This window comes from Ferrovibrio sp. GW821-FHT12B10 (assembly GCF_058807515.1).
Genome location: NZ_JBXAQT010000001.1, coordinates 1670593 through 1777817, shown reverse-complemented (window position 1 = coordinate 1777817; position 107225 = coordinate 1670593). Strand labels below are relative to the sequence as shown.

General features: G+C 64.4%; 118 protein-coding genes and 2 tRNA genes (1 of these 120 running past the window's edge). 67 read left to right on the top strand and 53 right to left on the bottom strand.

Annotation, left to right across the window (positions count from 1 at the left end; all coding sequences use genetic code 11):
- Positions 1–57: 57 nt before the first annotated feature.
- Genes AC1RRT_RS09005 through AC1RRT_RS08995 form a run of 3 tightly spaced genes read right to left on the bottom strand, consistent with a single transcriptional unit; the run spans position 58 to position 2386 of the window.
- Positions 58–933, bottom strand: a complete 876-nt coding sequence (locus AC1RRT_RS09005; RefSeq protein ID WP_493013452.1) for a shikimate dehydrogenase — start codon at positions 931–933, stop codon at positions 58–60.
- Positions 930–1523 carry a Maf family protein gene (locus tag AC1RRT_RS09000; protein WP_493013450.1) on the bottom strand — a complete coding sequence of 198 codons (594 nt, stop codon included), beginning with the start codon at positions 1521–1523 and terminating at the stop codon, positions 930–932. The genes AC1RRT_RS09005 and AC1RRT_RS09000 overlap by 4 nt, the downstream gene beginning before the upstream one ends.
- On the bottom strand, positions 1520–2386 hold the full coding sequence (locus tag AC1RRT_RS08995; protein ID WP_493013449.1) for a pyruvate, water dikinase regulatory protein: 867 nt from the start codon (positions 2384–2386) through the stop codon (positions 1520–1522). Before AC1RRT_RS08995 ends, AC1RRT_RS09000 begins: the two co-directional genes overlap by 4 nt.
- Before the next feature lie 431 nt (positions 2387–2817).
- Here AC1RRT_RS08995 and hemE point away from each other — a divergent pair, with 431 nt between their 5' ends.
- The 6 genes from hemE (at position 2818) to AC1RRT_RS08965 (ending at position 11063) form a co-directional block, all read left to right on the top strand.
- On the top strand, positions 2818–3882 hold the full coding sequence (gene hemE, locus AC1RRT_RS08990) for a uroporphyrinogen decarboxylase (protein ID WP_493013448.1): 1065 nt from the start codon (positions 2818–2820) through the stop codon (positions 3880–3882).
- A 56-nt stretch (positions 3883–3938) separates the two neighbouring features.
- Positions 3939–4979, top strand: a complete 1041-nt coding sequence (hemH, locus tag AC1RRT_RS08985) for a ferrochelatase (protein ID WP_493013447.1) — start codon at positions 3939–3941, stop codon at positions 4977–4979.
- Between the two features lie 13 nt (positions 4980–4992).
- On the top strand, positions 4993–5418 hold the full coding sequence (hemJ, locus tag AC1RRT_RS08980) for a protoporphyrinogen oxidase HemJ (RefSeq protein WP_493013446.1): 426 nt from the start codon (positions 4993–4995) through the stop codon (positions 5416–5418).
- A 315-nt stretch (positions 5419–5733) separates the two neighbouring features.
- Positions 5734–6924 carry an efflux RND transporter periplasmic adaptor subunit gene (locus tag AC1RRT_RS08975; RefSeq protein WP_493013445.1) on the top strand — a complete coding sequence of 397 codons (1191 nt, stop codon included), beginning with the start codon at positions 5734–5736 and terminating at the stop codon, positions 6922–6924.
- A 28-nt stretch (positions 6925–6952) separates the two neighbouring features.
- Positions 6953–10126 carry an efflux RND transporter permease subunit gene (locus AC1RRT_RS08970; protein ID WP_493013444.1) on the top strand — a complete coding sequence of 1058 codons (3174 nt, stop codon included), beginning with the start codon at positions 6953–6955 and terminating at the stop codon, positions 10124–10126.
- 166 nt (positions 10127–10292) lie between these two features.
- Positions 10293–11063, top strand: coding sequence for a type 1 glutamine amidotransferase domain-containing protein (locus tag AC1RRT_RS08965; RefSeq protein ID WP_493013443.1), 771 nt, complete (start codon positions 10293–10295; stop codon positions 11061–11063).
- 21 nt (positions 11064–11084) lie between these two features.
- Here the strand turns inward: AC1RRT_RS08965 and AC1RRT_RS08960 are convergent, their stop codons facing one another.
- Entirely contained in the window at positions 11085–12302 is a 1218-nt protein-coding gene (locus tag AC1RRT_RS08960; RefSeq protein ID WP_493013442.1) for an adenylate/guanylate cyclase domain-containing protein, read from the bottom strand.
- A 74-nt stretch (positions 12303–12376) separates the two neighbouring features.
- On the bottom strand, positions 12377–13435 hold the full coding sequence (locus tag AC1RRT_RS08955) for a DUF2332 domain-containing protein (protein WP_493013441.1): 1059 nt from the start codon (positions 13433–13435) through the stop codon (positions 12377–12379).
- A 111-nt stretch (positions 13436–13546) separates the two neighbouring features.
- On the opposite strand from AC1RRT_RS08955, the gene AC1RRT_RS08950 reads away from it, so the two are divergent.
- Positions 13547–13633: transfer RNA gene (locus AC1RRT_RS08950), tRNA-Leu, on the top strand.
- A 23-nt stretch (positions 13634–13656) separates the two neighbouring features.
- Here the strand turns inward: AC1RRT_RS08950 and AC1RRT_RS08945 are convergent.
- Complete coding sequence (locus AC1RRT_RS08945; protein ID WP_493013440.1) at positions 13657–14310, bottom strand: hypothetical protein; 654 nt, start codon at positions 14308–14310, stop codon at positions 13657–13659.
- 289 nt (positions 14311–14599) lie between these two features.
- Here AC1RRT_RS08945 and AC1RRT_RS08940 point away from each other — a divergent pair, with 289 nt between their 5' ends.
- Both AC1RRT_RS08940 and AC1RRT_RS08935 read left to right on the top strand, forming a co-directional pair.
- Positions 14600–15214 carry a PadR family transcriptional regulator gene (locus AC1RRT_RS08940; RefSeq protein WP_493013439.1) on the top strand — a complete coding sequence of 205 codons (615 nt, stop codon included), beginning with the start codon at positions 14600–14602 and terminating at the stop codon, positions 15212–15214.
- Positions 15215–15273: 59 nt separating this feature from the next.
- Positions 15274–15582 carry a DUF3861 domain-containing protein gene (locus AC1RRT_RS08935; protein WP_493013438.1) on the top strand — a complete coding sequence of 103 codons (309 nt, stop codon included), beginning with the start codon at positions 15274–15276 and terminating at the stop codon, positions 15580–15582.
- A gap of 85 nt (positions 15583–15667) precedes the next feature.
- On the opposite strand, the gene AC1RRT_RS08930 is transcribed toward AC1RRT_RS08935, so the two are convergent.
- The 3 genes from AC1RRT_RS08930 to egtB all read right to left on the bottom strand — a co-directional run bounded on the left by AC1RRT_RS08930 (position 15668) and on the right by egtB (position 18772).
- Positions 15668–16240, bottom strand: coding sequence for a PAS domain-containing protein (locus AC1RRT_RS08930; protein WP_493013437.1), 573 nt, complete (start codon positions 16238–16240; stop codon positions 15668–15670).
- Positions 16241–16319: 79 nt separating this feature from the next.
- On the bottom strand, positions 16320–17372 hold the full coding sequence (egtD, locus tag AC1RRT_RS08925) for an L-histidine N(alpha)-methyltransferase (protein WP_493013436.1): 1053 nt from the start codon (positions 17370–17372) through the stop codon (positions 16320–16322).
- Positions 17369–18772, bottom strand: coding sequence for an ergothioneine biosynthesis protein EgtB (gene egtB / locus AC1RRT_RS08920; protein WP_493013435.1), 1404 nt, complete (start codon positions 18770–18772; stop codon positions 17369–17371). The genes egtD and egtB overlap by 4 nt, the downstream gene beginning before the upstream one ends.
- A 270-nt stretch (positions 18773–19042) precedes the next feature.
- Between egtB and AC1RRT_RS08915 the strand changes: the two genes are divergently transcribed.
- Entirely contained in the window at positions 19043–19486 is a 444-nt protein-coding gene (locus AC1RRT_RS08915) for a cupin domain-containing protein (protein ID WP_493013434.1), read from the top strand.
- A gap of 3 nt (positions 19487–19489) precedes the next feature.
- Here AC1RRT_RS08915 and AC1RRT_RS08910 read toward each other — a convergent pair whose 3' ends face one another.
- Complete coding sequence (locus AC1RRT_RS08910) at positions 19490–20155, bottom strand: TetR/AcrR family transcriptional regulator (RefSeq protein ID WP_493013433.1); 666 nt, start codon at positions 20153–20155, stop codon at positions 19490–19492.
- An 83-nt stretch (positions 20156–20238) separates the two neighbouring features.
- Between AC1RRT_RS08910 and AC1RRT_RS08905 the strand changes: the two genes are divergently transcribed.
- On the top strand, positions 20239–21510 hold the full coding sequence (locus tag AC1RRT_RS08905; RefSeq protein WP_493013432.1) for an MFS transporter: 1272 nt from the start codon (positions 20239–20241) through the stop codon (positions 21508–21510).
- Positions 21511–21621: 111 nt separating this feature from the next.
- Here AC1RRT_RS08905 and AC1RRT_RS08900 read toward each other — a convergent pair whose 3' ends face one another.
- A complete protein-coding gene (locus AC1RRT_RS08900; RefSeq protein ID WP_493013431.1) occupies positions 21622–23682 on the bottom strand; it encodes a thioredoxin domain-containing protein in 2061 nt (686 codons plus the stop codon).
- 60 nt (positions 23683–23742) lie between these two features.
- On the opposite strand from AC1RRT_RS08900, the gene AC1RRT_RS08895 reads away from it, so the two are divergent.
- From AC1RRT_RS08895 to mnmE, 3 genes are read left to right on the top strand one after another with little or no spacing between them, the layout of a single operon-like run.
- Positions 23743–24009, top strand: coding sequence for a DUF6489 family protein (locus tag AC1RRT_RS08895; protein ID WP_493013430.1), 267 nt, complete (start codon positions 23743–23745; stop codon positions 24007–24009).
- Positions 24010–24015: 6 nt separating this feature from the next.
- Positions 24016–24393: a (2Fe-2S) ferredoxin domain-containing protein gene (locus AC1RRT_RS08890; RefSeq protein ID WP_493013429.1), complete on the top strand. Its 378-nt coding sequence runs from the start codon at positions 24016–24018 to the stop codon at positions 24391–24393.
- Positions 24394–24413: 20 nt separating this feature from the next.
- A complete protein-coding gene (mnmE, locus tag AC1RRT_RS08885) occupies positions 24414–25757 on the top strand; it encodes a tRNA uridine-5-carboxymethylaminomethyl(34) synthesis GTPase MnmE (protein WP_493013428.1) in 1344 nt (447 codons plus the stop codon).
- 4 nt (positions 25758–25761) lie between these two features.
- Here the strand turns inward: mnmE and AC1RRT_RS08880 are convergent, their stop codons facing one another.
- Positions 25762–26235, bottom strand: a complete 474-nt coding sequence (locus AC1RRT_RS08880) for a hypothetical protein (protein WP_493013427.1) — start codon at positions 26233–26235, stop codon at positions 25762–25764.
- A gap of 85 nt (positions 26236–26320) precedes the next feature.
- Here AC1RRT_RS08880 and AC1RRT_RS08875 point away from each other — a divergent pair, with 85 nt between their 5' ends.
- Positions 26321–26923 carry a GNAT family N-acetyltransferase gene (locus tag AC1RRT_RS08875; RefSeq protein ID WP_493013425.1) on the top strand — a complete coding sequence of 201 codons (603 nt, stop codon included), beginning with the start codon at positions 26321–26323 and terminating at the stop codon, positions 26921–26923.
- Here AC1RRT_RS08875 and AC1RRT_RS08870 read toward each other — a convergent pair.
- The 3 genes from AC1RRT_RS08870 to AC1RRT_RS08860 all read right to left on the bottom strand — a co-directional run bounded on the left by AC1RRT_RS08870 (position 26920) and on the right by AC1RRT_RS08860 (position 28666).
- Positions 26920–27345, bottom strand: a complete 426-nt coding sequence (locus tag AC1RRT_RS08870) for a PepSY domain-containing protein (RefSeq protein ID WP_493013424.1) — start codon at positions 27343–27345, stop codon at positions 26920–26922. The genes AC1RRT_RS08875 and AC1RRT_RS08870 overlap by 4 nt on opposite strands.
- Positions 27346–27504: 159 nt before the next feature.
- Positions 27505–27846 (bottom strand): hypothetical protein, encoded by a 342-nt coding sequence (locus AC1RRT_RS08865; RefSeq protein ID WP_493013423.1) that lies wholly within the window; start codon positions 27844–27846, stop codon positions 27505–27507.
- A 34-nt stretch (positions 27847–27880) separates the two neighbouring features.
- A complete protein-coding gene (locus AC1RRT_RS08860; protein ID WP_493013422.1) occupies positions 27881–28666 on the bottom strand; it encodes an MOSC domain-containing protein in 786 nt (261 codons plus the stop codon).
- 112 nt (positions 28667–28778) lie between these two features.
- On the opposite strand from AC1RRT_RS08860, the gene AC1RRT_RS08855 reads away from it, so the two are divergent.
- From AC1RRT_RS08855 to AC1RRT_RS08785, 15 genes are all read left to right on the top strand, one after another.
- The gene (locus AC1RRT_RS08855) at positions 28779–29195 is read left to right on the top strand and encodes a DUF4149 domain-containing protein (RefSeq protein WP_493013421.1); all 417 of its coding nucleotides are present in this window, start codon (positions 28779–28781) and stop codon (positions 29193–29195) included.
- 141 nt (positions 29196–29336) lie between these two features.
- Positions 29337–31217: a tRNA uridine-5-carboxymethylaminomethyl(34) synthesis enzyme MnmG gene (gene mnmG / locus AC1RRT_RS08850; RefSeq protein WP_493013420.1), complete on the top strand. Its 1881-nt coding sequence runs from the start codon at positions 29337–29339 to the stop codon at positions 31215–31217.
- Positions 31218–31340: 123 nt separating this feature from the next.
- On the top strand, positions 31341–31784 hold the full coding sequence (locus AC1RRT_RS08845; RefSeq protein ID WP_493013419.1) for a VOC family protein: 444 nt from the start codon (positions 31341–31343) through the stop codon (positions 31782–31784).
- Between the two features lie 81 nt (positions 31785–31865).
- Positions 31866–32498, top strand: coding sequence for a 16S rRNA (guanine(527)-N(7))-methyltransferase RsmG (rsmG, locus tag AC1RRT_RS08840; RefSeq protein WP_493013418.1), 633 nt, complete (start codon positions 31866–31868; stop codon positions 32496–32498).
- Positions 32495–33313 (top strand): ParA family protein, encoded by an 819-nt coding sequence (locus tag AC1RRT_RS08835; protein WP_493013417.1) that lies wholly within the window; start codon positions 32495–32497, stop codon positions 33311–33313. The genes rsmG and AC1RRT_RS08835 overlap by 4 nt, the downstream gene beginning before the upstream one ends.
- Before the next feature lie 99 nt (positions 33314–33412).
- Entirely contained in the window at positions 33413–34348 is a 936-nt protein-coding gene (locus tag AC1RRT_RS08830) for a ParB/RepB/Spo0J family partition protein (protein WP_493013416.1), read from the top strand.
- A gap of 268 nt (positions 34349–34616) precedes the next feature.
- The gene (gene msrB, locus AC1RRT_RS08825) at positions 34617–35009 is read left to right on the top strand and encodes a peptide-methionine (R)-S-oxide reductase MsrB (RefSeq protein WP_493013415.1); all 393 of its coding nucleotides are present in this window, start codon (positions 34617–34619) and stop codon (positions 35007–35009) included.
- 193 nt (positions 35010–35202) lie between these two features.
- Positions 35203–35970: an outer membrane protein gene (locus tag AC1RRT_RS08820; RefSeq protein ID WP_493013414.1), complete on the top strand. Its 768-nt coding sequence runs from the start codon at positions 35203–35205 to the stop codon at positions 35968–35970.
- A gap of 308 nt (positions 35971–36278) precedes the next feature.
- Positions 36279–37769, top strand: a complete 1491-nt coding sequence (locus AC1RRT_RS08815; RefSeq protein ID WP_493013413.1) for a metallophosphoesterase — start codon at positions 36279–36281, stop codon at positions 37767–37769.
- 268 nt (positions 37770–38037) lie between these two features.
- Positions 38038–39210 (top strand): helix-turn-helix domain-containing protein, encoded by a 1173-nt coding sequence (locus tag AC1RRT_RS08810; protein WP_493015161.1) that lies wholly within the window; start codon positions 38038–38040, stop codon positions 39208–39210.
- Positions 39211–39838: 628 nt separating this feature from the next.
- Positions 39839–41143 carry an ammonium transporter gene (locus AC1RRT_RS08805; protein ID WP_493015159.1) on the top strand — a complete coding sequence of 435 codons (1305 nt, stop codon included), beginning with the start codon at positions 39839–39841 and terminating at the stop codon, positions 41141–41143.
- 209 nt (positions 41144–41352) lie between these two features.
- Entirely contained in the window at positions 41353–42840 is a 1488-nt protein-coding gene (locus AC1RRT_RS08800) for a circularly permuted type 2 ATP-grasp protein (RefSeq protein ID WP_493013412.1), read from the top strand.
- 1 nt (position 42841) lies between these two features.
- A complete protein-coding gene (locus tag AC1RRT_RS08795) occupies positions 42842–43792 on the top strand; it encodes an alpha-E domain-containing protein (protein ID WP_493013411.1) in 951 nt (316 codons plus the stop codon).
- Between the two features lie 41 nt (positions 43793–43833).
- Positions 43834–44019, top strand: coding sequence for a hypothetical protein (locus AC1RRT_RS08790; RefSeq protein ID WP_493013410.1), 186 nt, complete (start codon positions 43834–43836; stop codon positions 44017–44019).
- Positions 44020–44109: 90 nt separating this feature from the next.
- On the top strand, positions 44110–44847 hold the full coding sequence (locus AC1RRT_RS08785; RefSeq protein ID WP_493013409.1) for a proteasome-type protease: 738 nt from the start codon (positions 44110–44112) through the stop codon (positions 44845–44847).
- Positions 44848–44856: 9 nt separating this feature from the next.
- Here the strand turns inward: AC1RRT_RS08785 and AC1RRT_RS08780 are convergent, their stop codons facing one another.
- From AC1RRT_RS08780 to AC1RRT_RS08760, 5 genes are all read right to left on the bottom strand, one after another.
- Positions 44857–45225 (bottom strand): con-10 family general stress protein, encoded by a 369-nt coding sequence (locus AC1RRT_RS08780; RefSeq protein WP_493013408.1) that lies wholly within the window; start codon positions 45223–45225, stop codon positions 44857–44859.
- Between the two features lie 157 nt (positions 45226–45382).
- A complete protein-coding gene (locus AC1RRT_RS08775) occupies positions 45383–45976 on the bottom strand; it encodes a PA14 domain-containing protein (RefSeq protein ID WP_493013407.1) in 594 nt (197 codons plus the stop codon).
- A gap of 75 nt (positions 45977–46051) precedes the next feature.
- Positions 46052–46615 (bottom strand): sigma-70 family RNA polymerase sigma factor, encoded by a 564-nt coding sequence (locus AC1RRT_RS08770; RefSeq protein ID WP_493013406.1) that lies wholly within the window; start codon positions 46613–46615, stop codon positions 46052–46054.
- 196 nt (positions 46616–46811) lie between these two features.
- Positions 46812–47636: an exodeoxyribonuclease III gene (xth, locus tag AC1RRT_RS08765; RefSeq protein WP_493013405.1), complete on the bottom strand. Its 825-nt coding sequence runs from the start codon at positions 47634–47636 to the stop codon at positions 46812–46814.
- Between the two features lie 56 nt (positions 47637–47692).
- Positions 47693–48919, bottom strand: a complete 1227-nt coding sequence (locus AC1RRT_RS08760; protein WP_493013404.1) for a multidrug effflux MFS transporter — start codon at positions 48917–48919, stop codon at positions 47693–47695.
- Positions 48920–49089: 170 nt separating this feature from the next.
- On the opposite strand from AC1RRT_RS08760, the gene AC1RRT_RS08755 reads away from it, so the two are divergent.
- Positions 49090–49590 (top strand): GFA family protein, encoded by a 501-nt coding sequence (locus tag AC1RRT_RS08755; RefSeq protein ID WP_493013403.1) that lies wholly within the window; start codon positions 49090–49092, stop codon positions 49588–49590.
- 106 nt (positions 49591–49696) lie between these two features.
- Here AC1RRT_RS08755 and AC1RRT_RS08750 read toward each other — a convergent pair whose 3' ends face one another.
- Positions 49697–50074 (bottom strand): nuclear transport factor 2 family protein, encoded by a 378-nt coding sequence (locus AC1RRT_RS08750; protein ID WP_493013402.1) that lies wholly within the window; start codon positions 50072–50074, stop codon positions 49697–49699.
- Positions 50075–50237: 163 nt separating this feature from the next.
- Here AC1RRT_RS08750 and AC1RRT_RS08745 point away from each other — a divergent pair, with 163 nt between their 5' ends.
- Positions 50238–50513, top strand: a complete 276-nt coding sequence (locus AC1RRT_RS08745; protein ID WP_493013401.1) for a hypothetical protein — start codon at positions 50238–50240, stop codon at positions 50511–50513.
- Between the two features lie 19 nt (positions 50514–50532).
- Here AC1RRT_RS08745 and AC1RRT_RS08740 read toward each other — a convergent pair whose 3' ends face one another.
- The 3 genes from AC1RRT_RS08740 to AC1RRT_RS08730 all read right to left on the bottom strand — a co-directional run bounded on the left by AC1RRT_RS08740 (position 50533) and on the right by AC1RRT_RS08730 (position 53358).
- Positions 50533–51180 (bottom strand): hypothetical protein, encoded by a 648-nt coding sequence (locus AC1RRT_RS08740; RefSeq protein ID WP_493013400.1) that lies wholly within the window; start codon positions 51178–51180, stop codon positions 50533–50535.
- Positions 51181–51187: 7 nt separating this feature from the next.
- Positions 51188–52258, bottom strand: coding sequence for a gentisate 1,2-dioxygenase (gene gtdA / locus AC1RRT_RS08735; protein WP_493013399.1), 1071 nt, complete (start codon positions 52256–52258; stop codon positions 51188–51190).
- 419 nt (positions 52259–52677) lie between these two features.
- Positions 52678–53358: a response regulator transcription factor gene (locus tag AC1RRT_RS08730; protein ID WP_493015157.1), complete on the bottom strand. Its 681-nt coding sequence runs from the start codon at positions 53356–53358 to the stop codon at positions 52678–52680.
- Positions 53359–53837: 479 nt separating this feature from the next.
- Between AC1RRT_RS08730 and AC1RRT_RS08725 the strand changes: the two genes are divergently transcribed.
- Complete coding sequence (locus tag AC1RRT_RS08725) at positions 53838–56522, top strand: methyl-accepting chemotaxis protein (RefSeq protein WP_493013398.1); 2685 nt, start codon at positions 53838–53840, stop codon at positions 56520–56522.
- Positions 56523–56594: 72 nt separating this feature from the next.
- Here AC1RRT_RS08725 and AC1RRT_RS08720 read toward each other — a convergent pair whose 3' ends face one another.
- Entirely contained in the window at positions 56595–57218 is a 624-nt protein-coding gene (locus tag AC1RRT_RS08720; protein WP_493013397.1) for a PAS domain-containing protein, read from the bottom strand.
- A complete protein-coding gene (locus AC1RRT_RS08715; protein WP_493013396.1) occupies positions 57215–57793 on the bottom strand; it encodes a PAS domain-containing protein in 579 nt (192 codons plus the stop codon). Before AC1RRT_RS08715 ends, AC1RRT_RS08720 begins: the two co-directional genes overlap by 4 nt.
- 172 nt (positions 57794–57965) lie before the next feature.
- Here AC1RRT_RS08715 and AC1RRT_RS08710 point away from each other — a divergent pair, with 172 nt between their 5' ends.
- Positions 57966–60257, top strand: coding sequence for a heavy metal translocating P-type ATPase (locus AC1RRT_RS08710; RefSeq protein ID WP_493013395.1), 2292 nt, complete (start codon positions 57966–57968; stop codon positions 60255–60257).
- Entirely contained in the window at positions 60254–60703 is a 450-nt protein-coding gene (cueR, locus tag AC1RRT_RS08705; RefSeq protein ID WP_493013394.1) for a Cu(I)-responsive transcriptional regulator, read from the top strand. Before AC1RRT_RS08710 ends, cueR begins: the two co-directional genes overlap by 4 nt.
- A gap of 12 nt (positions 60704–60715) precedes the next feature.
- Here the strand turns inward: cueR and AC1RRT_RS08700 are convergent, their stop codons facing one another.
- Complete coding sequence (locus AC1RRT_RS08700) at positions 60716–61363, bottom strand: outer membrane protein (protein ID WP_493013393.1); 648 nt, start codon at positions 61361–61363, stop codon at positions 60716–60718.
- 280 nt (positions 61364–61643) lie between these two features.
- Between AC1RRT_RS08700 and AC1RRT_RS08695 the strand changes: the two genes are divergently transcribed.
- Complete coding sequence (locus AC1RRT_RS08695; protein WP_493013392.1) at positions 61644–61958, top strand: hypothetical protein; 315 nt, start codon at positions 61644–61646, stop codon at positions 61956–61958.
- Here the strand turns inward: AC1RRT_RS08695 and AC1RRT_RS08690 are convergent.
- Both AC1RRT_RS08690 and AC1RRT_RS08685 read right to left on the bottom strand, forming a co-directional pair.
- Complete coding sequence (locus AC1RRT_RS08690; protein ID WP_493013391.1) at positions 61948–63048, bottom strand: hypothetical protein; 1101 nt, start codon at positions 63046–63048, stop codon at positions 61948–61950. The genes AC1RRT_RS08695 and AC1RRT_RS08690 overlap by 11 nt on opposite strands.
- Positions 63049–63055: 7 nt before the next feature.
- Entirely contained in the window at positions 63056–63670 is a 615-nt protein-coding gene (locus tag AC1RRT_RS08685; protein WP_493013390.1) for a TIGR00645 family protein, read from the bottom strand.
- A 210-nt stretch (positions 63671–63880) separates the two neighbouring features.
- Between AC1RRT_RS08685 and AC1RRT_RS08680 the strand changes: the two genes are divergently transcribed.
- Both AC1RRT_RS08680 and AC1RRT_RS08675 read left to right on the top strand, forming a co-directional pair.
- Positions 63881–65482, top strand: coding sequence for an MDR family MFS transporter (locus AC1RRT_RS08680; RefSeq protein WP_493013389.1), 1602 nt, complete (start codon positions 63881–63883; stop codon positions 65480–65482).
- 87 nt (positions 65483–65569) lie between these two features.
- On the top strand, positions 65570–66826 hold the full coding sequence (locus AC1RRT_RS08675; RefSeq protein WP_493013388.1) for a glycoside hydrolase family 2 TIM barrel-domain containing protein: 1257 nt from the start codon (positions 65570–65572) through the stop codon (positions 66824–66826).
- 81 nt (positions 66827–66907) lie between these two features.
- Here the strand turns inward: AC1RRT_RS08675 and AC1RRT_RS08670 are convergent, their stop codons facing one another.
- Positions 66908–67051 carry a hypothetical protein gene (locus AC1RRT_RS08670; RefSeq protein ID WP_493013387.1) on the bottom strand — a complete coding sequence of 48 codons (144 nt, stop codon included), beginning with the start codon at positions 67049–67051 and terminating at the stop codon, positions 66908–66910.
- A 53-nt stretch (positions 67052–67104) separates the two neighbouring features.
- On the opposite strand from AC1RRT_RS08670, the gene AC1RRT_RS08665 reads away from it, so the two are divergent.
- Both AC1RRT_RS08665 and AC1RRT_RS08660 read left to right on the top strand, forming a co-directional pair.
- On the top strand, positions 67105–68079 hold the full coding sequence (locus tag AC1RRT_RS08665) for a Gfo/Idh/MocA family protein (RefSeq protein WP_493013386.1): 975 nt from the start codon (positions 67105–67107) through the stop codon (positions 68077–68079).
- Between the two features lie 199 nt (positions 68080–68278).
- A complete protein-coding gene (locus tag AC1RRT_RS08660; RefSeq protein WP_493013385.1) occupies positions 68279–68458 on the top strand; it encodes a DUF1328 domain-containing protein in 180 nt (59 codons plus the stop codon).
- A 194-nt stretch (positions 68459–68652) separates the two neighbouring features.
- Here the strand turns inward: AC1RRT_RS08660 and AC1RRT_RS08655 are convergent, their stop codons facing one another.
- Entirely contained in the window at positions 68653–68811 is a 159-nt protein-coding gene (locus AC1RRT_RS08655; protein ID WP_493013383.1) for a hypothetical protein, read from the bottom strand.
- The gene (locus tag AC1RRT_RS08650; protein ID WP_493013382.1) at positions 68811–69464 is read right to left on the bottom strand and encodes a ferritin-like domain-containing protein; all 654 of its coding nucleotides are present in this window, start codon (positions 69462–69464) and stop codon (positions 68811–68813) included. Before AC1RRT_RS08650 ends, AC1RRT_RS08655 begins: the two co-directional genes overlap by 1 nt.
- 126 nt (positions 69465–69590) lie before the next feature.
- Here AC1RRT_RS08650 and AC1RRT_RS08645 point away from each other — a divergent pair, with 126 nt between their 5' ends.
- Together AC1RRT_RS08645 and AC1RRT_RS08640 are read left to right on the top strand one after the other, a co-directional pair.
- On the top strand, positions 69591–69746 hold the full coding sequence (locus AC1RRT_RS08645; RefSeq protein WP_493013381.1) for a hypothetical protein: 156 nt from the start codon (positions 69591–69593) through the stop codon (positions 69744–69746).
- A 50-nt stretch (positions 69747–69796) separates the two neighbouring features.
- Positions 69797–70822, top strand: coding sequence for an LLM class flavin-dependent oxidoreductase (locus AC1RRT_RS08640; protein WP_493013380.1), 1026 nt, complete (start codon positions 69797–69799; stop codon positions 70820–70822).
- Between the two features lie 103 nt (positions 70823–70925).
- On the opposite strand, the gene AC1RRT_RS08635 is transcribed toward AC1RRT_RS08640, so the two are convergent.
- The 6 genes from AC1RRT_RS08635 to AC1RRT_RS08610 all read right to left on the bottom strand — a co-directional run bounded on the left by AC1RRT_RS08635 (position 70926) and on the right by AC1RRT_RS08610 (position 76410).
- Complete coding sequence (locus tag AC1RRT_RS08635) at positions 70926–71150, bottom strand: hypothetical protein (protein WP_493013379.1); 225 nt, start codon at positions 71148–71150, stop codon at positions 70926–70928.
- 51 nt (positions 71151–71201) lie between these two features.
- The gene (locus AC1RRT_RS08630) at positions 71202–72350 is read right to left on the bottom strand and encodes a DNA topoisomerase IB (RefSeq protein ID WP_493013378.1); all 1149 of its coding nucleotides are present in this window, start codon (positions 72348–72350) and stop codon (positions 71202–71204) included.
- Positions 72351–72353: 3 nt separating this feature from the next.
- Positions 72354–72785, bottom strand: a complete 432-nt coding sequence (locus tag AC1RRT_RS08625; RefSeq protein WP_493013377.1) for a low affinity iron permease family protein — start codon at positions 72783–72785, stop codon at positions 72354–72356.
- Positions 72786–72857: 72 nt separating this feature from the next.
- Positions 72858–74714 (bottom strand): AsmA family protein, encoded by a 1857-nt coding sequence (locus AC1RRT_RS08620; protein ID WP_493015155.1) that lies wholly within the window; start codon positions 74712–74714, stop codon positions 72858–72860.
- Positions 74714–75970 carry an FAD-dependent oxidoreductase gene (locus tag AC1RRT_RS08615; RefSeq protein ID WP_493013376.1) on the bottom strand — a complete coding sequence of 419 codons (1257 nt, stop codon included), beginning with the start codon at positions 75968–75970 and terminating at the stop codon, positions 74714–74716. Before AC1RRT_RS08615 ends, AC1RRT_RS08620 begins: the two co-directional genes overlap by 1 nt.
- Before the next feature lie 77 nt (positions 75971–76047).
- On the bottom strand, positions 76048–76410 hold the full coding sequence (locus tag AC1RRT_RS08610) for a DUF1428 domain-containing protein (RefSeq protein ID WP_493013375.1): 363 nt from the start codon (positions 76408–76410) through the stop codon (positions 76048–76050).
- A 62-nt stretch (positions 76411–76472) separates the two neighbouring features.
- On the opposite strand from AC1RRT_RS08610, the gene AC1RRT_RS08605 reads away from it, so the two are divergent.
- The 11 genes from AC1RRT_RS08605 (at position 76473) to AC1RRT_RS08555 (ending at position 83027) form a co-directional block, all read left to right on the top strand.
- Positions 76473–76982: a MarR family winged helix-turn-helix transcriptional regulator gene (locus tag AC1RRT_RS08605; protein ID WP_493013374.1), complete on the top strand. Its 510-nt coding sequence runs from the start codon at positions 76473–76475 to the stop codon at positions 76980–76982.
- A 13-nt stretch (positions 76983–76995) separates the two neighbouring features.
- Positions 76996–77406: a VOC family protein gene (locus tag AC1RRT_RS08600; protein WP_493013373.1), complete on the top strand. Its 411-nt coding sequence runs from the start codon at positions 76996–76998 to the stop codon at positions 77404–77406.
- Positions 77407–77741: 335 nt separating this feature from the next.
- Entirely contained in the window at positions 77742–78725 is a 984-nt protein-coding gene (locus tag AC1RRT_RS08595) for a helix-turn-helix domain-containing protein (RefSeq protein ID WP_493013372.1), read from the top strand.
- 178 nt (positions 78726–78903) lie between these two features.
- Entirely contained in the window at positions 78904–79413 is a 510-nt protein-coding gene (locus AC1RRT_RS08590; protein ID WP_493013371.1) for a DUF2589 domain-containing protein, read from the top strand.
- A 24-nt stretch (positions 79414–79437) separates the two neighbouring features.
- Complete coding sequence (locus tag AC1RRT_RS08585) at positions 79438–80076, top strand: DUF2589 domain-containing protein (RefSeq protein WP_493013370.1); 639 nt, start codon at positions 79438–79440, stop codon at positions 80074–80076.
- A 49-nt stretch (positions 80077–80125) separates the two neighbouring features.
- On the top strand, positions 80126–80398 hold the full coding sequence (locus tag AC1RRT_RS08580) for a hypothetical protein (RefSeq protein ID WP_493013369.1): 273 nt from the start codon (positions 80126–80128) through the stop codon (positions 80396–80398).
- A complete protein-coding gene (locus AC1RRT_RS08575) occupies positions 80395–80736 on the top strand; it encodes a hypothetical protein (protein WP_493013368.1) in 342 nt (113 codons plus the stop codon). Before AC1RRT_RS08580 ends, AC1RRT_RS08575 begins: the two co-directional genes overlap by 4 nt.
- A gap of 40 nt (positions 80737–80776) precedes the next feature.
- Positions 80777–80947 (top strand): hypothetical protein, encoded by a 171-nt coding sequence (locus AC1RRT_RS08570; RefSeq protein ID WP_493013367.1) that lies wholly within the window; start codon positions 80777–80779, stop codon positions 80945–80947.
- A gap of 37 nt (positions 80948–80984) precedes the next feature.
- Positions 80985–81386 (top strand): hypothetical protein, encoded by a 402-nt coding sequence (locus tag AC1RRT_RS08565; RefSeq protein WP_493013366.1) that lies wholly within the window; start codon positions 80985–80987, stop codon positions 81384–81386.
- A gap of 123 nt (positions 81387–81509) precedes the next feature.
- On the top strand, positions 81510–82298 hold the full coding sequence (locus AC1RRT_RS08560) for a glycoside hydrolase family 19 protein (RefSeq protein ID WP_493013365.1): 789 nt from the start codon (positions 81510–81512) through the stop codon (positions 82296–82298).
- 72 nt (positions 82299–82370) lie between these two features.
- The gene (locus AC1RRT_RS08555; RefSeq protein WP_493013364.1) at positions 82371–83027 is read left to right on the top strand and encodes a hypothetical protein; all 657 of its coding nucleotides are present in this window, start codon (positions 82371–82373) and stop codon (positions 83025–83027) included.
- A gap of 74 nt (positions 83028–83101) precedes the next feature.
- Here AC1RRT_RS08555 and AC1RRT_RS08550 read toward each other — a convergent pair whose 3' ends face one another.
- The 6 genes from AC1RRT_RS08550 to AC1RRT_RS08525 all read right to left on the bottom strand — a co-directional run bounded on the left by AC1RRT_RS08550 (position 83102) and on the right by AC1RRT_RS08525 (position 88119).
- Positions 83102–83743, bottom strand: a complete 642-nt coding sequence (locus AC1RRT_RS08550; RefSeq protein ID WP_493013363.1) for a hypothetical protein — start codon at positions 83741–83743, stop codon at positions 83102–83104.
- Positions 83744–83754: 11 nt separating this feature from the next.
- The gene (gene aroQ, locus AC1RRT_RS08545) at positions 83755–84225 is read right to left on the bottom strand and encodes a type II 3-dehydroquinate dehydratase (protein WP_493013362.1); all 471 of its coding nucleotides are present in this window, start codon (positions 84223–84225) and stop codon (positions 83755–83757) included.
- 14 nt (positions 84226–84239) lie between these two features.
- Positions 84240–85541 (bottom strand): TRAP transporter large permease, encoded by a 1302-nt coding sequence (locus tag AC1RRT_RS08540; RefSeq protein ID WP_493013361.1) that lies wholly within the window; start codon positions 85539–85541, stop codon positions 84240–84242.
- On the bottom strand, positions 85538–86056 hold the full coding sequence (locus AC1RRT_RS08535) for a TRAP transporter small permease (RefSeq protein WP_493013359.1): 519 nt from the start codon (positions 86054–86056) through the stop codon (positions 85538–85540). Before AC1RRT_RS08535 ends, AC1RRT_RS08540 begins: the two co-directional genes overlap by 4 nt.
- Positions 86057–86126: 70 nt before the next feature.
- Positions 86127–87128 (bottom strand): TRAP transporter substrate-binding protein DctP, encoded by a 1002-nt coding sequence (gene dctP / locus AC1RRT_RS08530; protein WP_493013358.1) that lies wholly within the window; start codon positions 87126–87128, stop codon positions 86127–86129.
- Positions 87129–87195: 67 nt separating this feature from the next.
- Positions 87196–88119 (bottom strand): shikimate dehydrogenase, encoded by a 924-nt coding sequence (locus tag AC1RRT_RS08525; RefSeq protein WP_493013357.1) that lies wholly within the window; start codon positions 88117–88119, stop codon positions 87196–87198.
- A gap of 203 nt (positions 88120–88322) precedes the next feature.
- On the opposite strand from AC1RRT_RS08525, the gene AC1RRT_RS08520 reads away from it, so the two are divergent.
- Together AC1RRT_RS08520 and AC1RRT_RS08515 are read left to right on the top strand one after the other, a co-directional pair.
- Positions 88323–89033, top strand: a complete 711-nt coding sequence (locus tag AC1RRT_RS08520) for a TetR family transcriptional regulator (protein ID WP_493013356.1) — start codon at positions 88323–88325, stop codon at positions 89031–89033.
- A gap of 119 nt (positions 89034–89152) precedes the next feature.
- On the top strand, positions 89153–91042 hold the full coding sequence (locus AC1RRT_RS08515) for a bifunctional sugar phosphate isomerase/epimerase/4-hydroxyphenylpyruvate dioxygenase family protein (RefSeq protein WP_493013355.1): 1890 nt from the start codon (positions 89153–89155) through the stop codon (positions 91040–91042).
- 7 nt (positions 91043–91049) lie between these two features.
- Here the strand turns inward: AC1RRT_RS08515 and AC1RRT_RS08510 are convergent, their stop codons facing one another.
- Positions 91050–92258, bottom strand: coding sequence for a serine hydrolase domain-containing protein (locus AC1RRT_RS08510; RefSeq protein ID WP_493013354.1), 1209 nt, complete (start codon positions 92256–92258; stop codon positions 91050–91052).
- Between the two features lie 352 nt (positions 92259–92610).
- Between AC1RRT_RS08510 and AC1RRT_RS08505 the strand changes: the two genes are divergently transcribed.
- The 8 genes from AC1RRT_RS08505 (at position 92611) to AC1RRT_RS08470 (ending at position 97774) form a co-directional block, all read left to right on the top strand.
- Entirely contained in the window at positions 92611–93015 is a 405-nt protein-coding gene (locus AC1RRT_RS08505) for a hypothetical protein (RefSeq protein ID WP_493013353.1), read from the top strand.
- Positions 93016–93094: 79 nt separating this feature from the next.
- Entirely contained in the window at positions 93095–93427 is a 333-nt protein-coding gene (locus AC1RRT_RS08500) for a hypothetical protein (protein WP_493013352.1), read from the top strand.
- Positions 93428–93450: 23 nt separating this feature from the next.
- Positions 93451–94848, top strand: coding sequence for a TolC family protein (locus AC1RRT_RS08495; protein WP_493013351.1), 1398 nt, complete (start codon positions 93451–93453; stop codon positions 94846–94848).
- A 10-nt stretch (positions 94849–94858) separates the two neighbouring features.
- Positions 94859–96181, top strand: coding sequence for a multicopper oxidase family protein (locus tag AC1RRT_RS08490; protein ID WP_493013350.1), 1323 nt, complete (start codon positions 94859–94861; stop codon positions 96179–96181).
- Positions 96182–96193: 12 nt separating this feature from the next.
- On the top strand, positions 96194–96664 hold the full coding sequence (locus tag AC1RRT_RS08485) for a cupredoxin domain-containing protein (protein ID WP_493013349.1): 471 nt from the start codon (positions 96194–96196) through the stop codon (positions 96662–96664).
- 11 nt (positions 96665–96675) lie between these two features.
- Positions 96676–96963, top strand: coding sequence for a copper-binding protein (locus tag AC1RRT_RS08480; protein ID WP_493013348.1), 288 nt, complete (start codon positions 96676–96678; stop codon positions 96961–96963).
- 10 nt (positions 96964–96973) lie between these two features.
- On the top strand, positions 96974–97537 hold the full coding sequence (locus AC1RRT_RS08475) for a Spy/CpxP family protein refolding chaperone (protein WP_493013347.1): 564 nt from the start codon (positions 96974–96976) through the stop codon (positions 97535–97537).
- 3 nt (positions 97538–97540) lie between these two features.
- On the top strand, positions 97541–97774 hold the full coding sequence (locus tag AC1RRT_RS08470; protein WP_493013346.1) for a response regulator: 234 nt from the start codon (positions 97541–97543) through the stop codon (positions 97772–97774).
- A gap of 18 nt (positions 97775–97792) precedes the next feature.
- On the opposite strand, the gene AC1RRT_RS08465 is transcribed toward AC1RRT_RS08470, so the two are convergent.
- Positions 97793–97869: transfer RNA gene (locus AC1RRT_RS08465), tRNA-Arg, on the bottom strand.
- Between the two features lie 306 nt (positions 97870–98175).
- Between AC1RRT_RS08465 and AC1RRT_RS08460 the strand changes: the two genes are divergently transcribed.
- Positions 98176–98670 carry a hypothetical protein gene (locus tag AC1RRT_RS08460; RefSeq protein ID WP_493013345.1) on the top strand — a complete coding sequence of 165 codons (495 nt, stop codon included), beginning with the start codon at positions 98176–98178 and terminating at the stop codon, positions 98668–98670.
- 53 nt (positions 98671–98723) lie between these two features.
- Here the strand turns inward: AC1RRT_RS08460 and AC1RRT_RS08455 are convergent, their stop codons facing one another.
- The 7 genes from AC1RRT_RS08455 to AC1RRT_RS08425 all read right to left on the bottom strand — a co-directional run bounded on the left by AC1RRT_RS08455 (position 98724) and on the right by AC1RRT_RS08425 (position 106025).
- Positions 98724–101537, bottom strand: coding sequence for a helicase-related protein (locus AC1RRT_RS08455; protein WP_493013344.1), 2814 nt, complete (start codon positions 101535–101537; stop codon positions 98724–98726).
- 4 nt (positions 101538–101541) lie between these two features.
- On the bottom strand, positions 101542–101982 hold the full coding sequence (locus tag AC1RRT_RS08450) for a PaaI family thioesterase (protein WP_493013343.1): 441 nt from the start codon (positions 101980–101982) through the stop codon (positions 101542–101544).
- Positions 101983–102060: 78 nt separating this feature from the next.
- A complete protein-coding gene (gene modC, locus AC1RRT_RS08445; RefSeq protein WP_493013342.1) occupies positions 102061–103152 on the bottom strand; it encodes a molybdenum ABC transporter ATP-binding protein in 1092 nt (363 codons plus the stop codon).
- Positions 103149–103841: a molybdate ABC transporter permease subunit gene (gene modB / locus AC1RRT_RS08440; protein ID WP_493013341.1), complete on the bottom strand. Its 693-nt coding sequence runs from the start codon at positions 103839–103841 to the stop codon at positions 103149–103151. Before modB ends, modC begins: the two co-directional genes overlap by 4 nt.
- Position 103842: 1 nt before the next feature.
- Positions 103843–104616, bottom strand: coding sequence for a molybdate ABC transporter substrate-binding protein (gene modA / locus AC1RRT_RS08435; protein ID WP_493013340.1), 774 nt, complete (start codon positions 104614–104616; stop codon positions 103843–103845).
- Between the two features lie 102 nt (positions 104617–104718).
- On the bottom strand, positions 104719–105084 hold the full coding sequence (locus tag AC1RRT_RS08430) for a winged helix-turn-helix domain-containing protein (RefSeq protein ID WP_493013339.1): 366 nt from the start codon (positions 105082–105084) through the stop codon (positions 104719–104721).
- Positions 105081–106025 (bottom strand): LysR family transcriptional regulator, encoded by a 945-nt coding sequence (locus AC1RRT_RS08425; protein WP_493013338.1) that lies wholly within the window; start codon positions 106023–106025, stop codon positions 105081–105083. Before AC1RRT_RS08425 ends, AC1RRT_RS08430 begins: the two co-directional genes overlap by 4 nt.
- 74 nt (positions 106026–106099) lie before the next feature.
- Between AC1RRT_RS08425 and AC1RRT_RS08420 the strand changes: the two genes are divergently transcribed.
- The 3 genes from AC1RRT_RS08420 to AC1RRT_RS08410 all read left to right on the top strand — a co-directional run.
- Complete coding sequence (locus tag AC1RRT_RS08420) at positions 106100–106288, top strand: hypothetical protein (RefSeq protein ID WP_493013337.1); 189 nt, start codon at positions 106100–106102, stop codon at positions 106286–106288.
- A complete protein-coding gene (locus AC1RRT_RS08415) occupies positions 106285–106842 on the top strand; it encodes a GNAT family N-acetyltransferase (protein WP_493013336.1) in 558 nt (185 codons plus the stop codon). Before AC1RRT_RS08420 ends, AC1RRT_RS08415 begins: the two co-directional genes overlap by 4 nt.
- A gap of 201 nt (positions 106843–107043) precedes the next feature.
- Positions 107044–107225 carry the 5' portion of a hypothetical protein gene (locus AC1RRT_RS08410; protein WP_493013335.1) on the top strand. Its footprint extends 505 nt past the window's final position, so the window shows 182 of its 687 coding nt (coding positions 1–182); its start codon is at positions 107044–107046; its stop codon lies off the right edge, out of view.

The window sequence follows — 107225 nt, the reverse complement described above, 5'->3', positions numbered from 1 at the left end:
GCTTAGCCTTAGCTTAGCTAACCTAAAAATATAGCTTAGCTAACTTAGCTAACCCCGTCAAGCCAGCACGGCCTCGCGCAGCGCCGGGGTCACCGCCGGCGCAACCCCGAACCAGGCCTCGAAGCCCGGCCGGCCCTGGTGCAGCAGCATGCCCAGCCCGTCGACCACGGCATTGCCGCGGGCCCGAGCCCGGGCGAGCAACTGGGTTTCCAGCGGGCTGTAGATGATGTCGTTGACCAGGGCGCCCTTAGGCAAATCGTCCAAGCTGATCTCCAGCGCTGGCTGGCCACTCATCCCCAGACTGGTCGTGTTGACCAGCAGGCCGGCCCCCGCCAGAGCCGCGCTGCGGTCATCCCAGTCCGTCACGATGATCGACCCGCCGGTCCCGCTGCCCAGGTCTGCCGCGAGAGCCTCGGCCTTGTCGCGGCTGCGGTTCAGCAGGCGGATTTCCGGCGCGCCGGCATCCTGCAGCGCCACCAGGATGGCGCGCGCCGCGCCGCCGGCCCCCAGCACCACGGCCGGGCCGTCAGCTGCCGCCCAGCCGGCCGGCGCTTCGGTCTTCAGGTTTTCCAGGAAGCCGAAGCCGTCGGTATTGCTGCCATGCAGGCTGCCATCGGGCTGCACCACGATGGTGTTGACCGCGCCGATGCGCTTGGCCACGGCGTCGATCCGCGCCAGATGCGGCAGCACCGCGATCTTGTGCGGGATGGTGACATTGATGCCGCGAAAGCCCGGCTCCCTGGGCAGCGCTTCGAGGAAAGCACCGAGTTCCTCCGGCGGCACCGGCAGGCGGTCGTAACGCCCGCTGATGCCGTGTTCCTTCAGCCAGAAGCCATGCAGCTTGGGCGAACGCGAATGATCGACCGGCCAGCCGATCACGCCGGCGCGCGGGATGATGTCATCCCGGTCTTCGTGAAGATTGGCGTCACTCATGCGCGCAGCACCTTGTTCTCGCGCAGGATGTCCAGCAGCGGCAGCAGCGGCAGGCCGAGGATGGTGAAATGGTCGCCCTGGATCTTGGCGAACAGCTGCGCACCCAGGCCTTCGAGCTGATAGCAGCCGACGCTCGACAGCACCGCATCGCCGGCCTGCGCCAGATAGGCATCGAGAAAGCCGTCGCTGAAATCGCGCATGGTCAGCTTCGCCGCATCGACATGACGCCAGATCACGCTGCCGCCGCGCGCCAGCACCACGGCGCTGACCAGCTCATGCGTCTTGCCGCGCAAGGATTGCAGATGATCGCGCGCCGCCTCCTGACTCTCGGGCTTGTCGTACCAGCGGCCCTCGCAGGCCAGCATGCTGTCGGCGGCGATGACAAAATCGGCTGGCTCGGCATGGCTGACGCGATGGGCTTTCAACTCGGCTAATGCGGTTGCGGCCTCACGGATGCTGGCCTTTTCAGCCTTCAGGCCCAGCTTGATCTCGTCTTCATCGACGCGTGCAGGAATGACGCGGAAATCAAGGCCCGCGGCGCGCAGCATGGCCGCGCGCGTGTTGCTGGCCGAGGCAAGAACCAGACTCACGGCTTCGGCTCCTCCAGACCCAGATCCTGCTGCTTGCGCTGTTCGGCGCGGCGTGCATGCAGGTTGAGGATCGAAGCCGCGGTCTCCTCGATCGAACGGCGCGTCACATCGATCATCGGCCAGTTATGTTTGGCGCAGAGCTTGCGCGCAATGGTGAGTTCTTCCTTCACGCGCTCGTCGTCCACATAGGCCGTCTCGGTATGCTGGTTCATCGACAGCAGGCGATTCTTGCGGATCGATACCAGGCGGTCGGGCGATGTGGTCAGCCCGACGACCAGCGGATTTTTCAGCGCCTCGACTTCCGACGGAATCATCAGCCCGGGCACGATCGGCACATTGGCGGTCTTCAGGCCGCGGTTGGCCAGGTAAATGGATGTCGGGGTTTTCGAGGTGCGCGACACGCCCACCAGCACGATATCGGCTTTCTCCAAGTCTTCGAGATGCTGGCCGTCGTCATGGGCGATGGTGAAATGCATGGCGTCGATGCGATGGAAATATTCCGCATCCAGTTCGTGCTGGCGGCCGGGCAGGTTCACCGCCTTCTCGCCCAGGTATTTGCCAAAGGCCATGATCACCGGATCCAGCACCGGCACGATCGGCAGTTTGGCCTTGGCGCAGCCCTTGATCAGGATCTCCCGCAATTCCTGGTCGACGATGGTGAACAGCACCAGCCCGCCCATGGCGGCGATCGCCTCGACCACACGCTCCATCTGCAGCGGCTTGCGCACCAGCGCCCAGGTATGGGTTTCCACCTCTTCCTGGGATTTCTGGAACTGCACCAGCGCCGCCTTGGCGACCGATTTCAGGGTTTCGCCGGTCGCGTCCGATACCAGGTGAATATGCGGCCGGGTGGTTTTCTGCATCGGGAATCCGGCTGTGGAATTATGGGGATAATATGGATAAGGCGGGGTTTATCCCCATGGCTCGTCTTTTCATGCCCGGAACGCCTTTTTCATGCAACCAGCCTGTCACCGGAGGATCAAATTTCGACAGCCCCTGTGGAAAGTGGGGATGAGACATAATGCCGCCGCAATGCAGGGGCGATCCCCGTTATCCCCATAATCCTCAGCATGAAACCGCTGCGAGTCGACGCGATTTCAGCGCGCTTATCCTCACAGGCGACGATTTTATCCGCTGTCGGTCATGGCCGGGATGAAACCGGGGGCCGGGCCTGAATCCGTGATGATCCCCAGGACTCACCGTACTACTGCAACCACTACCTCTTTAAATTATATATAAAATAGGAAAGGAATAAGGGATGACCCTTGTTCCCAGCGCTCCGTTCCCAGGGCAAATGCCTGTTGGGCAAAAAGCCCAGCAGCCCAGCAAGCCTTTGCTGCGTACCCTTGCCGGCCTGCCCAGTGTGCGCCCGCCGCTCTGGCTGATGCGGCAGGCAGGCAGGTACCTGCCTGAGTATCGCGCCACCCGCGCCCAGGCCGGCAGTTTCCTCGATCTGTGTTACGATCCCGAACTGGCCTGCGAAGTCACATTGCAGCCGATCCGGCGCTTCAACTTCGATGCGGCCATCCTGTTCGCCGATATTCTGCTGATTTGCCAGGCGCTGGGCCAGAACCTGGCCTTCAAGGAAAACGAGGGTCCGGTGCTGGATGCGATCCGCACCTCGGGCGAACTGGCCCGCCTGAACCCCAATGGCATCCACAAGACGCTGGAGCCGGTCTACGAGGCCGTCGCGCGTATCAAGGTGGGGCTACCCGCCAGTTGCACCCTGATCGGCTTTGCCGGGGCTCCTTGGACCGTGGCGACCTATATGCTGGAAGGACGAGGCTCGAAGGATTACCCGGCCGCCAAGACCTGGGCCTTTGGCAATCCGCTCGGCCTGCAGACCCTGATGGAAATCCTGATCGAGGCGACGGTGAGCTATCTGGATCGCCAGATCCAGGCCGGGGCCGAGGTTGTGCAGTTGTTCGATACCTGGGCTGGCGTGCTGCCGGAAAACGAATTCCGCCGCTATTGCGTCGAACCGGTGCGCCGGATCACTGCCGCGTTGAAGGACAAGCATCCCCATGTTCCGGTGATCGCCTTCCCGCGCGGCGCCGGCGCGATGTACGAGGGTTATGCGGCCGCCACCGGCGCCGATGCGCTGGGGCTGGATTACACCATGCCGCTGGGCTGGTCGAAGGACCATCTGTGGAGCAAGCATGTCGTGCAGGGCAATCTCGACCCGCGCCTGCTGGTCGTTGGCGGCGCCGCCCTGGCGGAAGGCGTGCATCGCCTGCTGAAGACCTTCGAGGGCCGCAATCACATCTTCAATCTCGGTCACGGCATCGTGCCGGAAACGCCGATCCTGCATGTGGAGCAGCTTGTGCGGCTGGTCAAAGGCAGCGAGACGGCGGCATGAGATTTTTTCTCCCACACGGGCCTGTCGAACAGATCCCGCAACGCTAGGTCTTCACCATGCCTCAGAAGACCGCCGTCATCCTGTTCAATCTCGGAGGCCCCGATAGCCAGAGCGCTGTCGAGCCTTTCCTGTTCAACCTGTTCAACGATCCGGCGATCATCCGGCTGCCTAATCCGTTCCGCTGGCTGCTGGCGAAGCTGATCTCGTCGCGGCGCGCGCCCAAGGCGGCGGGTATTTATGCACAGATGGGCGGTCGTTCGCCGATCCTGCCGCAGACCGAAGCGCAGGCTGCGGCCTTGAAAGTATCGCTGGGCAGCGACGACTATCGCGTCTTCATCGCCATGCGCTACTGGCATCCGTTCAGCGATGAAACGGTGAAGGCCGTGAAGGACTGGGGCGCCGAGCGCATCGTGCTGCTGCCGCTCTATCCGCAATTCTCGACCACGACGACAGGGTCATCGCTGCAGGACTGGCATCGCGCGGCGCGCAAGGCCGGCCTTGCTTTGCCCACCGCGATGATCGGCTGCTATCCCGAAGAGGGTGGCTTCATCACCGCGCAGACCGAGCTGCTGCGCAGTGCATTGCCGCAGGCGGAATCCGCAGGTCCGGTGCGTATTCTTTTCTCGGCGCATGGCCTGCCGAAAAAGATCGTGACCGATGGCGATCCCTATCAGACGCAGGTGGAAAAGGGCGTCGCCGCGATCCTGCGCCTGCTGAACCGCCCTGAGTTTGAGAGCCGTATCTGCTATCAGAGCCGCGTCGGCCCGCTCGAATGGATCGGACCATCGACCGATGCAGAGATTGTGCAGGCGGCGAAAGACGGATGCTCGATCGTGGTCGTGCCGGTGGCTTTTGTCTCGGAGCATTCCGAAACGCTGGTCGAACTCGATATCGAATATGCCGAACTGGCGCAGCATAACGGCGCGAAGAAATATACCCGCGTGCCGACGGTGGGTGTGCAGCCTGATTTCATTGCCGGCCTGGCAGGCCTGGTGCGCCGGGCGCAGTATGATGCCCAAGGAGATATACAGCCGCGTTGCGGCAGCGGTGCGCGCAGTTGCGGCAATGCCTGGCGGCGCTGTATCTGCAAGGCATGACGGGAAGAGGCTGATGCTCTACGACTGGATCAAGGCGCTGCATGTCATTTCCGTCATCGCCTGGATGGCGGGCATGCTCTATCTGCCGCGGTTGTTCGTCTATCATGCCGTGGCCGAGATCGGATCCAAAGAATCCGAGACCTTCAAGGTGATGGAGCGCCGCCTGCTGAAGGCGATCATCAATCCGGCGATGATGGTGGCTTGGGTTTTTGGCGGCCTCATGGTCTGGCTTGGCCATCACTGGGACCAGCCCTGGTTCTGGGGCAAGTTCGCCTTGCTGATGGGCATGCAGGCGGTGCATGGCATCCTGGTCAGCCGCCAGCGCGCGTTCGAGCAGGACCGCAACACCCACGGCCAGCGCTACTACCGGATTGTGAACGAGGTCCCGACCGTACTGCTGATCGGCATCGTGATCCTGGTGATCGTGAAGCCCTTCTGAAGCGGGTCTTTGCCTGACATGGAACGTCAGGTATTCAACAGAAATTTCTGTTGAAACACAATGTTCATGTTGTGTGCCTGCCAGGTTTGTGCTATTTCCGCACATCCTGAACCAGCGACGTAATCACGGCGCTGACGGGTGCAACAGAGCCAGAGCGGCGGTTTCACGGTTGCGCTAAGCTGCCGTAACGCAAGCTTTTGGTGGCGGTGATCACAGGAGCGTTACGGTCCGCTTCCCGGATCGACGCTGCCGCCATACACCTTGCACCGGTCAAATCGCGTGTTCTTCGCGCATGCAAAAAAGGCGGGGTCCCCCATGTCATTCGGTTTTCGTAACGGCGGTCTGTTTGCCGCTGCCCTGGTCGGTTTCGGCCTGCTCTCCTCCACGGCTGTGCTGGCCCAGATGGGCCCGCCGCCGGTGACGGTGGCCAAGCCGGTATCCAAGCCGATTGTCGAGATGGACGAATATACCGGCCGCTTCGAACCCGTCGGCTCCGTCGAGATTCGCGCCCGCGTGAACGGCTATCTGGAAAGCGTGCATTTCACCGACGGCGCCACCGTGAACGCCGGTGACCTGCTGTTCACCATCGACCGCCGCACTTATCAGGCGACGCTGAACCAGGCGCAGGCGACACTGAACAGCCGCCAGACCGAGCTTGATCTGGCCAAGGTGGAATTCGAGCGCTACCAGAAGCTGACGCAGACCGGCGCCGCCGCCGCCGCCACGCTGGACCAGCGCCGCCAGGCTTTCCTCAGCGCGCAGGCCAACATCGCCGGCGCCCGCGCCGCTGTGGAAACCGCCCGCCTGAACTACAGCTTCACCGAAGTGCGCGCGCCGATCGCCGGCCGCATCTCGCGCAAGCTGGTCACCGAGGGCAATCTTGTTCGCGAGAACGAGACGCTGCTGACCACCATCGTGCAGCTCGATCCGGTGTATTTCTATTTCGACATCGATGAGCGCTCGTACCTGAGCTATCAGCGCATCGCCAAGCAGAGCGGCAACACCACCAACGGCAAGGGCCTGCCCGTGCAGGTGCAGCTGACCGACGAGAAGGTGTTCACCCATAAGGGCGCGCTCGACTTCGCCGACAACCGCCTGGATACCGCCACCGGCACCATGCGTCTGCGCGCGGTCTTCGATAACAAGGAGCTGTTCCTGACGCCGGGCCTGTTCGGCCGCATCGCCGTGCCCGGCAGCCCGGAATATCCCGGCCTGCTGATTCCCGATGAAGCGATCCTGACCGATCTCGACCGCCGCTATGTCTATGTGGTGGGCGAGGGCGGCGCGGTGCAGCAGCGTCCGGTGAAACTTGGCTCGCGCACCGACAGCTACCGCATCGTGCGCGAAGGCCTGACCAAGGACGATGTCGTGGTCATCAACGGCCTGCAGCGCGTGCGTCTGGGTGGCGGCAAGGTGACGCCGATGCCGGTCGAGCTGCCGCCGGTGTGGCAGGGCCTGATGGCGCTGCCGCAGCCGCAGGCTCCGCAGCAGCCCGCCAAGAAGTAAGTCAGTTCCTTTTCGCCGCGAGGCAGTCATGAAATTCGGACATTTCTTCGTCGACCGGCCGATCTTCGCCGCGGTGGTCTCCATCGTCATGGTGATCATCGGCGGGATCGCCTTCCTCAACCTGCCGGTCTCGGAATACCCCGAGATCGCGCCGCCGCAGATCAACGTCACCGCAGCCTATCCCGGCGCCGATGCCGAGACGCTGGCCCGCACGGTGGCGACGCCGATCGAGCAGGAAATCAACGGCATCGAGAATCTGCTCTACATGTCGTCGTATTCGACCGCCGACGGCGTGATGGCGCTGACCGTCACCTTCAAGCCGGGCACCGATCTAGACACCGCCCAGGTGCAGGTGCAGAACCGCGTCACCATCGCCGAACCGCGTCTGCCTGAAGAAGTGCGCCGTCAGGGCATCACCACCCGCAAGCAGGCCGGCGACTTCCTCATGGTCGTGCATCTGCTCTCGCCCGACAAAACCTACGACCAGCTCTACATCGCCAACTACATGCAGCTGCGCATCCGCGATCAGCTGCTGCGCCTGGACGGCGTGGGCAACATCCAGATCTTCGGCGGCAGCGAATACGCCATCCGCATCTGGCTCGACCCCAACCGCCTCTCGGCCTACGGCCTGTCGGGCGCCGATGTGGTCAATTCGCTGCAGGCGCAGAACGTGCAGGTTTCCGGCGGTGGCCTCGGCCAGCAGCCGGCGCCTGATTACAACGCGCTGCAGGCGATCGTGACGACGCAGGGCCGCTTCGAGGACGTGCGCCAGTTCCGCAACGTGATCATCAAGAACACCCCCGATGGCCGACTGGTGAAGCTGGAAGACGTGGCCCGCGTCGAGCTCGGCGCCAAGGATTACAACAGCCGCTCCTATCTCGATGGCCAGACCGCCATCGCGCTCGGCGTGTTCCAGCGCCCGGGCACCAACGCGCTGGAAACCTCGGAAGCCGTCATCAAGCGCATGGACGAGCTGAAGGCGGATTTCCCGCCGGGCCTGGAATACACCATCATCTACAACCCGACCGAATTCATCGCGGAATCGATCAACGAGGTCTACAAGACCCTGATCGAGGCGATCATCCTGGTCGCGCTGGTGGTGCTGGTCTTCCTGCAGAACTGGCGTGCGGCGCTGATCCCGATCCTGGCCATCCCGGTCTCGATGATCGGCACCTTTGCCGTCATGCTGGCCTTCGGCTTCAACTTGAATGTGCTCAGCCTGTTCGGCCTGGTGCTCGCCATCGGCATCGTGGTCGATGACGCCATCGTCGTGGTGGAGAATATCGAGCGCAACATCGCGCTCGGCATGAGCCCCCGCGATGCCGCGCACGAAACCATGGACGAGGTCGGCACCGCGGTGGTCGCTATCGCCGTGGTGCTGTCGGCGGTGTTCATCCCCACCGCCTTCATCCCCGGCATCACCGGGCAGTTCTACAAGCAGTTCGCGCTCACCATCTCGGTGGCGACGATCCTGTCGGCCTTCAACTCGCTGACCCTGTCGCCCGCCCTGGGCGCCATTCTGCTGCGCAAGCACGAGGCCAGTCACGGTGAATCGCGTTTCGCTGTCATGCGCTGGGTCAAGACGGCGGCCGACAAGTTCAATACCGGTTTCGACAAGACCAGCAACAGTTATGCAAAGAGCGTTGGGGGCATCGTCAACCGGCGCGTATTGATGCTGGGCGGCTACCTGCTGCTGGTGGCGGCGACCGTCTTCATGTTCCGCACCGTGCCGCCGGGCTTCATCCCGCCGCTGGATCGCGGTTACGCCATCGTCGTCATCCAGCTGCCCGACGGCGCGGCCCTTGGCCGCACCGACGCGGTGACACAGAAGGCGACCCAGCTGGCCCAGAGCGTGCCGGGCATCACCCATGTGGTGGCCATTCCGGGTTTCAACGGCGCCACCTTCACCAACAACGCCAATGCGGCGGTGATGTTCACCACCTTCGCGCCCTTCCACGAGCGCCTGTCGCAGGGTCTGACCTCTGACGTCATCATCGGGCAGATGATCGGCAAGCTGCAGAGCATCGAGGAGGCCTTCGTGATCGCGGTGCCGCCGCCGGCGGTGCCGGGCATCGGGTCTGGCGGCGGCTTCAAGATGCAGCTGCAGAACCGCACTGGTGATGACGTGCGTCCGATCCTGGCCAAGGCTTACCAGATCATGGGCATGGCCATGCAGACGCCGGGCGTGACGGGCGTGTTCACCACCTTCTCGGCGTCGTCGCCGCAGGTGTTCCTGAACATCGACCGCACCAAGGCGCAGATGCTGAACGTGCCGATGTCGAATGTCTTCGAGGCCCTGCAGGTCAACCTGGGTTCGGCCTATGTGAACGACTTCAACGCCTTTGGCCGCATCTTCCAGGTGCGTGCCCAGGCCGATGCGCAGTTCCGCCTCAACAAGGAGGACATTGCACGTCTGAAGGTTCGCTCGGCCACCGGCGACCTCGTGCCGATGGGCACGCTGGTCGAGATCAAGGAAGCGTCGGGCCCCGACCTGCTGCAGCGCTACAACACCTATGTGTCGGTGCCGCTGCAGGGCAACACGCCGCCCGGCGTGTCGACGGGCCAGTCGCTGGCGATCATGGAGGGCCTGGCCAAGCAGGTGCTGGAACCGGGCCAGGGTTTCGAATGGACCGAGATCGCCCTGCAGGAGCGTTCGACCGGTAACACCGCCACTTACATCTTCATCCTGGCGGTGGTGTTCGTCTTCCTGGCGCTGTCGGCCCAGTATGAAAGTTGGGTGCTGCCGCTGGCGATCATGCTGATCGTGCCGATGAGCGTGCTGTTTGCGCTACTCGGCGTCTGGATGGTTGGCATCGACAACAACGTGCTGGTGCAGATCGGCCTTGTGGTGCTGATCGGCCTGGCGGCGAAGAACGCGATCCTGATCGTGGAATTCGCGCGCCAGCTGGAAGCCGAAGGCAAGACGCCGTCGGAAGCGGTGATCGAGGCCTGCCGCCTGCGTCTGCGCCCCATCCTGATGACGGCGCTGGCCTTCATCCTGGGCGTGGTGCCGCTGGTCACCTCCTCGGGCGCGGGCGCGGAAATGCGTCGCGCGCTCGGCACTGCGGTGTTCTCGGGGATGATCGGCGTCACCCTGGTCGGTTTGTTCCTCACCCCGGTCTTTTATGTGGTGCTGCGCGGCCTGATCATCGGGCGCAGCAAACCGAAGGCGGGCGCTGCGGCGCAGCAGCCGGGCGAATAAAACCATCCGGGCTTTTCCGCGAAAAACGGAATCGCAAAAGTCACAATGGCCGGGGAGCAATCCCCGGCCATTATCGTTTTATGGCAGGCGGTATCGCCCCGTTGAAACCTGCCATCCGGCGCTTATGTCAGCCGGGCTTCCAACAATCCGATGAGGGGAAACACCGATGGCCCAGCAACCGACCATGGTTCAGAAGACCAGCGCGATCCCGTCGCGTCTCGCGCCGACCCAGGCCAGCACGCATATCCTGATGGTGACGACCTCGCACAGCCTGATGGACAGCGGCGATGTCACCGGCGTTTGGGCCGAGGAACTGGCGACGCCCTATTACCTGTTCCGCGATGCCGGCGCCAAGGTGACGGTGGCCTCGATCAAAGGCGGTCCGGTGCCATTCGATCCGCGCAGCATCAGCGGCAGCGAGCCGCAGCCTGACAGCGTGCAGCGCCTGCTGGCCGACAAGCCGGTGATGGATGCGCTGCAGAGCACGCCCGCCATCGCGGCGCTCGATAGCCTGCTCTATGACGCGATCTTCCTGCCCGGCGGCCATGGCACCATGTGGGATCTGGCGAAAAGCGAAGCGCTGGCCCAGCGCATTGCCGATCTGGATGCGCGCGGCAAGCCGATCGCGGCGGTCTGTCACGGCCCGGCCGGCCTCACGCATGTGAAGCGCAAGGACGGATCGTGGCTGGTGTCAGGCCGCAAGGTCACCGGCTTCACCAATGCGGAAGAGCACAAGGTCGGCCTGGCGCGTGCCGTGCCCTTTCTGCTGCAGGACCGCCTGGTCGAACGGGGCGCGGATTTCGTCGAGGTGGATGTGTTCCAGCCGCATGCGATCCGCGACGGCAACCTGATCACCGGCCAGAATCCGGCCTCCAGCGAACAGACCGCACGGCTGATGTTGCGCACGCTGCATGAGCGTCACGTCATGGCGGCGTAAGCCGCCTGGCGCAGCCGGTCTTTATCGTAAGAGGGCGGGATCCAGCGTGAACAGCTCGGACGGGCTTTCGACGCCACGCAGCGCATAGCGGCCGAGCGACACGGCTTCGTCCTTCAGGCCGCCGGCGACCGAACGGAAGGCGGCCGAGAGAATGGCACGCTGGTCGACCGAGCGGCTGAGGCCCGAGATGCGCGACAGCTCGTTCACGGCCGGGCCTACGACGGTGAAGTCGAGGCGATCCTCGCCGCCGAAATTGCCATACAGCACTTCGCCGACGTGCAGGGCGACCGACATGTCAGTGACCGGCAGTCCCGCATTGGCGCGGCGGTTGCGCACCTGCCGCAGGTCCTTCATGCAATGCTTCAGCGCGGCCAGCGCCTGCTGGCAGGCATTCTGCAGGTTGCCGTCATCGCGGAAGATGGCGAGCACGCCGTCGCCGACGAATTTCAGCACCTCGCCGCCATGGGCATGCACGGCGGCCACGGCCGCGCCGGCATAGTCGTTCAACAGCGGCATGATCAGTTCCGGCGTGACGGTATCGACCAGGCGGGTGAAGCCGCGCAGGTCGCTGAACCAGAGCGCGGCCGAAATGCGCTCGGCATCGCCGCGGCCGATGGTGCCCGACAGCACGCGACGCGCGGCATCGCGGCCTAGATAGGTTTCCGCCAGCGTCTCGGCGATGCGACGTACGCTGGCCGAACGCACGGCGGCGGCCGCGAAGGGGATCAGCGCGTTCAGCGTTTCGACCTGCTTGTCGGAATAGCCATCGCCATGCGCCGTGGTCCAGGAGGCATAGATCGAGTCGAGCTGGCCAATGATCGCCTTCTCGCCGAAGCGCGTCATGGTCACCAGATAATCGGTATAGCCCTCGCCGGCCAGTTCGGTGACGATGGGGAAGCGGTGCTCGCCGTTCAGGCCCTTCATCTGCACCCGCACATGCGGATCGCCGCTTTCCTCCAGATGATAGAAGGGGCTGGCGCGCCACTTGCGCTCGCCCTCTTCCGTGACCGAGCGGCCGAACTCATGCAGCGTCACCTCCGCATGGTCCTGGTGCCAGGCGAAAATGCGGCCGGCCAGCACCGGATGCAGGGTGTCGGCGCCCAGCACGGCGCGTTTGACCGGAATGCCCGCCTCGTTCAGCCCGGTGCAGAACTGGCCGAGGATTTCACCCTCATCCAGGCCATTGAGGGAGGCGTCGGCGATGCAGCGGGCGATGCGGGTAAAGACGAGCGGATCCATGCGCGCAAGATAGGGCGGGTTTCGGCGAAAGACACGTCGTAATCGGAGGCTTTTTTGCCGCAGGCGCCTCGGGGTTACGCCTGCCACCGTACCCAGCGGCCATGGAAGTCGCCGACCGCCAGATGTTGCGTGCGCCCGCCGTCGCCGGCGCCATCCCACAGGGTCAGGGTCAGGTCGGCGCCGTCCTTCGACGTGCCGGGTTCCAGCCGCAGCCAGGCCAGCGGCGTCCTGCGCGTGGCGGTTTTCCCCGCCGCCTGCATCAGCGCGGTGATCCGCGCCTGCTCGGGCGCCGCGATATACTGCCAGACGATGGAATGATAGAGCACGAAGACGCCCGGGGTGTTGGCTGTGCCGCGCTGCGCCAGCTCGCGCGCGACGAACTCCCCGGCATTGATCTGTTCCACCCGGATGCCCCGGCGCACCGCATGGTCGAGCGCGGCGCTGACACGCTGCAGCCGCTGCGGCTGGTCGGCCCAGATATAGGACAGCAGGCGCTGGCGGTGCCCGGCATCGGTGGCGTCGAGCGGCGCGACATCGCAGCCGGCGCGACTCTGGACGGTGATGGCAGTGGCCTGTCGTGGCGCATGGCCGTTCCAGTCAGCGGCGAGACGCAGCGGCGCGCCAGTGGCTGCATCGCCATGACGCCAGGCCGTGAAATCGTAGGTGTAAGAATCCCAGCTCAGGTTGAGGCCGGCGCTGGCGCCGATCTCGCGGCACTGCAGCGGCAGGCCGGGACAGGCGGCGGCGATGCTGTGGAAGCCGCCGATCAGCACGGCCGAGCGCTGCGGGTCGTTGGTCTGCGGCGGGCTTTGCAGATAGAGCGCCAGCAGCGCCGCGTGCCGGCGCAGCGCATCATCCAGCGTGGCGGCATCGATCCGCCGTGCGTCATAGGCAGCGGTCAGCGGCGCGTCACCCTGCAGCACCGCGCGATGAAGCGCGCCGGCCACCCGCAGCGCCAGCGCATCGGCGCGCGGATCGCCCGGCCAGGCGAGGATCGCCGCCGCCCAGTCGGGCGAGGCGGCCAGTAAATCGGCGACGCTGTCGAGGATCGCGCCGGTGAAGGGCGAGCCCAGTGCGCGGCAATAGCCGGCCTGGTCACGGAAATGCTGGATGATCCCGGCGGTATCGGTCATGCCGCATTGTGTTTTGCCGGCCCCCGCCGCGTCCAGTCCGGGATTGCCCCGGTACAATCCATGGGACAATTGACCGGATGGCGGCCCGCCGCGTAGACAGGATGCGTGCCTGCCCGCTTGGCGGAATTGGTAGACGCACGGGACTTAAAATCCCGAGGCCGCAAGGCCGTGCCGGTTCGAGTCCGGCAGCGGGCACCAGCCTTGCCTTTACATCGTGATCTTCACATCGGCGGCACGAGGCCGTTGCGGCCGATGGTGATGCGCTCGGCGCGATAGGCGCCGTCGGCGGCCTTCGTCGCCGTCACCAGCACATGGTTGCCGGGCTTGATCAGGCTGCGGTCGCCGGGCTCGAAGGCCACGACCGGCACGCTGTCGGGCACCAGCACCTGCTTCTCGCCGCCGGGAAAGCTGAGCGTCAGCATGCGGCCGCGCGCATCGGCCTTGGATGCCATCATCTGGCTGACCGTCGCATTGGTCATCGTGCTGTTGGGGCCGCCGGTATCCCAGGGGCGATGGCTTTCGCCGACGGCGGCGCGCATGGAGTCCATGAAGATATGCACCTCCAGCGCCACCAGGCTGCCATCGGGCTGCGGCAGCGCCGCCGTGCCGATGTAGCTGCCGGCCTTGATCGTATCCAGCTGCGCCGGTGCCAATGCGGTGACCGCGGCATTGGACGCGAGGTTCAGCATCAGCGCCTCGCCTTCGCGCGTGGTCAGGGACAGGCGCTGCTGGTCCATCGGACCCTCCATCACCATGTCGATCTTGGCGCGGATGCGGCGCGGCGCCTCCTGGGCGGCGGCATCTTCATGAACGACGATGGCGAGCAGGCTGGCGAGCGCGGCAGCGGCGACGGCGGCAATAATGGCAAGGCGCATGAGGATGGAATCCGTTTCAGGGTCAGGGGATGCAGACATCCGTGGAGTGTGGATCGCGGCCGCGCCCCGGCAACACACGTTGGCTTGACCTCACGGTGGCTTGAGCGCGTGACCCCGGAATTTCAGGCGGCGGCTATATCCCTGTGGAAAACCTCTTGACGGCAGATATCGCTCACTATATCTTACGATATGTCAGATGAGATATCTGATGGACTATCCGATGAGGTATCGAATGAGTGAACACCTGTTTAACACCTGTATTATCAAAGGCTTCCGAGAGCATCACGCCATGCACCGGGGCCGCCGCCATTTCCGTGGCAAGCTGGCCGCCGCGCTGTTCAGCAGCGGCGACGACAGCCTGGGCGGCCATGGTTTCCGCGCCAGCCGCGTGGTCTCGGCCGCCGACCTTCAGCTTTTGATTCTCGTCCTGCTCGAAGAGCGCCCGCGCCACGGCTACGAGATCATCAAGGCGCTGGAGGAACACACCTCGGGCTTCTATGCGCCCAGCCCCGGCGTGATCTATCCCGCGCTCACCTATCTGGAAGAGATCGGCCATACCAGCGTCGTCTCGGAAGGCGCGAAGAAGCTGTACAGCCTGACGCAGGCCGGCCGCGATTATCTGGCCGAGCATCGCGTGCATGCCGACACGATGATGGCGCAGCTCGCCAAGATCGGCGGACGCATCGCCCGCGCCAAACGCTTCTTCAGCGGCGGCGAGGCGGCCGAGGATGACGAGCCGCATTACGGCAGCCGCAACACGGCGCCGGATGCCTCGTCCACCATGCGCGCCGCGCGCCACAACCTGAAAGCCGCGCTGACGGAAAAGGACGATGCCTCGCCCGAGGAGCAGCGCCGCATCATCGACATCCTGGTGCGCGCCGCGCGCGAGATTCGTGGCCAGTGACGGGGGCGAAGATGGGAAGCATCTGCAGCAGCGACATCAGCTCCTGGAAGGGACACAGCATGAAGGGTCACCGATACCGCGTCACCATCGAGCATGTCGGCACGCCGAAGCCGGGTGACCTTTTACGCGATCCGCTGAGTTTCGAGGCTGTCAATCACGATGAAATCCTGGCCATCGTCGAACGCCTGCGCGCCAGTGCGCAATACGAGGCTGACGAGGCCGCGGCGCTCGCTATCGGGCTGAAGCTGTTTTCCGAAGTGATGCTGAAGCGGCGCGACGACCCGCTGTTCGCAGCCGTGCGGCCCGCGATCCGCGCCTTCATCGGCGGCCTGAAGGATCGCAACAAGGCGGCGGCACTGCCGGCTTGAGATAGCGGCAGCCGGGGGCGCCGCGCTTGCGATTGCGCGCAAACAGCGGCGCCGCCCCAGCGCCCCCCACAGCTCTAAAATTTTGTTATTCAGCCGCCATGGCCGGCGGCGGAGCGGTCCACAATTCGATCGGGCTGTAGGGCATGCTGATGCCCAGCAGCGTATCGGTCTCGATGCCGTTATCCGACAGCGGCAGCATCAGGTTTTCCAGCGCATTCCAGCCGCGCACCTCGAAGACATCGTCTTCCTGCGGCACCGGGCCGCGGCGCCAGGTCGGCATGCCATCGCGCGCCGTGGTGATCAGGCGCAGGCGGTTGGTCGACCAGGCATGCGGCCGCACTTCGTCATACCATTGGCTGGTGACATCCTGGCCGACAAAGGCGGTGAAGGCAGGGCCGGCCATGCGGTAGCGGAAGCGCCAGGGTGCGCGATGCACCTCCAGCATCCAGGTATAGGGCAGCAGTTCGCCGAGTAAGGTGCGGTCGATGGCGTTGCGCGCCGGCAGACGGCCGTCGGCGCTGCACAGCGTGAGCCAGTGCACCAGCATCTGGCGCACCTGCGGATGCCAGCCCAGGCCGCGGTCGGCGGCGCGCACCACATGCCAGCCTTCGCCGAAGACGGCGGGCAGACCAGGTGCGGCGGTGGGGATCGGCTGCATGATCATGCATGCAAGCTAGACAAATCCTCCGGGGACGGCGCGTTACTTTCCGATTACCCGGATGCCGCGATTGTAACGGTCACGGCAGCATCAGCCAGTGCAGGCTGAACAGCTCGTCTTTGTCGGTCCAGACGGCGGCGGGCTGGAAACCGGCCTTTTCGGCGAGCTGGCGGAAGCTGGCGGCCGAGTATTTGTAGGAATTCTCCGTATGGATGGATTCCCCGGCGCTGAATTCATAGACCTGCCCACCGATCTGCACGCGCTGGCTCTTGCGACTGACCAGGTGCATCTCGATGCGGTGCAGATGCGGCTGGTAGAGGGCGTAATGGTCGAAGCTGTCGAGGTCGAAATCGGCGCCAAGCTCGGCATTGGCGCGGCGCAGCAGGTTGAGGTTGAAGGCCGCGGTCACGCCGGCACTGTCGTTATAGGCGGCATGCAGCAGGGCGGGGTCCTTCACCAGATCGACGCCGATCAGCAGGCTGGCGTTACAGGGCTGGGCCAGCGCCTGCGACTGGGCCACTGCTTCGCCGCGGGCGCAGCCCAGCATCTGCGCGGCATTGCGCAGGAAGCGCAACGCATCTTCCGGGGTGAAGTTGCCGATGGTCGAGCCGGGGAAGAAGCCGACGCGGCTGCGCGCGAAGCGGTCGCGCTTGGGCAGCGGCAGCACCTGGGTGAAATCGCCCACCACCGGCCGCACGGCCAGTCCCGGGTAGTCGCGGGCGAGCGCGGCGGCGGCGCGGCTCAGATGCGCACCGGAAATGTCGATCGGCAGATAGGCGCGCGGATTTTTCAGCGCATCGAGCACCACGCGCACCTTGTCCAATGCGCCAGCGCCGAATTCCACCAGCTCGGCATCCGGCCCGATGATGGCGGCGATCTCGGAGGCGTTGTCGCGCAGCATCTGCATCTCGGTGCGCGTCGGATAATATTCCGGCAGCCTGCAGATCTGCTCGAAGAGTTCAGAGCCTTTCTGGTCGTAGAAGTATTTCGACGGGATCGATTTCGGCCAGCCGCGCAGGCCGGCATGGATGTCGCGCGCGAAATCGGAATCCTGGCCGGGCGCCTTGACGACCTGGGGACGGAAGCCGGTGCGGTGCGGGCGGTCGAAATTCAGGACAGCAATCTTGTTCATAGATCCTCCGCGAGACGGATACCGGAAAACTGCCAGCGCGCGGCCGGCGGGAAGAAGTTGCGATAGCTGGCGCGCACATGGCCCGGCGGCGTGACGCAGGAGCCGCCGCGCAGCACCTGCTGCCCGATCATGAATTTGCCGTTGTATTCGCCGACCGCGCCGGCGGCGGGCCGGAAGCCGGGATAGGGCTCGTAGGCTGAGCGCGTCCACTCCCAGACCTCGCCAAACATCTGCAGCTCGCCGCTCGGCGCATGGCAGGCGCGCGGATGCGGATGGCTGCGATCCAGCATGCCGCCGGCATGCAGGCGGCGCGCCGAGACTGCGGCGTTTTCCCATTCGGCTTCGGTCGGCAACCGCCTACCGGCCCATTCGGCAAAGGCGGCGGCCTCGTAGAAGGAGACATGGCAGACCGGCTCGGCCGGATCGAGCGCGCGCCGGCCCTGCAGGGTGAAGATCTGCCAGCCGTCGCCGAAACGGCGCGCGTCCTGCTGCCAGTAGGCCGGCGCCTGCCAGCCTTCCTTCTGCAGCAGCGCCCAGCCCTCGGAGAGCCAGAGTTCGGGTCGGCTGTAGCCGCCATCGGCCATGAAGTCGAGATACTCGCCGCAGGTGACGGTCCGCGTGGCGAGGCGATAGGGATGCAGCAGCACGCGATGGCGCGGGCCTTCGTTATCGAAGGCGAAGCCATGGCCATCATGGCCGATCTCGGTGATGCCGCCGGCGAAGCTGATGAACTCCATCGGCGCAGCGGCTTCGCGCATATGACTCTGCGGCGGCACATAGGCCGGCGCGAAAGACGGCTGCCGCGAGAAGGCATGCTTGATGTCGGTGAGCAGCAGTTCCTGATGCTGCTGTTCATGCGCCAGGCCCAGCGCCACCAGCGGCGCGATCTGCACCAGCAGGTGATCGTCGGCGCGGCTGACCAGCTCTTCCATCGCGCCATCGACATAACGGCGATACTGCGTGATCGTGTCGACCGGCGGCCGGCTCAGGATGCCGCGCTCGGGCCGCGGATGACGCTCGCCGATGGCTTCGTAATAGGAATTGAACATGTAGTTGAAGTGTTCGTCGAAGACGCAGTAGCCCGGTTGGTGCGGCTGCAGCAGGAAGGTCTCGAAGAACCAGGTGGTATGGGCGCGATGCCATTTGGTCGGGCTGGCGTCATCCATCGACTGGATGCACTGGTCTTCGGGCGACAGCGGCTCGGCCAGTTTTTCCGTCAGCTCGCGCACGGCGTGATAGGCGCGCAGCAGGTCGTCGCGCGCCGCCGCGTTGCGCAGGTCTTCCGCCGCCGGCGCCTCGGCCGTGGCAGACAAGGTATCCATCTCGTAGATGCTGCTGCCATCATCGGGAGGCAGCACAGTCCCGGTCTTGCCGTCGTCCAGGGCAAAGGTCTGGCTCATCATTGCACTCCCCAGCCGCGCTGCGATCCGGTCATCGCCACGGGCGGACCCTAAACGGGCGGCCGATCCAGCGGTTCCGGTCTGCGTTAACGTTTGTCGACACTATAGACAGGGTAGGGCGAAACCATGACACCTGATGTCATGATTGGGTGATCCGTCTCCGGTGTTTTTCGCCGTTTTGCGCTTTCGGGACGGCGTAACGGCTGGCTTTGTGACCCGGATCACGCATCGGCTTTTAGCCCGCGTCATCCTGCCGTATTCTCTGCGGCGATGAGTGACGGGCAGAAACCCTGGCGCGATGGCGTGATCATCCGGCGGGCGGCAGTCCTGGCGGCGGAACGGCAGGCCAGCGGCCGCACGACGGTGTTCGATTTCCTTGGCATCGGCGGCGGCGACAAGACCTGGATCGGCAGCGTGAACGTGCTGCCGCAGTCCAGCACCGGCGCGCATGACCACGGCCGCCATGAGGTGATGCTCTATGTGGTGAAGGGCCGCAGCGAGATTCGTTGGGGCGAGAGCCTGGACTATGCCGCCGAGATCGGGCCGGGCGACTGCGTCTATTTCACGCCCGGCGTGCCGCATCAGGAGCGCAGCCTGGAAGCCGAGGACATCGTGGAATATCTGGTGGTGCGCAGCGACAACGAGAAGATTGCGGTGAAGCGCGCCGATGTCGTGCCGGTGGAGCGGCCAGAAACGCTGCCGGAAACGCTATAGGCGTCAGCCCTTCAGATGGCTGTCGATCAGCCGTTCGGCGGCATCGACCAGCGCGCGCGCGGGCCCGCCGCCAGTGCGGAAAATCTGTCCCGTCACGAAGGCGCCTTCGATCAGCAGCATCAGACTGTCGCCCAGCGCGCCGGGATCATCGGCGCCCATATCGGCGGCGAGTTCGGCCAGCTTGCGGCGCAGCTTCTCCTTGTGATCCTCCGACACTTTCCGCGCCGGATGGCTGCTGTCTGGATATTCGACGGCCGTGTTGGACAGCCCGCAGCCGCGATAGTCGGGATTGGCAGCGCGGCGGCCGAGATTGTCGAGATAGCTGAGCAGGCCCGCGCGCGGGTCGTCGCGGCCGGCCTGGTCGAGATAGGCGGCGAAGCGCTGCCAGAATTCGGCGTCATAGTCGCGCAGGTAAGCCGCCGCCAGCTCGTCCTTGGAGGGGAAGCTGCGATACAGGCTCGGCTTGGTGACGCCGGCCTTGGTGACGATCTCGTCCACCCCGATGGCGCGGATGCCGTCGCGGTAGAACAGCTCGCGCGCCGTGCGGCGGATCTTGTCGGCAGCCCGAGGCGGCCCTCCATTGGGCCCAGCCGGCAGCGCCGGCCTGGCCCCAAAGGGCATCAGCGCGTCGGGGGTTTGGGCGGCTTTGTCCTGATTTTTCCGGGTCATGGCAGCCAGTACAGTTTCGTGACTTGACAATGTTACCGATCGGTACGCATAAAGGGGTCCCGCAACACGTACCGGTCAGTCACATGAGCCTAGCACGTCCCGCCTTTCTTGGCCAGAAATATGCGTTTGTCGTCGTCGCCGTCATTTTCCTCAGCCTGCTGGTGGCGGCCGGCCTGCGCTCCACCCCCAGCGTGCTGCTGGTGCCCTGGGAAAAAGCGTTCGGCTGGAGCCGCGATACCACCTCGCTGGCCGCTGCCATCGGCATCTTCCTCTATGGCCTGATCGGGCCGTTTGCGGCTGCGCTGATGCAGAGCTTCGGCATCCGCCGCACGCTGCTCACCGCGCTGGTGATCATGTCGGCCTCGACCGCGCTGTCGACCCAGATGAGCGAGTCCTGGCACCTGATCGCCACCTGGGGCGTGATGTCGGGCGTCGGTTCGGGCGCCGTGGCGCTGGTGATGGGTGCGACCATCACCAACCGCTGGTTCGCCACCAATCGCGGCCTGGTCATGGGGCTGCTCACCGCCAGCACCGCCACCGGCACGCTGATCTTCATTCCGGTTCTCTCGGCCATTGCCGAAGCCGGCGGCTGGAGTTCGGTGGTATGGACGGTATCGATCGCCTGCGCCGCGCTGATCCCGCTGGTGCTGTGGCTGTTGCCCGAGCGCCCCAGCGACATGGGTCTGATCCCCTATGGCGCCACCGAGGCGCCGCCGGCCGCCGGTCCGGCGCAGAACCCGCTGGTCTTCGCCGTCAGCGCGCTCGGCCGCGCGTCCAAGAAGCGCGACTTCTGGTTCCTGTTCCTCACCTTCTGGATCTGCGGCTTCACCACCAACGGCCTGGTCGGCACGCATATGCTGTCGTTTTGCGGCGACATGGGCATTGCGCTGACCACGGCGTCGGGCGTGCTGGCGCTGATGGGCTTCTTCGACCTGTTCGGCACCACCGCCTCGGGCTGGCTCACCGACCGCTACGACCCGCGCAAGCTGCTGTTCATGTATTACGGGCTGCGCGGGCTGTCGCTGATCTACCTGCCCTATACCGATTTCTCGCTGGTCAGCCTCTCGGTCTTCGCCGTCTTCTACGGGCTGGACTGGATCGCCACAGTGCCGCCGACCGTCAAGCTGGCGGTGGAAGCCTTTGGCGAACGCGACGGCCCGGTGGTGTTCGGCTGGATCGCGGCGGGGCATCAGCTCGGCGCGGCGAGTGCGGCCTTCTTCGCCGGCTGGATGCGCGTGCAGCAGGGCGACTACCTGCAGGCCTTCATCATCGCCGGCATGACCGGCGTGGTGGCGGCGGTGGCGTCGCTGATGATCCGCGGCAAGAAAAAGGAAATGGCGCTGGCGGCGGCGTAATGCACCACCTCTTTCGTCATCCCCGCGAAAGCGGGGATCCCATTTTCTTTTTCATCGCAAAAAAGAATGGGACCCCGGGTCAAGCCCGGGGTGACGCATTGAATGGTGCATTTAAACCGCGCGCGTCGCCTTTAGCGAGGACACCAGTTCCGCTGGCGTCGTCACCGGCAGGCCGCAGGTGGGACCCACGCAGACATAAGCCGTCGGCTTGCCGTCGATCTGCGTCTTGCCGATGGCCGGATGGGTTTCCGGCAGCGTCGCGCCGGGCGCGCTGACCAGCAGCACGCGGTTGGGCACCGACACCGTATAGGCGGCCGCCAGCAGCGCCTCGGTCGCCGCCTCGCCGCGCCGGCCGATCACCGCCACCTGCACGGCATTGGCGAAGAAGTCGGCGTTGTTGAGGAAGCTGCCCATCGGGAAGAAGTTGCGGCCCACCTCGGCCGAGAAGGCATCCATCAGCATCTGCGCGCGCTCGCGCCAGACCAGCTCGCCCGTCAGATACCACAGCCGCGCGAACACGCCGAGCAGCGTGCCGTTGCCGGCCGGCGTGGCGTTGTCGGCGGCATGGCGCGTGCGTGCGATCAGGTTCTCGGCGTCTTTCGAGGTGAGGAAATAGCCGCCGTTGACGGTGTCGAGATAGTCGCTCTCGACCACCTCGGCCCAGTCCTTGGCGCGCGCCAGGTAATCGGGATTGCCGGTGGCTTCATACAGGCTGAGCGCCGCGCGCATCATGTTGGCGTAATCCTCCAGCATGCCGGGCGCGACCAGAATGTCGTTACGCCAGCTATGGCCCAGGCGATGCTCGCCAAACGACATGGTAGAGACGACGAAGCCGAAGGCGCGTTCGGCCGCCTGCAGCCAGGCTGTCTGCGCATATTGCTGCGACAGGTCGGCGAGGCTGGCGATCATCAGGCCGTTCCAGTCGGCCAGCACCTTGTCGTCCCAGCCCGGCTTGATGCGTTTCTCGCGGATGGCGAACAGCTTCTCGCGCGCCGCCTTCAGCTTCTTTTCCGAGGCTGCATCGAGCAGATCGGGCTCCAGCGAGCGGCGCAGGATGTTCTTGTGCTCCCAGTTGCCGTCCTCGGTGACGTCATAGGCCGCGCAGAAGGCTTCGGCATTGGCGCCCAGCGCATCCTCGATCTCGCCCATATACCAGATGTAGAACTTGCCTTCCTCGCCTTCGGAATCCGCGTCCTGCGTGGCCGCGAAAGCCCCGCCGTCTGCTATCATCTCGCGCAGCACCCAGCCGACCGTCTCCTCGATGCGCTGGCGCAGGATCGGATCGCCGGTCTCGGCCTCCACCATGCTCATGTGAGAAAGAAGCTGCGCATTATCGTAGAGCATCTTCTCGAAATGCGGCGCCAGCCATTCGGCATCGGTCGAGTAGCGCGCGAAGCCGCCGCCCAGATGATCGTAGATGCCGCCCTGCGCCATGCGGGTGATGGTGTTGATCACCGCGATGGAATAATCGGGAATCCCGGTGCGCAGGTAGCCGCGCCACAATAGGTCGAACAGGCCCACTTGCGGGAATTTCGGCGCGCTGCCGATGCCGCCATGCTCGGGGTCGACATGGCCCAGCACCTGGGCGGCCACCTGGTCGAGCACGTCGTTGTTGAGCGGCATGCGGTCGCGGCTCTGCGGCTTGGCCAGGTTGCGCAGTGCACCGACCAGCATCTTGGTGTTCTGGGCGATGGCGTCGCGCTTCTGGTGATAGGCCTCGGAGACCTTGTTCAGCACCTCGACGAAGCCGGGCCGGCCGAAGCGCGGCTCGGGCGGAAAATACGTCCCGCCCCAGAAGGGTTCGCCCTTGGGCGTCAGGAACATGGTGAGCGGCCAGCCGCCCTGCTCGCCCAGCACATGCAGCGCGTTCATGTAGAGCGTGTCGATATCGGGCCGCTCCTCGCGGTCGACCTTGATGTTGACGAACAGCTCGTTCATCACGCCGGCGATGGCCGGGTTCTCGAAGCTTTCATGGGCCATGACATGGCACCAGTGGCAGGCGGCATAGCCGACGCTGAGCAGGATCGGCTTGTCGGCGGCCTGGGCTGCCGCCAGCGCCTCGGGACCCCAGACCTGCCAGTGCACCGGATTGTCGCGATGCTGCTGCAGATAGGGTGAAGCGGCCTTATCCAGATTGTTTCTGTTCATCCCTGACAACGCGCCGTCGGTCATGCTAGGTATTTGTCCTGCTTCTCAATTTAGGCAATTTCCTCAGAGCAGTATGGTGCAGCGATGAAGGTCACTGTCAATGTGGATTGCACGCCGGAAGAGGCCCGCGCCTTTCTCGGCCTGCCCGATGTGCAGCCCATCCAGGAGGCCGTGATGGCCCAGATGCAGGAGCGCATGCTGAATTCCCTCAAATCCATGGACCCCGAGGTCCTGCTCAAGACCTGGGGCCCGATGGGGCTGCAGAATTTCGAGCAGATGCAGAAGTTCTTTTTCAGCCAATTCCCCAATATGGCGTCTGGGGGCGCCGGCGGTTCCGAAAAGAAGAAGTAATCCGTCATGACCGCCCTTCCGAGCGATCCCGCGCAGTTCTACAAGGCCCATATCTTCGCCTGCACCAACGAGCGGCCGGAGAACCATCCGCGCGGCTCCTGCGCGCGCAAGGGGGCCGAGAAGCTGCGCAATTACATGAAGACCCGCGCCAAGGAGATGGGTCTTGGCCTGGAAGAGGGCGTGCGCGTCAACAATGCCGGCTGCCTGGAGCGCTGTGAGCTCGGCCCCGTGCTGGTGATCTATCCCGACGGGGTGTGGTATCGCGCCGAGAGCTTCGCCGATATCGACGAGATCCTCGACGTGCATGTGAAACAGGGCGGCCGGGTGCAGCGCCTGATGCTGAAACCCGAAGACGGCCCGGATCATTCCGCCAAGAAGAAATGATGACGGCGGCAGGCTGAGCCATGTCTCCGGACACCATCTACGCGCTGTCCTCTGCGCCGGGCCGGGCCGGCGTCGCGGTGATCCGCTTGAGCGGCCCGCAGGCGGCGGCCACGCTGGAGACGCTGATCGGCGGCGAGTTGCCGCGACCGCGCGCGGCCAGTTTACGCAAACTGAAAGACGCCGACGGCGCGCTGCTCGATGAGGGCATGGTGCTGTGGTTTCCGCGCCCGCACAGCTTCACCGGCGAGGATGTGGTCGAGCTGCAGGTGCATGGCGGCCGCGCCGTCCTGAGCGCGATCTTTGCCACGCTGGCCAGCATGTCCGGCCTGCGCATGGCCGAGCCGGGCGAGTTCAGCCGGCGCGCCTTCGAGCATGGCAAACTTGATCTGACATCGGCGGAAGGCCTCGGCGATCTGATCAATGCCGAGACCGAAGCCCAGCGCCGGCAGGCGCTGCGGCAGATGCAGGGTGCGCTGGGCGAGCTTTACGAGGGTTGGCGCAAGCAGCTGACGCGCGCGCTGGCGCATCTGGAAGCCGACATCGATTTCCCCGACGAGGACCTGCCCGAAGGCGTGGCGGCCGAGGTGAAGCCGCAGATCGCCAGGTTGCGTGAAGAAATTGCCGGGCATCTCAATGACCGCCAGCGCGGCGAGCGCTTACGCGACGGCCTGATGGTGGCGATCCTCGGCGCGCCCAATGTGGGCAAGTCCTCGCTGCTGAATGCGCTCAGCAAACGCGAGGCGGCGATTGTCTCGGATATCCCGGGCACCACGCGCGACGTGATCGAGGTGCATCTCGATCTCGGCGGCTATCCGGTGATCCTGGCCGATACGGCGGGCCTGCGCGAGACGGCCGACAGCATCGAGCATGAAGGCGTGGCGCGGGCCTTGAAGCGCGCCGAATCCGCCGATCTCAAGCTGGTCGTGCTGGATGCCACGGCGACGACCGTACCGAAGGAAACCGAGGCGCTGATCGATTCTGACGCCATCGTGGTCGCCAACAAGATGGATGCGGCCAGCACGCCAAGCGGCTGGGCGATCAACGGGCGGACTGTCCTGCCGATCTCGGTGCGCGGCAATACCGGCATGGCGGCCCTGCTCGATATGCTGGAAACCGAAGTCACGGCGCGCATCGGCCTGACAGGAAACGCGACGCTGACCCGCGCGCGCCACCGCGAGGCGCTGACCGATTGCATTGCGGCTTTGGACAGGTTTCTGCGTGGCTCTGAGCGCAACAACACCAGCGCCGAACTGGCCGCCGAGGATGTGCGTCTGGCGGCGCGCGCCTTGGGCCGCATCACCGGGCGCATCGATGTGGAAGATCTGCTGGATGTGATCTTCCGAGATTTTTGTATCGGGAAGTGAGGAGCTATGAGTTGGCGGACTCTAGAGTAGCGCCTTCTTGGATCTTGCCATTCTCGACGGAAAGGTAGCGGGACTCTTCATCCCGGATGAACATCACCCAAGCGGGCTGCCCGTCGCAGGTCATGAAAGATGTAACGTAACGATCATTCGACAGCGTGATCTGTAATTCTGGAAGCCGCCCATATATTGAAACATCCTTGACCTTGCAGCCGATCAATGAGTTGAAGACGGGCTCCCAGATATCCTCTTCACTCCAGCTTCCGCAAAGTACAGAAGTTTCGCCTTCGACACGCCAACTCCATTCAATCATGACGGTGCATTCGCCCTGTGGATTGGCAGATGAACCATCGCGTTTTACGCGGTGAGACAGCAGGCCGAATTCCAGAAAAATGGCCGATCCGTATCCGCGCCAGATTGCGGAGAGCGGCTTAGATTGCAGAGCGGACCTGTATTTCTCGAAAAGCGCTGAAGACATCATAGTGCATTCTATTGGTGATATTCTGACCTGTCTTTATGATTTTCTTAAACAGGCCGCGCCATAACAGGGTATGAGCGATTCACCCATGACCGACGCCGCCTTGCCCGTCTTCCCGAGCTTCCGCACCCAGCGCCTGATCCTGCGCGCCTTCACGCCCGAGGACGAGGCCGCGTTCCAGAGCTTCGCCGTGAAGGAAGAGTTCTGGAAATTCCTGCCCGGCCCGGCGCTGACGTCGGAGCTGGTCACGCGCTTCATCGCGGCCCGTTTGCTGGAGGCGCAGAATCCGTCGGGACGTGACTGGCTGTTTGCGGTGGAAGAGAAGCAGATGCGGCGCGCCATCGGCATGGTGCGGCTCAGCATCGCCGCCGGCGAGCACCGCCAGGGCAATATCGGCTTTTCCTTCGATGGCAGCATTCGCGGCAAGGGCTATGCATCGGAAGCCATGCAAGCGGCCTTGCGCTTCGGCTTTGCCGAACTGGGCCTGCATCGCATGACGGCGCTGGCTGATATCGAGAATGAGCGCAGCCACGCGGTGTTGAAGAAACTTGGCTTCCGCCATGAAGGCCGGCTGCGGCAGAATTTCATGGTGCGCGGGCAATGGCGCGACAGCGACCTCTTCGCGCTGTTGCGCGCCGAATGGCCGGTGCAGGATTCGCACCTGCCGCCGGATGAGACGGCTTTAGCCTAGCCCTTCGTGAACCACTGCGGCAGCGGCAGGCTGCCTTCCTGCGGGCGGCCGGTGCGCGGATCGATCTTCAGGTCGCGGTCGCGGCCGTCGCGGGTGCGGTAGACCACCTGGTAGCGGCCGTCCTCCCAGTCGATGTCCTTGATATAGGCGCAGTCGGGCCGGCTCTCGATCTGGCTGATGATCTGCGACAGCGACAGCGCGCCGGCCGGCGGACCATCCGGCGGTTCGACCTGGGCCGCTGGGTCGGCGGTCACATTGCTCTGGCTGGGCGCCGCAATGCCGGGCGCCGCGAGAGTCTGGCTCTGGGTATAGGTGATCGGCGCGGTGCCCCCCGCAGGCTGGGGGACAGGCTCCATGGCGCGGGCAGGGACGGCGCTGGTGCCGAGAGCACCGAATAAAATCAGGGCGGCGAGATTGTTCATGGCGGTCACTCCGGGTCGCTGTTCCCAAGGCCGCCCCTTAAGGGGTCTGGTTCCTAGGGCTCCAACCCATACCCGGAATGTGGCGTCACAAGGGCAACTGCAGGGCGATTCCACGAACTCGCGGTTCTCGCAGCCGCGAAGGGGCGGTCGGCCCCCCGGTCAGAGCGCGACTTTGCCGTTGAACAGCACCAGCGGTTCGCCGCAGCAGGGGCAGGCCATGTCGACCAGGCTGCTCAGCACATTCTGGCCGGCCATGGCCACGGTGCGCGACAGGCGGGCGTATTTGGCGGTGGCGGCGGCATGGACCGCCTCGCAGGCCAGCGCGGCCTGCGGCGCGATGGCAATGCCGGTGCCGGCAGCGGCGGCAACACCGACAGAGGCGAGCAGCATCTTGCGACGGGTGATCATGGCAGCAGTCCTCCGAGACACGGCGCGACCCTGCGCCTGTTCACGGCGGCTGTCCAGCGGCACGTCGTCGCAGCAGCGGCTGAAAACCCGCATAAAACCTGCGTAAACGCGACCTCGATGATCGGTCTTAGAAGATCCGGCCGACCGCATCGCCCGGGCGGATGGTGCCGCCCTCGACCACGCGGGCATAGACGCCGCATTTGTTATGGCCGTAGTCGCGGTTCAGCAGGCCGACCAGATCGGTGTCGGACACGCCGGTATCGGGGTTCACATGCGTGGCGGCGCAGCGCCCGATGACGGCCTCGACCTGCAGCACGGCGGCGCCGATCTGGATCTGCGATCCGACCCATTTCATCTCATCCCAGGCATTGAAGCCGTCGACCAGCAGGTTGCCGCGCAGGCGGCGATGATCCAGCGGCGCAGGACCGCCGAGCTTGCGGCCGAGCTCGAGCAACGTGGCGGTATTCTGGATCGAGATATAGGGATCGGGCACGTCGGCGAACCAGGCGCCGGGCGCTTCCGCCACCCGCACGCTGCCGCGCGTGGCCTCGTCGCCCAGATGCGCGAGCATGATCGTCTCGATCTCGATGGCGCTCAGCGGCGAGGTGAGGTCGGCATCCTTCAGCAGAACCTTGCCATCCTTGGCGATGGTGATCTTGCTGCCGGTGCCATCGAAGCTGCAATCCAAGGCTGCCAGCGGCGGGTTGCGGATCCAGGTGAGGAAATGCGCCTTCTTCTGGAAGGCCGGCGCGCTCATGTCGAAGGCCGATGCACCATGGGCCAGCGCGAAGCGGCGGTCGCCGGCAAGCGGCTGGTCGGGCACGAGCTGCGCGTCATCCAGTATCTGAGGGGAGAGTCCCTTCACAGGAAAACGGCGGATCGAGAGGAGGGAAGCCATGGCATCGCGTGTCATGGCTTCTCTATGGCCAAAGGCTCGAATCCCGTCAACGGCGGAATTGTATCGAACATGTCTGCCTGCGAGACTGCCCCTAAGACGACGATGCGGTTTTGAAAAGGATGCAGATATGTTGATGGCTCTGGCGCTCTATGCGACCGCGCTGCTGACCGGTGCGATGGCCTTCTTCTCCTTCGTGGTCGCGCCGCTCACCTTCATCAAGCTGGAAGCCGCCACCGCATCGCTGTTCATCCGCGCGCTGTTTCCGGTCTACTACCTGGTCATCATGCTCTGCGGCGCTGTGGCTGCCTTATCCTTTGCCACCATCGAGCGTCCGATTGCGGCGACGGCCATGGCGATTGTCGCGGCGCTGGCCGTGCTGACGCGGCAGGGGATGATCCCGCGCCTCGATGCGCTGCGCGCAGCGAAGGACGCCGGCGACGCGAAAGCTGCCCGCGGGTTCAAGGCGCTGCATCGTGTCAGCGTCGTCATCAACCTGCTGCAGCTCGTCACCGCGACCTGCGTGCTGTTCACCTTCGTTCTGTAAAAGGCGAAGATCGGACCACTGCCCCATATTGGACTGAACAAAGAACGAACGTAAAGCTTGACAGGGGGGTTTCACGTGAAACCCCTGCCTGTGGACGAATCCCTTTGACGACCTGTGCCTGACCGCTTAGAACCCGCGCCCATGCAGGACAAATTCGATGTCATCGTGATCGGCGGCGGCCATGCTGGCTGTGAAGCCGCGGCCGCTTCGGCGCGGCTCGGTGCACGCACGCTGCTGCTGACGCACAAGCTTGAGACCATCGGCGAGATGTCGTGCAACCCCGCCATCGGCGGCCTGGCCAAGGGCCATCTGGTGCGCGAGATCGATGCGCTGGATGGCGTGATGGGCCGCGTCGCCGATGCCGCTGGCATCCAGTTCCGTTTGCTCAATCGCTCCAAGGGGCCGGCCGTGCGCGGGCCGCGCGCCCAGGCGGATCGCAAGCTCTATCGCCAGGCCATGCAGGCGATCTTGTTCGCGCAGACCAATCTCACCATCCATGCGGCGGCGGCGGAAGACATCCGCATCGAAGCCGGCGAGGTGCGCGGCGTGGTCTGCGGCGATGGCTCTTTCTTCGCTGCACCCAAAGTCATTCTCACCACCGGCACGTTTTTGCGCGGCCTCATTCATATCGGCGAAGAGAAGATTCCGGCCGGCCGCGTCGGTGAAGCGCCATCGCTCGGCCTTTCGAAAACCCTTGAAACATGCGGGTTTTCGCTAGGTCGCCTGAAGACCGGCACGCCGCCGCGTTTGGATGGCAAGACCATCGACTGGTCATCGCTCGAGATGCAGAAGGGCGACGATCCGCCGGTGCCCTTCAGCTTCATGACGCGTGAGATCGCCACGCCGCAGATCGAATGCGGCGTGACCTACACATCGAAAGCCGGCCACGATCTCATCCGCGCCAACCTGCATCGCGCACCGATGTATAGTGGGCAGATCGAAGGCACCGGCCCGCGCTACTGCCCCTCGATCGAGGACAAGGTGGTGCGTTTCGGCGATCGCGACCGCCATCAGATCTTCCTGGAGCCCGAAGGGCTGGATGACGACACCGTCTATCCGAACGGAATCTCGACCTCGTTGCCGAAAGACGTGCAGCTCGGGCTGCTGAAATGCATTCCGGGCCTGGAAAACGCGGTGATGCTGCGTCCGGGCTATGCCATCGAGTATGATTACGTCGATCCGCGCGAGTTGAAGCCGACACTGGAGACCAAGCGCCAGCCGGGGCTTTATCTGGCCGGCCAGATCAACGGCACCACCGGATACGAGGAAGCCGCCGCCCAGGGCCTGATTGCCGGCCTGAATGCGGCGCTCAGCGCCGGGGGCGGGGATGCCGAGGGTTTCACGTTGAACCGCGCCGATGCCTATATCGGCGTGATGATCGACGACCTGGTCAATCTGGGCACCGCGGAGCCCTATCGCATGTTCACCAGCCGGGCGGAATACCGCCTGAGCCTGCGCGCCGACAATGCCGACCAACGCCTGACGCCGCTCGGGATCGCCCTGGGCTGCGTCGATGTTTCCCGTGAAACGATCTGGAAAACCAAGGAAAACAGCCTTTTTTCGGCGCGTGCGATGGTCCAGAGCCTGAAAATGACACCGCCGGAACTGGCCAAGCGCGGCTTGAGCATCAACCAGGATGGCCAGATCCGCACGGCCGCCACCTTGCTCGGCTACCCGGACATGACCATCGACCGCCTGGCCGAGGTTTGGCCCGAACTGGCCGGCCTGGAGCCGGAGATCGTCGAGCAGCTCGAGATCGACGGACGCTATGCCGGCTATATGGAGCGCCAGGAGACCGATATCGTCGCCTTCCGGAAGGACGAAAGCCTGATCCTGCCCGACAGCCTCGACTATGACGCCGTCGGCGGCCTGTCGAACGAGGTCCGCGCCAAGCTGAAGCAGCACCGCCCCGGCACCCTGGGGCAGGCGGCGCGCATCTCCGGGGTGACGCCTGCGGCGCTCTCAGCGCTGCTGGGCCATGTGAAAAAGGCGCGCCGGACAGGGATCGAAGCCGCCGAGTAGTGATAATTCAATGACTTAACGGCCAAGGGGGATGTTTCACGTGAAACATCCCCCTTTTTCATGCGTTGTTTCCGGGTGCGGGCTAGACTTGCGGCCCAAGAAAGACTGCCTGGAGGAAGCTGCATGTCCGGTCTCCCTGTGAGCGGCCCACCCGCCCAGCATCCCGGTATGATCGTACCGGTCCTGCGCTATCGCGATGCGCCCGCCATGATCGAGTGGCTGTGCCAGACCTTCGGCTTCGAGAAACACGCCATCCACGAGGACGGCCAGGGCCGTATCGCCCATGCCCAGCTCTGCTACGGCGACGACATCCTGATGCTCAGTTCGATCATCGACACGCCGTTTTCCCGGCATATGGTGCAGCCTGACGAGGTTGGAGGGCGGGAAACCGCCACAATTTACGTCGTGGTGCCCGATGCCGATCTGCATTACGCCCGCGCCAAGGCGGCCGGCGCGGTGATTCTGCTGGACATCAAGGACGAGGATTACGGCGGCCGTGGCTATTCTTGCCGCGACCCTGAGGGCCACATCTGGTCCTTTGGCACCTACGATCCCTGGGAAGGCTGATACAGGGAAGGCTGATACGGGAAGGGCCGGGTTTCACGGGAAACCGTGACAGGGCGCGCGGCATCCGTCATAACCCGCGCCATGACGCCCGCAGACTTCCAGATGCAGACACAGTGCAGCGACGCCGCCCTGGCGCGGCTGCGGACTTACGCCGAGCGGCTGGAGAAGTGGCAGAAGGCGATCAACCTCGTGGCGCCGAAAACGCTGCCTGAGCTGTGGCAGCGCCACTTCCTCGACTCCGCGCAGCTGTTGGACCACGCCCCGCAAGACACGAAGCGCTGGCTCGATCTCGGATCGGGCGGCGGCTTCCCGGGCCTCGTCATTGCTGCACTGTCCGATGTTCATGTGCATCTGGTGGAAAGCGATCAGCGCAAGTCGGCCTTCCTGCGCGACACCGCGCATGCCATGGGTGTGGCCGCCACCGTGCACGTGAAACGCATCGAGGCCGTCGAGGCGTCGGCGCTTCATGCAGCGATGGGCGGTGTGCCGCAGGTGATCTCGGCGCGCGCGCTGGCGCCGCTGAAAGAGCTGATCGACCTGGCCCAGCCACTGGGCGGCGCGGGCACCACCTACCTGTTCCTGAAGGGGCGGCAGGCCGGGGATGAATTGACCGAGGCCCGGCGATATTGGACACTCCGCTCTCCCGATCTGCTGCCAAGCCGCACCGAGGCCGAGGCACGGATCATCCGCTTTACAGACCCGGAACCGGCGTGACCAGTACGAATCAAGAACATGAGCCGAGGCAGGCCCGCGTCCTGGCGATCGCCAACCAGAAGGGCGGCGTCGGCAAGACCACGACGGCGATCAACCTGGCCACCGCGTTGGCCGCCGTCGGCGAGCGCGTGCTCCTGATCGACTCTGATCCGCAGGGCAATGCGTCTACAGGTCTCGGCCTCACCCATGACGAGCGCGACTTCGGCACCTACGAACTGCTGATGGGCGCGGCCGAGCTGGAAGAGACCATCCGGCCCACGAAAGTCCCCAATCTCTCCATCGTGCCGGCGAATGTCGAACTGGCCGGCGCCGAGTTGGAGATGATGGATCTCGAGCATCGCACCCATCGTTTGAAAAACGCCATCGAGGGCCGGCTCGCCGGGTTCGATCACGTGCTGATCGACTGCCCGCCGTCGCTGACCCTGCTGACCGTGAACGCCATGGTCGGCGCCGATGCGGTGCTGGTGCCGCTGCAATGCGAGTTCTTCGCGCTCGAAGGTCTGAGCCAGTTGCTGCGCACGGTCGAGCGCGTGCGCACCACGCTCAACCCCACGCTGGATGTGCAGGGCGTGGTGCTGACCATGTTCGACAAGCGCAACAACCTCTCGGATCAAGTTGCCGCGGACGTGCGCGGCTTCCTCGGCGACAAGGTTTACGACACCGTGATCCCGCGCAATGTGCGGATCTCCGAAGCGCCCAGCCATGGCGTGCCGGCGCTGATCTACGATCACCGCGCACCCGGCAGCACCGCCTACATGGCGCTGGCGCGCGAGGTGATCAAACGCGAGCAGGCGCTGCGCGACGCGGCCGAGTAGTTTGTTTTTTCGTCATGCCGGCCTTGAGCCGGCATCCCATTTTTTAATGGGACCCCGGGTCAAGCCCGGGGTGACAAAGTGAGAAGGTACTGAGTAGAGATGATCGACGATCCGAAACGACGCGGCCTGGGCAGAGGTCTTGCGGCCCTGATGGGCGAGCCGGCGCCGGGCTCCGAAGCGGCCGCCGCGCGCGGCCCGGCCGGCGGCGTGCGCGAAGTGCCGATCGAACAGCTCAAGCCCAACCCGTATCAGCCGCGCAAGTCCTTCCCCAAGGAGGCGCTGGAGGAGCTGGCGCAGTCGATCAAGGCCAAGGGCATCCTGCAGCCGCTGCTGGTGCGCCGCGCCAAGGACGGGCAGGGTTACGAGATCATCGCCGGCGAGCGCCGCTGGCGCGCCTCGCAGATCGCCAAGCTGCATGCCGTGCCGGTGGTGATCAAGGAGATCTCCGACCGCGACGCGGTCGAGATCGGCCTGATCGAAAACCTGCAGCGCGAAGACCTGAACGCCATGGAAGAGGCGGGCGCGTTCCTGCAGCTCGCCGACGAGTTCGGCTACAGCCAGGACCAGATCGCCCAGGTCATCGGCAAGAGCCGCAGCCATGTCGCCAATATCACGCGCCTGCGCCAGCTGCCCAAGGCCGTCGTGCAGATGATCATCGACGGCAAGCTGTCCGCCGGCCAGGCCCGGCCGCTGATCGGCCATGCGCTGGCGGTCGAACTGGCCCAGCGCATCGTCGAGGGGCAGCTCACCGTGCGCCAGGTGGAAAAGCTGGTCGCCGTCGGCCGCGAGGTCGGCACGCCGGCCGCCGCCAAGAAAGGCGGCCGCCCGACCAACGCCACGGTGAAGAAGCCTGCCGCCGATATTGCCAAGAAGGACGCCGACACGCTGGCGTTTGAGCGCGGCATCACGGCGGCGCTTGGCCTGAAGGCCGAGATCGAAGGCGAGCCGGGCAACCCCGAAGCCGGCAAGCTGGTGCTACATTACCGGTCGCTCGAACAGCTCGACGAGCTGGCGAAGAAGCTCAGCCGGCGCTGAGCTATAAACGCCGGCTCAATACGACCACGGCATAAACGGCGAAGATTGCCAGGATGAATAGCAAGCCGTTTTCTGCCCACATCAAGGCGTGATGTTCAGGGTACGGGGTGAAGATTATCGCGTCATGCATCTGTGTCTCCTTGTGATGGGGATGCATGCGTTAGACGGCGCTGCCCCGGCGCCGGTTACAGAAATTTGAGATTTTTTTGCACGGCCACTGCTGTCCAACTACGACAGCCGACCTAGTTGAGGTCACGGAGGATTTCTCATGACCGACACCAAATCCGCCCCGACCTGTGGCTCCGTGAAGCCGCTGTCCAAGGAAGCCGAGCGCGTGCTACGCAATCATGGCACCGAGCGCGCCGGCACCTCGCCGCTCAATCACGAAAAGCGACCGGGCGACTATCACTGCGCCGGCTGCGGTGCGCTGTTGTTCAAGTCCGACACCAAATACGACAGCGGCAGCGGCTGGCCGAGCTTCTATGCGCCGGTCGAGGAGAATGTCGCGGCCAGCATCGACACCAGCCACGGCATGCGTCGCATCGAAGTGCATTGCAAAAGCTGCCAGGGCCATCTCGGCCATGTCTTCGAGGACGGCCCGCAGCCGACCGGGCTGCGCTATTGCATCAACGGCGTTTCGCTCGACTTCAAGCCGGATTAACCACCGCTGCCAGGTTGAGGGTAGCGGCTCCACAACATCTTTTCCGGATGGTTGCGCCGCGCGGATCTGTCGTGCGCATCACTTTTTATGTCGTCAGCGTCTCAAATGACGCGGGGCACTTCACGAAGACGTGACAGGCGTTTGGGATAATGCCAGATTCCCCCTGGGGTTTCGTACGGGCCGGGGGGCTGGGATGCGTGGGGTTGCTGTCGGTTTTATCGTTGCACTGGTGGGCGGACTGAGCGGCGGCGCTCTGGCGCAGCCGGCGCCGGTCCTCGACTGGTCGGGTTTATATGTCAGCGGCTTCGCGGGCGGGACCATGGGCGAGGCGCAAGCGAAGACGACGGTCGGCGTCCAAAAGTACCTGGATGCGACCGATGCCAGGCAGATTGCCCGTGCCGGCGATAACGAGATCGACCAGTGGCGCCCTTCGGCCGGCCTTGCAACCGGCTACGGCAAGCAGTTCGGGAATGTCGTCGTCGGGATCGAGGCGAGTGCCAATACCCTTTTCCTGCACGAAGAGCACTCGGTGACCGAGACGTTCATAACGGTTCCCACCGCGCAGTACACACTCAAGCAATCGGTTTCGGCCGACTGGATGGCGACGGTGCGGCCGCGGCTGGGCTGGGCGCAGGATAACTGGCTCGCCTATGTCACCGGCGGCCTTGCGGCCACGCGGCTGAAGCTGGATGTCCTGTACACCGACAATGCCTTCAGCGGTTATTCCCGCAGCTCGGAGTCCAAGCTGGTGGCCGGATGGAGCCTCGGGCTCGGCGGTGAATATGCGCTGGGCGGAGACTGGTCGCTCCGCGGCGATTATCTCTATACCCGGTTCGGACAGATAACCGCGTCGTCCGAGACGACCTCGACCAACAACTCCGGCGGCAGCCTGGACCATCTGGGCAAACTCGAGACACACGGACTCATGGTCGGCGTCACCTACCGGTTCAAGGGGCTCTAAGCCGCCTCCACCACAGCGCCCGGCTTTCCGCGCCGGGCCGTTCAGCATTTTTTAGCAGGCATTTCGGCGATCAAGCCGCGACGCGCGCAGCGTCGCGGCTTGATCGCCTCTGCCCGTGTCCCCGACCGGGCGGCGCGGTCTTGCGCTCCCCATCGTCGCCGAGACGATAGCGACAGTCTTCCGAGACGGCGAAGCAATTCCGTCTCCGGCCGGCAGCGTAGGGTTGTCATGGCATCGCAGTCGCGGTCGGCACACCGACACGCGAGGCTCGATGGCGATGGGATAGATAATCTCTAAGGGGGATCGAAATGTCGGTTTGCAGCACTGCGCGTCTGCTTGTCTTTTCATGTGTTCTCGCGGTCGGCGCTTTAGCCGCCGATGCCCGCGCGCAAGGCAGCGGCACCAGCCCGTCTTCGCAGTTTTCCATGATCTTCATGGCGGACACGCAGTTTTTCCGGAACTGCACGACCGATCCCAATGAAGACGGTCACGTCATGACGGCGTACAGCGAATACTGTTACAACACCCATTACGGAAGTGGCGACGACCAATCCCGGTCCGTGAATTGGGCCCAGATCGGGGCGATTGTTAGCGACGCCACCGCTCTCAATGCTGGTTCTTATCCGTTGAAGGGGGTGGTCATCAACGGCGACCTGACGGAAGGCGGGGCGGAGAACCAGAAGAGTGAATTCGATTCCCTTTACGTCTACGACAATCCGATCAAGTGGAATCAATTCGTATATCCGGGTCTCGGCAACCATGATTACGAAAACAATGTCGGCGTTCAGCGCATCTTTGAAACCAAAGGCACCGTGGGGTGGAATTCCCGCCCTGCCCGGATGATTCAATATATCGGCAACCGGATCCTTCAGCTTGGCTACTACAAACTGATCAATGAGAACTTCGACATCCGGAATTGGCAGCCCAATCCCGCCCAGGCCGGCAGCAGCCTGAACATCCAGGGAAGCATGGCATACTCCTGGGATGTGCCGCCGTTTCATTTTGTCCAGCTGAACAACTATCCCGGCTATGCAACGGAATTCACCCACGGCTTCTCCAGCGGCGTTTCCTCGTGGGACATCAGCGTAAATTCGCCGGTGGTGCCGCTGCCAGGAGACACCCATTCATGGTTACGCAAGGACCTGGACAAGGCGATCCAGAATGGGAATCCCTATATCATCCTGAATTTCCACAAGCCCCAGTTTTGTCCCGACACAGCCTGTGGGACCGCTTTACTGGCGGGATATCAGGACGTCCTGGGTAGATACGCCCAGAATATAAAAGCGATCTTCGTCGGCCATCATCACAATTCTGTCGGCTATGTTTCGGCCGAACAAAATAGTCTGTCGGTGGGTGGCGTGACCGATCCGAACGGCAATCCGGTGACATTCCCGGTCTTCTTCTCTGGCTCGCCCCTCAGCAGCAGATATCTGCGTGCGAAGTTCGAGGTCGCGAATGGCGTGGGCAAGATAAGCACTCAGCCCATCGACACTTTTCCTTTCGCCGATACCGCGCCGGCGACGGGCCGGAACACCATTACCTGCGCAAAGAATTTCCGCGGGCGGCCATATGAAAACTTTACGCCCCTCGCGGCCTGCCCGACCAATACTATTTCCGCGGCTGTGGGTACGTCAGGCGCAAGCTATCCGGTGAACGTGACCATCACCGGTGGGGCGTCTCCTATTGCAACGCAGGACATCGATACGTTCTCAGGATCGGTGGTTCTGCGCGACACCGCCACGCAGGCCAGGGGTGGTGAGGTCTTCGTGTTTTTCCAGACGGTTGCTCCGCAGCCCTAAAAGCGGCGCACGGCGACGGCGTCCGCCCCGGTCAGGAACCGGGGCGGACAACGTTTGTCTGTCCGACATGATCGAGACGCCAGGTGCGGACATCGCGCCTGGTTTCGGCATGGCCGCTGCCGGTCATGCGTCCATTAAGCCATTCCTCCCTCATCCATTCGGTTGCATGTGCCTTAATAGAGGCCGCATACGCAAAGGCCGGCTCGCTCAGGGATCGTGCGGGGCCGGTCGCCATCCCCGGAGAAGTTCAGCGTGCTTGTTGGCAGCCATGGCGGCTTCTACAGTCTGGCCGACGGGGCGGACCTGGCCGCCATCCCGTCCCTTTACACCAGCCCAAGATTTCACCGTCCCCAGGAGGGACGCGTTCTGGATGAGCGAGTCAAAGCCGCAGCCGCCAATTCCACGGGCTTCGCTTGCGCCCGGCATCGTTCCTGCGGACCAGCTTCCCCTGCTGTGGCGAAACAGCCTAGCCCCCTATTTCGATGCCCGCCCTGTCGCCCGCCCCGATGAGCCGCAGAGCGCCCCCCAGATTCACCAGTTCAATCTGGGCAGGATTCTGTTCGCCGACTCCCGTTTTTCCGCGCAGACCTACGATCGCGACCGGCAATGGATGCGGCGCTACGATGATTCCGACCATCTGCTGCTGCAGCTTTTTGTCACGGGCGAGAACCGCGCCATCAACGGGGCGGATGAATATGTGCAGCGGCCGGGCAATGTCTGCGCGGTGAATCTCGCCTATCAGGCCAAGTCCATCTCCACCGATTCTCATGTGCTGGCCCTGGTTCTGTCGCGCGACCTGATGCGCGACGACCTGCCCCATCTGATCGACCGGCGCGGCGCCTTGTTCGCCCCGGGCTCCGCCGCGGCGCAGATTTGCTCGGACTATTTTGTCTCGCTTCGCAACAGCCTTGAGTTTGCGACGGCGGACGAAGCGCCTGTGCTGACAAGGGCGACCCTGGCGCTTCTTGATTCTCTGACCCTGCGGCACGACATCGACTCAAGTGCGGCGCGGCCCGCCGTATTCCAGGCCGCCTGCCGTTATATCGACAGCCATCTCGGCGACCCGGATCTGGGCGTGGATGCCATCTGCCGCCATCTGCGGTTTTCCCGGGCGACGCTGTACCGCCTGTTCCATTCCCATGGCGGCGTGCATGAGCATATCCGTCGCCGCCGGCTGGTGGCCTGTTTCAAGGCAATCAGTTCCGCCGAGCACCGTCATCGCCGCATCTTCGACATCGCGCTCGATTTCGGCTTCACCTGGCCCAGCCATTTCAGTCATGCCTTCCGGGCCCATTTCGGCATGACGCCACGCGAGGCGCGCGACGCCGGACTGGAGGCCGCCATCCATCGCGGGCCGCCACCCGGAATCGATGACGGCGATGCGGTCGAGCAGATGTGGCGCTGGGCCAAGACCTTGACCGACCGGGCGCGTCGGCGGTGACGGGGCCGGCCCATGGCCGGCGGCCCAGCCTGCGATGCCGCGCTTGAAAGCCGGGCTATGACCCCTATATGTTCTTGTTGGTGAGCGGCGGTTCGTATCATGGCGCTGTGCGGGCGGCACCCGTTGCGCACCAGCGAAGGCTGACGAAGCCCGGCGAACGCCCGCGAAACCGAACGAACCAAAACGAACTGAAACGACGCCAAGCGAACGCAAACGAAGCATGACGAAGGCCCGCCGCTTTCGGCGACGGCTCTCAAAACAGGCAGTATGCGGCGCTTAAAAAAGCACCAAAACCCGGGCAATGGCATAAAAATTAATCACGCCAAGCACCGTTCGGCACTACAATAGCCAGCCTGGACAGCGGATTCCCCAATTCCGCCATATTTGCCGCAATGCAACCCGCTGGCACGCTTCTTGTAACTCTTTCGGGCAGAGGTATGCGCCAGGGGTGGGCCACCGGATTCTCATTGGGGGGAACCGGAACGGTCTGCCGGAGTCGGGATCTTCCCGGCACCGGACCGGAAACTGGGGTGACCTTCACCGACAGGAGGATTAAACCGTCATGCAACTCCCCACCGTCTCGATTAACACGGCGACGACCGACCGACAGGTCGGCTGGTCGGCCTATATGCTTTTCGGCCTTCTGCTGGCCGCACTGTTCGCCCTGCTGCCGTCCGTGGGCTTCGCCCAGGACGCCGCTGCCGCTGCACCCAAGCTCGACACCGGCGACACCGCCTGGATGCTCACCTCGACCGCGCTGGTCCTGATGATGACCATCCCGGGCCTCGCCCTCTTCTATGGCGGCATGGTGCGCAAGCAGAATGTGCTCGCCATCATGATGCAGAGCTTCGCCATCACCTGCCTGGTCACCGTGCTCTGGATGATCGTCGGCTATAGCCTGGCCTTCTCGGAAGGCAACGCCATCATCGGCGGCTTCGGGAACCTGTTCCTGTCCGGCCTCGCCATCGACAGCGTCAACGATCTGGCCAAGACCATCCCGGAAACGGTCTTCATGACCTTCCAGCTGACCTTCGCCATCATCACCCCGGCGCTGATCACCGGCGCCTTCGCCGACCGCATGAAGTTCTCGGCGATGCTGTGGTTCATCGGCCTCTGGCTGATCTTCGTCTACGCGCCGATCTGCCACATGGTCTGGGGCGGCGGTCTGATGGGCGAGATGGGCGTGCTCGATTTCGCCGGCGGCACCGTGGTGCACATCAATGCTGGCGTCGCCGGTCTGGTGGCCTGCCTCGTGCTCGGCAAGCGCCAGGGCTACGGCAAGGTCAGCCATGCGCCGCATAACCTGACGCTGTCGATCATCGGCGCCGGTCTGCTGTGGGTCGGCTGGTTCGGCTTCAACGCCGGTTCGGCGGTTGGCGCCAGCGCCAATGCCGGCATGGCCATGGCCGTCACCCAGATCGCCACGGCGGCCGCTGCGCTCGCCTGGATGTTCTCGGAGTGGCTCGCCCGCGGCAAGCCGAGCGTGCTCGGCATTGTCTCCGGTGCGGTTGCCGGTCTGGTCGCGATCACCCCGGCTTCGGGCTTCGTCGATCCGATGGGCGCGCTGATCATCGGCATCGTCGCCGGTATCGTCTGCTTCGTCGCCGCCACCACGGTGAAGAATGCGCTGGGCTATGACGACAGCCTGGATGCCTTCGGCGTCCATGGCATCGGCGGCATCGTCGGTGCGGTTCTGACCGGTGTGTTCGCCAAGGCGGCGATCGCTGGCAAGGACGCACCGCTCGGCCTGCTCGACGGCAATGCCGGTCAGGTCCTGACCCAGGTCTACGGTGTTCTGATCACCATCGTGTTCACCGCGGTTGTGACCCTGATCATCCTGAAGATCATCGACTGGACCATCGGTCTGCGCGTCGACGAGGCCACCGAGCGCGATGGTCTCGACCTGAACCTGCACGGCGAGACGGTGCAGTAACAGGCAACGCGAAGAGACCCGGGCCGGCCTTCCCACCCGCCGGCCCGGGTTGCTTCTTCTCTCCCTGAAAGGTGGGCGCGGCTGCGCGGGTCGTCTGTTCGCCGCTTTTGTCTCTTCCCCCGCGCTATCTGCTTTTCTCTCCGCCTTTTTTCCGATTAAATCGAACGGAACCCGTTTCTGTTCGTTCTCGTCGCGGAGAACCTGATCCCTTGACCGCTTTTGACGAGATGGATACCGGCCCGGCTGCCGGTCAGAGCCAGTCCCAGGCTGGCCAGTCACAGTCCCAGAGTGCGGGGGTCCGTGCCCCCTATCAGGATTACAAGCGCTGGCTCGATGCCGCGCCCGGCGACATGCTGGCGCGCCGCCGCCAGGAAGCCGACCTGCTGTTCCGCCGCCTTGGCATCACCTTTGCCGTCTATGGCGAGGGCGGTGACACCGAACGCCTGATCCCCTTCGACATCGTGCCGCGCATCATCGCCGCCAAGGAATGGCGCAAACTGCGTCGCGGCCTGAAGCAGCGCGTGCGCGCGCTCAACGCTTTCCTCGACGATATCTATCACAAGCGCGAGATCCTGCGCGCCGGCACGATCCCCGAGGATCTGATCCTCAAGAACGCCGCCTACGTGAACCACATGCGCGACGTCAAGATCGCGCGCCAGACCTATACCCATATCGCCGGCATCGACGTGGTGCGCACCGGCGAAAATGATTTCTACGTGCTGGAAGACAACTGCCGCACGCCGTCGGGCGTCTCCTACATGCTGGAGAACCGCGAGGCGATGATGCGTCTCTTCCCCGATCTCTTCGCCGCCGTGCGCGTGGCACCGGTCGGCCATTATCCCGATGCGCTGCTGCAGACGCTGCGTGAGAGCGCGCCGCCGACCTGCGAGGGCGAGCCCACGGTGGCCCTGCTCACGCCCGGCGTCTACAACTCGGCTTACTTCGAGCATGTCTTCCTGGCAGAGCAGATGGGCATCGAGCTGGTGGAAGGCGGCGATCTCGTCGTCAAGGACGACATCGTCTACATGCGCACCGTCGGCGGGCTCAAGCGCGTCGACGTGATCTATCGCCGCCTGGATGACGACTTCCTCGATCCCAAGGTCTTCCGCAAGGATTCGATGATCGGCGTGCCCGGCATCTTCAATGCCTACAAGGCCGGCAACGTGACATTGTCCAATGCCGTCGGCACCGGCGTCGCCGATGACAAGTCGATCTATCCGTATGTGCCCGACATGGTGCGCTTCTATCTCGGCGAGGAGCCGCTGCTGGCCAATGTGCCCACCTATGTGCTGCGCCGGCCCGACGACCTGAAATACACGCTGGAGCATCTGGCCGAGCTGGTGGTGAAGGAAGTGCATGGCTCGGGCGGCTACGGCATGCTGGTGGGGCCGCGCTCCTCCAAGGCCGAGATCGAGGCCTTCCGTGCCAAGATCGTGGCCAAGCCGGAAGCCTATATCGCACAGCCCACATTGGCGCTCAGCACCTGCCCCACCTTTGTGGAAAGCGGCATCGCGCCGCGCCATGTCGACCTACGGCCTTTCGTGCTCAGCGGCGAGACCATGCGCGTCGTTCCAGGTGGCTTGACCCGTGTTGCATTGAGGGAAGGTTCGCTGGTGGTGAATTCCAGCCAGGGCGGCGGCACCAAGGACACCTGGGTGCTGGAAGACGCGCCTGACATCACCGAGGGCGAGGACTGATATGCTCAGCCGCGCCGCCGATAACCTCTACTGGATGACGCGCTATATCGAGCGCACCGAAGCCATGGCCCGCATCCTGGGCGTGGCGCATCGCATGAGCATGCAGTCGACCCATGGTGGCGTCGGCCGCAATGACGAATGGGAAGCCGCCCTGATCATCGCCGGCTGCGACAAATCCTTCGCCCTGCATGGCGGGCCGGCGACGCGGCGTGCGGTGATCGATTTCCTGGCCTTCGCGCCGGACAACCCGTCCTCCATCCATGCCTGCCTCAAGGCCGGCCGCGAGAATGCGCGCGCCATGCGGGCGCAGATCACCTCGGAAGCCTGGGAAAGCATCAATGCCTCCTGGCTCGAGATGCGCACCTTCAGCATGGCCAAGGTGGAGGCCGACGGCTTCTCGACTTTCTTCGACTGGGTGCGCGAGCGCAGCCAGCTGTTCCGCGGCGTGGCCGAGGGCACCATGCAGCGCGACGACGCCTACCGGTTCATGCGGCTGGGCACGCTGCTGGAGCGCGCCGATTCAACCGCGCGCATCCTGGATGTGAAGTATCATGTGCTGCTGCCCTCGCCCGGCGATATCGGCGGCGCGGTCGACTATTACCAGTGGGGCGCGCTGCTGCGCTCGGTCTCGGCCTTCCGCATCTACCGCCAGATCTATCGTGACTCGATCCGGCCGTTGAAGGTGGCCGAGCTGCTGGTGCTGCGCGAGGACTTCCCGCGCTCACTGCATGCCTGCTTCGCCGAGATCGTGCAGATCCTGCAATACCTGCGCGAAAGCTATCGCCGCGACTACCCCTCCGTGCGCCTGGCCGAGAGCATGCTGCTCAAACTGCGCTACGACAATATCGATACGATCTTCACCGATGGCCTGCACGAATACCTGACCAACCTGATCGATACCAATATCGAGCTCGGCGCGGCGATCGCCCGCGATTTCATGCAGCCGAACTAAAAGCGCAGCCAGACCGTTAGGGTGGCAGGAGACCTGCCATCATGATCGACTTCATCAAACGCTTCGCTTTTGCCGCCTTCGCCGTCTTCGGCCTCAGCTTCGCCGGCTGGGTGACGCATCTCTACACCTGCTTCACCCAGAATGAATGGGGCTTCCTGATCGCCGGGGCGATCTTCTTCCCCATCGGCGTGATCCATGGCTGGGGTGTCTGGTTCGGCATCTGGTAAGGCCGGATTATTGCTTGAATACCTTGACCCGGGCTGAACGGGCTTGCTTTGATGCAGGCAGGATTTCAGTCTGGGGATGGGTATTCAAAAATGACCTACTGCGTCGGCCTTCTGCTGCACGACGGCATCGTGATGCTGTCCGACAGCCGCACCAATGCCGGCGTGGATTCGATCTCCACCTTCGGCAAGATGCATACTTGGGAAAAGCCGGGCGACCGCGCCCTGGCGCTGATGACGGCGGGCAACCTATCGCTCAGCCAGTCGGTCGTCACCCTGCTGAAGGAAGGCTTCACCGACGAGGACGGCAAGCCCTGCGACCTGTCGCAGGCGGTCAGCATGTTCGAGGCCGCCGGCATGGTCGGCGCCGCTATCCGCGAGGTGGCGCGCCGTGATGGCGAAGGGCTGAAGCAGCAGGGCGTCGAACCCAACCTCGCCATGCTGCTGGGCGGGCAGATCGGCCAGAAGCCGCATGAGCTGTACATGCTCTACTATGCCGGCAATTTCATCCGCGCGACCGAAGAAACGCCCTTCCTGCAGATCGGCGAGATCAAATACGGCAAGCCGATCCTCGACCGCGTCATCACGCCGGACACGCCGCTGCTACAGGCGGCGAAATGCGCGCTGGTCTCGATGGACAGCACGCTACGCTCCAACATCTCGGTCGGGCTGCCGCTCGATCTAGCGGTACTGCGCAAGGGCGCGCTGCAATTTGCGCTCCGCAAGCGCATCACCGATCAGGATGCCTACTTCGCCAGTATCCGAGGCCTGTGGGGCGAAGGCCTGCGCAAGGTCTTCCTCACCATCCCCGATCCGGACTGGTCGCTTTAACTGAGCCGGCTAGTTGAGGCCGCCCTTGCGGCCGGCTTCGGCAGCGCGCGCCCGGTCATTGGCGAAATTGCCGCCGCTTTCCGAACCGCCCTTGCGGCCAGCCGCCGCCGCGCGCTCCGGGTCGTTGCGGAAATTGCCGCCGCTTTCCTGGCCACCCTTGCGGCCGGCCTGGGCCGCCAATGTGCGGTTCTGCGAGAAGCTGCGCTTGGAATCCGGCACGCTCTGACCGCCTTTCGACGCAATGGCGCGTTGCCGCTCGGGGTCCATCGCGGCAAAGCCGCGCGGCGCCTTGCGGGGGGCTTCCGGTTTGGTGTCGTCCCGGTTCTCGAACGGAGGCTTGGTCTCGAACTGCTGGGACCCGGATTTGAACTCGGACATGCCGTCTCTCCCTGTACTGACTGAAGGATGACGCGGCCAGACAAGGCGGGCGTCACTCAGTCAACACAAGCAGGACGGGCCTGTTCCCAAAAAAGCGGGGCCGCAGACATGTTCCTGCGGCCCCATCTCAATCTCCCGGAATACCGGCGTTTTTAAATCAGCCGGGCAGATGCGCCAGCGCTGCGGCCGGCACCGTCATCAGCCCGCCTGCCCCCGGCGGCTGCCACTGGAAGCGCAGCGCAGCGGTGCCGCGCTTCTGGAAGAACTGCACGGTGATCTGATACCAGCCGTTTTCCGGCACCTGCAATTCGGTCGACGGCGACATCTGGGTGGAATGGATATAGGGGTCGTCGACCACGCGGGTCTGGTCGATGGTGATGCGCAGGCCGTCGTTGGACAGCGCGGCGAAGCGATAGATGCCGGCTTCCAGTTGGATCAGGCCGGTCATGTGGATGTAGTACAGCTCGTTGCGCTGCGAGTCCCACATGGCGCCGCTGCCCGAATTCAAGTCGAGCTGCAGGATCGGCTGGCCCGGCCGGCCCTTCGCCAGTTCGGCCGCGGTGCGCGGCATGTTGTTCACATGCTCCAACTCACCGGCGAAATACAGCGGCTTGAGACCGGGGCTGAGCTGGGTGGCGGTCGGCTGCGGCGCCACCGGCTTGGGCGGCGCAGACGGCGCCTGATAGCCGGTGGTGCAGGCCGCGAGCCCAAAGGCCAGGGCCAAGCCCAGAAGGTGTGCAGAAAAGCGCATGATATCCCCCGTTTGTGCGGCCTGAAGCCTAACAAGCGGAGGGTCATGCCGACAAGTCACGTTCAGGACAGGATGTCAGCCGCGTTCCAGCAGCGCCGTCATTGACTGGCGTGCGCGCGCCACGCGGCTTTTCACGGTGCCGATATTGCAGCGCCAGCGCCGCGCCACCTGCTTGTAGGACTTGCCCTCGCCCGCCACCATGATCAGCGCCTCACGATGGCGCGGCGGCAGATCCTGCATCAGGTCGGCCACTTCCTTCAGCTCCAGCTTGCTCTGCTGCGCCGGCGGCACCGGCACCTGCTCGGCGATCAGGCCTTCTGAATCGCGTACCTCGCGTTTGCGGCTGCGCAGGTAATTGAAATAGACGTTGCGCAGGATGACATGCAGCCAGGCGCGCAGGTTGGTGCCGGGTTCAAAACTGTCGCGCCGCGCCCAGGCCTTGGTCAGCGTCTCCTGCGTCAGGTCCTCGGCCAGGCTGCGATTGCGGCTGAGCACGCGGGCGCGCCGCTGCAGCAGCGGAATCTCGCGCAGGAAGGCGGCACGGAATCCGCGTTCCGGTGTTTTGGCTTTCTGGCTGCCTGTGTGGCTGCCCATTTGGCTGGTGGTCTCGGCGCGGTCTTTGAGATCGACATCGGACATCGGCCTACTCCGGATACGAAAAGCACATGGACGGCAGGCTGCCGGCCGTGACACGGCGTGGGCACCCTGGGTTCGGCATGAGCGAATCCGGCCTGCAGTCGACAAAAGGCCTGACCGGAAGCGCTTAACAAAACTGCTGCGCTTCCAATCGGTTCCCCCCGGCGTGCAACCGCTGGGTGGGGGAATTCCGGGGTTTTTACTTGGCGAGCTCGATGGTCACAATGATCGGCGCGTGATCGGAGGCTTTCTCCATGCCGCGCATGGCCTTGATCACTTCTGCCTTGCGCAGCTGGGGCTGCAGATTGGGGCTGATCCAGACATGATCGAGGCGCCGGCCCTTGTCGGCGGCTTCCCAGTTGGCCGAGCGATAGCTCCACCAGGAATACAGTTTCTGGTCATCGGGCACGAAATGCCGCACGGCATCGACCCAGCCGCGCGCCGCCTGCATCTTCAGCATGCCCTCGGTCTCGATGGGCGTATGGCTGACGATCTTGAGCAGCTGCTTGTGCGACCAGACGTCATGCTCCAGCGGCGCGATGTTGAGATCGCCGACCAGGATTTCCTTGCCGCCCTTCTTCTTCAGCGCGGCCGACCATTTGGTCATGCCAGCCAGCACATCCAGCTTGTGCTGGAACTTGTCGTTGGCGACAGGATCGGGGATGTCTCCGCCTGCAGGTACGTAATAATTATGAAGAATGGTGCCGTCGCTGAGTTCGGCGGCGATATGGCGGCGGTCGTCGCGGCCGGCGAGGTTCAGCTTTTCCTTCAGCTTGATCGCCGCCTTGGCAAAGATCGCCACACCGTTATAGCCGGGCTGGCCATGGATCAGGCGATGGGCATAGCCGCGCTGCTCGAACAGCTCGTGCGGAAACTCGTCGTCGCGCACCTTGGTTTCCTGCAGGCACAGGATGTCCGGATCGTGCTGCTTGAGGAAGGCGCCCATCAGATCGAGGCGTGCGCGCACCGAGTTGATGTTCCAGGTGGCGAGCTTGATGGTCGTGGCGGCGGGTTTTTTCGGCATGGTGATATTTTAGCGCAATCCGGTTGGGCAGACTAGTTGGCCAGACTGGGCGGCGACTATTGCGCTGCCGGCTGGCGGCGCAAGGTCAGCAGGGCGACGACCAGGGTGGCGGCGGCGCATGCCGCGATGCCCGCCGTCATGCCGAGGCTGGTGCCGCCGACGATCTTGCCGCTGACGCCGATCGCCACCGCGCCGACGGCAAGCTGCAGCGTCGCCATCAGCGACGAGGCCATGCCGGCCGCCTCGCCATAGGATTCCAGCGCCAGCACCGAAGCCGTGGGTAGCATGATGCCGAGGCAGCCATAGCCCAGGAACAGTACCGCCATCATCAGGTACAGGCTGTTGAAGCCGGCGAGCTTCAGGCCATAGGCCGCCGCCATCGCCACGGTGAAGCCGATGATCGAGGGCATGATCAGGCGGTCCAGGCCATAGCGCGCGCCGAGCCAGCCGCAGAACTGCGCGGCGAAGAAGAAGGCGGCGGCGTTCAGCGAGAAGGTGATGCTGAAGCCGCTGGGCGACAGGCCGTATTCGCCGATCATCACGAAGGGCGCATTCCCCAGGAAAATGAAGAAGGCCGAGATCGCAAAGCTGCCAGCCATGGTCAGCCCCATGAAGCTGCGGTCGGTCAGCAGCTGGCCGGCAGTGACAAACATGCCGCGCACGCTGCTCTGCTTGCGCTGTTCGGCCGAGCGCGTCTCGGGCACCATGATCAGGCCGAGGATGCCGGCGACCACGGCGATGCCGGCGACGAACCAGAAGACGGTGCGCCAGCCGGTGGCCTCGATGATCAGGCTGCCGAAAAAGGGCGCCAGCAACGGCGACACGCTGAACACCAGCATCAGCAGGCCGAGCAGTTTGGCCTCCTCCACGCCGCTATGCATGTCGCGCACGATGGCGCGCGGAATCACGATGCCAGCTGCGCCGCCCAGGCCCTGAAGCAGCCGGAAGGCGATCAGGGTCTCGACGGTTTCGGCGAGCGCGCAGCCGATGCTGGCGATGATGAACAGCACCACGCCGAAATACAGCGGCCGCCGGCGGCCGGTCATGTCCGAAATCGGGCCGAAGACCAGCTGGCCGAAAGCGAAGGTGATGAAGAAGGCCGTCAGGCTCATCAGCACCGCATCCGGATTGGCGTTCAGCGCGGCGCCGATCGAGGGCAGCGCCGGCAGGTACATGTCGATGGCGAACGGCCCGATGGCGGTGAGCAGGCCGAGGATCAGCGCATTGCGCAGGAAGCCTTGGCCAGTCTGGGCGGGGCGGGTCTGGGGGGAAATCTGGTTCATGAAAATGCTCTGGTCTGTCTGGGATTCTTGTTTTTACGATTTTGGACTGTGCCATATACCGTCAGGACGGCGGCTTGGCCACCCGCGATTTGTCATGAGACAATCGGTGTCACATTTATGCACCAGCCGTTATGTCAGAACCTGTCAGCTATTATCCGAGAGGGAATGCCATGCCGATGCATCTGGATGGATCCTGCCGGTGCGGCGCCGTCGTCTTCGGTCTCGACACCCACACGCCCGTCCCCTATCAGCTTTGCTATTGCACGATCTGCCGCAAGACGGCGGGCGGCGGCGGTTTCGCCATCAATCTGGGCGGCCGGTCTGCCAGCCTGAACATCACAAAAGGGAAACGCAGCATCGGCGTCTATCGCGCGGAAATCTGCGATGACGATGGCGACACTTGCGAGATCAGCACCGGTGAACGCAATTTCTGTAAAAAATGCGCCACCGCGCTGTGGCTCTACGATCCGACCTGGCCCGACCTGATCCATCCTTTCGCGTCCGCCATCGACACGCCGCTGCCGAAGCCAAAATCAAAGGTGCATCTGATGCTGCGCTACAAGGCATCCTGGGTGAAGCCGCAGATCGGCCGCAACGACGAGATTTACGACTTGTATCCCAAGCTGTCGCTCGACGACTGGCACAGGAAGCACAAGGTGTGGGTGACGTGACAGCATTGCTGTCATCCCGGGCTTGACCCGGGATCCCATTTTTGACGGACGTTTTAAATGGGACCCCGGCCCGCGCTACGCTTGGCCGGGGTGACGACATGGAGTGTCACGCCAGGTTGGTCTTCATCTGCACCGGATCGTAGTAGAAGCGCTCGCGCCAGACCTTGTCGCCCTTCCAGGTCTGGTGCGCCAGTTCCTCGATGCGGCGTTTGCTGCCGTCCTTGAACTCGAAGTGGAAGATCCAGTGGATCACCACGGTGTCGCCCTCGATCAGCACCGGACGCACGCATTCGGTCTGCACGGTCTTGGCGCGATCCAGCACGGCGCGCTCATGCGCCACTAAAGTATCGCGGCCCTGGCGCGGCGGTGTGTTGAGGTTTTCCTGCATCGTGGCGTCATCGGCGTAATAGCGTTCGATGGCCAGATCATGCTGGTTGGATTCCACCAGCGCCACAAAGGCGTCGACCGTTTCCCGGCTCGGCATCGTTCTCTCTCCCCACAATGATGTGACACCAGACTAAGACAGAATGCCGCAGTCGGGCTGCCCTTTGGTAGCGAGGCGCGGCCATTCGTCACATCGGATATGAAAAAGTTATGGCGCATTATATGGACGTTCCGTAAGGACAACCGCGCCGTCAGGACAGATCATGCAAACCATTACCCCAATGCACAGCCGCAGCGACAAGATCTTCGCCATCGTCATCACCCTCGCGCTGCTTGGCGCGCTGGTCGGCGCGATCTACATGGCGCTGCGCTTCTGGCATGGCATGTCGGGCGACTTCGATCCCTCTGCCAGCTGGCCGCTCTTCTGGGGCGTCAGCCTCAGCCTGGTGCTGGGCGGTCTGGTGGTGGGGATTTTCCTCTACGGCCGCAGCCGTGAGATCAAGGGCGAAGAACGCAGCGCCGCCCGCCTGAAAGATTAAATCCTGAAAGACTAACGCTTCAGAACAGGTTCAGCGTATTGCCGACCACGCCCAGCGGCAGGCGGCCCATCTCGAACAGCTTGAACTTCATCGCGAATGGATGGTCGGCCTCGGCATTGGCCGCCAGCACCAGCGCCGCCTGATAGGCGGCCTGGGTCGCAGCGCCGGCCGCCACCTTCAGAAGTTCCGGATCGCTCACGCCATGGCGGGCGGCCGCTTTCATGGCGCGCTCATGCGCCACTTCGCCGGCCCGCGTCGAGACATGCTGCAGCGCGACTTCCAGGTCATGCTCGTCGTTGAACTGCAGCGCTTCGTCGAACAGCGCGCGGCGCATCTGCTCCTCGGCCTGCCACCAGTCGTCGTCCCAGTCGGGCGCCTGCGCCGCATCGGAGGCCGCCAGCCAGTTCTCCACACCGGCGATCTGCATGCCGTCGAAACCCACACCGGCGACATAGCTTTCGGCGATCTGCAGTTCCTGCTGCGTCAGCGGCCGGCCGACGGCGCTGAACCAGGTGAGGCTGCCGACCAGACGTGCCAGCCGCGCGACAGCGCGCAGGCCGTCGAGATCGTCGCCTTCACGGAAATCCTGCGCGCCGAGGGCGATGAAGTCGTCTTCATCTTCCTCATCGTCATTGGCGACTTCGACCAGCTTGTGAATCTTGGCCATGCGCTTGTTACCGGTTACCGCGGCTTTCGCGCCACAGGCCGAGCTTCTTCTGCACCGGACGGTCGGAGAAGCTGAACAGCACGGCGTCGGTTTTCGGCGCGTGATGGCGATGCGGCACCCAGCTCGGGATCACGAAGGTGTCGCGCTTGCGCCATTCGAATGTCTGCTGCTCGGCGCCTTCGCCGACCAGCGTATGGCCTTCGCCTTCCACCACGCTGAACACGGTGGCATCCGACGAGCGGTAGCCCTCGCCGGCAAAGCCCTTGGGCAGCAGCTGCATGAAGGTGCCAATCGTCGGCATGGCGCTCTCGCCGGTCGCCGGATTCACATACTGCACCTTGAGGCCGTGGCAGGGGTCCCATTCGTTGGTGCGGCGCATGGTCTCCAGCGCCTCGCGCGTGCGTGCGTAAGGATAGTTGAAGACCGGCGAGGTCGGCACGCGCACCTCGTGATCGACGGGCAGAAGCCCGGAGCCGTAGCGCGCGAGGCTGTCGCCGGTCGGGCGCGACAGCGGCTGGCTGTCCTCGGGATATTTCTCGGAGAAGGAGCAATCGAGCGCCTGCACCAGCGGAATGTCGAGGCCGTCCATCCACACCATCGGCTTGTCGCTGTCATTGCCATGGTCGTGCCAGGTCCAGCTCGGCGTGATGACGAAGTCGCCCTCGCGCATGATGGTTTTCTCGCCGTCGACCGCAGTGTAGGCGCCGTCGCCTTCGACGATGAAGCGCAGCGCCGACTGGGTGTGGCGGTGCGAGGGCGCCACTTCGCCAGGAAGGATGAGCTGCAGGCCGGCATAGAGCGAGGTGGTGATGCGCGACTGGCCCGGCATGCCGGGGTTCTCGAGAATCAGCACCCGCCGCTCGGCTTCCTTGGCCGTGATCAGGCGGCCGGCTTCCATCACGTCGTCGCGGATATCGTCGTAATGCCACAGCGCCGGCTGGCAGGCGCTCTTGGGCTGCGGGATCACCAGGCCATGCAGCACTTCCCACAGCGGCGCCAGCTTGCGGGTGCCGATCTTGTCGTAATAGGCCTTGCGCTGCTGCATGACAGCGGGGTCGATGCTGGGATGCTGGGTCATGGTGTCCTCATCTCCGCCTCTCCAGGGCAGATGCCGCATACACTATCAGACGACTGATTAATCGCGAACCGGTCTGGTGATGGAAAATCGGTGGCGATGAAAGCGGGGCAAAAGAAAACGCCCGGTCGGGGGGCGAGCCGGGCGTTTCGCGCATATGAACTACTGCGCCATAGAGGCATCAAAGGGGGGGATCTTCGATGCCGGCAACGGCAAGGCGCCGATGCCATGCCTTCGATATGGGGTATCGCGCGCGGATTTCAAAGGGTGAGACGGAATTTCCGGGATCGCATTTGCGTGAAGGCCGCAGCCCTGCATGGCTGCGGTTGCAGGTCTCGTGCGCAATCGCCTGATATTCCACGGCTTCCGTTTTCCGCCATGCAGTCATCGCATGGCAGCCACACGGCTGTTGCAGTGAAAAATCAGTGCGCCGCCGGCGTTTCCGGATCGATCAGACGATAGCCCAGCCGTGGCTCGGTCAACAGGAAGCGCGGCTCGTCCGGATCCTTTTCCAGCTTGCAGCGCACCTTGCGCGCCAGCACCCGCAGGGCCTGGCGCATCTCGGCATTGTCATTGCCCCAGAGCGTGATGGTCAGCTGCTTGGTGCCGACCGGCTGGCCGCTTTTCTGCGCCAGCATTTTCACGAAGCGGGCTTCCATCGGCGACAGGCGCACCGGACGGTCGTCGCGCCGTGTATCCCCGGTCAGCGGATCGATCAGGAACGGGCCGACGGTGACGATCTTGGTGCCGTTCATCGTGCCGGTGTCCTGGCCGCGGCGCAGGGCGGCGCGCACGCGCGCCAGCAGCTCGCCGGCATCGAAGGGCTTGGTGACATAATCGTCGGCGCCGAGGTCGAGCGCGCGAATCTTGGCGTCCACTTCTTCCTGGCCCGATAGAATGATGACGGGCATGGGCGACGACTGGCGCAGGCGCTCCAGCACCTCGAAACCGCTGATGCCGGGCAGGCCCAGATCAAGCAGCAGCAGGTCAGCCTCGCCCGTCTTGCCCAGGCCATCCTCGCCATTGACGGTTTCCAGCACGTCATAGCTGGCCGCTTCCAGGGCGGCGCGGAGGGCGGCGCGCACGGGGGTTGAATCTTCAATCAGTAGAATGCTGTGCCGTTCTGGCTTGCGCGGGGATCCCAGAGTCGCCTCCCTCTTGTCTGCACGCCGGTTTATCCGGCGGTCCTAACCCATAAGGAATAGGTTACCGAAAAATAATCTCTTCGCCCAGCGGTTAAACAACCGCGACGAAACAGGCAGAAATTGCGGGCTATGGGGTGATTTTAGCGGTTTTCCAATATTTTCATTTGTATGACAAGCTCCAGATGATTGGGCATCCGGCCAAGGGACCCGCCGGGCATCAGCCGGAGATTGGCCAGAACCGGGTGGCCGGCCTGAACCCGCACCGGCACCGGGCCGTAAGCAGGCCCCAAGGCGCGTCAGGGGCCGGCCATGTCCGGCATATCCAAACAGTAGCGTCATCAACTGGTGACTCGGAACAAGCGGGCAAGAGGGGCAAGTAAGCGTGGGGAAACGGCAGGAAATCCTGCTCGACCCGCCCATCCATGAAAAGGCCCGTCATGTCCATGACACCCGCATTCCGGCGCACCCTCACCATCAAAGCGAAGATCGTTTTCGCCCTGATCAGCTTTGCCCTTGTGCCACTGCTTCTGCTGGCATCGGTGCTCTGGCTGGAAGTGCGCGACATCAAGCAGGCGCAGGCCGCGCGCGTGGCCATGGCGGCCCACGCGATCAACGATGTGATCGACCGCAACCTGTTTGAGCGCTATGGCGATGTGCAGGCTTTCGGCTACAACGCCGTGGCCGTCGATCCGGCCAACTGGGGGTCGCCTGGCGAGACCAACCCGCTGGTCGTGGCCATGGATCGCTACATGGCCAATTACGGCATCTACAAACTGATGCTGCTGGTCAGCCCCGATGGCAAGGTACTGGCCGTCAATTCGAAATCAGCCGCCGGCAAGCCGCTTGCCACCACGGCGCTTTATGAGCGCAATTACGCCGCCGCCAGCTGGCTGCGCGCCGCGCTGGATGGAAAATTCCTGAACGGCGCCAACGGTTTTACCGGCAGCGTGGTCGAACAGCCGGCCCGCCATGCGGAACTGACCGGTCTCTATGACGGCAACGACTATGCGATGATCTTTGCCGCGCCGGTCACTGACGCGATGGGCAAGACGATTGCCGTCTGGGTGAACTTCGCCGGTTTCGATCTGGTGGAACAGATCATTGAACAGTCTGGCGCCAACCTTTCGGTCAGCGGCCTGCAGGATGCTGAAATCACGCTGCTGGATTCACGGGGCGTGGTTCTTGTCGATTACGATCCGGCCCGCCAGAAGGGTGGCGCTTATGCGCGCGACTGGGCGGTTCTTGGAAAACTCAATCTGGCCGAGGCGGGCGTTGAAGCGGCGAAGCTGGCTGTCGCCGGCAAGGCGGGCGGCATCGAATCGATGCATGCGCGCAAGGCCATTGCACAGGTTGCGGGCTATCATCGCAGTCAGGGTGCCTACGACTATCCGGGCCTCGGCTGGTCCATCCTCACCCGCGTGTCCACCGACTATGCCTATGCGGTTGTCAATTCCGCCACGCTCCAGGTGCTGATCGTCCTGCTGCTGGCGACTGTCGCCGCCGTTGCCATCGGCCTGTGGTTCGGCAACGCCCTCGCCCGGCCGATCCGTCGCGTGACGGGGGCGCTGACCGATCTGGTTGCCGGCAAGGTCGATATTGATACGACCGGCAAGGAGCGCGGCGATGAAATCGGCGCCGCGCTGCGCGGTGCCGAGGAAATCCGCGATCGCATTGTCACTGGACTGCAGACCGGAGAGACGCTGCGCAGCATCACCGCCTGCGTCATGCTGGCAGACGCAAACAACAACATCATCTTCGTGAACCGTGCCGCGGTGGAAATGTTCGATGTAGCGCAGCATGACATCCGCAAGGATCTGCCGGCCTTCGATCCCGCCACCATGATCGGGAAATCGATCGACATCTTCCATAAGAACCCCGCGCATCAGCGCAGCATGCTGACGGCGCTGGAAAAGCCGCACCAGACCGCGATCGCGGTCGGCGGGCGGCGTTTCGACCTGACGGCTGTTCCGGTGTTTGATGCCACCGGCAAACGCCTGGGCACGGCTGTCGAGTGGCGGGACATGACCCAGCAGCATGCCATCCAGATCGAGGTTGCGGGCCTGGTCGAGGCCGCGCAGCAGGGCGATCTGGCGCGCCGCGTCGCGCTGGAAGGCAAGAGCGGCTTCATGCGGGAGATTGCCGCCGGCATCAATGGCCTGGTGCAGACCATATCGCAGGCCGTGAATGAAGTTGACACCGTCCTTAACGCCATGGCTACCGGCGACCTCAGCAATACCATGCAGGGCAGTTACGGTGGCCAGCTCAAGAACCTGCAGGACAACTGCAACGCCACGATCCACAAGCTGCGCGACATCACCGGCAAGATCAGCAAGACGGCGCTCAACGTGAATGCCGCCTCCGACGAAATCGCCGGTGGCGCCCATGATCTGTCGCAGCGCACCGAAAGCCAGGCGGCCAGTCTGGAGCAGACCGCTGCCGCCATGCACGAGGTGACGGAAACCGTGCGGCAGAATGCCGCCAACGCCCAGTCCGCCACCCAGCGCGCCACCATTGCCCGCGATACCGCCGCCAACGGCAGTGCGGTCGTCGAGCGGGCGGTGATGGCCGTGACGGAGATCGAGGCAAGTGCACAGAAGATTTCCGACATCATCGGACTGATCGACGAGATCGCCTTCCAGACCAACCTGCTGGCGCTGAATGCCTCGGTCGAGGCTGCGCGTGCAGGTGAAGCCGGCAAGGGCTTTGCCGTGGTGGCGCAGGAAGTGCGGGCGCTGGCCGGACGCTCGGCCGAGGCCTCGAAGGACATCAAGGCGCTCATCACCGCATCGAACACGCAGGTGCGGTCCGGCGTGCAGCTGGTCAATCAGACCGGCACGGCATTGCAGGATATCCTTGTTGCGGTGAAGGAAGTAAACGACATCGTTGCCGAGATCGCCACGGCAAGCGGGGAACAGGCGCGCGCCATGCAGGAAATCAATACGGCCGTCGGCCAGATGGATGAACTCACCCAGCGCAATGGCGCACTGGTGGAGGAAACCAGCGCGTCGGCACAGACCCTGGCCGGGCAGTCGCGCGAGCTGTCGACCCTGATTGGCTTCTTCCGCGACACGAAAGCCAGCGCGCAGGATGGTCAGGCGGCCCGCTACCCCGAGGCGGCGTAATAACCCGCCACCCGTTCGTGCCGGCCGCAGGAAGGATCATGCGGCACGGCGCGCGCTGCTGCGCAGGCGTCGTTACGGAAGTGCTGGCAGGCCGGCGCCCAGATCGACAAAATACCGGACCGTGCCGCGATGGCGCAGGGGATCCGTGCTGGTGCCGCCTTTCGGGTGCGGCAGGTTGCCGGTGACGACAAGGAGCTGTACCGGCGCGCTCGTGTCGTCCGGCAGGATCGGCAGGGCAAAACTCTGCAGGCGGTGCTGACTGCCATCGCTCTGGGTGATGACGTGAATGCTGACGGCGGCGCAGGGCTGGGTCGCGGCCGCCCAGAACATGGCGCCGCGTCCGGTCTGCAGCATCGGCTCCGCCATGGTCACGAAATTCCGTCCGGTCAGACGCTGGCCCACCAGGCGTTCGATATCGCTGCCGGCAAGGCGGAAAACAGCGCGCTCGGGGCTGATCACGTCGAGTAGCGAGAGCGCCGGCATCAGGCGGGCGATGGAAACCAAATTCATGTCGCGCCGCCGGGGCAGCAGCCGTTCGCCGCGCCAGCTTTTCCAGGCGGCGAGCAGATGCAGGCTTTCCGCTGACAGGTCATGTCCGCTCGCGGTCTGTGGCGCCACTTGCGGCAACACGCCATCGTGACGTTTTTCGAGCAGGGCGCGCAGTGCCACGAAATCCGTGGTGTTTTGCGGGCTCATGATTCAGCGCGTCCGTTGGCGTGAATCGTGGCGGCGGCCGGTGTACCGGCGCCGATATCGATGAACTGCAGGCCCTCGCCCTCCGCATAGGACCGTGGCGCCATGCGCAGCTCGCCTTCGGCAGGCATCAGCGGCGAGGCGCAGGCCAGCACCAGCGAGGGTGTGGTGCTGCCGGGGCGACAGAGCGGCGCGGAGACTAGTTCGACCGGTAGTACCCCGCCGGCATTGGTTTCCAGCCAGTAGTAGATGACCGCGGCACAGGGCTGGGTCACTTCGGCCAGCAGCAGCGCGGCGCGCTGGCGTCGGTTGTTGGCCGTGGTGAGATCGAGATAGTTGCGGCCGCCCAGGTTGGTGCCCAGCAGGTCGCCGATGACCGTGCCGGCAAAATGGATCGGCATGTCATCGGGGCTGCGGATTTCCAGCAGCAGGCAGCGCGTCAGCAACTCGCCGAGCCGGCCGGTATCCATGGCGCTGCGCTGCGGCACTAGACCGCCGCCGCGCCAGCGGTGCCATTCTGCGAAGAAGCGGCGGCTGGGCTCGGTCAGCGGGTCGGGGAGGCTGGCCACGAAATCCATGCGCGACATCCTAGCAAAGGACAGCCCTGCTGACGTGATTATGAATCGATAATCCCCTGAAAACTTGGGGAAAAACAGAATTGATCAGAATCCCGTCCCGGTAGCTGCACGGCGCGCGCTAAACCCCCTCTTGACCTTCCCATGATGGGAACCCTTATCTAGAGAGGCAGATATGTCCTGCCGGAAGGTTTCCCCGATGTCCGCTGTTTCCCAATCCGTCCCCTCCCAGCCCGGTCTTTCCCAGCCCGGTCTTTCCCTGGCGATTTCCGGCATGACCTGCGCCTCCTGCGCCGGCCGGGTCGAGAAGGCGCTGTCCCATGTGCCGGGCGTGACCGCAGCCAGCGTCAACCTCGCTGGCGAAAGCGCGCGCATCCTGGGCTCGGCCACCGTCGACGCGCTGGTCGAGGCGGTGCGCAAGGCCGGCTATGACGCGCGTCCGCTGGCGGCGGTGACCGTGCAGGATGACAGCAAGGCAGATGCCGCGCTGGCGCGCGAAGGGCAGCTGGCCGCGCTGGCGCTGTTGCTGGCCCTGCCGCTGCTCGGCGGCATGCTGGCCGAAGTGCTGGGCATTCATAACCGCATGCTGCCGCCCTGGCTGCAGTTCGCCATCGCTACGCCGGTGCAGTTCCTGCTGGGCTGGCGGTTCTATCGCGGCGCCTTTGCGGCGCTGCGTGCGCGCAGCGGCAATATGGATCTGCTGGTGGCGCTGGGCACCACGGCGGCCTGGTGTTTGAGCGTATGGAACTGGTATGTCGCCGCGCCGCATCTGGCGCATGGTGTGATGCCGCATCTGTATTTCGAGGCTTCTGTCGCCATCATCGCCTTCGTGCGTCTGGGCAAGTGGCTGGAGCTGCGCGCCAAGCGCCAGACAGTGTCGGCGCTGCGCGCGCTGATGCGCCTGCATCCGGCCAAAGCGCGCCGCCGCCTGGCTGACGGCACCGAAGAAGATATCGACAGCGTGCTGCTGCGCCGCGGCGACATAATCCTGGTGCGCGCCGGCGAAGCCTTCGCCGCCGATGGCGATGTGCTGGAGGGACGCGGCAGCGTCGATGAATCGATGCTGACCGGTGAAAGCCTGCCGGTGGAAAAAAGTGTCGGCGCCGCCGTGCATGCCGGCACCATCAATCGCGATGGCTTGCTGATCGTGCAGGTGGCGGCGACCGGGCAGGAGACCATGCTGGGCCGCATCGTGCGCCTGATCGAAACCGCGCAAGGGTCAAAAGCGCCGGTGCAGAAGCGTGTCGACCAGATCAGCGCCATCTTCGTGCCGGCCGTGCTGTTCCTCGCGCTGATCACCTTCACACTGACGCTGTCGCTGACCGATGGCGATGTCGAACGTGCGGTGCTGCAGGCTGTCGCCGTGCTGGTGATCGCCTGCCCCTGCGCGCTCGGCCTGGCCACACCGGCCGCGCTGATGGTCGGCACCGGTTTGGCGGCAAGGCATGGCATCCTGGTGCGAGACGCCGAGGCGTTGGAGGCGGCGCGTGACGTCACCATGGTGGCCTTCGACAAGACCGGCACGCTGACCAAGGGCCGCCCGGCCGTGACCGAGATTGTGGCCGCGGATGGCGGGGACACCGCACCGCTTCTGCATCTGGCCGCCAGCCTGCAGGCCGGGTCGCAGCATCCGCTGGCGCAGGCGCTGCGTCGCCACGCCGGCACGCAGGTCCTGCTGCCGGTCGGGGATTTCCGCGACATCGCCGGCTATGGCGTCAGCGGCCTGGTCGATGGCCAACCGATGCTGCTGGGTCGCGAGGCGCTGATGACCATGCAGGGCATCGATACGGCAGCCCTGCATGACAAGGCCGAAGCGCTGGCATCACAGGGCTACACGGTTTCCTGGCTCGCCAGCCTGCCGGGGCGTCGTGCGCTCGGCCTGATCGCCTTCGGCGATACGCTGAAGGACACGGCGCCGGCCGCCGTCGCACGCCTGCATGCCATGGGTATCCGCACCCTGCTGCTGTCGGGCGACAATGCGGGCGCGGCGCGCGCCGTGGCTGCCCAGCTTGGCATCGATACGGTGGAAGCGCGGTTGTTGCCGCAGGACAAGGCGGTGCGCATTGCCGCCCTGCAGAAACAGGGCGAGATCGTCGCCATGGTCGGTGACGGCATCAATGATGCGCCGGCGCTGACTGCTGCCCATATCGGTATTGCCATCGGTCCGGACGAACATGGCGCCGGCGGCACCGATGTGGCCATGCAGGCGGCGGGCATCACGCTGATGCGCGGCAATCCGGCGCTGGTCGCCGATGCGATCGCGATTGCGCGCGCGACCGATGCGCGCATCCGCCAGAATCTCGGCTGGGCCTTCGCCTATAATGTGATTGGCATTCCGCTGGCCGCCTTCGGCCTGCTCAGCCCGATGCTGGCCGGCGCGGCCATGGCGCTGTCCAGCGTCAGCGTGCTGGCCAATGCCCTGCTGCTCAAGCGCTGGAAACCTGCTGGAGAAGAGGTGTCGCGATGAATATCGGTCAGGCCAGCGCCGCCTCGGGCGTTACCGCCAAGATGATCCGCTATTACGAAAGCATCGGCCTGATGCCGGCAGCCGGCCGCACCGGCGGCGGCTACCGCGTCTATGCCGATCGCGACGTGCATCTGCTGCGCTTCATCCGCCGCGCCCGCGATCTGGGCTTCGCCCTGGAGGATATCCGCATGCTGCTGGGCCTGTGGCAGGACGGCGAGCGGCCCTCGGCGGCGGTGAAGGACATCGCGCTGCGCCATATCGACGAGCTGACGCGCAAGATTGCAGAGTTGCAGGCGATGAAGCGCAGCCTGCGCCATCTGGCCGAGGCCTGCCATGGCGACGACCGGCCCGACTGCCCCATCCTTGATGATCTGGGCGGTTTAGATGATGGGGGACATGAAAAAGGCGGCGAGGCCGAAGCCTCGCCGCCGCATTGCCGATCCTGATTCTGAACTGGCTTAAAACCAGCTGCGCAAGCCGATGCGGGCCACATGCTGGGTGGTGTCGTCCAGGCCCTGCTCGCCATCATTGATCCACTGGTAGCGATAGCTCGGCACGATCTCCAGGCTCTTCGACACCTGGTAGGCCAGACCGGCTTCGCCAAACGCGGTGAAGTCGGTGCTGTTGCCGTCGTTGCCGCCCAGCGTCGCGCCGCCGGCGCTGGCGGTGTTGCGATCGAGGCGCTGATGCACGATACCGGCGCCCGCACCGAGATACGGGGTCATCGGCGAGCGCGTGTTGAAGTCGTAATAGGCTGCGCCTGTCGCCGAATACTGGTCGACGTCATCGCTGACCGCGCTGCTGCTGCCGCCGCGACGCAACCGGTCGAATTCATAGTTGCCGTAACCGAGTTCGCCTTCCAGGCGGAGCTGGTTGGGGAAGCGGTAACCGTACTGGCCGAACAGGCTGTAGCCGGTGTTGCTCTGCAGCTCGAGGCTGCTGTTGCCGTCGCGATCCTGCGGGATGAGCGCGCCGCCGCTGATACCGCCATAGCTGCCGGTGCGCAGCGCAGTATTGTCCTGGGCCATGGCCGGAACGACAGCGGTGGCGGTGAGAAGGGCGGCCGCGAAAGCGGCGGAGGCGATACGGGGAGCGATGCGTGACATGCGATGCAATCCTTTACACAAGTGGCGAGGGGCGCGAGCTCTGCCTTTTTTGCACGGGCAGTTGCCGCTGATGTGGGGTTCTCAACGCGCCGCACAAGGATATGCACCGTCATTTCCGTAAAACGGTTGGCGGCGTTGTAGTTGTGCAACAGTGTGGAACCGGAGACGGGGGCGAGACGTTTTATCTCTCTTGTGCCCAAGCCAAGCTTGCGCTTCGCTGCGCGTCGCCCTATCTCGGTACAGGCAGTCTTATCCGAAAACGCGTGTTCTGAAAACTCCCATGTCGCATCCAGAAAAGCCGGTTCTCGAAGTCGTTGACGCGCCATGGTCGACGGCGCTGGTGCTGGTCTGCTCGGAATGCGAGGGCGGCAAAGGCGTTGAACTGACCCAGGCGCTGAAGGACGAGATCAAGGCGCGTGACCATAAGAAGGATGTGCGCGTCGCCCGCGTGCGCTGTCTCGGCATTTGCCCCAAGCGCGGCGTGGCCGTCACGGTGACGGGTGTGGCCCGCAGTACCGAAAGCTTTGTGGTGCATGGTAGGGACAAGGCGGCGGTGCCCGCGCTCTGCGCCGCCATCCTGCCCGTCAAGGCATGATGCGGTAGAGCTGCACGCCGTAAGCATCGATGCGGTCGCGGAACAGGCCGCGCTCGGAATCCTGCTCCACCGGCGCCTCGTCATCCATCCGCGCCACCCTGGTGAAGGACAGCGCGATGCGATAGGCCTCGCTGCGCGGCGCCGGATTGACCACGATCAGCAGATAGCCGCCGTCATGGCGCTTCATCATCGTGCGCAGCAGCGGCGCGGCCTCGCGCCTGGCGTCGCTGCGGATGCCGACGCTGTAGCCGCTGGCGTCGGGCTGCAGCAGCGCCGGCGCGATGCGGGCGAAGCGCCGGTTCATCTGCGCCACCGCATCCCACAGACGGCGCGCCGAGGATGCGGCTTCCGGCGTCACCACCAGCGGCGCGATGCTGCCGGTGCGGATGCCGTAATCCAGCCGCGGCTGCGCGGTGATGCCCAGCGCGCCGGCGTTGCGTGCGGCGTAATTGTCCTCGCCCTGCCAGATCAGGCCGCTGGCGCCGGCGACAATGGCGCTCCAGGCCAGCACCCGCGCCTCCTGCGGTTCGAGCAGGCGCTCCTGCGCCTTGGCATAGGCGGGCAGCAGCGCCCAGACCGGACGGGTCGGGGTCTGTCGCGCGGCGGCGGCGAAGCGGTCGGCCAGCGCGGGATCGCGTGGCATGGGAACGACGGATGCGGTTGAGGCATCCAGCAGTGCGGCATGCGGCAAGTCCTGCGAGGGTCGCAGCAACTGCACCCGCGATCCTTCCGCCGCCGCCAGCATGCCATCCAGCGGCTGCTCCGGATCGGCGACGACCGCGTTGAAGTCGGCGAGGAAGGCTGTGTGGAAGCCGCGATTGAGGCCGAGATTGTAATCCACCAGTGCGCCGCTCAAGGCCAGCGGAAAGAAGGAGCGACCGGGATCCAAGCCGGTGAGCACCGCACCGGCACGGTCGGTATGCGGCACGGCCTGGAATTGCGGCGCCGGATGCGGGCGCTGGATCGCTTCCGGATAGGGATCGTAGTCACGATAGGGATCGCCCGCGCAGGCGGCCAGCAGGATGGGCAGCAGCAGGAGCGACAGCAGTGCAAGCGCCGTCCGCCGCGCGCCCCACCGCTGCCGCATCATGACGCCGTCAGTGCTCGCTTTTCTTCTTCGGCGCCGGCTTGGCCTTGGCATCGCCGTTGTCGATGGTGCCGTCGGCGACGGTCTCGTCATCGGGGATATGCGGATCCTTGCCATGGCCCTCGGCATGCTCGGTCAGGCGGTCCATCCAGGCCAGCAGCACGCCGGAGATGACGAAGGTGAGGTGGATGCCGACCAGCCAGGCCAGCTCGATATTGTTGCGCTCCTCGATATTCATGAAGGCACGCAGCAGCTGGATCGCCGAGATGGCCACGATGCTGGCCACCAGTTTCAGCTTCATGCCCGAGTAATCGATCTTGCCCATCCAGCTCGGACGGTCCTTGTTGTCGCCGGTATCGATCTTGGAGACGAAGTTTTCGTAGCCCGAGAAGATCACCAGCAGCAGCAGGTTGCCGGCCAGCGACAGGTCGATCAGCGACAGGATCGACAGCACGAGCTGGGATTCGCTCATCGTGAAGACGACGGGGATGGTGTGGAACAGCTCCTGCAGGAACTTGATCAGCAGCAGCAGCAGCGCGACGGCCAGGCCCATATAGAAGGGCGCCATGATCCAGCGGCTGGCAAACAGTGCACGCTCGACGAAATGTTCCAGATGGTGACGCATGAAACTCCCCAAAAAACCGCTGCACGCTAACCGATGCGGTCACACCGGACCAGCGGGACCAGACGAACCATTTACGCACCATATATATGACGGCGCGGCGTAGCGAAATGCGTCTTGCCAGCCCGGCGCTGCGGGTCTAGTAGAACGTATACGACGTTTTCCCCTGCGACGCAGCCTCCTTTGCCCGCGCCGCGCAGCTCCCCGTCGATCATGACCAGCCAGACGCCCGCCACCGACCCGCATTCGGGTCCCGTCTATTTCAGCCATCAGGAAAAGATCGTCATCCTGTTCGGGCTGATGCTCGGCATGTTCCTGGCCGCCCTTGAGCAGACCATCGTCGCCACCGCGCTGCCCGGCATCGCCGCCGACCTGCGCGACGCCGAACACTTGAGCTGGGTGGTCTCGGCCTATCTGCTCACCTCCACGGCGGCGACGCCGATCTACGGCAAGCTCTCCGATCTCTATGGCCGCAAACGCATGCTGCAGGTGGCCATCGCCATCTTCCTGATCACCTCGCTGCTCTGTGGCTTGGCGACGACGATGAAGGAGCTGGTGCTCTATCGGGCGCTGCAGGGCCTGGGCGGCGGCGGCCTGCTGGCGATGGCGCATGCCACCATCGCCGATGTGGTCAGCCCGCGCGAACGCGGCCGCTACCAGGGCTACATCGCCAGCGTGTTTGCGGTGGCCAGCGTTGCCGGCCCGGTGCTGGGCGGCCTGTTCACCGAACACTGGGGTTGGGCCTGGATCTTCTGGATCAACCTGCCGTTTGGCCTGGGCGCGCTGCTGATGGCGCAGAAGACGCTGAAGCGTCTGCCGGTGAAGCGGCTGCGCCACAAGATCGACTATGCCGGCGCGGTGCTGATCGTTTCGGCCGTCTGCTGCATTCTGTTGATCACCACCATGGGCGGCAACGAAGTCGAATGGACCTCGCCGGTGATCGTCGGCCTTGGCATCGCGGCGCTGCTGCTGTTCGCCGCCAGCGTCTGGCAGGAGCATCACGCGCCCGAGCCGATCCTGCCGCCGCGCCTGTTCCGCAACGCCAACTATGTCATTGCCATGGGTGCCAGCACCCTGCTGGCCATGGTGATGATCGGCAGCCTGGTCTACATGCCGCTGCTGCTGCAGATGGTCTACCAGATGACGTCGGGCGATGCCGGCCTGATGCTGATTCCGCTCACCTGCACCTCAGTTGCAGGGGCCATCACGGCGGGCCAGATCGCCAGCCGCACCGGCCGCTACAAGCGCTTTCCGCTGATCGGCTTAGGATTCGTGCTGATGGCCATGCTGCTGCTCAGCACCGTCAGCGCCACCACCCCGCTCTGGCTCACCGGGCTTTTCATGGCGATGTCGGGCTATGGCGTCGGCCTGTTCATGCCGATCATGCTGATGGCGGTGCAGAACACAGTCGAGCATCGCGACCTGGGCGTCGGCACGGCCTCGGTCTCTTTCTTCCGCTCGATGGGTGGCTCCTTCGGTGTGGCGCTGTTCGGCGCGGTGCTGATCGGCCGCATGAACCAGCTGATCGCTGCTGTGCCGGGGCACGAGCTGCTGGGTGCCGCGCCCGCCGTCCACCTGCTGCGTGCGGGCACGAGTGCACTCGTCACCACGCCGCTACCCCTGCGCGAAGGCGTGGCCGCCGCCATGACCGGCGCCTTCCAGACCGTGTTCCTGATCGGCGCCGCGGTGGCCGCCTTGGCGCTGGCCGTCATTATCCGCCTGCGCGAAACCCCGCTGCGCTCCGGTCCGGCTGAAGCGGCCAAGGCCGATCCCGTCGCCGCCGCCAGCAACAGCGTCGGTGCGCCGGCCGATTGAGGCCGTCAGCCGGGAAACCGGGGTTTTATCCACTGTCACCGCGAAGGCGCTTGCATGCGGCGGCGCATCTGGGCATGAGTCTCGGCCATGCTGTTGTTCCGCCCCTTTGCCTTCATTGGCCTGACCGCTGCCCTGCTGGGCGCCGCCGGTCTTGCCGTTCCCGCCGCGCAGGCTGCCAATGTGGTGGTCGAGCGCGACGCCATCCTGGTCGACGGCAAGCCCTTCGTGGCCGTGGGCGCCGCCGGCCAGAGCCGCTTCGGCCTGCTCAAGCAGTTGGGCGCCACCACGGTGCGCACCTATGGCGACGAGACCGGCTTCGTGCTGGACGAGGCGCAGAAGGCCGGCCTGATGGTGATCGCCGGCTTCTGGATGGAGCATCCGCGCCGGGGCTTCAGCTATCGCGATCTCTCGCAGGTCGGGCCGCAGCTGCAGAAGCTCACCGAGTTCGTCAACCGCTACAAGAACCATCCCGCCCTGCTGATGTGGGGCATCGGCAACGAGATCGAGTCCGATCTCAAGGACGACAGCGATGTCTGGCCGGCCATCGAGGAAGCCGCGCGCCTGGTCCGCCGCCTCGATCCCAACCATCCCACCATGGCGATCCTGGCCGAGACCGGCGCCGACAAGATCGTCAAGCTGCGCAAGCATGCCCCCAGCATCCAGGTGCTGGGTGTCAACTCCTATGGCGATGCGCTGCCCTCGCTGCCGTCGCGCGTGCATGCGCAGGGCTGGCGTGGCCCGCTGATCGTCACCGAGATGGGCCCGCTCGGCCAGTGGCAGGCGCGGCGCACCAGCTGGGGCGCGGCGATCGAACCCAGCAGCGACGAAAAGGCGGCGATGATGTCGCGCTGGTTCACTGCGTTGCAGCCGCAGGTGCAGGGTCAGATCGTCTTCTATTGGGGCCAGAAGCAGGAAGTGACGCCGACCTGGCACAGCCTGCTGCTGCAGGGTGGAGAGTATGGCCGCGTGGCCGAGGCGATGGCGGCGGCTTGGGGCGGCAACACCCCGCAGGGCAACCGCGCGCCGCGCATCGCGCTGTTCCGCTTCACGCAGGGTGGCGATGAGTGGAACAAGGACCAGGTCGGTCGTGCCGAACTGGCCGTCGAGGATCCGGACGGCGACCAGTATGGCGTGGTCTGGCAGGTGATGGCGGAAAGCACCGACCTGAAAACCGCCGGCGATGCTGAAGCCGTGCCGCCGGTCTTCCCGCAGGCGGTGCGCGAGCCCGGCCCGAAGGGCGCGGCGATCGCGGGGCTGCAGCCCGGCAACTACCGCCTGTTCGTCACCGTGCGTGACGGCAAGGGCGCGGCGGCCACGGCGAACCTGCCCTTCCGCATCAGATAAAAGCGGACGACATCAGATACAAAAAGGCGGGCGCTTGCGCGACCCGCCTTTTTCATGGGCGTCTGGGGAACGCACGGTATGTCAGGCCGCGTTTTCCAGCAGCGGCGTATCGGTGATCTGGCCGGCTTCCACCAGGCGATCGAGATCGATCAGCGAGACCATGCGTTTCGTGCAAGCTGGAGTTACCCCCTGCTCGCACTGGCCCATTTGGTCCGCTGTAGTCAAACCGCCAGCCATTCCTATAATGCGCGGCATTTTCATTCAGGGGTCAGTCAGCCATGTCGGCAGTTCGTCTGGGCATTATCGGATACGGCATCATGGGCGAGCGCCTGCTGCGCGCCGCCATCAACCACGATCCGGCCGTGCTGACGGTCGCCGGCGTCTGGGATCCTTCCGAGGTGGCGATGCAGCGTCTGGCCGCCGATCTGCCCCAGATATCGCGACTGGCCTCGGCGGCCGATACCATCGCTGCCTGCGACTGCCTGTATATCGCCTCGCCGCCGGCTTCCCATCTGGGCTATGCGCGCTCGGCTTTCGCAGCAAACAAGGCGGTCTTCTGTGAAAAGCCGCTGGCCGTCGATATCGCCGATGCCGATGCTTTCGTGAAGCAGGCCGCGACCGCGGCCGGTCGCAGCGGCGTCAATTTCCCCTTCGCCTCGTCCTTTGCGGTCGACCAGCTGCGTGCCTGGATGAAGGAGGGCGCGACGGGTCCGGTCGAGCGCATCGAGATCGAGATCGGCTTCGCCGCCTGGCCGCGGCCCTGGCAGGTCGATGCGGTGAACTGGCTGGATGCGCGCGCCCAGGGCGGCTTTGCGCGCGAGGTCGGCTCACATTTCCTGTTCCTGGCGCGCCGCCTGTTCGGGCCTCTTCAGTTGAAGTCCCATAGCGTCGCCTATCCCGAAGCCGGCAAATCCGAACGCGCCATCGCCGGTGCGCTGCTGGCCGGCACCTTGCCGGTGACGCTGGATGGCAGTGTCGGCAAGACCGACAAGCCCGACCACAATCTCTTCACCATCATCGGGCCGCAGGGCCGCATCCGCCTGCGCGACTGGTCGATTGCCGAAAAGCTGGAGGCCGATGGTGTCTGGCGCGAAGCCCCCGATGCGCTGCCCAATGAAAAGATGCGGCCGCTGGTTTTGAAGCGGCAGCTCGACAAGGTGGCCGCCCTGACCCGCAATGAGCCGCAGGATCTGGCGACCTTGAGCGAGGCAGCCGAGGTCCAGCGCGTGGTGGAAACCCTGCTGCTCGGCTAAAAATAGCGATAAATCGGCAAATACTGTAAAAACAGGGATGCGATGCTGTGACCGCCCGGTCACAGCTTTCTCCCGGTTTTCTCCCGTGTCTTGGTGAAACCAAAGGCGCGAGATCCCGTTTCTCTTGCGACTGCCCGCCGCGATATGCCTGCCCTGTTTTAGGACGGCCTGCGGAGGGCGCAAAAGAGGAGTAGCCACCATGCTCTATTGGGCCCTGATCTTCTTCATCCTTGCGCTGGTCGCAGGCCTGTTCGGTTTCGGCGGCATTGCCGCTGCCTCGGCCAGTATCGCGCAAATCCTGTTCTTCATCTTCCTGGTGATCTTCGTGGTCAGCCTGATCGCGCATCTCATCACCGGGCGCCGTCCCCCGCTGGCCTAGTGCGTCCCCCCGCCTAGCCACATCGCCGGCCTCGGGTTGACTCTCCCCCCGGCCCGGGGCCGGCAGACTTTCTACAGTCCGTTCTTTCCTCTGTAGGTCCTTCCCCCCAACTCGGCGGATGCCTCGGCATCCGCTATTTTTTTGCCGACGTGGCGGAATATGAAAACGCCCGCTTTTTACGGCGGGCGTTTTCTCTAGAGCTTTTCCGGAATGGGCGGATTGAGGGGCGGCAGCCGCTCCGGCGGTTCTTCCGGCTCGCGCAACGGCGGCGGCTCCTTCAAGGGCGGCGGGATGCCAGGCTCCATCGGCGGATCGACGGGAACCTGCTGCCCCTGCAGCATGCCGCTCGTCATCACCAGCGCTTGTAATGCCTGCCGGCGACGGCGGCGGCAAACAAGGCCCCGGCCACGACGGCAATGCCGGTCACCAGCATCGGTCGCTGTTTCGCCGCCGCGATCACGCCATTCACCGTGGTGGCGAGACCATGCCGTAGATCATCCGGCGCGCTGCCGGCCAGACTGGCGTAATAGTCGCGGGCGCGCTTGGCCGAGCGATGCTGGCCCTGCAACATGCGACGCAGATCGTAGGACAAATCCATCACCAGCACCTCGTCATAGGTTTCCTCGAACGCGCTTTCGCCACGCGCCACTTCCTCCAGGATCGCCTTGCGGTCGTTGCGCGACAGCATGGATTTGGCGCCGACGAACAGCCTGTGCAGTGCACCGAGCGACGAACTGCCGCTGGGTGGTTCCTTGCCCAGTCCGCGCAAGGCGTTATCGATATCCGCCGCCATGGCGCGACGCTCCTCGGCCATCTGCTCGAATTCATAGGCCAAGTCGTCGTCGCAGGTCTGTTCCGCTGCCTTGCGGTAGCCTTCATGGGAATCGTGACAGCGCTGACTCAGCAACGTGATCAGGTCAACCACGCGTTTGTCGGCTGGCGTCAGCGGGCCGAGATTGCCGCCGCGCGCCTCATGGCGGGATTCAATGGACCGTACCTCTGCCATCGAGGCCTCCTTTCCGTTTTCCGTTGTGGGTAGATGAAGGTAAACCCGGGCGCAGGCCCGCTGTTCCCCGGAACTGAGGGGTTTCTGCAGGGTTCGAGTCCCTACAACTGCAGGGAGGGCATGGACATGAACCTCACCGAAGCCCGGGACAAGCAGGTGATCGAGGGCGACGTGTTGCCGCCTGAAACAGCCGAAGAATCCCGCCAGACCACCGGTCTGTGGGTCTATATCGGGATGGCCTTCGTCATCGCCGCTATCTTGGTGGCGCTGTTCAGCGTCTAGGTCGTTTTTGGCGGCTTGCCGGCCATGCCGGGCTGCGCTAGATGCGGTGCATGCCCGATCTCAAGCTGTCCGTCCTCGACCAATCCACCGTTTCCGTCGGCAAGACTGAAGATGCCGCCATCCGCGATACCGTCGCGCTGGCGCAGCATTGCGAGGCGCTGGGCTACAGCCGCTTCTGGGTCTCCGAACATCATAATCATGCCAGTATCGTCGGCACGGCACCTGAAGTGCTGCTGGCCGCGCTGGCCATGCGCACCGAGCGTATCCGCCTGGGGTCTGCCGGTGTGATGCTGCCGCATTATTCCGCGCTGCATGTGGCCGAGCAGTTCCGCATTCTCGATGCGCTGGCGCCTGGTCGCATTGATCTGGGTGTCGGCCGCGCCCCGGGTTCGGATGGCCGCACGGCTTACGCGCTCAATCCCCATAGCGATGGCGGCGACGGCTTCCCCGCCCAGGTGCGCGACCTGCTGCACTGGATGCACGGGCTGGAGCTGCCCGAAGGTCACAGCTTCCGCAGTGTGGCCGCCCATCCGATGACCGAGGCCACGGCGCCCGAGATGTGGATGCTGGGCTCGTCGGATTACGGTGCGCAGCTCGCCGCGCATTTTGGCTTGCCGTATTCATTTGCGCATTTCATCACCGACGGGCGCGGCGCCGACCAGGCGTTGAAGCTCTATCGCCGCAATTTCAAGCCGTCTGCCTTTGGGCAGTCGCCGCGCGCCAATCTCTGTATCTGGGCGCTCGCCGCCGACACGGAAGACGAGGCGCGGCATCTGTTCCGCACCCGCGCGCGCTGGCGGCTCGACCGCAACCAGGGCAAGCTCGGTCCTTTGCTGGCACCCGACGACGTGCCGGCCTTCACGCCGGCCGAAGAGACCGAAGTCGCGGCGCTGTGGCAGCGCAGTTTCGCCGGCGCGGCCAGTCAGGTGGCGCAGAAGCTGCGTCTCTATGCTGCGCAGATGCAGCTGGATGAAGTGGTGATCCTGACCTGGACCCACAGCCAGGATGTGAAGCGGCGTTCCTATGAGCTGCTGGCGCAGGAATTCGGTCTGGCGGAAAAAGCCGCCGCGGCTTAAGCCAAAAAGGAACGGCCGCCCTGAAGGCGGCCCAGTCTGCCGCATAAAAGAAACGGCCGCCCTGAAGGCGGCCGTTGGCAGGTCTTCCACGGAGAAACTTGAATCAGCGGCCGCGCATAGCCAATGTGAAGGCGACGCGGGCTTCGCGCATCGCGGTGGCGCGGGTCGCGCGCTCGACAGCATCGGACTGCAGGCGCTTGGCGCGGATATAGGCAACGTCATAGTCGCCTTCGGCATTGTCATACATCGACACGATATAATCGTCGTTCTCGACGATCTTGGCGGCGGCGTCGACAGTCCAGTCGAGAACGTGAATCTGGGTCTGCATGGGGCACTCCTTTTTTATCCGGCGACCTGAATGACGTTTCAGGCCTACGGCCTATGACGCGGAAGTCTGGGGTGCTGAAGGATATAGTCGTCCGTTGGATAAACGCTGTGATCGCGGTGTAGTTCCGCTGCGATTATTTTTGGTGCGTTTTTCAGTTTTGCGCGGTTTACCACAAATGTGACGCAGCACCGCCCATTCTTCCGGTCGCAGGCCGGCAGCATCGGCCGGCGTGATCGCGGGAATGGCGATGCGGTGACGACCGCTCAGGTAGCGCTCGATCACCACTGGATGGATGTAGCATTTGCGGCAGATCGCCACCGTGTTGCCGAGCTTGGCGCTCACCTGCGTCAGCGCCGCGCGCAGGTTGCGGTTGGCGACGCGCTGGCTGGAGGGCGCGGGAAAGGCCTGCAGGGTCAGCGCCGCCAGCACGGTGCCCGCCCAGGTGCGGAAGTCCTTGGCCGTGATCTCGCTGCCCTGGCTGATCTGGCGCAGGTAATCGTTCACATCGGCCGAACTGACGCTGGCCACGCCGCCGTCATCATCGCGATAGAGGAACAGCTCCTGCCCCGGCAACTCCTGGCAGGCGCGAATGACTTTCAGCACGCGACGGTCATGCAGCTGCAGGTCCCAGCTCTTGCCGCTCTTGCCCATGAAGCGGAAGCGCAACACGCCGCGCTCGATCTTTACGTGTTTGCGGTTCAGCGTGGTCAGGCCATGGCTGCCGTTCTGGGCCGCGTAATTGGCATTGCCGATGCGGATCAGCGTGGTTTCCAGCAGGTGCACGATGGTGGCCAGCACCTTGTCGCGCGGCAGGCCGGGCAGCGCCATGTCGGCGGCGACGCGGGCGCGGATGCCGGGCAGCAGTTTGGCAAATGCCGGCAGCGCCTCGTATTTGCCGGTCTCGCGTAAAGAGCGGAAATCCGGGTGGTAGATATACTGCTTGCGGCCGCGCGCATCGCGCCCCGTCGCCTGGATATGGCCGGTGTCGCGCGGGCAGATCCACACCTGCGTCCAGGTGGGTGGAATCACCAGCGACCGGATCCGCTGCAACGTGATGGCGCAGCGCAGGCTTTCGCCCCCGGGTGTGCGATAGGCAAAGCCCTTGCCAACGCGACGGCGCGCGATGCCGGGCATGGCGTCGCTGACATAGCGCAGGCCGGCCTCGGCGGCGGCATCCTGGGGCGTGAGCGGCGACAGCATGCGTCACTCCCCGCCCGCAGCGATCGGCTTGGTCTTGCGCGCGCGTTCAGCCAGCTTTTCATAGGCGCTGCGGAATTTCTCCAGCTCGTCCTCGGTCAGCTCCTCCAGGTCGAGCAGCGAATTATGCGCTTTTGCATTGGCCCGGATCAGCTCGTCCAGCTTGACCTGCATGGCGGCGGAATCACGGTTCTGCGTGTTCTGGATCAGGAAGACCATCAGGAAGGTGATGATGGTGGTGCCGGTGTTGACGGTGAGCTGCCAGACGTCGGAGAAGCCCAGCATCGGCCCGAGCGCTGCCCAGACTGCGATGCTCAGCACCGCGATGGCGAAGACCCAGGGTGTTCCGGTGATATGGGCGGCGCGGCTGGCGAAGCGGGTGAACCACTGGCCAGCGCTGCCTTTGCCGGGCTGGCGTTTCCTGGATGTGTCGGCCATGCAAACCTCCGGCGAGCAGAGGGTCAGGAAACGCCGCCGCTCCGGCGCAGTTCCGGATGGCTGATTTTCGCCTTATTTCCAGCAGGGATTGCTGTGCGCCAGCTTGGCCGCCTCGCCCTGCAGGGTTGGAACTGGCAATTCGGGAAGCCGTGCGGTGCGCAGCGGCGTGGCGCTCAGCCCTTCACCGTTCAGCGGGCCATGCAGGCGGATCGGGATGTCGAGCGCGAAGGCGCCGGTGGTTTTCGGGTCGGACTGGATCAGCAGGTCGATCTGCGGGTCGACCAAGTTGAAGCCGCCGGCGCCGCGCACCGTGCCGCCGGCGCTGCGCAAAACGAGCGGCGACAAACGCCCCTTGCCGTCCTTCACATCACTCACCGCCAGCAGGCAGACCAGACGGCTGGCCTCATCCTTCTGGCGGAACAGCGTGCGCAGGTCGGCCGCGGCCAGTTCGACCAGGCCGCGTGCGATGCGGCCCTCCTGCATGGCGATCACGCTCTGGCCCTGCGCGGTGCGCACTGCCTGCCCCAACGTCGCGCCCTGCATGGTCAGCGTGCTACGCAGATCGAGCGTGCCGGCCAACTGTCCCGCCGGCAGGCCCAGCATCGGCAACAGGCGGTCGGCATTGGCATGATCGATCTTCACGTTCATCGCCAGCTTGCCGACATCTTTCTCGACGGCCGTCATGGTGCCGCGCAGCTCGATATCGCCCTCGGCGAGCTTCGCCGCCAGGCGTTCGATGCGGATATCGCCGGGCACCATCGTGGCGGCCATGGTCAGCTCTTCCGCCTGCCAGGGCGCATAGATAAACCGCTGCGCGCTCACCTGCAGATCGACCTCGGCCGTATCGCGCGCCGCCGGCGGCTGCAGTTTCACGCCGCGCCAGCCGGCCGCCTGTTTTGCGGCCTTGGGATCGGCGGGGAACAGCGCCGCCAGATCGAGTTTGGCGAAATCCAGCACCACGCGAATCTGGTCACTGCGGCCGCGCGGGCCTTCCTGCAGGGTCAGGCTGCCCTCGAAGGCATTGCCGGCCAGATCGCCGTTAAGGCCGTCGAAATGCCACAGATCGCCGTTGCGGGTGAAGGCACCGGCCATGCGCAGCGGCACACGCTCCAGTCCGATGGCGCTTTTGAAGATGCTGAGCAGCGCATCCAGCCGCGGTGCATTCAGCGCCAGCCGGCCCTGCACGCCCTCGAAATCCAGTGGCTCGGCCATCAGGCCCTTGAAGTCGATGCGCGCCGCCGGTGTGACGATGTTGAAGCCGACATCGAAGGGCGTGTCGCCATCGCGCAGCGTGTTGAACGAGGCTGTCGTGGCGCTCAGTTGTGCATCCGTGTCGTTATAGCCGCCGTCCAATGTCAACGTGACCGGCGCGTCCTCGGTCTGCGCCTGGATGCGCAGATCGTCCAGCGGGATCGAGATCCACTGGCCCGAGGAGGCGCGATACCGCACCATGCCCTGCGTGGCGCTCATGTCGAGCAGGCTGGGGAACTGCGTGCGGTTCTTTGGCACCAGTGCCAGACCGCCGTCCGGGTGGCTGCCGCTGTTGTCGCCGCCGAAGCTCCAGTTGCCGCGGCCTTTCGCATCGCGCTCCAGCACCACGATGGGCCTGTCGACGTGCAGGCGGCGATAGACCACGCGGCCGTCGAACAGCGCCTTGCGGTCGATCTCGGCATCCAGGCCGGCGATGGTGATCATATCGGGGGCATCAAGGCCGGGCGCATTGCCGAGTTTGAAGTCGCGCATGCTCACGCGCAGCGGATCGCCCCAGCCGATCTGCAGCGCGGCGATGCTGACCGGCCGCTGCAGCAGCCGGCTGGCCAGCGTCTCAGCGGCGGCGCGCGGCCATACCCCGATGATGGCGGCGGCCAGAAACAGCAGCAGCACCGCAAGGGCAAAGCCGACGAGGGCAATCTTCAGCCAAAAACGCATCACTGGTGAACGTCGGGGCTTTCCACATGTTCCCGGCGCGGCCCGAGTGCGATGAATCGCGGCAGCAGGCCGCGTAAGCCGGGCAGCCGGGTGACCAGCTTGAGGAACCAGGGCGCGCGCAACGGCCCGGTCTGTGACAGCACGCGCTCGAACAGGAAGGCCTGGGCGCGGACCTGGAAGCCCTGGATCGTCTTGGTCGGCTTGTCGCGGCGCGCCTGCACCTGTTCTAGCAGGCGATCGGAAACAGTGCCTTTCTTCAGGGCCGCATGCAGGATATTGGCGGCGGCCACCGCATCCTGGATGGCGAGGTTGATGCCGACGCCGCCGACCGGCGACATCGCATGGGCGGCATCGCCGATGCAAAGCAGACCCGGCGCATGCCAGCGATGCAGGCGGTTGACCTGCACCGACAGCAGCTTGAGGTCATCCCAGCTTTTCAGGGCATCCTGCAGGCGCGCGGCGGCAAAGGGCACAAGGCGCGCCAGCTCGGCATGCAGGGCCGGCAGGCCGCGCGACTTCAGGCTCTCCAGGCTATCCTTCGGAATCACATAGGCACATTGCCAGTAATCGCCGCGATCGATCATCGCCAGCAACTGGCCGCGATCGAGACGACCGATCAGTTCATGCGGATCATCCGTGCCGCGCGGCAGACGGAACCACAGCGCATCGATGGGCGAGCCGAGATCGATCACCGGCAGGCCGCTCTGGTGCCGCAATTCGGAATCGCGGCCGTCGCAGGCCACCACCAGCGCGGCGTGAATCTCTTCGTAACCCTGCGGCGTCTTCACGCGCAGGCCGCTGACGCGCCCATGCTCACGCAGCAGCGCGTTGGCCTTGGCTTCCATGCGCAGGGTGAATTCCGGATAGCGGCTCGCCTGCGTCTTCAGGAAGTCGAGGAAATCCCATTGCGGCATGAAAGCGACGTATTTGCACGGCGTCGGCAGATATTTGAATTCCGCCAGCGTGAGGCTGTCGGCGCCGAAGCTGCCACTCAAGGTGTAGGCTTTCTGATGCGGCACTTGCAGGAAGGCGTCGAGCAGCCCGAGCTCGCGCAGCACTTCCAGGGTTGAGGTGTGGATAGTGTCGCCGCGGAAGTCGCGGAAGAAATCCTTGTGCTTCTCTAATACTGTGACCGTGATGCCGGCTCTGGCCAGCAGCAGGCCCAGCATCATCCCGGCCGGCCCGCCACCGGCGATCACGCAGGTGGTGCGGCTGGTGGGCAAGGGGCTGGCGGACTCGGACGGGACGGCCGACATACCGGCAGTCTAGCCGGGCAACCATGGTGGAAATATGGCGGTTGCCCGGCTTTTTGTGCCGGTTCAGCTGTGTTGGTTCAGGCGCTGACCATCGTGGTGAAGCCGCCATAGGCCATGCGCTTCATGTCAAAGGGCGCCTTCTTCGGGTCCGGGCACATCGCCTGCATGCGCGGATCCTTCATGATCTTGGCGTTCACCGCGTCGCGCTGCTTGCGCGACTTGTAGACGATATAGGCGAAGATCACGGTTTCGCCGGCCTTGGCCTTGGCCAGCTTGGGCATGGGAAGACCCATCATGACCTTGTCATCTTCCAGCACGCATTCGCGATATTCCAGCGCGCCGAATTCGCGCCAGACCTTGCTCGCCTTGGTGGCCATCTTCTTGTACTCGGCCAGCTTCTTCTTAGGCACCACCAGCACGAAACCATCCACGTAGCTCATGAGTTGCTCCCTTGCGTTTCCATCCGTCTTGACGAATAAGTTGATATCAACATAATACGGGCATGTCAAAAGCGGCTACCGCCAAACGTGTGCCTCATCACAGGTCCCCGCAGAGGACCGGCGCGCGGCAGCCGAAATCCGGCCTGCCGTTCGAGGCCACCGTCATGGTGCGCGACAGTTGCCTCTGCCTGCATGTGCAGCGCGCCGCGCGTAGTCTGGCGCGGCGCTTCGACGACGCTTTGCGGCCGCTTGAGATCACGCATGGGCAGTTCTCGCTGCTGATGTCGCTCAACCGTCCTGAACCCCCGACGATGGCGCAGGTTTCATCACTGCTGGCGATGGACCGCACCACGCTGACCGCCAATCTCAAGCCGCTGGAGCGGCGCGGCTTGCTGGCTATCGATGTGGACGAGGCCGACCGGCGTAGCCGGCGGCTATCGCTGACGCGGGCTGGGCGCAAGATCCTGGTGACGGCCTTGCCGATCTGGAAGCGGACCCACAAGGCGATCGACCGCCTGGTCACTGCCACCGGGCCCGATGATCTGCGCGCCGATCTGCGCGCGCTGTCGTGAAAGGAGCAGCGTCATGCAGTTCAGCCCTTATCTGAATTTTGACGGCCGGTGCGAAGAGGCGTTCCGTTTCTACGCGTCCTGTTTCAATGCCAAGATCGGCGACAAGATGACGTTCGGCACGGCGCCGGGCTGCGAAGGCATGCCGCCGGAGTTCAAGGACAAGATCGTCCATATGAACATGCAGGTCGGCAATATCATGCTGATGGGCAGCGATGCGCCGCCGGGCATGTACGAACCGACCAAGGGCATGTCGGTCGCCATCGCCGTCGACAGCACGGCCGAGGCCGAGCGCGTTTTCAACGCACTGGTCGATGGCGGCACCGTCATCATGGCGCTGCAGGAAACCTTCTGGTCGCCGCGGTTCGGCATGCTGACCGACCGGTTCGGCATTCCCTGGATGGTCAACACCGTCCTGCCGGCATGATGCGCTAGGTCTCGGGCGGTCCTTCCCATGCTTTGAACGGCCCCGGCGTAAGCCGGGGCCGTTTGCATGACGGCCTCTGTTTTGGTCGGTCTGCCGCCAAATAAAGACATCCTAGAGCATTAGTTCCAACTCATTAATGCATCCTTGAATATATGTAATCCAGAAAGGCTATCGGGTTTTGGCATTTTCCTCCCGCTATAAGGGAGAAAATATGGGTGGTGTTCCCGGCAGGGGAAAATGAGGGAGGTAGCGCGGAGGGGCAGCCACGCGCACCGGTGGTCCAGTTCACCACCGCGGGGATGCCGCGCCCGGATTGCTTCCGGGCTTGGCAGCAGATGGTCGCCGCCCTGTTCGACGTGCGGCCTTTGCGGCACCGGCCCGTGGGAGGCTTCACGGCGGCGCTGACCGCCTATCACTTCGGCGGCTTCCTGCTCTGCCACAGCCGCAGCGACGCGGCGCGCTACACCCGTTCGGTGCAGAAGGGCCGGTTCGACGATCTCGATCACTACCTGATCCACATGCCGCTGCAGCAGAGCGGTATCCTAGGCACCCGTAGTGGTGCCGGCGCAGCGCAGCGCCGCCTGCGCCCGATGGATGTCGGCATCTTCGACATGGCGCAGCCGGCCAGCATGATCGCGGGCGCCGGCGAAGCGATCAGCCTGGTGCTGCCGCGCGCGGCGCTGGCGGCGCGGCTTAAACATCCCAATCACCAGCATGGCCGCGTATTGGGCCGCGACACGCCGATGGGCAGCATACTCGGCCGTCATATCAGTGGCCTCTACATGGAAGCGTCGCGCTTCGGCCTGCATGAAGCCTCCGTGCTGGCGGATGCCGCGATCAATCTGATCGCCATCACGCTCGGCTTCGATCTTGGCACCGCGATGCCGCCGGCGGCCGGCGCGAAGGAAAGTCTGGCGCAGCGCGTGCGCACCCATATCGAGCAGAACCTGCATCGTGAGAGCCTCACGCCCGAGACCATCGTGAAGGACCTGCTGATCTCGCGCAGCCAGCTCTATCGCCAGTTCGAGCGCTATGGCGGCGTGCGGCACTATCTGCGTCGCCGCCGTCTGCGTCAGTGCCTGATCCTGATCTGCAATCCGACGCGTGCCGGTGAACGCATCGCCGATATCGCCTATGAGCAGGGCTTCAGCGACGAGGCGCATTTCAGCCGCGTCTTCCGCGAGGCCTATGGCATGTCGCCGCGCGAAGCACGGCAGGCGGCGCAGCGCGGCGATGGCGCAGTGCTGGCGGCGCTGATGCCGGCAGCGACGGGAACGGCGCCCTTCACGCAATGGATTCATGGCCTGATGGCAGGTTGAGTCAGCGGTTGTGCATACGCCGGTATCATTTTCATTTTGGGACGCCTGTCCAAGTTATCGGGACGCCGCTCCCAAGACGGCCGAGGGCGAATCGCTACACTCCCGACAAAGTTGAGCAGGCGCGATCACACAGTTGCAGCCGATCTGCAGCGGGAGCGCCAGGAAACGGGGGACGTGCGTGGCCAACCTATCGCTCCATCACCTGATCCAGAGCATCGCCGGCGCGGTGGCCGAAGCGCAGGACAAGATCCATCGCTACCAGATCACGGCCATCCGTCAGTATTTCGACACCGACAACCGCCCGGTCGGCGTCGATGTGCGTCTACCCTCGCTGGCGCATGACGCGCAGGAGGGCGACGAGCGGCTGGTGCGTGTGCCGCTGTTGTCGCTGGTCGGCCTGCGGCCGCTCGCCGTCAAGGACATGGAGATCAGCTTCGATGTCGGGCTCGGCGGACAGGAAGCGCCGGCCAAACCCAAAGACGCGCCGCAGGACGGCGCCGCTGAGTCCGCCGCCCCCGCAGGCGACGATGCCTGGCCGAGTGAGGCCCATACACCGCTGAGCGTCGACATGGGCGCTTCCAAGAATCGTGATGGCGGGCCGATGGCCCGCATCACCCTCCGGGTCGAGAGTCAGCCGCCATCCGAAGGCATGGCGCGTCTGATCCACCACCTCGACAAGTCCATCTAACCACCAACAGAGGGAGTGCGAGCTATGCCTAATTTCACTATGGCAGACCAGTTCCGTGGCCTGCCGATGGGCGATCTGATCGGCGGTCCGCTGACTGCGGCCTGCGACGCTCAGATCCGCCTGGCCAATGCCACGGCCAACTTCATCAAGGTGATCGGCTTCCTGCCGCCGCCGGCTCCTGCCCAGGGCGCCGTCGCCGACCCGAACGCCGTGGGTGACGTGCGTAACGTCACCTTCAAGTTCGACCGGCCCTCGCAGACCGTGCCGACGGAAAACGATCCGAACGGCAACCTCGTCTCCAAAATGGAGACGGTGGAATTGACCGTGCCGTTGCTGGCCGTCGTCAAGGTCCCGAACCTGTCGATCAACAAGGTCGATATCACCTTCGACATGGAGGTGAAGAACTCGGAGACCTCGAAGGACTCCCAGGACATGCAGGCGGCGATGTCGGCGGAAGCCAAGATCGGTTGGGGCCCGATCAGCGCCACCGTCAAGATCTCGGGTTCTGTCGCATCGCACAAGGAAAACACGCGCTCGACCGACCAGTCGGCGAAGTACCACGTCGAAGTGCATGCCACCGACGACGGCATGCCCGAAGGCCTGGCGCGCGTGCTCGACATGATCGCCACGTCGGTCGGCCCGAAGGCGATCACGCAGCACTAAACCGCTGACGAGACGCAGGTAAAGGCTTTTCCGGGGAGGTGCTTTCCAGATGTTCGATTTGACAGACGTCAAATACGTGAAGCGCATAGCGGTCGGCAGTACCGACCCGGAAAGGTTGTCGTCGGAAGACGAGATTCAGAAACAGGCCGATCTGCTCAACAAATGCCTGTCGCCCACGGGGCGCGGCCACATCATCGGCATCGAGAAGACGTTCAGCCTGCTCAATATCGGTGAGCACCAGGTGGTGCTGCAGGTGCAGATCTATCACATCGGGTTCGCGCGCAAGCCGTACTGGATCGAGGACGAGGAGAAAAAGGAATGACCGTCAAACGCCTGGAGGATTTCGCCCTCTCGATCGGTGCCGCCGTCGGCTTCGCACAGAAGGAAACGCGCAGCAGCAGCCGGGCCGAGGCGCGGGTGACATCGATGGATGTCGACCTCGCCGCCACGGTGGAGCGGCTGCGGCCGGGCGATGGCGACGGCGCGCTGGCGCTGCGCATCGGCCGGCCCAAGAAGAACCCGGACAATTTCATGCGGCTGTCGATCGGCGTGCGCGGCGAACGCGGCGAGGAGATCGAGGTGCGGCTGGATGGACAGCTGCTCAGCCGCTATGGCGCGGCCACCATGGGGGAGACCGCCACGCATGGCAAAAAGTCCTGACGACACACTGCTGCTGGTTCTTTCGCAAAAGGAGGCTTCCATGTTGCACAACATCACCAAGGCGCCCGAAGAGGGCGTGATGCTCACCAAGGGCCGGATCATCCAGATCGTCATCGCGGTGCTTCTGCTCACCGGCTGCGCGATCCTCGGCCTGGCCCATCCCGAACTCGCGCGCGCGCTGGTCGAATCCGTGATGCTGCTGGTGCTGTAGCCGCCCATTCCGACACCGACAAAGGAGAGAGAGCGCCATGACCAATTTCTCATTCCCTCTGCTGCTCGCCGGATTGCTGACAGCGGCGGCCCCCGCCAGCCCGGCGGAACCCGTCGGTGCGTACACCGGCACGATCGAAGACCGCGGTCCGGTACCCTTCACGCTGACCCTGGACAAGGAGCCGACCATCGGCCGGAAAGCCGGCACGATCCGTTTCCATAGTCCATGGACCTGCGGGCTCGATATTGAATATTCCGGTGAGTACCGGAACACGCAGGCCTATGCCTTCCTGGGCGCAGGCCTCGGCCGCTGCGTGACACTGGCCGGACGGCGCATGAATGTCCGCGAGGTCAGCGCCGGTTTCGAGCTTGAACTCGACAGCACTGAAGCATCGCTGAACAAGGCCGTGACGCTGAAGCCCAGCGGCAAGCCCAACTGAAAGCACCGGCGGCGGGCGGCTTTGCCGCCGCCGCTATCGATCCATTGCACAAGCCGAGTCATGGCACGGGCCTGCCCGCCGCCAGCGGGACCGGCTGTGCCTGCACCGCGAGGATACCTGATCATGTGCATCAAGAATTCCGTCGGCAATGGCGGCGTCAACACCGCAAACGATGTGAAGTCGCTGCAGCTGCTGATGAATATGAACCGCGACCGCTGCGGCCTGAAAACCGACCTTGCGGTCGACGGCGGCTGGGGGCCAGCCAGCCGCACAGCGCTCAGCACCTTCTGCACCGCCATCGGCGCGCGTTCCGATACGCCGGTCACCGCCGGTGACGAGATCCTGACCGAGCTGCGGCGCGGCCTGCCGCCCAGCCTGGTGAAGCAGAAGCTGTGGCTGATCATGATCAACGCGCTCGGCGGCCGCATCGACACCTATTTCGACGCCATCCTCGCCGCGCTCGACCGTCACCAGATCACCACGCCGCTGCGCATGGTGCATTTTCTGGCGCAGATCGCGCATGAGAGCGGCTGCCTCACCTATGCCCAGGAGATTGCCAGCGGCAATGCCTATGAAAACCGCGCCGATCTGGGCAACACCCAGCCGGGCGACGGGCCGCGCTTCAAGGGCCGCGGCCTGATCCAGCTCACCGGGCGTAACAACTACCGCGACTATGGCAGCGCCATCGGCCGTGACCTGGTGAATGGCGATCCCACGGTGGTCGCCACCGATCCGGGCTTGGCGGTCGATGTCGCCGGCTGGTTCTGGAGCAAGCACGAGCTGAACGATCTGGCCGACAAGGACGACCTGAACGGCATCACGCGCCGCATCAACGGCGGCCTGAACGGTCTGGCTGACCGCGCCGATTTCCTGACGCGCGGCAAATGGCTGCTGCTGGCGCAGACGCCGTGACATCGGAATCCGGAGCCGCAGGCTTCGGCTGAACGCCGGCAGGTCCGGCATCGCAACACGGGAGACGAAACCATGCCGTTCAACACTTATATCGATCCGGCCGATCGCGGCCGGCAGTCCGATCTCATCGCGCAGATCGACGTGCTCAACAACGACAAGGTCAACGCGCCGAAATATCGCGGCGGCTTCTGCTTCATGCTCAGCGTGAACTGGGCGATCCGCTGCACCCAGGCGCCGGACACCGCGCCCAATCTGGTCTGGCGTGCCATGCAGCGGGAAAACATCTACTACTTCCGGCAGATCGCGCAGCAGCAGATCGGGCTGATCGATCACTTCTGGTCCGGCGAGTGGTACGGCACGGCCAGCGACGTGGTCGAGCTCGGCTCGCGCAACGCCCGCCACGTGAAGAAGCTGGCGCCGACCGACGAGACCAAGGGCGACATCGCCGCCCTGGCCGCGTTGATCAAGGCCGGCCTGGTGACGTCGACCACCAAGCCCAAGCTGGTGCTGATCTTCTTCGTCTGCAACGGCGGGTCGCATTGCATCGCCGCCGCGCGGCCGGCGGGCGGCGGGCCGATCTATCTCTACGATCCCAATGCCGGCGTCGCCATCATTGACGAGGCCCAGGGCCATAACCTGGCCACGGTGCTGGGCAACATGAACACCGACTTCAACTACCAGATCGACACGGTCGCCCATGCCCGGGCGCAGGTCGTGCCGATCATCTGATCGCCTCCGCTGGGTGACTGGGCCGCGCGTTGGCTACCGGCTGGCGCGCGGCCATTTTTTCATGACCGCGCTAATCAATCACGCCCATCGAGCGCGAACATCAGGGCGTAAAGCGGCAGCTCGCCGACGACGGTGCCGTCCGGCAAAACAGACGGGAACCGGGACAGGGCCTGCCGGATCGCGGCCTGGTCCAGGCCCTCGACCAGCAGCAGGCGGTCGAAGGACTGGTCCTTGGGCCGTAGGTTTTTCTCGCTGGTCTGGATCGATGTCTTTTCCCGGTCGGTTTCCAGGAGATGGACGGCGGCGATGCGATCCTGCGCGATCAGGCCGGACAGGACGCTGTCGTCATCCAGGGTCTTTCCGATGGATGGCAGCGCGGCCAGGTAGCCGCCGCAGCCGATGCCTTCGGACCGCACGCGTCGGCCGCCGCCGCGCACGAAATTCTGCAGGATCGGCATGATGCGCTGTGACCACGGCGTCGGCGCATTCAGCCGGTCCAGATACGATTGCCCCGACAGGACGGCCGGCGTCCCCAGCTCGTAGATGATCAGGAAGCGGTTGACCTGGGTGCTTACGGCCCGGAACACCCGCACGGCAATGAAACCCTCGACGCCCATCCGTTCGGATGTGTGCTCGCGGGTGAGCCAGTGCAGGTAGTCGGTTTCCTGCGCCGCTTCGACATCGCTCCAGATCGCCAGGAAGCCATCGCCCTGCATGACGGCCCCGGCTACTGGAGCTGGAACTTGGCCGGCAGCCTGCCGAGAATCTGCAGGGTTGCCTGCAGGGCGACGATGTAGCCGTAAGGGCCAAGGCCACAGATCACCGCCTTGGCGGCGGCCGACAGCTTGGAATGCCGGTGCATTTCGTCGCGGGCATGAATGTTCGAGATATGCACCTCGATGATCGGACCCTCGAAGGTCTTCAGCGCATCGAAGAGCGCGACGGAGGTAAAGGAATAGCCGGCTGGGTTGAAGATGATGGCATCGGCGGTGTTCCGCGCCTCCTGGATGGCATCGACCAATACGCCTTCATGGTTTGACTGCCGGAAATCCACCGCTGCGCCGGCGGACCTGGCAAAGGCCTCGCAGCTCTGCCGGACCTCATCCAGTGTGGTCGTGCCATAGATATGCGGCTCGCGGATGCCCAGCATGTTGAGGTTGGGGCCATTGAGGATGAGGATCGGCTTGGGCTTGGCCATGGGATGTCCTTTGATCAGCCCTGATATCCCATCTGGCGCGGCAGCCAGAGGACGAGCTCGGGGAAGAAGGTGATCAGCGCCAGCGAGGCGATCATCGCCCAGAGGAAGGGCAGCGAGTCCTTCACGATGTCGCGGATCGGCACTTCGGCGATGCGCGTCATCACGAACAGCAGCAGCCCGTAGGGTGGCGTGATCAGGCCGAGCATTATGTTGACCACCACCATGACGCCGAAATGCACCATGTCGATCCCCAGCGCCTGGGCGGTCGGGATCAGCACCGGAATGACGACCAGCAGGATGGTCGTGCCTTCCAGCAGGCAGCCCAGCAGAAGCAGCAGGATGTTGACCAGGATCAGGAAGCCGATGGGCGACAGCTCCCAGCCCGCGAGCAGCAGTTTGATGCCCTCGGGGATATTCTCGACGGTGACGACATAGTTGAACACCAGCGCGCCGGCGATCAGCATGCCGATCGAGGCCGAGGTGCGCGCACTGGACAATACCGATCTGTAGAAGTCGCGCAGGCTGACACTGCGATACAACAGCACGGAAATGATCAGCGCATAGGCGGCGGCCACGGCGGCGGCCTCTGTCGGCGTGGTGATGCCGCTGTAGATGCCGCCCAGCAGAACCACCGGCATCATCAGGCTGGGGAAGGCCCGCCAGGTGATGCCCGGCAGTTCACGCAGCGGCGTCGGCGGCTCGACCGGGAAGTTCTCGCGCCGCGCGCCCCAGGCGACGATCAGCATCTGCGCCCCGGCCATCAGCAGGCCGGGAATCACGCCGCCGAGGAACAGGTAGCCGATCGATGCATCGGAGACCAGCGCATAGAGGATCATCGGAATCGAGGGCGGAATGATCGGGCCGATGACGGCGGTCACGGCGGTCAGCGCCGCCGCATAGCTGGCGCGGTACTTGCCGTTGGCGGTCATCATGTTCTGCATCATCTTGCCGGTGCCGGCCGCATCGGCGATGGCCGAGCCGGACATGCCGGCGAAGATGATGCTCTGCAGCACGTTCACCTGGGCCAGGCCGCCGCGGAAACGGCCGACGATGGCGTCGCAGAAACGCAGCAGGCGCTCGGTCATCGAACCGATATTCATCAGCTCGGCGGCCAGGATGAACAGCGGCACGGCCAGGATGATATAGTTGCTGTACATGCCGTTGAGCAGTTGCTCGGCGGCCGTGCCCATGTCGAGGCCGGCCATCAGCAGGTACAGGATCGAACCGGCGATCATGGCATGGCCGATTGGCAGGCCGAAGAAAGCCAGCGCCGTCATCACGACGATGGAGATGGAAAACGGGCTCGCGAAGTTCATACGCCGGATGCCACTTTTGTTGGATCGATGTCCTGTGGGGCGCCATGGCGCATGGCCTGCCAGAACAGCCAGAGATACCGGATCAGCACCGCCACCACGAAGATGATGTAGATGGAGAAGAGCCAGTCCATGCGGATTTTCAGATAGGCGGCTTTTTCCACCTTCATGAAGGTCACGTAGTCGACCGTGGCCGGGAAGGAAACGCCATAGAGGGCGATCAGCGATGCGGTCGCGACCAGCATCATGATGCGTCGCGCGCCCGGGCCGACCGCGCTGTAGATCAGGTCGAAGCGGATTTCCTCTTCCTCGCGGATCACGAAGGCGGCGCCGAAGAGCACCAGCCAGACCCACAGCACCACGCTGACCTCGTTGGTCCAGCCGATCGGCAGATTGAGCAGATAACGAAAGACGATCTGCAGGATGAAGACGGCGAACATCACCGTCATCATCGCCGCCAGGATATTCTCGCCGCGGCGGTAGAGCCATCCGCCCCAGAATGTGAAGGCCTGCTGCACGGATCCCCCGTTATGGCAGTTGTACGTGAAGGCTGTGGCGGGAGTCCTTGCGGGCTCCCGCCATCGGTCATCAGAGCGCGTTGATCTTCTCGACCATGCCCTTCGGCCAGTCCTTGGCCAGATCCGAGGCCAGGTATTTCTGCTGGGCGAACTTGCGGAACGCGGCCTGGTCAGGCTCGTAGATGTTCAGGCCCTTGCTCTTGAACAGGTCGAGCAGTTCCTTCTCGCGGGCCTGATGCTTCTTGGCCGAGAAGTCGATGGCGGAATCGGCCGCCGCCTGGAAGCGCTTCTGCTGATCGGCGGACATGCCCTTCCAGGTCTTGCTCGACACGGTGAGCAGGTCGAAGCCGACGAGATGCGAGGTCAGCACGATCTGCGACATCACCTCGTAGAACTTCATGTTCTCGACGTTGGGCAGCGGATTGTCCTGGCCGTCGATCGCGCCGGTCTGCAGGCCGGTATAGACCTCGGCATAGGCCATCGCGGTCGGGTTGGCGCCGATCGATTCACCCAGGAACTGCCAGGCCTCGCCCGGCGGCATGCGCAGCTTGATGCCGGCCATGTCGGCGGGGGTGTTGATCTTCTTGTTCGGCTTCAGGCCGACCTGGCGTGCACCGAAATAGGTCGGGCCGAGGATATGGATGCCAAGCTGGTCGTCGGCCAGCTTCTTCATTTCGGCGCCGGCCGGGCTGGCAAAGAATTTGGCAAGATGATCGGCATCGCGGAACAGATAGGCGGCGGTCAGGATCGACCAGGCCGGAATCTGCTTGGAAATGTCCTGCGGCGCGATGTTGCCCATTTCCAGGTTGCTGCGCTGGATCGCCACCAGCTCGGTGCCCTGCTTGAACAGGTTGCCGCCGTAATAGCCCTCGAACGTGAAGTCATTGGCGATGCCGTCGGCGAATTTCTTCATCATCTCGGCGCGGATATCCTGCTCCGAGAAGACAGCCGAGAAGCGCAGCTTCGGCTTGGCCTGCGCCAGGGCCGAAGAGGTCAAGGCCGGAAGGCCCATGGCTGCGGCGGCCAGGCCGGTGCCAGCCAGGAAGCGGCGACGTGTGGTATGCGTTTTCATTTTTATTTCCTCCCGATGGATGTTTTTACACCAAGATGCTTGATGGGTACGCGACTGCTTTCAATCCTTATGCGGCGGCCTCGAAATGCGTGGCCATGGATGCCATGTCGGACTTGCGTCCGGTGAACAGCTCGAAGGCGCGGACTGCCTGGCCGATCGCCATGCCGGTGCCGGCCAGCGTCCGGCAGCCCAGGGTACGCGCCACGCGCAGCAATTCCGTCTCTTCCGGGAAATAGATGATCTCGGCGACCCAGTGGCTGGGCCGCAGGCGTTCGGCCGGGAACGGCATGCCGGGGTATTTCGCCATGCCGACCGGCGTGGTGTTGACCACGCCATCAGCCCAGGCCAGCGTTTCCGCCACTTTATCGGTGGCGCGCACCCGCTCGCCCCAGTCCTTGCGCATCCGGTTGGCCAGGGCATGGGCGCGCGCATGATCGTTGTCGATGATATCGAGATACTCGACGCCGGCCTGCATCAGGGTGTGGGCCACCGCCGCGCCGGCGCCACCGGCGCCGAACTGCACCACTTGGCGCAACGGCACATTGGCCAGCCCGGTGCGGAAGCTCTCGGCAAAACCCCAGCTGTCGGTGTTATGCCCCGTGGTGCGGCCGTCAGTGCCATACACCACGGTGTTCACAGCGCCGATGGCGGCAGATTCGGGCGACAGCGTGCCGAGCAGCGGGATGATCTGCTGCTTGAACGGATGGGTGACGTTGAAGCCCTGGAAGCCCAGCGCCGCGCCGGCCGCCAGTATCTGCGGCAGGGCTTCGGCGGGCAGCCCCATATGGTCGAAATCGGCCAGTACATAGGCGCAGCGCAGGCCCAACCGCGCGGCCTCGCGCTCATGCATCATGGGCGTACGGGACTGCTGGATGCCGCGGCCGATCAGGCCGACCAGCAGCGGCGGCGTAGCCGTCGCCCCTGACATCGCCGGATGCGCCGCGACGACCGCGCGCAGCAGGTCCTCGCATGTGTCGTGCTTTGGATGCACGGTTCCTCCCGAAATCTCTTCGCCGCACAATGTACGAAACAGTTAGTATAGTCAAACACGCAGGCTTGGCGCGATCACCGGAGTCTGGAAAATCTGTTTGTTTCTGCTGCCTTAGGTATTTGCAACACGGCGATCCGAGGGCGTATGCTGCATCGGTCACCAGCCCGATCACGAACCAGGCGCCTGCGAGAAGCCCCGACGCGATGACAGTCTCCACCAAATCCGGCCCCGGCAGATCCGGCCGCACGAAATCCGCCAGCGCCCCATCCGCCCGCAAGACGGCCGGGGCGAAGGCGCGCAGCCCCGAGGCGACGCGGCAGGACATCATCGAGGTCGCGACGCGGGAATTTGCGCAGAACGGCCTGTCGGGCGCGCGCGTGGACGAGATCGCCGCCAAGACCGGCTCCAGCAAGCGGATGATCTATTACTATTTCGGCGACAAGAACGGCCTGTATCTGGCGGTGCTGGAAGACGCCTATCGCCGTGTGCGCACCACGGAGGCGCAGCTCGATCTCGAGCATCTGCGGCCCACGGATGCGCTGCGCAAGCTGGTCGAATTCACCTTCGATCATCACAATTCCCACGAGGCTTTCATCCGCCTGGTGATGATCGAGAATATCCATCACGGCGAATATCTCGGCCGCTCGAAGACCATTCAGGAACTGAATGTCTCGGCGATTGGCGAGCTGGAGCGCATCTACCAGCGCGGCCTGCAGGAGGGCGTGTTCCGCAAGGGGCTTAGCGCCATCGACCTGCACTGGGAGATCAGCGCGCTCTGCTTTTTCAATGTCTCGAACCGCGCGACTTTCTCGCAGATTTTCCGCGTCGACCTGGCCTCGAAAAAGGCGCTCGCCGCATTGCGCGGCCGCGTGGTCGACATGGTGCTGCGCAACGTCCTGAAATCCCCCGCCTGACCGAACCGGCCCGATTCCCGGGCGTTTAGACCGTAATTTGACCCTTTCTCCTTGCGGTTCTACAATGTACTAACTGGTTCGCTCATTTCCCAGACCGGAAGCTCGGAAGGCGCCATACCATGAAAACCTCCATCGCCACGGTGACGATCAGCGGCACGCTGGTCGAGAAACTGCAGGCCATTGCCGCCGCCGGCTTCGATGGCGTCGAGATTTTCGAGAATGATTTCCTCGCCTTCGACGGCAGCCCGCGCGAGGTTGGCCGCATCGTGCGCGATGCCGGTCTGCAGATCACGCTGTTCCAGCCATTCCGCGATTTCGAGGGCATGCCAGAGCCGCAGCGCAGCCGGACTTTCGACCGCGTCGAGCGCAAGTTCGACATCATGCAGGAACTCGGCACCGACCTGATGCTGATCTGCTCCAATGTCTCACCGGTGTCCCTGGGTGGCATCGACCGCGCCGCCGATGATTTCCGCGCACTGGGGGAGCGCGCGGCGAAACGCGGCCTGCGCGTCGGCTACGAGGCGCTCGCCTGGGGCCGGCATATCAATGACCACCGCGATGCCTGGGAGATCGTGCGCCGCGCCGACCATCCCAATATCGGGCTGATTCTGGACAGCTTCCACACGCTGGCGCGCAAGATCGACGTTTCCTCGATCCGCGCCATCCCGAAAGACAAGATCTTCATCGTGCAGCTCGCCGATGCGCCGCTGATCGAGATGGAGCTGCTGCACTGGAGCCGGCATTACCGCAACATGCCGGGCCAGGGCGATCTGCCGGTGGTGGATTTCATGCGTGCGGTGGCGGCCACCGGCTATGACGATGTGCTGTCGCTGGAAATTTTCAACGACCAATTCCGCGGCGGCTCGCCCAAGGCCATCGCCGTCGATGGCAAGCGCTCGCTGGTCAACCTGATGGACCGCGTGCGTCGCGAGGAGCCGGGCACCAGGATCGTCGTGCCCGATATCCCGGATCGCATCGCGAGCGACGGCGTCGAATTCCTGGAATTCGCCGCCAATGAACACGAGGCAGCCGAGCTGGCCGGCCTGTTCCGCATGTTCGGATTCCGCAAGGCGGCAAGGCACCGGACCAAGGACGTCACGCTCTGGCGTCAGGGCCGCATCAACCTGCTGATCAACACCGAACGCGAGGGCTTTGCCCACGCCGCCTATCTGATGCATGGAACCACGGTCTGCGACATCGGCCTGCGCGTGGACGACGCTGCCGCCACGGTGGCGCGCGCCCGCGCCTTGGGCGCCGAACCTTTTGAACAGGCGGTCGGCCCCGGCGAACTCAGCATCCCCGCCATCCGCGGCGTCGGCGGCGGCGTCATGCATTTCATCGACGCGAAAAGCGATCTGGCGCGGCTCTGGGAGATCGATTTCGAGCCGGTCGGCGATGATGGCGCCGTGCAGGATGCCGGCCTCATCGCCATCGACCATGTGGCGCAGACCATGAACTACGAGGAGATGCTGACCTGGATTCTGTTCTATACCTCGATCTTCGCGGCCCGGAAAACGCCGATGGTCGACATCGTCGACCCGGCCGGTCTGGTGCGCAGTCAGGTGATCGAGAATGAGAACGGCAGTTTACGCATCACGCTAAACGGCGCCGAGAACCGCCGCACGCTGGCTGGCCATTTCATCGCCGAAAGCTTCGGCTCGGCCGTACAGCATCTGGCCTTCCGCAGCGACGACATCTTCGCCACCGTGGCGGCGATGAAGCGGAACGGCTTCCGCCCGCTCTCCATCTCACCCAACTATTACGATGACATCGAGGCGCGCTTCGGGCTGGAGTCTGATCTGCTGGATCGCCTGCGCGGCGATAACATCCTGTATGATCGCGACGCTGACGGCGAGTATTTCCAGATTTACAGCCCGAATTACGGCGAGGGCTTCTTCTTTGAAATCGTGCAGCGTCGCCGCTATGGCGGCTATGGCGCGCCCAATGCGCCCTTCCGCATCGCCGCGCAGAAGCGCGACATCCGCCCGAAGGCGCGGGTGGAAATCTAGGGCGGCGTCAGCCCAGCTTCGTCGCGGCCTCGAACAGCGCGTAGAGATCGGTGCGCCAGGGGACTTCGTTATCCACCGCCGTGCGCACCAGGACGGTCTGCGTGCGGCGGTCGACCAGCACCACCTGGCCATGATGGCCCAGCATCATCATCCATGAGCCGTCGGCGCGCGGGTGCCAGAAAAAGCATTTGTAGCCTGTGTATGTCCCGGCCCGGCCATACCGGACCTGCTCGTCTTTCGCGGTCCAGCGCGAGCATTCGTCGATCCAGGCGCGGCTGACGATCTGCCGCCCACCCATCGCGCCGCCCTGCGCCACCATCTGACCCAGCCGCGCCCAGTCGCGCAGGCGCGCGCCAAAGCCGATGCAATTGAATTCATGATGCTGGGAATCGGTCAGCCATGTCGCATCCAGCTCCGCGCCCAGCGGTTGCCAGAGCTGTTCGGCGCAGAAGGCGGCCATCGTCTTGCCCGTCACCTGGCGGATCACCATGCCGATGGTCAGCGGGCAGAGCTCGTTGTAATTGAAGCGCTGGCCGGCGGCTTCCTGCCGTGTGTTCCAGCCGCGCACCACCGGTTCCAGATTGGCGCCGCGCGTGACGAAGGCCTGCGGGTAAATGGTGGGGTTGTCGCGGTCGTGCAGGATCTGCGCGCCGCTCGACATGTTGGCCAGGTTGCGCAGGGACGTGCCGCCATGCAGGCTGCCCTTCAGCATCTCGACATAGGCCTCGGCCGGATCGTCCAGCGATGCGATCAATCCCTGGTCGAGGCAGATGCCGAGCAGCAGCGAGGTGACGGATTTCGCCATCGACCAGCTGGTGAAGCGCATCTCGGCCCGGCGCGCGAAGCCGTAACGCTCGACCAGGATGCGGCCGTGGCGCGCGATCAGCAGTCCGGTGACCGGCCAGCTGCGCATGTAGTCATCCACGCTGCGGCCATTGCCGAAACGCAGGTCGTCGCGTGGCTCGGGGCTTAAATATGCCGTCGCGCTGCCGGCGCTGACCCGGTGCAGCGGAAACATCGTTTCGTAGCCGCCGGAATAATTGCCGACGCGATACTCCTTATGCAGAGACCAGCTCGGCCGCGTGCCCGGCCCCCAGCCCGATGGATAGCTCTGCGCCGCGCCCCAAGGATCATCGGCGGCAACGCCACCGCGCGACAGCAGCGCCGCCACCGATGCGGCGGCAGTGCCAAACAGGAAGTCGCGACGATGCATCATGGCGGTATGACGGAGGGAGACGTGGCGTCCTGAAAGACGGCGGACGCCACGTTTTAATCATGGAACCGCAGGCCGCTCCAGCGGCTTTTTGCAGGGTGCAGCGGTGCGCCGGATCGCAACCTGCCGCGATTTTCTCGGCAAGCGATTCCGCGAGGAACGGCGGCGCTTTCTGCCTGCCGGCTGAGGCCGGTCAGCCGCCCTTGGGCGTCCCGTTCAACGCAGTGATCAGGGTCTGCATCAGGTCGACGGCACCCCGGAGAGACGCCTTGGGCCATGGCCAAGTCACTGAAGTGTCGGAATGGTTGGCAACCGCCCTTGACCTTCCTACATGGGAAGCCCCTAATCTGCCTCCATGACCAGGGTTCGTCCGTATCGTTCCTCGAAGCTGCGCCGTATCGGCGTGGCTGTGGCAATGCTCGGCCTGTTGTTCGCAACGACAGTCGCTTCGGTGGCGCACAGTGTGGCCATGCCGATGATGGACTCCGCGATCCATGACATGGAATACGGCACGGATGGGATGCAGGCCGCCGAGCACGACTGCGGCGGAGCCATGGCCGCCGATGAAAAGCCCGATGCCCCATCCGGCCTATGCGAGCAGGGTTGCCTGTTGTGCAAAAGCTGCTCGTTGGTCAGCGTCCTGCTGACTGCGCCACCGTCCTTCGTGGCCCTGAGCCGGTATCATGACTACCGGTCGGGGACCTTCCTGCCGCTGACCAGCGTCACTCCCACCCTGCCGAGCGAACCTCCACGCGCCTGACCTGCAAGATAACTGCGACCGCTGACACAACCATCAGTCGCGGCGCATTCGTATTGCACAACGTGGCGAGGTTTGTTCCATGCTTTCGAAGTTTCACATCGCAGCCATTGCGCTGCTAAGCGCGGCCATCGCAACAGCGACCGCACCGGCGCAGGCCGCTGATACACGCCCCCATCCCGCCGACCCCGCTGTCGCTATCCCCACGCCTGACTATCAGTCGGTCTTCGCGGGTTATCGCAAAGCGGCCTTTGACGAAAAGATCGACTGGCGGCTGGCCAATGATGCCGTGCGTGATGCCGGGGGGCATGCCGGCGCGGTGAAAGACATGCCGGACGGACAGCAGCAGGGCGCGATGCCATCGCCGAAATCAGCCCCTCATGGTTCTCCTATGGGCCATGGAGGGCACAAGTGATGGCTGGCGGGATCAGACGGAGCATGCTTCGGCCGGTAATGCTGGCTCTTGTGACGGTCACGACAGCTTGTGCGGGTCCGGTCGCCGACCGGGCCTTCAACGATGTTGCCCAGACCGCCGAACAGCGCATTGGCCAGAAACCGGCTTGGATCAAAAGCGATGACGATGAGCGGTCGGTGCGCGAGACGCTGGATCGGCTGCTGGCCAAATCGCTGACGGCCGATGACGCCGTTCAGGTGGCGCTGCTGAACAATCGCCGTCTGCAGGGCAGCTTCGCCGAACTCGGCATCGGGGCGGCCGATCTGACGGCGTCATGGCGCCCCGCCAATCCGGGAATCAGTTTCGCCCGCCTGCGCCGGGGAGGCGAAACAGAGATAGAGCGTGGCATCACCATCGATGCATTCAGCGTGTTGCTCCTGCCATTGATCGCCAGCATCGAGGACCGGCGATTCGAGCAGACCAAACTGCGCACAGCGACCGAAATCCTTGTGCTGGCGGCGCAGACCAAGAAGGCGTGGTACGAGGCCGTCGCCGCCGAGCAGACAGCCAAGTATGTTGGCCAGATACGGGACGCCGCCGAGACGCAGGCTGAACTTGCACGCCGCATGAAGCAGGTCGGCAATACCAGCGCATTGGGCTATCTGCGCGAGCAGATATTCTACGCCGATGCGACGGCGCGGCTGGCGAAAAGTCGCGTGCTGGCCGTGGCGGCGCGCGAGCGCCTGACCCGTCTCATGGGTCTGTGGGGTCGTGATGCGGGATTCCAGTTGCCAGATCGCCTGCCCGATGTGCCATCCGCACCACGTGCCATCGAGAATATCGAGGCCAAGGCCATCTCCGAACGCCTCGACGTCCAGATGGCCAAGGCCAGCCTCGACGGAACGCGAAAAGCCTACAACCTCACGACTGCGACCCGCTTCATCAACGTTCTGGAGGTTGGATATCAGCGCAACAGCGAGACGGCGAAGCCGGACCAGAAGGGCTATGACGTGTCACTCGAAGTGCCGCTCTTCGATTTCGGTGACGCCAAGGCCACCCGTGCCGAACACACCTACCTGCAGGCGGTCAACCGCCTCGCCGACACGGCCGTCCAAGCGCGCTCGGCCGCGCGGGAAACCTATCTGACCTATCGCGCCGCCTACGACCTGTCGCGGCATTACCAGTATGAGGTCATTCCGCTGCGGCAGAAGGCCAGCGAAGAAATGGTGCTGCGCTACAACGGCATGCTGATTAGCACCTTCGAGCTTCTGGCCGATGCCCGTGAGCAGATCGCCGATGTCAGCATGGCTCTTGAAGCCCAGCGCGACTTCTGGCTGGCGGATACCGACCTGACCTTCGTGACCATTGCTCCCGTCGACAGCGGATGGGCACCGGGCAGTGGTGGCCTGGTGTCCACCCGCGCCGCTTCGGCAGCCCATTAAGGAGACCGCCATGTTTACCCGACGCAACCTGATCGCCGCCGTGACGGGCGTTGCCGCTGCCGCCGTGGGCCGTTCGGCGCTCGCCGCCTTGCCGGACCCGGCCATGTCGCCCGGCCCGAAGATGGCACCGCCACCACCGCCCAGCACCGGACGGCCGTTCAACCCGGTCGTCACCCTGAACGGATGGTCGACGCCATGGCGCATGAACGGACAATGGAAGGAATTCCATCTGGTCGCCGAGCCGGTGGTGCGGGAACTCGCGCCAGGCATGAAGGCCAACCTCTGGGGCTACAACGGCAGCAGCCCGGGCCCGACCATCGAGGCCGTGGAAGGCGATTACGTCCGTCTGTTCGTGACCAATCGTCTGCCGGAGCACACCACGATCCACTGGCATGGGATGCTGCTGCCCAGCGGTATGGACGGCGTCGGCGGCCTCAGTCAGCCGCAGATCAAGCCCGGCGAGACCTACGTCTACGAATTCCAACTTCGGAAATCCGGCACCTTCATGTATCACCCGCATGCCGATGAGATGGTGCAGATGGCCATGGGCATGATGGGCCTTTTCATCGTCCATCCGCGCGATCCGAACCAGCACCGCGTCGATCGCGATTTCGCCTTCCTGATGAGCGCCTATGCCATCGATCCCGGTGCGGCGACGCCCCAGGTGGCGGAGATGACGAATTTCAATCTGTGGACATGGAACAGCCGGGTGTTTCCCGGCATCGACACGCTGCCGGTGCGGCTGGGCGACCGGGTGCGCATCCGCTTCGGCAATCTCACCATGACAAACCATCCGATCCATCTGCATGGCCATGATTTCGCGGTGACTTGCACGGATGGCGGCTGGGTGCAGCCCTCGGCCCGCTGGCCGGAAGTGACCATCGATGCCCCAGTCGGCGCGATGCGGGCCTTCGAGTTCGATGCCAATGCACCGGGCGATTGGGCGTTCCATTGCCACAAGTCGCATCACACCATGAATGCCATGGGTCATGACGTGCCGACCATGATCGGCGTCGACCATCGTGGCATGACCAATCGGCTGATCTCGCTGATTCCAGATTATATGACCATGGGCGAGCGCGGCATGGCCGATATGGGCGAGATGGAAATGCCCTTGCCGGACAATACGCTGCCGATGATGAGCGGGCGCGGACCGTTCGGCCCCATCGAGATGGGCGGCATGTTCACCGTGGTGAAGGTCCGAGAGGGCCTGGCCCGCGGCGATTACCGTGATCCGGGTTGGTACAAGCATCCGGCCGGAACGGTGGCCTACAAACTTAACGGAACCCCGAATGCGGCTCTTCAGCCGTCCAAGCCCGCTCACAATCACTAAAGGATTCCACCAATGACCTCGATTTATCTCAAAGCCGCTTTTGCGATTGCCGCTGCTGCGGCCACGGCCGTTCCGGTCGCCGCGATGGCGCATGGCTCGGAAGACCATTCACCGGTCGGCGAGCCCGGCAAGGCGAACGCCGTCAACCGGACTGTTGAAGTGAAGATGAGTGACACGATGCGCTTTCATCCGGAGAAAATTTCGGTCAAGCGCGGAGAAACCATCAAGTTCGTCGTCAAGAACGACGGCATCGAGCCGCATGAATTCATGCTGGGCGAGATCAAGGCCCTGCAGGAGCATGCCGAGGTGATGCGCAAGCATCCGACGATGGTCCATGACGAACCAAACGCGATCACTGTCAACCCCAGCCAGAGCGGTGAACTGATTTGGAAATTCACCAAGACCGGTCGTGTCGATTTCGCCTGCCTGATCCCCGGCCATTTCGAGAAGGGCATGAAGGGCGATATCCAGGTGTCGCGGTGAGGAGTTCAACCATGAAGTTCAGTGCATTTGCATTCGCAGCAGCCCTGTTCATTTCTGCGGCCTGCTCCGCGCAGACCGGCAAGACCGAAGGCGAAGTGCGGAAAGTCGATAAAGAGGCGGGTAAGGTGACGCTGCGCCACGGCCCGATTGATGGTGAGCTGGACATGCCAGCCATGAGCATGGTGTTTCAGGTCAAGGATGCATCGCTGCTGGATGCCCTGCAGGTCGGAGACAAGGTTGCAGCCACTATCTCCAAGGAAAATGACATCTTCTACATCCAGTCGGCCGAGAAGAAATGAGGAGGAAATCATGAAAGCACTTATTGGAGCATTGATTGCTTTGGCTTGGTGGGCGGGTGGCGCACAGGCGCAGCACCAGCATGGCAGCAGTTACGCCACCATGGTTGCACGCCCCATCAAAGCTTTGTCGGAGGAGCAGATCACCCAGCTCAAAGAAGGCCGTGGCATGGGCCTATCGCTGCCCGCCGAGCTGAACAGCTACCCCGGGCCGATGCATGCCCTGCAGATGGCTGATTCGCTGAACCTGACGGCGGCGCAGCGTACCCGGCTGACCGCCATCGAACAGGACATGAGCGCAAGGGCCATAGCCTTGGGCCATCAGGTCATCACGGCCGAGGCCCAGCTCGACCGTGCTTTTGCCTCCGGCAAGGCCGATCAGGCGGATGTCGTTAAGCAGCTTTCCGATATTGGCCGCCTGAACGGCGAGCTGAGAGCCGCACATATCCTAGCGCATATGGAGACAAAGGCGGTGCTAACTAAGGTGCAGGTGGCACGCTATGATGTGGAGCGCGGGTATAGCCAGCCGGTTGATCAGCAACAGCCTCGACACGACGGTCACAGGAAACAGCATTGAGAGATGGGCGGCCTGAAATTCCTTGAAGGGCTGCGACAGGTGAACGTGAAGCATATCGAGGACACGCCCGTCCTCATGATCACCGGCGACAAGAGCGTCGATACGGTCAAGGAAGCACAGCGGCTGACGGTCTCCGGCTATCTGGTAAAACCTACGAACGCGAAGGACCTGCGTGCCCGCATCGAGCGTGCCATCCGCTCGACGCCTCGGCTGTTCAGCCAGGTTCGGCGCGTATAGCAAAGATTTTCGGGAAATTGGCGTCCCCGGAGAGATTCGAACTCCCGACCCGCTGCTTAGGACGCAGCCGCTCTATCCAGCTGAGCTACGGAGACGCGTGGCGGCGAAAATAGTCCGCCATCCGGTCCACCGCAACCCGCCCGGACGGTCCGGAACGCATACGACCAAATCCATCCCACGGAAATGCCATCACTTTCGGTTTTTGTAAGGCATGTAAGGCCCGTTTCCGTGGCCTTTCTGCGGGTCTGTATCATCGCGCGCGGTGTCGTATTCATATCTGAAAAGTAACTGCGTGCCGGGCGTAAACCGATGGCAGATTGATCTCGCCGGTTTCCTCCCGGGCAAGCCTCCCCAGGCAAGGGCCTCAGGTGCAGATCAACCGGCAAACAGGAGTGTGCCGCATGTCGCCGTCCTTCACCGAATTGTCCCGCAAGAATCTGCGCGACGGCGTCAACTTCCTTGGCGCCGCCATGCTGAGCCCCGCGATGGGTGCCGGCGGTGGTGTTCTGGAAGACTGGGTCGCGGCCATCGAAAACGCCTATCACGGCCTGCTCTGCCTCACCGCCGCCCAGGCCAACCTGCATGGCATCGCGCCCATGCTGCCCTCGGATGCCCAGCGCATCAGTGAATCACGCGGCATTGGCGCGCATGTGCGCGACGTGCTTGGGCCCTTCTCCATGGGCCATCGCTGCCCGCTGGACAGCATGCCGATTTCCGAACGTCTGGAATTCGCCGCCCTGCTCATTCTCGAGCTGCAGGCCGTGCAGGCCGACCTGATCGAGCAGCAGCGCGAATGGGTGGTCGATGCGGTCGCCATGAGCGAGCTCGATGCCGCCATCGGCATGATGCTGCGCGGTCTCGGCCAGTGCGAAAAGCGCGCCCAGCTCAAGCTTTGATGTGAATCATCGTCGCTGTTACGGCCGCCGCGCCGGCAGGATTACCCGACAGTCTAACGCCGACCGCCGCCACCGCTGCCTTGCGTGGGCTTTTGCTGCTGCTTCAGCTGCATCAGCGCTGCAAACGGACTGTCGGCCATCTTCGCCTCGTCCTCGCGGCGCTTTTCGGTCTCGCGCTTGCGCTTTTCGACAATCGCTTTGTGCGAGCGCAAATACAGCGTCACGTCGGCCTTCGTCTCGGGATCCCGTGCACTGAGCGACTTGTAACCCAGCGCCCAGAGCAGGCGCTGCAGCTCGTCGGCGCCGCAGCCGGCCAGGTTCATCCAGGCGGTATCGGCCTGGAAGCTGCCGAACGGCCCCAGGGGCTTCTTCCGCTTGCCGGCATCCGGCTTCGCGGCGTCGTCATGGATGACAGGCGCCGGGGCCTCGGCCACGATCTCCACCGGCTGCTCGATATGCTCACCGAGCTGTTCAGCCGGCACATCCGCCACTTCCACCGCCTCTGAAATCTCGACGGCTGGCGCGGCCTCCGGCTTCGGTGCGCCGCCTTTCTTGTCCAGCTTGCTCTGCTGGCGCGCGGCCTGTTCGGCCTGGCGCGCGCCTTCGCCGATGCGCTGCACGACATCCAGGCGGAAGGCCTGCTTGCCGGCGCGCAGGAAACCGGCTGCCAGCCACCAGCGGTCGTCGCGCCATTCCAGCACCGGCAGCGAGGTCAGGCCCGGTGTCGGCGGCGCTTCCGGCTCCTTGCCGTTATAAACAGCCCAGAGCAGCGTTTTCAGTTGCGTCGGCTTGGGCTTCAGCAGCTTGGGCACCAGGATATGGGTCTCGCCGAAGCTCACCCCCATTTTCCGGAGCGGGTGCCGCTCGGCCTGCCCCATGTTGCGCACCATGTCCGATATGTCGTCGCGTTTCAGCGCGCCAAGGTCCATGGCGAGCTGGAAGGCGATGCCGCGCGCCGAGCCTTTCAGGTCGGCGTCGCGCAGGCGATACAGGTCACCCAGATGCAGGCGCAGATGGCGCTGCAGCCAGCCGTGCAGCTTTTCTTCCACCGCACGACGCATCTCGGGCGAGAGCTGGTCATCGGCGATAAGATTGAGCTTGGGCTCCAGCATCTCGGCGCCCTTGGTCAGCGTGGCAAGTGTCACGCTTTCCTTCTCGGCCGAGACCAGCATGATGCCGCCCTCGGGCGACAGTGCGAAGCTGCCGTCCTCGAGGCCCAGCATGGCCTGGGCGCGATCCTGCAAGGCAGGGCCCAAAACCCGCAGCGCGGCCGAGCGCAGGATGTGCCGCTGCTCCACGCTGTCATGGCCGACGGGGCGGAAGCGCAGGCCGCGCAGATGGCCGATATTCTCGCCATCTACGGTCAGCGCATCATCCTCACCCAGCTTGACGTCCAGCAGCGAGATGTCTTCCTGCAGGCCACGCGTCAGCACGCTGGTGCGGCGGTCGACGAAACGTTCTGTCAGGCGCTCATGCAGCGCATCCGACAGCCGGTCCTCGATGGCGCGCGTCTTGGCCTGCCAGTCCTGCGCATTGTCCATCCAGCCGGCGCGATGGGTCACGGTTGTCCATGTTCTGATATGAGCAAGCCGTTGCGACAGGGTGTCGATATCGCCCTCGGTGCGGTCGATGTTGCGCAACTGTCCGGCGACCCAGTCGGCCGGCAGCTTGCCCTTGCCATCGACCAGATGCACGTAAAGCTGCGTCAGCAGCGTGGCATGGCGGTCCGACAGGTCCTTGGTGAAATCGGGAATGGCGCAGACCTGCCACAGCAGCTCGACGCGTTCTTTGGCGTTGGCGCGCTCGATCACAGCGGCATCGGCGCGCAGCGCCTGCAGGCTCAGCAGATCATCGGCATCGCGGCCGCGCGTCAGGCCCTCGCGCGGCGGGGCCACGTCCAGGCTGCGGGCCAGCGCGTCGATGCTGCGGAAATCCAGCTCCGGATTGCGCCAGCGCGCACTTGTCACGGCTTCAAAGCGATGGTTCTCGATGCGCTCGATCAGGTCGGGCTCCAGCGGCGCGCAATTCGCCGTGGTGCCAAAGGTGCCGTTGCGCAGATGACGGCCGGCGCGGCCGGCGATCTGGCCGATCTCGGCCGGGGTCAGCGGCCGCATGCCGATGCCGTCGAACTTGGTCAGTTCGGCAAAGGCCATGTGCTCGATATCGAGATTGAGGCCCATGCCGATGGCATCGGTCGCCACCATCACGTCGACATCGCGGTTCTGGAACAGCTCGACCTGCGCGTTCCGCGCCCGGGGCGACAGCGCGCCCAGAACGACGGCGGCGCCGCCACGCTGGCGCTTCACCTGTTCGGCGATGGCATAGACGTCGGCGGCCGAGAAGGCGACGATGGCGGAGCGCTTGGGCAGGCGCGACAGCTTCTTGGCGCCGGCATAGGTGAGTTGCGACAGGCGCGGCCGTGCCACGAATTCCGCATGGGGCACCAGGCGGCGGATCAGGCCGCGCATGGTGTCGGACCCTAAGAACATCGTTTCTTCGCTGCCGCGCGCATGCAGCAGGCGTTCGGTGAAGATATGGCCGCGATCGGCATCCTGGCAGAGCTGGATCTCGTCGACCGCGAGGAAATCGTATGTGCGGTCCATCGGCATCGCTTCGACGGTGCAGACGAACCAGGTGGCGCCGCGCGGGATGATCTTTTCCTCGCCGGTGACCAGTGCGACATGGCGGTCGCCCTTGATCTTCACGGCGCGGTCGTAGATTTCGCGGGCAAGCAGCCGCAGCGGCAGGCCGATGATTCCGGTGCGATGGCTGAGCAGGCGCTCGACGGCCAGATGCGTCTTGCCGGTATTGGTCGGGCCCAGCACGCAGAGGATGCGGCCCTTTTCGGCGGTTTTGATCTCGGTCACGGCTTCAACTCGTTTTGCTTTGAATCGTTTTTGTAATGCGTGCGGTGGTGCAGAGCTGGTCGTCGACTGTCGCCGTCACTTCGCAGAAGGCGACGGTGCGGCCGCGCTTCAGCAAAACGCCGGTCATGATCACGCGTTCGCCGCTCTGCACGGAACGGATATGCTGCAGATGCACGTCGACGGTCATGGCCGTCTCATCTTCGCGCATATCGCCGAGCATGGCGAGCAGCGCCGGGGGTTCCAGCAGGCCGTTCAGCACGCCGCCATGCACATATTTGCCGAAAACCAGCATATCGCCCTGGGCAGTGAAGCCGACCTCGGCCCGGCCGGGCGCCAGGCTCAGCAATTCCAGCCCAGCCCAGCGATGAAACGCGGTCTGGTCTATCAGGGCCTGGGCAAAAGGTCCGACCCAGCCTTCAAGGCCGGGATCGATGCGGGCGGACATGGACGGAAGCTCCGGATTTTCAGCGAGTATAGGCAGGTGGAGCCTTCCGCCTCAACGCTCCCGGATCAGCGTTCCCGCTCAGCGCTCTCTGCGCGCCGGTCCATCCAATGCCACAGTCTTGATCATGGCATGCACGGCCAGCCCCGGCTTCAGGCCCAGCCGCTCGGCCGACAGCCGGGTCACGCGCGCCAGCAGGATGTCGCCGCCGCAGTCGAGCTTCACCTCCACCTGCGGGCCGCCGCCGGCCTGCACTTCGCTGACGGTGCCGGCGAGGATGTTCAGCGCACTGGTATCGGCCGGGCGCGTCAGGGCCAGCGTCACGTCGCGGGCGCGGATGCGCAGCCGCACGGCCTCGCCCACGGCCCGGTCGTTGCGCGGCACATGCAGCGCCCCGGCGCGCGCCTGCAGCAGGGTGAGGTCATAGGCTTCCTCATGGCGCAGCACGCGCGCCTCCAGCACCGCGCCGGCCTCGTAACGGCCGGTGAGCGGGAAAAGGTCGAGCCGGCTGCTCAGGTCCATCATGCTGCCCACGGCACGCACGCGGCCATCGGACAGCAGCACGACGGTGTCGGCCAGTCGCGTGACTTCCGGGATCGCATGGCTGACATAGACGATGGGCAACTTAAGTTCGTCGCGCAGGCGTTCGAGATAGGGCAGGATCTCGTCCTTGCGCGCGGCATCCAGCGCGGCCAGCGGCTCGTCCATCAGCAATATGTCGGGCCGCGACAGCAGGGCGCGGCCGATGGCGACGCGCTGCTTCTCGCCGCCCGACAACGTGCCTGGCCGGCGCGGCAGCAAAGCGGAAATGCCCAGCAGGTCGATGATGTGGTCCATGCCGATGGAATCGTCGCGCCGCGCCAGCCAACGGCCGTAGAGCAGGTTCTGCCGCACGGTCAGATGCGGAAACAGCCGGCCTTCCTGGAAGACATAGCCGATGCGGCGCTGGTGCGGCGCCAGGAAGATGCCGGTCGCGGTATCGACCAGCACGCGGCCATTGATGCTGATGCGGCCGCCCTGGCTGGGCTTCTGCAGCCCGGCGATCAGGTTGACCAGCGTGGTCTTGCCGGCGCCCGAGCGGCCGAACAGCGCGGTCAGGCCATGGTCGCATTCAAACTGCGCCTGCAGCGTGAAATCGCCCTGGGCATGGCGGATGTCGACGCTGAGGCTCATTGCAGCACACGCTTCGCCATGCGGCGGCTGAGCAGTTCGGACGCGATCAGCGCCACGGCCGCGATCAGGATCGAGATCACGGTCAGCCGCATGGCCTGCGCATCGCCGCCCGGCACCTGGGTGAAGGTGTAGATGGCCGTGGGCAGTGTCTGCGTCTCGCCCGGGATGTTGGAGACAAAGGTGATGGTCGCGCCGAATTCCCCAAACGCGCGCGCGAAGCTCAGCACGATGCCGGCGAGGATGCCCGGCAGGCTCAATGGCAGCGTGACGGTGAGGAAAACCAGCCAGGCTGGTGCGCCTAAAGTGCTGGCGGCGGCCTCGAGTTTCGGATCGACCGCTTCCATCGAGAGGCGGATGGCGCGCACCAGCAGCGGAAAGCCCATCACTGCGCAGGCCAGCGCCGCGCCGGTCCAGCGAAACGCCAGCACGATGCCGAACACGTCAGCGAGGAAAGCGCCGAAGACACCGCGCCGGCCGAACAGCAGCAGCAGCAGATAGCCGGTGACGACCGGCGGCAGGATCAGCGGCAGGTGCACGGCGGCATCCAGCAGCGCCTTGCCGGGAAAGCTTTTGCGCGCCAATAGCCATGCAATCAGAACACCGAAGGGCAGGCTGCCCAGGGTGGCGAGGAAGGCCACCTTCAGGCTGAGTCCGATGGCCGTGAGTTCTTCGGGGGTGAGGGTCAGCACGTCAGTTGGTGGCCGCCTGCAGGGGCAGCACGGTGAAGCCGGCCTTCTCGAATACGGCTTGCGCCGCCGGGCTGCGCAGGTAGGCCAGATAGGCTGCCGCCTGCGGGTTCTTGGAGTCCGCCAGCGCGGCCGCCGGATAGACGATCGGCGGATGCGTGTTGGCGGGGAAGGCGTCCAGCACCTTCACGCCCTTTTCGGCGGCGGCATCGGTGGCATAGACGATGCCGGCCGGCGCTTCGCCGCGCGCCACCAGCATGAGTGCCGCGCGCACGTTATCGGCCTGCGCGACGCGCGACTGGACCGACGGCCAGACATTCAGCGCTTCCAGCGCCGCCTTGCCGTATTTGCCGGCCGGCACGGCGCTCACATCGGCCATGGCCAGCTTGCCGTCCTTGCCGAGCACAGCCGAAAGATCGAAGTGCTGCGCGATCTTCACAATCGCTTTGCTGTCAGCGGGCGCGACCAGCACGATGCGGTTGCCCAGCAGGCTGCTGCGCGTGCCGGGCTTCACCAGCTTTTTCTGCTCGAGGTAATCCATCCAGTCGAGATCGGCCGAGAGGAAGATATCGGCCGGCGCGCCGGCCTCGACCTGTTTGGACAGCGCCGAGGAGGCGGCATAGGAGGTCTTCACGCCCGTACCTTTGAAGCCGGCGTTGATCTCGTCCAGCGCGGTCTTCAGCGAGGCGGCGGCGAAGACCAGCAGGTCCTGCGCCTTTGCCACCACGGGCGAGAGGGCGAGGGTGGCGACGAGAGCGAGAGCGGACAGGCGGCGCATGGCGGTCTCCGTTATGTCCACAGGACTATAACGGGGAAACGGAGCGCAGCGCAATCGCGGGGAAAGACGTGGATGGCCGGGCTTGGCCCGAGCATCCAGGTGTTACTTTCTTACGGCCCGCTGCTTCTGCAAGGCCTTGATATCGGCGGCGCAGGCTTTCGCGGTGGCGACTTCCATCTTCCGGTAGCGTGCCAGCACCTCCTGCCCCAGCTTGGTGAGCTGGGCGCCGCCGCCGGCCTTGCCGCCGGTCGCCGCCGTCACCAGCGGTGTCTTGAAATAGCCGTTCAAGGTCTCGACCAGTTGCCAGGCACGCTTGTAGCTCATGCCCATGCGCCGGCCGGCGGCCGAGATCGATCCGGTCGCGGCGATGCCGTCGAGCAGGTCGCCCTTGCCGGGGCCGAGGAACACGCCGGGCGACAGCACGACGCGCAGGCGGGTTGCGGCAGCGACCACGGGTTTCTTGCTCATGCTTTTTTCTTTCTGTCTTTCGCCATGCGCTGCAGGGCGGCGACTGTCTCGCGCAGGCCCCGGCTCAGCGGCTTGTCGCGGCGCAGCGCCAGCGCCAGCTGCCGGGTCAGTTTCGGCTTCAGCACCCGCACCACCAGGTTGCGCCGGCTTTCCGGCGCGCTGAGCGCCATGCCCGGCAGTACCGAGCAGCCCAGGCCGGCGGCGACGAGCTGCTTGATCGCCTCGACGCTGTCGAGCTCCATCACCGGCTTCAGTATCGCGTCCCCCGATGCGAACCAGCCTTCGATCAGGCTGCGGGTATGGCCGCCAGGCTCGGGGATCACCAGCGGCAGCGCGCTTAAGGAAGCGGGCGTCACCGTCAGCGGCAGATCATGCGCCCCAGCCTTCTTCTGACTTGGGCCGATGGCGACGAAGTCGTCATCCAGCAGCGCCGTCACGTCCAGGCTGCGGCTGAGACTGCGCGCGCTGCCATCCGATTTACGCGGTGGCAGCGTCACCAGGCCGAGATCGAGGCTGTTGTCTTCGATGCTGCGCAGGATGTCGGGCGCGTTGCCGGTATTCACCACCAGCTCCAGATCGGGGAAGCGCCGGCGCAGGTCGCTTAACACCGGCGGCAGGATATGGATGCAGGCGGTGGCGCCGATGCCGATGCGCACCCGGCCGCTGACGCTTTTGCTGAGCTGCGCCACATTCTCTAGCGCGGCATTCACTGCGGCATCGATATGGCCGGCATGGCTGAGCAGCTCGCGGCCCGCCGCCGTCGCGGTCGCCCGGCGGCCGACGCGCTCGACCAGCCGCACGCCCAGCTTCTGTTCCAGCTGCCGCACCTGCAGGCTGATCGCCGGCTGCGTCAGGTTGAGGCGGGCGGCGGCAGCCGAGAAGCTGCCCAGCCGCACCACATCGGCGAAGGTCTGCAGGTGGTCGAGATTAAAGCCGCGCATTCCTTAGTTTTACTCATGGATCGCATAAAAAGGCAAAATTTAATTTATGGACGGATTTGCCGCATCCTGCCCGCATGACGCTGCTGCTTTCCGTTCCCCTGCCATCCCGTTCCGGCTTCGACTGGCTCGCACCGCTGCTGGCGTGGCTTGCCGGGCGCGATGCCGGCCTGCCGGAACGGCTCGACGACTGGCAGCTGCGCGACCTCAACCTGACCCGGCCACATCCCGGCCCGGGCTATGCCATCACGCCCTGGATTCCATGACCGCCCAGTCCCCCGCCATGGCCCCGACGATCCTTCTGCGCGATGCCACCATCGCCGACATGACGCAGGTGCAGCGCATCTATGCCCATCATGTGCTGCATGGCCTGGCCAGTTTCGAGGAGGAGCCGCCCACGCTGGAGGAGATGCGCAAGCGCCGCGATACCGTGCTGGGCCACGGCCTGCCGTATATCGTCGCCAGCGATGACGCGGGCCGCGTGCTCGGCTATGCCTATGCCACGCAGTATCGCCCGCGCCGCGCCTATCGCTTCACGGTGGAAGACTCTGTCTACATGGCCGAAGGCATGCAGGGTCGCGGCATCGGCAAGCGACTTCTAAACACTGTGATCGCGCGCTGCGAGGCCGCCGGCTTCCGCCAGATGATCGCCATCATCGGCAACAGCGCCAATGCCGGTTCGATCGGCCTGCACAGCGCCTGCGGGTTCCGCATGGTCGGCGTGTTCGAGACTGTCGGCTTCAAGCATGACGGCTGGCGCGACACCGTACTGATGCAGCGCAGCCTGGGACCTGGGGCGGCGGAGCCGCCAAAGATATAAGCCGGGGCGGCGGAGCCGCCAAAGACATAACCCGGGCGGCGGAGCCGCCAAAGACATAAGTTGCGCCGGGACGACGCCCTGGATATAGGCCGGCCGTAACACTCCTGTATGCGGTCGGCTTTTTTGGCTCGCCGCGCCGCCTGTTCTGCGCAACCATGATCTCGTCCGCCGTAGGATGGTGGGCCGGAGAGGATGGTTGCGATGCCGGCAGGTCAGGACCTGTACATGTTCCTGCAGGATGCAAGGCCCAACATCAGGGGCTTTGCCGCTTTCATCGGCCGGCAGTTCTTTGTCGCCCAGTTGGAATCGGACGCGGTGATGGGCGAGACTAATATCGTGGTGACGGAAGGGCCGGGCCTGGCGCGCGCCTATCCGACTGTCAG

What these genes read in the sequence shown, in the direction of transcription:
- AC1RRT_RS09005 (WP_493013452.1), bottom strand. Translation starts at nt 933, where the DNA reads ATGAGTGACGCCAATCTTCACGAAGACCGGGATGACATCATCCCGCGC.
- AC1RRT_RS08995 (WP_493013449.1), bottom strand. Translation starts at nt 2,386, where the DNA reads ATGCAGAAAACCACCCGGCCGCATATTCACCTGGTATCGGACGCGACC.
- hemE (WP_493013448.1), top strand. Translation starts at nt 2,818, where the DNA reads ATGCCTGTTGGGCAAAAAGCCCAGCAGCCCAGCAAGCCTTTGCTGCGT.
- hemH (WP_493013447.1), top strand. Translation starts at nt 3,939, where the DNA reads ATGCCTCAGAAGACCGCCGTCATCCTGTTCAATCTCGGAGGCCCCGAT.
- hemJ (WP_493013446.1), top strand. Translation starts at nt 4,993, where the DNA reads ATGCTCTACGACTGGATCAAGGCGCTGCATGTCATTTCCGTCATCGCC.
- AC1RRT_RS08975 (WP_493013445.1), top strand. Translation starts at nt 5,734, where the DNA reads ATGTCATTCGGTTTTCGTAACGGCGGTCTGTTTGCCGCTGCCCTGGTC.
- AC1RRT_RS08970 (WP_493013444.1), top strand. Translation starts at nt 6,953, where the DNA reads ATGAAATTCGGACATTTCTTCGTCGACCGGCCGATCTTCGCCGCGGTG.
- AC1RRT_RS08965 (WP_493013443.1), top strand. Translation starts at nt 10,293, where the DNA reads ATGGCCCAGCAACCGACCATGGTTCAGAAGACCAGCGCGATCCCGTCG.
- AC1RRT_RS08960 (WP_493013442.1), bottom strand. Translation starts at nt 12,302, where the DNA reads ATGGATCCGCTCGTCTTTACCCGCATCGCCCGCTGCATCGCCGACGCC.
- AC1RRT_RS08955 (WP_493013441.1), bottom strand. Translation starts at nt 13,435, where the DNA reads ATGACCGATACCGCCGGGATCATCCAGCATTTCCGTGACCAGGCCGGC.
- AC1RRT_RS08945 (WP_493013440.1), bottom strand. Translation starts at nt 14,310, where the DNA reads ATGCGCCTTGCCATTATTGCCGCCGTCGCCGCTGCCGCGCTCGCCAGC.
- AC1RRT_RS08940 (WP_493013439.1), top strand. Translation starts at nt 14,600, where the DNA reads ATGCACCGGGGCCGCCGCCATTTCCGTGGCAAGCTGGCCGCCGCGCTG.
- AC1RRT_RS08935 (WP_493013438.1), top strand. Translation starts at nt 15,274, where the DNA reads ATGAAGGGTCACCGATACCGCGTCACCATCGAGCATGTCGGCACGCCG.
- AC1RRT_RS08930 (WP_493013437.1), bottom strand. Translation starts at nt 16,240, where the DNA reads ATGCAGCCGATCCCCACCGCCGCACCTGGTCTGCCCGCCGTCTTCGGC.
- egtD (WP_493013436.1), bottom strand. Translation starts at nt 17,372, where the DNA reads ATGAACAAGATTGCTGTCCTGAATTTCGACCGCCCGCACCGCACCGGC.
- egtB (WP_493013435.1), bottom strand. Translation starts at nt 18,772, where the DNA reads ATGAGCCAGACCTTTGCCCTGGACGACGGCAAGACCGGGACTGTGCTG.
- AC1RRT_RS08915 (WP_493013434.1), top strand. Translation starts at nt 19,043, where the DNA reads ATGAGTGACGGGCAGAAACCCTGGCGCGATGGCGTGATCATCCGGCGG.
- AC1RRT_RS08910 (WP_493013433.1), bottom strand. Translation starts at nt 20,155, where the DNA reads ATGACCCGGAAAAATCAGGACAAAGCCGCCCAAACCCCCGACGCGCTG.
- AC1RRT_RS08905 (WP_493013432.1), top strand. Translation starts at nt 20,239, where the DNA reads ATGAGCCTAGCACGTCCCGCCTTTCTTGGCCAGAAATATGCGTTTGTC.
- AC1RRT_RS08900 (WP_493013431.1), bottom strand. Translation starts at nt 23,682, where the DNA reads ATGACCGACGGCGCGTTGTCAGGGATGAACAGAAACAATCTGGATAAG.
- AC1RRT_RS08895 (WP_493013430.1), top strand. Translation starts at nt 23,743, where the DNA reads ATGAAGGTCACTGTCAATGTGGATTGCACGCCGGAAGAGGCCCGCGCC.
- AC1RRT_RS08890 (WP_493013429.1), top strand. Translation starts at nt 24,016, where the DNA reads ATGACCGCCCTTCCGAGCGATCCCGCGCAGTTCTACAAGGCCCATATC.
- mnmE (WP_493013428.1), top strand. Translation starts at nt 24,414, where the DNA reads ATGTCTCCGGACACCATCTACGCGCTGTCCTCTGCGCCGGGCCGGGCC.
- AC1RRT_RS08880 (WP_493013427.1), bottom strand. Translation starts at nt 26,235, where the DNA reads ATGATGTCTTCAGCGCTTTTCGAGAAATACAGGTCCGCTCTGCAATCT.
- AC1RRT_RS08875 (WP_493013425.1), top strand. Translation starts at nt 26,321, where the DNA reads ATGACCGACGCCGCCTTGCCCGTCTTCCCGAGCTTCCGCACCCAGCGC.
- AC1RRT_RS08870 (WP_493013424.1), bottom strand. Translation starts at nt 27,345, where the DNA reads ATGAACAATCTCGCCGCCCTGATTTTATTCGGTGCTCTCGGCACCAGC.
- AC1RRT_RS08865 (WP_493013423.1), bottom strand. Translation starts at nt 27,846, where the DNA reads ATGCGGGTTTTCAGCCGCTGCTGCGACGACGTGCCGCTGGACAGCCGC.
- AC1RRT_RS08860 (WP_493013422.1), bottom strand. Translation starts at nt 28,666, where the DNA reads ATGACACGCGATGCCATGGCTTCCCTCCTCTCGATCCGCCGTTTTCCT.
- AC1RRT_RS08855 (WP_493013421.1), top strand. Translation starts at nt 28,779, where the DNA reads ATGTTGATGGCTCTGGCGCTCTATGCGACCGCGCTGCTGACCGGTGCG.
- mnmG (WP_493013420.1), top strand. Translation starts at nt 29,337, where the DNA reads ATGCAGGACAAATTCGATGTCATCGTGATCGGCGGCGGCCATGCTGGC.
- AC1RRT_RS08845 (WP_493013419.1), top strand. Translation starts at nt 31,341, where the DNA reads ATGTCCGGTCTCCCTGTGAGCGGCCCACCCGCCCAGCATCCCGGTATG.
- rsmG (WP_493013418.1), top strand. Translation starts at nt 31,866, where the DNA reads ATGACGCCCGCAGACTTCCAGATGCAGACACAGTGCAGCGACGCCGCC.
- AC1RRT_RS08830 (WP_493013416.1), top strand. Translation starts at nt 33,413, where the DNA reads ATGATCGACGATCCGAAACGACGCGGCCTGGGCAGAGGTCTTGCGGCC.
- msrB (WP_493013415.1), top strand. Translation starts at nt 34,617, where the DNA reads ATGACCGACACCAAATCCGCCCCGACCTGTGGCTCCGTGAAGCCGCTG.
- AC1RRT_RS08820 (WP_493013414.1), top strand. Translation starts at nt 35,203, where the DNA reads ATGCGTGGGGTTGCTGTCGGTTTTATCGTTGCACTGGTGGGCGGACTG.
- AC1RRT_RS08815 (WP_493013413.1), top strand. Translation starts at nt 36,279, where the DNA reads ATGTCGGTTTGCAGCACTGCGCGTCTGCTTGTCTTTTCATGTGTTCTC.
- AC1RRT_RS08810 (WP_493015161.1), top strand. Translation starts at nt 38,038, where the DNA reads ATGGCGGCTTCTACAGTCTGGCCGACGGGGCGGACCTGGCCGCCATCC.
- AC1RRT_RS08805 (WP_493015159.1), top strand. Translation starts at nt 39,839, where the DNA reads ATGCTTTTCGGCCTTCTGCTGGCCGCACTGTTCGCCCTGCTGCCGTCC.
- AC1RRT_RS08795 (WP_493013411.1), top strand. Translation starts at nt 42,842, where the DNA reads ATGCTCAGCCGCGCCGCCGATAACCTCTACTGGATGACGCGCTATATC.
- AC1RRT_RS08790 (WP_493013410.1), top strand. Translation starts at nt 43,834, where the DNA reads ATGATCGACTTCATCAAACGCTTCGCTTTTGCCGCCTTCGCCGTCTTC.
- AC1RRT_RS08785 (WP_493013409.1), top strand. Translation starts at nt 44,110, where the DNA reads ATGACCTACTGCGTCGGCCTTCTGCTGCACGACGGCATCGTGATGCTG.
- AC1RRT_RS08780 (WP_493013408.1), bottom strand. Translation starts at nt 45,225, where the DNA reads ATGTCCGAGTTCAAATCCGGGTCCCAGCAGTTCGAGACCAAGCCTCCG.
- AC1RRT_RS08775 (WP_493013407.1), bottom strand. Translation starts at nt 45,976, where the DNA reads ATGCGCTTTTCTGCACACCTTCTGGGCTTGGCCCTGGCCTTTGGGCTC.
- AC1RRT_RS08770 (WP_493013406.1), bottom strand. Translation starts at nt 46,615, where the DNA reads ATGTCCGATGTCGATCTCAAAGACCGCGCCGAGACCACCAGCCAAATG.
- xth (WP_493013405.1), bottom strand. Translation starts at nt 47,636, where the DNA reads ATGCCGAAAAAACCCGCCGCCACGACCATCAAGCTCGCCACCTGGAAC.
- AC1RRT_RS08760 (WP_493013404.1), bottom strand. Translation starts at nt 48,919, where the DNA reads ATGAACCAGATTTCCCCCCAGACCCGCCCCGCCCAGACTGGCCAAGGC.
- AC1RRT_RS08755 (WP_493013403.1), top strand. Translation starts at nt 49,090, where the DNA reads ATGCCGATGCATCTGGATGGATCCTGCCGGTGCGGCGCCGTCGTCTTC.
- AC1RRT_RS08750 (WP_493013402.1), bottom strand. Translation starts at nt 50,074, where the DNA reads ATGCCGAGCCGGGAAACGGTCGACGCCTTTGTGGCGCTGGTGGAATCC.
- AC1RRT_RS08745 (WP_493013401.1), top strand. Translation starts at nt 50,238, where the DNA reads ATGCAAACCATTACCCCAATGCACAGCCGCAGCGACAAGATCTTCGCC.
- AC1RRT_RS08740 (WP_493013400.1), bottom strand. Translation starts at nt 51,180, where the DNA reads ATGGCCAAGATTCACAAGCTGGTCGAAGTCGCCAATGACGATGAGGAA.
- gtdA (WP_493013399.1), bottom strand. Translation starts at nt 52,258, where the DNA reads ATGACCCAGCATCCCAGCATCGACCCCGCTGTCATGCAGCAGCGCAAG.
- AC1RRT_RS08725 (WP_493013398.1), top strand. Translation starts at nt 53,838, where the DNA reads ATGTCCATGACACCCGCATTCCGGCGCACCCTCACCATCAAAGCGAAG.
- AC1RRT_RS08720 (WP_493013397.1), bottom strand. Translation starts at nt 57,218, where the DNA reads ATGAGCCCGCAAAACACCACGGATTTCGTGGCACTGCGCGCCCTGCTC.
- AC1RRT_RS08715 (WP_493013396.1), bottom strand. Translation starts at nt 57,793, where the DNA reads ATGGATTTCGTGGCCAGCCTCCCCGACCCGCTGACCGAGCCCAGCCGC.
- AC1RRT_RS08710 (WP_493013395.1), top strand. Translation starts at nt 57,966, where the DNA reads ATGTCCTGCCGGAAGGTTTCCCCGATGTCCGCTGTTTCCCAATCCGTC.
- cueR (WP_493013394.1), top strand. Translation starts at nt 60,254, where the DNA reads ATGAATATCGGTCAGGCCAGCGCCGCCTCGGGCGTTACCGCCAAGATG.
- AC1RRT_RS08700 (WP_493013393.1), bottom strand. Translation starts at nt 61,363, where the DNA reads ATGTCACGCATCGCTCCCCGTATCGCCTCCGCCGCTTTCGCGGCCGCC.
- AC1RRT_RS08695 (WP_493013392.1), top strand. Translation starts at nt 61,644, where the DNA reads ATGTCGCATCCAGAAAAGCCGGTTCTCGAAGTCGTTGACGCGCCATGG.
- AC1RRT_RS08690 (WP_493013391.1), bottom strand. Translation starts at nt 63,048, where the DNA reads ATGATGCGGCAGCGGTGGGGCGCGCGGCGGACGGCGCTTGCACTGCTG.
- AC1RRT_RS08685 (WP_493013390.1), bottom strand. Translation starts at nt 63,670, where the DNA reads ATGCGTCACCATCTGGAACATTTCGTCGAGCGTGCACTGTTTGCCAGC.
- AC1RRT_RS08680 (WP_493013389.1), top strand. Translation starts at nt 63,881, where the DNA reads ATGACCAGCCAGACGCCCGCCACCGACCCGCATTCGGGTCCCGTCTAT.
- AC1RRT_RS08675 (WP_493013388.1), top strand. Translation starts at nt 65,570, where the DNA reads ATGCTGTTGTTCCGCCCCTTTGCCTTCATTGGCCTGACCGCTGCCCTG.
- AC1RRT_RS08665 (WP_493013386.1), top strand. Translation starts at nt 67,105, where the DNA reads ATGTCGGCAGTTCGTCTGGGCATTATCGGATACGGCATCATGGGCGAG.
- AC1RRT_RS08660 (WP_493013385.1), top strand. Translation starts at nt 68,279, where the DNA reads ATGCTCTATTGGGCCCTGATCTTCTTCATCCTTGCGCTGGTCGCAGGC.
- AC1RRT_RS08655 (WP_493013383.1), bottom strand. Translation starts at nt 68,811, where the DNA reads ATGACGAGCGGCATGCTGCAGGGGCAGCAGGTTCCCGTCGATCCGCCG.
- AC1RRT_RS08650 (WP_493013382.1), bottom strand. Translation starts at nt 69,464, where the DNA reads ATGGCAGAGGTACGGTCCATTGAATCCCGCCATGAGGCGCGCGGCGGC.
- AC1RRT_RS08645 (WP_493013381.1), top strand. Translation starts at nt 69,591, where the DNA reads ATGAACCTCACCGAAGCCCGGGACAAGCAGGTGATCGAGGGCGACGTG.
- AC1RRT_RS08640 (WP_493013380.1), top strand. Translation starts at nt 69,797, where the DNA reads ATGCCCGATCTCAAGCTGTCCGTCCTCGACCAATCCACCGTTTCCGTC.
- AC1RRT_RS08635 (WP_493013379.1), bottom strand. Translation starts at nt 71,150, where the DNA reads ATGCAGACCCAGATTCACGTTCTCGACTGGACTGTCGACGCCGCCGCC.
- AC1RRT_RS08630 (WP_493013378.1), bottom strand. Translation starts at nt 72,350, where the DNA reads ATGCTGTCGCCGCTCACGCCCCAGGATGCCGCCGCCGAGGCCGGCCTG.
- AC1RRT_RS08625 (WP_493013377.1), bottom strand. Translation starts at nt 72,785, where the DNA reads ATGGCCGACACATCCAGGAAACGCCAGCCCGGCAAAGGCAGCGCTGGC.
- AC1RRT_RS08620 (WP_493015155.1), bottom strand. Translation starts at nt 74,714, where the DNA reads ATGCGTTTTTGGCTGAAGATTGCCCTCGTCGGCTTTGCCCTTGCGGTG.
- AC1RRT_RS08615 (WP_493013376.1), bottom strand. Translation starts at nt 75,970, where the DNA reads ATGTCGGCCGTCCCGTCCGAGTCCGCCAGCCCCTTGCCCACCAGCCGC.
- AC1RRT_RS08610 (WP_493013375.1), bottom strand. Translation starts at nt 76,410, where the DNA reads ATGAGCTACGTGGATGGTTTCGTGCTGGTGGTGCCTAAGAAGAAGCTG.
- AC1RRT_RS08605 (WP_493013374.1), top strand. Translation starts at nt 76,473, where the DNA reads ATGTCAAAAGCGGCTACCGCCAAACGTGTGCCTCATCACAGGTCCCCG.
- AC1RRT_RS08600 (WP_493013373.1), top strand. Translation starts at nt 76,996, where the DNA reads ATGCAGTTCAGCCCTTATCTGAATTTTGACGGCCGGTGCGAAGAGGCG.
- AC1RRT_RS08595 (WP_493013372.1), top strand. Translation starts at nt 77,742, where the DNA reads ATGGTCGCCGCCCTGTTCGACGTGCGGCCTTTGCGGCACCGGCCCGTG.
- AC1RRT_RS08585 (WP_493013370.1), top strand. Translation starts at nt 79,438, where the DNA reads ATGCCTAATTTCACTATGGCAGACCAGTTCCGTGGCCTGCCGATGGGC.
- AC1RRT_RS08580 (WP_493013369.1), top strand. Translation starts at nt 80,126, where the DNA reads ATGTTCGATTTGACAGACGTCAAATACGTGAAGCGCATAGCGGTCGGC.
- AC1RRT_RS08575 (WP_493013368.1), top strand. Translation starts at nt 80,395, where the DNA reads ATGACCGTCAAACGCCTGGAGGATTTCGCCCTCTCGATCGGTGCCGCC.
- AC1RRT_RS08570 (WP_493013367.1), top strand. Translation starts at nt 80,777, where the DNA reads ATGTTGCACAACATCACCAAGGCGCCCGAAGAGGGCGTGATGCTCACC.
- AC1RRT_RS08565 (WP_493013366.1), top strand. Translation starts at nt 80,985, where the DNA reads ATGACCAATTTCTCATTCCCTCTGCTGCTCGCCGGATTGCTGACAGCG.
- AC1RRT_RS08560 (WP_493013365.1), top strand. Translation starts at nt 81,510, where the DNA reads ATGTGCATCAAGAATTCCGTCGGCAATGGCGGCGTCAACACCGCAAAC.
- AC1RRT_RS08555 (WP_493013364.1), top strand. Translation starts at nt 82,371, where the DNA reads ATGCCGTTCAACACTTATATCGATCCGGCCGATCGCGGCCGGCAGTCC.
- AC1RRT_RS08550 (WP_493013363.1), bottom strand. Translation starts at nt 83,743, where the DNA reads ATGCAGGGCGATGGCTTCCTGGCGATCTGGAGCGATGTCGAAGCGGCG.
- aroQ (WP_493013362.1), bottom strand. Translation starts at nt 84,225, where the DNA reads ATGGCCAAGCCCAAGCCGATCCTCATCCTCAATGGCCCCAACCTCAAC.
- AC1RRT_RS08540 (WP_493013361.1), bottom strand. Translation starts at nt 85,541, where the DNA reads ATGAACTTCGCGAGCCCGTTTTCCATCTCCATCGTCGTGATGACGGCG.
- dctP (WP_493013358.1), bottom strand. Translation starts at nt 87,128, where the DNA reads ATGAAAACGCATACCACACGTCGCCGCTTCCTGGCTGGCACCGGCCTG.
- AC1RRT_RS08520 (WP_493013356.1), top strand. Translation starts at nt 88,323, where the DNA reads ATGACAGTCTCCACCAAATCCGGCCCCGGCAGATCCGGCCGCACGAAA.
- AC1RRT_RS08515 (WP_493013355.1), top strand. Translation starts at nt 89,153, where the DNA reads ATGAAAACCTCCATCGCCACGGTGACGATCAGCGGCACGCTGGTCGAG.
- AC1RRT_RS08510 (WP_493013354.1), bottom strand. Translation starts at nt 92,258, where the DNA reads ATGATGCATCGTCGCGACTTCCTGTTTGGCACTGCCGCCGCATCGGTG.
- AC1RRT_RS08505 (WP_493013353.1), top strand. Translation starts at nt 92,611, where the DNA reads ATGACCAGGGTTCGTCCGTATCGTTCCTCGAAGCTGCGCCGTATCGGC.
- AC1RRT_RS08500 (WP_493013352.1), top strand. Translation starts at nt 93,095, where the DNA reads ATGCTTTCGAAGTTTCACATCGCAGCCATTGCGCTGCTAAGCGCGGCC.
- AC1RRT_RS08495 (WP_493013351.1), top strand. Translation starts at nt 93,451, where the DNA reads ATGCTTCGGCCGGTAATGCTGGCTCTTGTGACGGTCACGACAGCTTGT.
- AC1RRT_RS08490 (WP_493013350.1), top strand. Translation starts at nt 94,859, where the DNA reads ATGTTTACCCGACGCAACCTGATCGCCGCCGTGACGGGCGTTGCCGCT.
- AC1RRT_RS08485 (WP_493013349.1), top strand. Translation starts at nt 96,194, where the DNA reads ATGACCTCGATTTATCTCAAAGCCGCTTTTGCGATTGCCGCTGCTGCG.
- AC1RRT_RS08480 (WP_493013348.1), top strand. Translation starts at nt 96,676, where the DNA reads ATGAAGTTCAGTGCATTTGCATTCGCAGCAGCCCTGTTCATTTCTGCG.
- AC1RRT_RS08475 (WP_493013347.1), top strand. Translation starts at nt 96,974, where the DNA reads ATGAAAGCACTTATTGGAGCATTGATTGCTTTGGCTTGGTGGGCGGGT.
- AC1RRT_RS08470 (WP_493013346.1), top strand. Translation starts at nt 97,541, where the DNA reads ATGGGCGGCCTGAAATTCCTTGAAGGGCTGCGACAGGTGAACGTGAAG.
- AC1RRT_RS08460 (WP_493013345.1), top strand. Translation starts at nt 98,176, where the DNA reads ATGTCGCCGTCCTTCACCGAATTGTCCCGCAAGAATCTGCGCGACGGC.
- AC1RRT_RS08450 (WP_493013343.1), bottom strand. Translation starts at nt 101,982, where the DNA reads ATGTCCGCCCGCATCGATCCCGGCCTTGAAGGCTGGGTCGGACCTTTT.
- modC (WP_493013342.1), bottom strand. Translation starts at nt 103,152, where the DNA reads ATGAGCCTCAGCGTCGACATCCGCCATGCCCAGGGCGATTTCACGCTG.
- modA (WP_493013340.1), bottom strand. Translation starts at nt 104,616, where the DNA reads ATGCGCCGCCTGTCCGCTCTCGCTCTCGTCGCCACCCTCGCCCTCTCG.
- AC1RRT_RS08430 (WP_493013339.1), bottom strand. Translation starts at nt 105,084, where the DNA reads ATGAGCAAGAAACCCGTGGTCGCTGCCGCAACCCGCCTGCGCGTCGTG.
- AC1RRT_RS08425 (WP_493013338.1), bottom strand. Translation starts at nt 106,025, where the DNA reads ATGCGCGGCTTTAATCTCGACCACCTGCAGACCTTCGCCGATGTGGTG.
- AC1RRT_RS08420 (WP_493013337.1), top strand. Translation starts at nt 106,100, where the DNA reads ATGACGCTGCTGCTTTCCGTTCCCCTGCCATCCCGTTCCGGCTTCGAC.
- AC1RRT_RS08415 (WP_493013336.1), top strand. Translation starts at nt 106,285, where the DNA reads ATGACCGCCCAGTCCCCCGCCATGGCCCCGACGATCCTTCTGCGCGAT.